This is a genomic window from Nocardia salmonicida NBRC 13393, assembly GCF_001613085.1.
Taxonomy (GTDB): Bacteria; Actinomycetota; Actinomycetes; order Mycobacteriales; family Mycobacteriaceae; genus Nocardia; species Nocardia salmonicida.
Genome location: NZ_BDBR01000023.1, coordinates 57,245 through 169,848, shown reverse-complemented (window position 1 = coordinate 169,848; position 112,604 = coordinate 57,245). Strand labels below are relative to the sequence as shown.

Annotated in this window: 83 protein-coding genes, 2 pseudogenes and 1 riboswitch; of the genes and pseudogenes, 49 read left to right on the top strand and 36 right to left on the bottom strand. The window is 67.5% G+C overall.

What is annotated here, in order from left to right:
- The coding region (locus NS1_RS22815) for a CoA transferase (RefSeq protein WP_062987570.1) at positions 1-1,302 on the top strand (1,302 nt) is incomplete at its 5' end.
- Between the two features lie 13 nt (positions 1,303-1,315).
- Here the strand turns inward: NS1_RS22815 and NS1_RS22810 are convergent.
- The gene (locus NS1_RS22810; protein WP_056817527.1) at positions 1,316-1,885 is read right to left on the bottom strand and encodes a TetR/AcrR family transcriptional regulator; all 570 of its coding nucleotides are present in this window, start codon (positions 1,883-1,885) and stop codon (positions 1,316-1,318) included.
- Positions 1,886-1,991: 106 nt separating this feature from the next.
- Here NS1_RS22810 and NS1_RS22805 point away from each other — a divergent pair, with 106 nt between their 5' ends.
- From NS1_RS22805 to NS1_RS22795, 3 genes are read left to right on the top strand one after another with little or no spacing between them, the layout of a single operon-like run.
- Positions 1,992-3,206 carry an FAD-dependent monooxygenase gene (locus NS1_RS22805; RefSeq protein ID WP_062987568.1) on the top strand — a complete coding sequence of 405 codons (1,215 nt, stop codon included), beginning with the start codon at positions 1,992-1,994 and terminating at the stop codon, positions 3,204-3,206.
- Between the two features lie 55 nt (positions 3,207-3,261).
- Complete coding sequence (locus NS1_RS22800; protein WP_062987566.1) at positions 3,262-4,302, top strand: nucleoside hydrolase; 1,041 nt, start codon at positions 3,262-3,264, stop codon at positions 4,300-4,302.
- Positions 4,299-5,180: an amidohydrolase family protein gene (locus NS1_RS22795; protein ID WP_062987564.1), complete on the top strand. Its 882-nt coding sequence runs from the start codon at positions 4,299-4,301 to the stop codon at positions 5,178-5,180. Before NS1_RS22800 ends, NS1_RS22795 begins: the two co-directional genes overlap by 4 nt.
- Here the strand turns inward: NS1_RS22795 and NS1_RS22790 are convergent, their stop codons facing one another.
- From NS1_RS22790 to NS1_RS22780, 3 genes are all read right to left on the bottom strand, one after another.
- Positions 5,181-6,218, bottom strand: coding sequence for an alpha/beta hydrolase (locus NS1_RS22790; protein ID WP_062987602.1), 1,038 nt, complete (start codon positions 6,216-6,218; stop codon positions 5,181-5,183). It lies immediately after the preceding gene.
- Positions 6,219-6,362: 144 nt separating this feature from the next.
- On the bottom strand, positions 6,363-7,001 hold the full coding sequence (locus NS1_RS22785; protein WP_062987562.1) for a response regulator: 639 nt from the start codon (positions 6,999-7,001) through the stop codon (positions 6,363-6,365).
- Positions 6,998-8,152, bottom strand: coding sequence for a sensor histidine kinase (locus NS1_RS22780; RefSeq protein WP_062987559.1), 1,155 nt, complete (start codon positions 8,150-8,152; stop codon positions 6,998-7,000). Before NS1_RS22780 ends, NS1_RS22785 begins: the two co-directional genes overlap by 4 nt.
- Before the next feature lie 259 nt (positions 8,153-8,411).
- Between NS1_RS22780 and NS1_RS22775 the strand changes: the two genes are divergently transcribed.
- The gene (locus NS1_RS22775; RefSeq protein WP_062987599.1) at positions 8,412-9,857 is read left to right on the top strand and encodes a multicopper oxidase family protein; all 1,446 of its coding nucleotides are present in this window, start codon (positions 8,412-8,414) and stop codon (positions 9,855-9,857) included.
- A gap of 58 nt (positions 9,858-9,915) precedes the next feature.
- Positions 9,916-11,268: a TIGR01777 family oxidoreductase gene (locus NS1_RS22770; RefSeq protein WP_062987558.1), complete on the top strand. Its 1,353-nt coding sequence runs from the start codon at positions 9,916-9,918 to the stop codon at positions 11,266-11,268.
- Between the two features lie 136 nt (positions 11,269-11,404).
- Here NS1_RS22770 and NS1_RS22765 read toward each other — a convergent pair whose 3' ends face one another.
- Positions 11,405-12,241: a MerR family transcriptional regulator gene (locus NS1_RS22765; protein ID WP_062987555.1), complete on the bottom strand. Its 837-nt coding sequence runs from the start codon at positions 12,239-12,241 to the stop codon at positions 11,405-11,407.
- A gap of 174 nt (positions 12,242-12,415) precedes the next feature.
- On the opposite strand from NS1_RS22765, the gene NS1_RS22760 reads away from it, so the two are divergent.
- The 6 genes from NS1_RS22760 to NS1_RS22735 all read left to right on the top strand — a co-directional run bounded on the left by NS1_RS22760 (position 12,416) and on the right by NS1_RS22735 (position 18,187).
- Positions 12,416-13,009, top strand: coding sequence for a lipocalin family protein (locus tag NS1_RS22760; RefSeq protein ID WP_062987553.1), 594 nt, complete (start codon positions 12,416-12,418; stop codon positions 13,007-13,009).
- Positions 13,006-14,316: a cryptochrome/photolyase family protein gene (locus tag NS1_RS22755; protein WP_062987551.1), complete on the top strand. Its 1,311-nt coding sequence runs from the start codon at positions 13,006-13,008 to the stop codon at positions 14,314-14,316. Before NS1_RS22760 ends, NS1_RS22755 begins: the two co-directional genes overlap by 4 nt.
- Before the next feature lie 120 nt (positions 14,317-14,436).
- A complete protein-coding gene (locus NS1_RS22750) occupies positions 14,437-15,093 on the top strand; it encodes a fasciclin domain-containing protein (RefSeq protein WP_062987549.1) in 657 nt (218 codons plus the stop codon).
- 122 nt (positions 15,094-15,215) lie between these two features.
- The gene (sigK, locus tag NS1_RS22745; protein WP_062987597.1) at positions 15,216-15,863 is read left to right on the top strand and encodes an ECF RNA polymerase sigma factor SigK; all 648 of its coding nucleotides are present in this window, start codon (positions 15,216-15,218) and stop codon (positions 15,861-15,863) included.
- Entirely contained in the window at positions 15,860-16,597 is a 738-nt protein-coding gene (locus NS1_RS22740; RefSeq protein ID WP_062987547.1) for an anti-sigma factor, read from the top strand. Before sigK ends, NS1_RS22740 begins: the two co-directional genes overlap by 4 nt.
- 48 nt (positions 16,598-16,645) lie before the next feature.
- Positions 16,646-18,187 (top strand): molybdopterin-dependent oxidoreductase, encoded by a 1,542-nt coding sequence (locus NS1_RS22735; protein ID WP_062987543.1) that lies wholly within the window; start codon positions 16,646-16,648, stop codon positions 18,185-18,187.
- Here the strand turns inward: NS1_RS22735 and NS1_RS22730 are convergent.
- The gene (locus tag NS1_RS22730) at positions 18,174-18,641 is read right to left on the bottom strand and encodes an SRPBCC domain-containing protein (protein WP_062987541.1); all 468 of its coding nucleotides are present in this window, start codon (positions 18,639-18,641) and stop codon (positions 18,174-18,176) included. The genes NS1_RS22735 and NS1_RS22730 overlap by 14 nt on opposite strands.
- Complete coding sequence (locus NS1_RS22725) at positions 18,638-19,003, bottom strand: ArsR/SmtB family transcription factor (protein ID WP_062987539.1); 366 nt, start codon at positions 19,001-19,003, stop codon at positions 18,638-18,640. The genes NS1_RS22730 and NS1_RS22725 overlap by 4 nt, the downstream gene beginning before the upstream one ends.
- A 110-nt stretch (positions 19,004-19,113) precedes the next feature.
- On the opposite strand from NS1_RS22725, the gene NS1_RS22720 reads away from it, so the two are divergent.
- Positions 19,114-20,241, top strand: a complete 1,128-nt coding sequence (locus NS1_RS22720; RefSeq protein WP_084503921.1) for a magnesium and cobalt transport protein CorA — start codon at positions 19,114-19,116, stop codon at positions 20,239-20,241.
- 13 nt (positions 20,242-20,254) lie between these two features.
- Here NS1_RS22720 and NS1_RS22715 read toward each other — a convergent pair whose 3' ends face one another.
- The 4 genes from NS1_RS22715 to NS1_RS22700 form a co-directional block, all read right to left on the bottom strand.
- On the bottom strand, positions 20,255-20,578 hold the full coding sequence (locus NS1_RS22715) for a hypothetical protein (protein WP_062987537.1): 324 nt from the start codon (positions 20,576-20,578) through the stop codon (positions 20,255-20,257).
- 199 nt (positions 20,579-20,777) lie between these two features.
- Complete coding sequence (gene meaB, locus NS1_RS22710; RefSeq protein WP_062987593.1) at positions 20,778-21,761, bottom strand: methylmalonyl Co-A mutase-associated GTPase MeaB; 984 nt, start codon at positions 21,759-21,761, stop codon at positions 20,778-20,780.
- 110 nt (positions 21,762-21,871) lie between these two features.
- Positions 21,872-24,136, bottom strand: a complete 2,265-nt coding sequence (gene scpA, locus NS1_RS22705) for a methylmalonyl-CoA mutase (RefSeq protein WP_062987535.1) — start codon at positions 24,134-24,136, stop codon at positions 21,872-21,874.
- Positions 24,136-26,007, bottom strand: coding sequence for a methylmalonyl-CoA mutase family protein (locus NS1_RS22700; RefSeq protein ID WP_062987533.1), 1,872 nt, complete (start codon positions 26,005-26,007; stop codon positions 24,136-24,138). The genes scpA and NS1_RS22700 overlap by 1 nt, the downstream gene beginning before the upstream one ends.
- 173 nt (positions 26,008-26,180) lie before the next feature.
- Between NS1_RS22700 and NS1_RS22695 the strand changes: the two genes are divergently transcribed.
- The 7 genes from NS1_RS22695 to NS1_RS22665 all read left to right on the top strand — a co-directional run bounded on the left by NS1_RS22695 (position 26,181) and on the right by NS1_RS22665 (position 34,050).
- Positions 26,181-26,867 (top strand): TVP38/TMEM64 family protein, encoded by a 687-nt coding sequence (locus tag NS1_RS22695; RefSeq protein WP_084503920.1) that lies wholly within the window; start codon positions 26,181-26,183, stop codon positions 26,865-26,867.
- Positions 26,868-26,917: 50 nt separating this feature from the next.
- A complete protein-coding gene (locus tag NS1_RS22690; protein ID WP_062987531.1) occupies positions 26,918-27,859 on the top strand; it encodes a glycoside hydrolase family protein in 942 nt (313 codons plus the stop codon).
- A 280-nt stretch (positions 27,860-28,139) separates the two neighbouring features.
- On the top strand, positions 28,140-29,570 hold the full coding sequence (locus NS1_RS22685; protein ID WP_062987528.1) for a condensation domain-containing protein: 1,431 nt from the start codon (positions 28,140-28,142) through the stop codon (positions 29,568-29,570).
- A gap of 2 nt (positions 29,571-29,572) precedes the next feature.
- Positions 29,573-30,829: a glycosyltransferase gene (locus tag NS1_RS22680; protein ID WP_062987527.1), complete on the top strand. Its 1,257-nt coding sequence runs from the start codon at positions 29,573-29,575 to the stop codon at positions 30,827-30,829.
- Positions 30,826-31,788, top strand: coding sequence for an ATP-binding cassette domain-containing protein (locus NS1_RS22675; RefSeq protein WP_062987525.1), 963 nt, complete (start codon positions 30,826-30,828; stop codon positions 31,786-31,788). The genes NS1_RS22680 and NS1_RS22675 overlap by 4 nt, the downstream gene beginning before the upstream one ends.
- Before the next feature lie 29 nt (positions 31,789-31,817).
- Positions 31,818-32,642, top strand: coding sequence for an ABC transporter permease (locus tag NS1_RS22670; protein ID WP_056817562.1), 825 nt, complete (start codon positions 31,818-31,820; stop codon positions 32,640-32,642).
- Positions 32,643-32,652: 10 nt separating this feature from the next.
- On the top strand, positions 32,653-34,050 hold the full coding sequence (locus tag NS1_RS22665; RefSeq protein WP_062987522.1) for a hypothetical protein: 1,398 nt from the start codon (positions 32,653-32,655) through the stop codon (positions 34,048-34,050).
- A gap of 4 nt (positions 34,051-34,054) precedes the next feature.
- On the opposite strand, the gene NS1_RS22660 is transcribed toward NS1_RS22665, so the two are convergent.
- A complete protein-coding gene (locus tag NS1_RS22660) occupies positions 34,055-34,453 on the bottom strand; it encodes a DUF779 domain-containing protein (protein ID WP_062987521.1) in 399 nt (132 codons plus the stop codon).
- A gap of 158 nt (positions 34,454-34,611) precedes the next feature.
- On the opposite strand from NS1_RS22660, the gene NS1_RS22655 reads away from it, so the two are divergent.
- From NS1_RS22655 to NS1_RS22620, 9 genes are all read left to right on the top strand, one after another.
- Positions 34,612-35,607 carry an MsnO8 family LLM class oxidoreductase gene (locus NS1_RS22655; protein ID WP_062987519.1) on the top strand — a complete coding sequence of 332 codons (996 nt, stop codon included), beginning with the start codon at positions 34,612-34,614 and terminating at the stop codon, positions 35,605-35,607.
- Between the two features lie 382 nt (positions 35,608-35,989).
- Positions 35,990-37,039 (top strand): 3-oxoacyl-ACP synthase III family protein, encoded by a 1,050-nt coding sequence (locus tag NS1_RS22650; protein ID WP_056817570.1) that lies wholly within the window; start codon positions 35,990-35,992, stop codon positions 37,037-37,039.
- A gap of 10 nt (positions 37,040-37,049) precedes the next feature.
- The gene (locus tag NS1_RS22645; protein ID WP_062987517.1) at positions 37,050-37,949 is read left to right on the top strand and encodes a beta-ketoacyl-[acyl-carrier-protein] synthase family protein; all 900 of its coding nucleotides are present in this window, start codon (positions 37,050-37,052) and stop codon (positions 37,947-37,949) included.
- The gene (locus NS1_RS22640; RefSeq protein ID WP_062987515.1) at positions 37,946-39,604 is read left to right on the top strand and encodes a fatty acid CoA ligase family protein; all 1,659 of its coding nucleotides are present in this window, start codon (positions 37,946-37,948) and stop codon (positions 39,602-39,604) included. Before NS1_RS22645 ends, NS1_RS22640 begins: the two co-directional genes overlap by 4 nt.
- The gene (locus NS1_RS22635; RefSeq protein ID WP_062987513.1) at positions 39,601-40,644 is read left to right on the top strand and encodes an NAD-dependent epimerase/dehydratase family protein; all 1,044 of its coding nucleotides are present in this window, start codon (positions 39,601-39,603) and stop codon (positions 40,642-40,644) included. The genes NS1_RS22640 and NS1_RS22635 overlap by 4 nt, the downstream gene beginning before the upstream one ends.
- A 34-nt stretch (positions 40,645-40,678) precedes the next feature.
- Positions 40,679-41,884, top strand: coding sequence for a hypothetical protein (locus NS1_RS22630; protein ID WP_062987511.1), 1,206 nt, complete (start codon positions 40,679-40,681; stop codon positions 41,882-41,884).
- Between the two features lie 52 nt (positions 41,885-41,936).
- Positions 41,937-42,098: a hypothetical protein gene (locus NS1_RS40890; protein ID WP_165610172.1), complete on the top strand. Its 162-nt coding sequence runs from the start codon at positions 41,937-41,939 to the stop codon at positions 42,096-42,098.
- A gap of 138 nt (positions 42,099-42,236) precedes the next feature.
- Positions 42,237-42,365, top strand: a complete 129-nt coding sequence (locus tag NS1_RS41805) for a hypothetical protein (protein ID WP_255284647.1) — start codon at positions 42,237-42,239, stop codon at positions 42,363-42,365.
- Positions 42,362-42,700, top strand: a complete 339-nt coding sequence (locus tag NS1_RS22620; RefSeq protein ID WP_062987507.1) for a 4Fe-4S dicluster domain-containing protein — start codon at positions 42,362-42,364, stop codon at positions 42,698-42,700. Before NS1_RS41805 ends, NS1_RS22620 begins: the two co-directional genes overlap by 4 nt.
- Here the strand turns inward: NS1_RS22620 and NS1_RS22615 are convergent.
- Positions 42,690-43,448 (bottom strand): 2'-5' RNA ligase family protein, encoded by a 759-nt coding sequence (locus NS1_RS22615; RefSeq protein WP_062987504.1) that lies wholly within the window; start codon positions 43,446-43,448, stop codon positions 42,690-42,692. The genes NS1_RS22620 and NS1_RS22615 overlap by 11 nt on opposite strands.
- 104 nt (positions 43,449-43,552) lie before the next feature.
- Between NS1_RS22615 and NS1_RS22610 the strand changes: the two genes are divergently transcribed.
- Complete coding sequence (locus NS1_RS22610; protein WP_062987502.1) at positions 43,553-43,894, top strand: LSm family protein; 342 nt, start codon at positions 43,553-43,555, stop codon at positions 43,892-43,894.
- On the opposite strand, the gene NS1_RS22605 is transcribed toward NS1_RS22610, so the two are convergent.
- On the bottom strand, positions 43,895-44,296 hold the full coding sequence (locus NS1_RS22605) for a YybH family protein (RefSeq protein WP_062987500.1): 402 nt from the start codon (positions 44,294-44,296) through the stop codon (positions 43,895-43,897). It lies immediately after the preceding gene.
- A 78-nt stretch (positions 44,297-44,374) separates the two neighbouring features.
- Entirely contained in the window at positions 44,375-44,950 is a 576-nt protein-coding gene (locus NS1_RS22600; RefSeq protein WP_156677488.1) for a hypothetical protein, read from the bottom strand.
- Positions 44,951-45,747: 797 nt separating this feature from the next.
- On the opposite strand from NS1_RS22600, the gene NS1_RS22595 reads away from it, so the two are divergent.
- The 5 genes from NS1_RS22595 to NS1_RS22575 are packed head-to-tail and all read left to right on the top strand — an operon-like array spanning position 45,748 to position 51,608.
- Positions 45,748-47,160, top strand: a complete 1,413-nt coding sequence (locus tag NS1_RS22595) for a condensation domain-containing protein (RefSeq protein ID WP_084503925.1) — start codon at positions 45,748-45,750, stop codon at positions 47,158-47,160.
- 4 nt (positions 47,161-47,164) lie between these two features.
- Positions 47,165-48,427, top strand: a complete 1,263-nt coding sequence (locus tag NS1_RS22590) for a glycosyltransferase (protein ID WP_084503924.1) — start codon at positions 47,165-47,167, stop codon at positions 48,425-48,427.
- Positions 48,424-49,371 carry an ATP-binding cassette domain-containing protein gene (locus NS1_RS22585; RefSeq protein ID WP_062987494.1) on the top strand — a complete coding sequence of 316 codons (948 nt, stop codon included), beginning with the start codon at positions 48,424-48,426 and terminating at the stop codon, positions 49,369-49,371. The genes NS1_RS22590 and NS1_RS22585 overlap by 4 nt, the downstream gene beginning before the upstream one ends.
- A 20-nt stretch (positions 49,372-49,391) precedes the next feature.
- Complete coding sequence (locus NS1_RS22580; RefSeq protein ID WP_062987492.1) at positions 49,392-50,228, top strand: ABC transporter permease; 837 nt, start codon at positions 49,392-49,394, stop codon at positions 50,226-50,228.
- 9 nt (positions 50,229-50,237) lie between these two features.
- Positions 50,238-51,608 carry a hypothetical protein gene (locus NS1_RS22575; RefSeq protein WP_062987490.1) on the top strand — a complete coding sequence of 457 codons (1,371 nt, stop codon included), beginning with the start codon at positions 50,238-50,240 and terminating at the stop codon, positions 51,606-51,608.
- A gap of 12 nt (positions 51,609-51,620) precedes the next feature.
- Here NS1_RS22575 and NS1_RS22570 read toward each other — a convergent pair whose 3' ends face one another.
- The 6 genes from NS1_RS22570 to NS1_RS22545 form a co-directional block, all read right to left on the bottom strand.
- Positions 51,621-52,994, bottom strand: coding sequence for an FAD-dependent oxidoreductase (locus NS1_RS22570; RefSeq protein ID WP_062987489.1), 1,374 nt, complete (start codon positions 52,992-52,994; stop codon positions 51,621-51,623).
- Between the two features lie 106 nt (positions 52,995-53,100).
- Positions 53,101-53,487 carry a hypothetical protein gene (locus tag NS1_RS22565; protein ID WP_062987486.1) on the bottom strand — a complete coding sequence of 129 codons (387 nt, stop codon included), beginning with the start codon at positions 53,485-53,487 and terminating at the stop codon, positions 53,101-53,103.
- On the bottom strand, positions 53,477-53,779 hold the full coding sequence (locus NS1_RS22560) for a hypothetical protein (RefSeq protein ID WP_131817049.1): 303 nt from the start codon (positions 53,777-53,779) through the stop codon (positions 53,477-53,479). The genes NS1_RS22565 and NS1_RS22560 overlap by 11 nt, the downstream gene beginning before the upstream one ends.
- A gap of 47 nt (positions 53,780-53,826) precedes the next feature.
- Positions 53,827-54,630, bottom strand: a complete 804-nt coding sequence (locus NS1_RS22555) for a HEAT repeat domain-containing protein (RefSeq protein ID WP_169812815.1) — start codon at positions 54,628-54,630, stop codon at positions 53,827-53,829.
- A gap of 161 nt (positions 54,631-54,791) precedes the next feature.
- Positions 54,792-55,046, bottom strand: coding sequence for a hypothetical protein (locus tag NS1_RS22550; protein ID WP_157125346.1), 255 nt, complete (start codon positions 55,044-55,046; stop codon positions 54,792-54,794).
- Positions 55,047-55,646: 600 nt separating this feature from the next.
- Positions 55,647-56,375 (bottom strand): winged helix-turn-helix transcriptional regulator, encoded by a 729-nt coding sequence (locus NS1_RS22545; RefSeq protein WP_084503919.1) that lies wholly within the window; start codon positions 56,373-56,375, stop codon positions 55,647-55,649.
- On the opposite strand from NS1_RS22545, the gene NS1_RS22540 reads away from it, so the two are divergent.
- Positions 56,303-56,788, top strand: a complete 486-nt coding sequence (locus NS1_RS22540) for a hypothetical protein (RefSeq protein WP_062987478.1) — start codon at positions 56,303-56,305, stop codon at positions 56,786-56,788. The genes NS1_RS22545 and NS1_RS22540 overlap by 73 nt on opposite strands.
- Before the next feature lie 339 nt (positions 56,789-57,127).
- Here NS1_RS22540 and NS1_RS22535 read toward each other — a convergent pair whose 3' ends face one another.
- The 3 genes from NS1_RS22535 to NS1_RS22525 form a co-directional block, all read right to left on the bottom strand.
- The gene (locus tag NS1_RS22535) at positions 57,128-57,580 is read right to left on the bottom strand and encodes a MarR family winged helix-turn-helix transcriptional regulator (protein WP_062987475.1); all 453 of its coding nucleotides are present in this window, start codon (positions 57,578-57,580) and stop codon (positions 57,128-57,130) included.
- Positions 57,581-57,776: 196 nt separating this feature from the next.
- Positions 57,777-58,259, bottom strand: coding sequence for a hypothetical protein (locus NS1_RS22530; RefSeq protein WP_062987473.1), 483 nt, complete (start codon positions 58,257-58,259; stop codon positions 57,777-57,779).
- A complete protein-coding gene (locus NS1_RS22525) occupies positions 58,259-60,010 on the bottom strand; it encodes a GMC oxidoreductase (RefSeq protein ID WP_062987471.1) in 1,752 nt (583 codons plus the stop codon). Before NS1_RS22525 ends, NS1_RS22530 begins: the two co-directional genes overlap by 1 nt.
- Before the next feature lie 124 nt (positions 60,011-60,134).
- Here NS1_RS22525 and NS1_RS22520 point away from each other — a divergent pair, with 124 nt between their 5' ends.
- The 3 genes from NS1_RS22520 to NS1_RS22510 all read left to right on the top strand — a co-directional run bounded on the left by NS1_RS22520 (position 60,135) and on the right by NS1_RS22510 (position 63,257).
- Positions 60,135-61,175, top strand: coding sequence for an AraC family transcriptional regulator (locus NS1_RS22520; protein ID WP_062987469.1), 1,041 nt, complete (start codon positions 60,135-60,137; stop codon positions 61,173-61,175).
- A 104-nt stretch (positions 61,176-61,279) separates the two neighbouring features.
- Positions 61,280-62,539, top strand: coding sequence for an APC family permease (locus NS1_RS22515; protein WP_084503918.1), 1,260 nt, complete (start codon positions 61,280-61,282; stop codon positions 62,537-62,539).
- Between the two features lie 517 nt (positions 62,540-63,056).
- A complete protein-coding gene (locus NS1_RS22510; RefSeq protein ID WP_062987589.1) occupies positions 63,057-63,257 on the top strand; it encodes a hypothetical protein in 201 nt (66 codons plus the stop codon).
- Positions 63,258-63,622: 365 nt separating this feature from the next.
- On the opposite strand, the pseudogene NS1_RS22505 reads toward NS1_RS22510, so the two are convergent.
- The 5 genes and pseudogenes from NS1_RS22505 to NS1_RS22490 all read right to left on the bottom strand — a co-directional run.
- Positions 63,623-63,899 (bottom strand): annotated as a pseudogene (locus NS1_RS22505) (hypothetical protein); the annotation flags it as partial.
- Between the two features lie 457 nt (positions 63,900-64,356).
- Positions 64,357-64,494: pseudogene (locus NS1_RS40885) on the bottom strand (hypothetical protein); the annotation flags it as partial.
- 159 nt (positions 64,495-64,653) lie between these two features.
- On the bottom strand, positions 64,654-66,072 hold the full coding sequence (locus NS1_RS22500; protein ID WP_062987467.1) for a wax ester/triacylglycerol synthase domain-containing protein: 1,419 nt from the start codon (positions 66,070-66,072) through the stop codon (positions 64,654-64,656).
- A 214-nt stretch (positions 66,073-66,286) separates the two neighbouring features.
- Complete coding sequence (locus NS1_RS22495; protein WP_062987465.1) at positions 66,287-66,772, bottom strand: DUF2231 domain-containing protein; 486 nt, start codon at positions 66,770-66,772, stop codon at positions 66,287-66,289.
- A gap of 212 nt (positions 66,773-66,984) precedes the next feature.
- The gene (locus NS1_RS22490) at positions 66,985-69,162 is read right to left on the bottom strand and encodes a malate synthase G (protein WP_062987463.1); all 2,178 of its coding nucleotides are present in this window, start codon (positions 69,160-69,162) and stop codon (positions 66,985-66,987) included.
- Positions 69,163-69,420: 258 nt separating this feature from the next.
- Here NS1_RS22490 and NS1_RS22485 point away from each other — a divergent pair, with 258 nt between their 5' ends.
- Both NS1_RS22485 and NS1_RS22480 read left to right on the top strand, forming a co-directional pair.
- The gene (locus NS1_RS22485) at positions 69,421-70,038 is read left to right on the top strand and encodes a TetR/AcrR family transcriptional regulator (RefSeq protein ID WP_062987461.1); all 618 of its coding nucleotides are present in this window, start codon (positions 69,421-69,423) and stop codon (positions 70,036-70,038) included.
- Positions 70,039-70,040: 2 nt separating this feature from the next.
- Positions 70,041-71,330 (top strand): acyl-CoA dehydrogenase family protein, encoded by a 1,290-nt coding sequence (locus NS1_RS22480; RefSeq protein ID WP_062987459.1) that lies wholly within the window; start codon positions 70,041-70,043, stop codon positions 71,328-71,330.
- 53 nt (positions 71,331-71,383) lie between these two features.
- On the opposite strand, the gene NS1_RS22475 is transcribed toward NS1_RS22480, so the two are convergent.
- Positions 71,384-71,836 (bottom strand): winged helix-turn-helix transcriptional regulator, encoded by a 453-nt coding sequence (locus NS1_RS22475; protein WP_062987457.1) that lies wholly within the window; start codon positions 71,834-71,836, stop codon positions 71,384-71,386.
- 82 nt (positions 71,837-71,918) lie between these two features.
- On the opposite strand from NS1_RS22475, the gene NS1_RS22470 reads away from it, so the two are divergent.
- From NS1_RS22470 to NS1_RS22455, 4 genes are read left to right on the top strand one after another with little or no spacing between them, the layout of a single operon-like run.
- Positions 71,919-73,130 (top strand): MFS transporter, encoded by a 1,212-nt coding sequence (locus tag NS1_RS22470; RefSeq protein WP_062987454.1) that lies wholly within the window; start codon positions 71,919-71,921, stop codon positions 73,128-73,130.
- A 10-nt stretch (positions 73,131-73,140) separates the two neighbouring features.
- Positions 73,141-75,288 carry a choline BCCT transporter BetT gene (betT, locus tag NS1_RS22465; protein ID WP_084503917.1) on the top strand — a complete coding sequence of 716 codons (2,148 nt, stop codon included), beginning with the start codon at positions 73,141-73,143 and terminating at the stop codon, positions 75,286-75,288.
- An 11-nt stretch (positions 75,289-75,299) separates the two neighbouring features.
- Positions 75,300-76,814 carry an aldehyde dehydrogenase family protein gene (locus tag NS1_RS22460; protein WP_062987453.1) on the top strand — a complete coding sequence of 505 codons (1,515 nt, stop codon included), beginning with the start codon at positions 75,300-75,302 and terminating at the stop codon, positions 76,812-76,814.
- On the top strand, positions 76,811-78,364 hold the full coding sequence (locus tag NS1_RS22455) for a GMC family oxidoreductase (RefSeq protein ID WP_062987451.1): 1,554 nt from the start codon (positions 76,811-76,813) through the stop codon (positions 78,362-78,364). The genes NS1_RS22460 and NS1_RS22455 overlap by 4 nt, the downstream gene beginning before the upstream one ends.
- Position 78,365: 1 nt before the next feature.
- Here the strand turns inward: NS1_RS22455 and NS1_RS40190 are convergent, their stop codons facing one another.
- Positions 78,366-78,641 carry a hypothetical protein gene (locus NS1_RS40190; protein ID WP_157125345.1) on the bottom strand — a complete coding sequence of 92 codons (276 nt, stop codon included), beginning with the start codon at positions 78,639-78,641 and terminating at the stop codon, positions 78,366-78,368.
- Between NS1_RS40190 and NS1_RS22450 the strand changes: the two genes are divergently transcribed.
- The 3 genes from NS1_RS22450 (at position 78,640) to NS1_RS22440 (ending at position 81,241) form a co-directional block, all read left to right on the top strand.
- On the top strand, positions 78,640-79,182 hold the full coding sequence (locus NS1_RS22450; RefSeq protein WP_157125344.1) for an HNH endonuclease: 543 nt from the start codon (positions 78,640-78,642) through the stop codon (positions 79,180-79,182). The two genes, NS1_RS40190 and NS1_RS22450, sit on opposite strands and share 2 nt — an antisense overlap.
- Positions 79,179-79,433 (top strand): WhiB family transcriptional regulator, encoded by a 255-nt coding sequence (locus NS1_RS22445; protein ID WP_056817644.1) that lies wholly within the window; start codon positions 79,179-79,181, stop codon positions 79,431-79,433. The genes NS1_RS22450 and NS1_RS22445 overlap by 4 nt, the downstream gene beginning before the upstream one ends.
- 140 nt (positions 79,434-79,573) lie before the next feature.
- Positions 79,574-81,241: a vWA domain-containing protein gene (locus tag NS1_RS22440; RefSeq protein ID WP_063816235.1), complete on the top strand. Its 1,668-nt coding sequence runs from the start codon at positions 79,574-79,576 to the stop codon at positions 81,239-81,241.
- A gap of 15 nt (positions 81,242-81,256) precedes the next feature.
- On the opposite strand, the gene NS1_RS22435 is transcribed toward NS1_RS22440, so the two are convergent.
- Positions 81,257-82,111 carry a Vgb family protein gene (locus NS1_RS22435; RefSeq protein ID WP_063816234.1) on the bottom strand — a complete coding sequence of 285 codons (855 nt, stop codon included), beginning with the start codon at positions 82,109-82,111 and terminating at the stop codon, positions 81,257-81,259.
- Between the two features lie 161 nt (positions 82,112-82,272).
- On the opposite strand from NS1_RS22435, the gene NS1_RS22430 reads away from it, so the two are divergent.
- A complete protein-coding gene (locus NS1_RS22430; RefSeq protein ID WP_062987450.1) occupies positions 82,273-82,857 on the top strand; it encodes a TetR/AcrR family transcriptional regulator in 585 nt (194 codons plus the stop codon).
- Positions 82,858-82,869: 12 nt separating this feature from the next.
- Here NS1_RS22430 and NS1_RS22425 read toward each other — a convergent pair whose 3' ends face one another.
- From NS1_RS22425 to NS1_RS22410, 4 genes are all read right to left on the bottom strand, one after another.
- Positions 82,870-83,646 (bottom strand): FkbM family methyltransferase, encoded by a 777-nt coding sequence (locus NS1_RS22425; RefSeq protein WP_062987447.1) that lies wholly within the window; start codon positions 83,644-83,646, stop codon positions 82,870-82,872.
- Entirely contained in the window at positions 83,646-107,978 is a 24,333-nt protein-coding gene (locus NS1_RS22420; protein WP_084503916.1) for a non-ribosomal peptide synthetase, read from the bottom strand. Before NS1_RS22420 ends, NS1_RS22425 begins: the two co-directional genes overlap by 1 nt.
- Before the next feature lie 877 nt (positions 107,979-108,855).
- Positions 108,856-111,666 (bottom strand): aminomethyl-transferring glycine dehydrogenase, encoded by a 2,811-nt coding sequence (gene gcvP, locus NS1_RS22415; RefSeq protein WP_062987443.1) that lies wholly within the window; start codon positions 111,664-111,666, stop codon positions 108,856-108,858.
- Positions 111,667-111,830: 164 nt separating this feature from the next.
- Positions 111,831-111,930, bottom strand: a riboswitch (glycine riboswitch).
- Between the two features lie 75 nt (positions 111,931-112,005).
- On the bottom strand, positions 112,006-112,563 hold the full coding sequence (locus tag NS1_RS22410) for a MerR family transcriptional regulator (RefSeq protein WP_131816826.1): 558 nt from the start codon (positions 112,561-112,563) through the stop codon (positions 112,006-112,008).
- Positions 112,564-112,604 lie beyond the last annotated feature (41 nt).

Genomic DNA, 112,604 nt, shown 5'->3' with positions numbered 1-112,604 from the left:
GCGGGTTCGGTCGCGGCGGCGAGCGCGGCCGCCAACCGTGTGCGGGCGGCGCACAGTCTGCCCGTCGGTCCGGTTCGCCTCGACGCCGACCGAGTGACCGGGGCGTTCAGCAGCGAACGACTGTTCCGTCGCGGGGGCAGCGCACCCGAGTTCTTCGCGGAGCTGTCGGGCTTCTTCCGCACCGCCGACGGCTGGGTCCGCACCCACGCGAACTATCCACATCACCGTGAACGACTGCTGCGAGCGCTCGAACTCGCGGCAGACGGTGACGCCGCCCAGCTCACCGCCAGGGTGGGCGCGATGAAAGGCGCCGAGGTCGAAGACGCCGCCGCGGCCGCCGGTGCCATCGCCGCGCGAGTCCTCACCGAGAGCGAATGGGCGGACAGTCCGATGGGCCGCGCCGCTGCGACAGGTCCCTTGGTCGCCGTGGAGACACGTGACGCTCTCACGTCCACCGCACCGTGGCCGAGAGCCGCAGCTACCCCGGCCCCACTCGATCGACACGCGGTCGCTCGACTCGGCACCGCCTCCGCTTCGCCGACCGTCGAACGACCACTGACCGGCGTTCGCGTATTGGACCTCACCCGTGTCCTCGCAGGCCCGGTCGCCACCCGAACGCTGGCCCTGCTCGGCGCCGACGTGCTCCGCATCGACCCACCGCAGCTGCCCGAGATCGATTGGCAGTTCTCCGATACCGGCCAGGGCAAACGCTCCACGCTGCTCGACCTGGGCACCGACCTCGCGACCTTCGACGATCTCCTCGCCGCGGCGGACGTGCTGGTCACCGGTTACCGCCCGGGCGCGCTCGCCGCGGCCGGGGTCAGCGCGGCCCGACATCCAGGCTTGATCGAAGCATCCGTGTGCGCCTGGGGTACGAACGGACCGTGGGGTGCGCGCCGGGGGTTCGACAGCATCGTTCAAGCGGCATCGGGCATCTCGCTTCTGGAGGGCACACCGGGTCGTCCCGGCGCGCTACCCGCCCAGGCGCTCGACCATGGTTCGGGCTATCTGCTGGCCGCCGGTGTCATGGACGCCCTGCTGGCTCGCGCCGACGACGGGCTCGCCCGGACCGTTCGGGTTTCCTTGGCCCGCACCGCGTCCTGGCTCCTGGGCGCTGACGACCGCTCCCCCGACCACGCCGTCGCCACACCGCCCGAGGAGGCAGCGACCGTCACCCATGGCGAACTGGTCACGGCCGCACCGGTTTTCGCCGAGTACGACGACTTCCGCTGGCCCGCACCACCGTACGGTTCGGCGCAGCCGTTCTGGGTCGAAGCGACCGACCACTACCACCCCGCGTGACGGCTCGCCCCGGTCATTTTCCGGCCAGCGCCGAGACCGCGGCCGTCAGCTGATCACCGTTGGCGACCACTTCGCCCGGATTCAGCAACCACAGCACTCCGAGTCCCTGGACGAGCGCGAAGTACATCCGCCCGATGGCCGCGGCCTGGGCGGCGTCGAGTTCGGGGTGTGCCGCCTGGACGTTCGCGGCGAGGTCGTCGAACGCGCCGGATAGCTGGTCGCCGAGTTGGCCCCGCGCATCATCGGAGCGCACGATCCGCACGATGTTCTCCAGACTGGCCAGCATCGCCTCGTGGTTGTCGGCGAAGACCGCGGGCATTCCGTTCCAGAGCTGCGCGAGCCCTTCCAGTGGCGTTTTCCCCGCGCCGGCGGCGATCAGCCCTTCCATCGCGTCACCGATGGAGTTGCCGAGCGCCTCGCTCAACGCCTCGGTGACCAGGCGGTCCTTCGACCCGAAGTGGTAGCCGATCGCGGCCAGGCTCACCCCCGCCGCGGCGGCGATATCGCGCGCGGTCGCTTTCGCGACGCCGCGCTCCAGAATCACTTTGCGCGCCCCAGCCAGTAGGTCTTCCCTGTTGCCCATGCTCAGCAGCCTACTCGATCGTCTTAGACGTTTGTTCTAGACAGGCGTGCAAATCTCTGTTAGACATATGTCTAAGACATTCGTACATCAGACGGGAATCATCATCATGAGCATCACCAGCCCCCTGCACGTTCTCGTCTCCGGCGGCGGTATCGCGGGCAACGCGGTCGCACTCCAGTTGCTGCGCAACGGCATTCGCGCCACCGTCGTCGAGCGCGCCGCGGCCCCCCGTCCCGGCGGCCAAGCCGTCGATCTGCGTGGCCCGAGCAAGGAGGCCGCACAGCGGATGGGCCTGATGGCGGGCATCGCCGAGTACCAGCTCGACGAGCGCGGGATGTCCTACATCGACGGCGACGGCAAGATCTACGCCCGGATGGCGATGGAGGACTTCGACGGCCAGGGCGCTGTGGCCGAAATCGAGATCACCCGTGGCGATCTCAATCAGGTACTCCTCGACGCGCTGGCCACCGCCGACAACGGCCGGCTCGACTACCGCTACGGCGAATGGATCGACAAGATCGTCCAGGACGACGCCGGCGTGGACGTCACCTTCGCGTCCGGGGCCACCGAGCGATTCGACCTGGTCATCGGCGCCGACGGTATCCACTCGGCGACCCGCCGACTCGTCTTCGGACCCGAGGAGAAGTTCAGCACCAACCTCGGCGGGTACGGGGCCTTCTTCACCATGCCGAAGCCGGCCGATGTGGAGCCCGGTTGGTTCAGCATGCGCCTGGTGCCCGGCGCCATGCTCGGCATCCGCCCCGACGGCGACCCGGCCACCGCCAAGGCGATCATCACCATGCGCACCGAGGTGGACCCGGCGCTGCGCCGTGATATCAACGCCCAGCGCGCGCTCATCGCCGAGACGATCGGCGACGCGGGCTGGCACGCCCCGGCGGTCCTCGCCGCGATGGAATCCACGCCCGACTTCTACTTCGACGAGATCGCCCGCGTCGACGTGCCCGAGCTGTCCATCGGCCGGGTGACGCTGATCGGCGACGCGGGCTACTGCGGCTCCCCGCTGAGCGGCATGGGCACCGCGATGGCCATCGTCGGCGCGTATGTGCTGGCCGCCGAAATCGCCGCCACGCCAGATGATCTGGCAGGCGCGCAGCAGCGCTACCAGGACAAGATCACGCCGTTCCTGGACAAGGCCAAGGAGATCCCCGGCGGCGGTATGGCGATGATGATCCCCAAGTCCCCGTTGTTGACCCGGCTCGCCAAGGCGAACGTGCGACTCATGATGTCTCGCCCGATGCGTCCGCTGACCAAGAAGATCTTCTTCGGCCACACCGAAGAATTCGCCCTGCCGACCTACTGAGCCCACCCACAGACTGGCCGCGGACCCGGTGAGGTCCGCGGCTACTCTCGATGACGTGCCGCAGAAGATCATCCTCGACGTCGATACCGGGATCGACGACTCCCTCGCCATTCTCTACCTGCTGGCCTGCGACGACGCCGAGATCATCGGCATCGCCGCCACCGCGGGCAACGTGGACGGGGCACAGGTCGCGGCGAACACCCTGGCGATGCTCGACCTGGGCCGGGCACCCGAGATCGAGGTGGCGCTCGGCGCGGCCGAACCGCTGGCCATCCCCTTGCGCACCACCGAGGACACCCACGGTCCGCAGGGCCTCGGGTACGCCGAACTGCCCGTCTCGTCGCGCTCGCTGTCGTCGCGGTCGGCGGCCCAACTCTGGGTCGACCTGGTTCGGGCCGATCCCGGCGAGGTGACCGGCCTGTGCACCGGGCCGTTGACCAATCTGGCACTGGCCCTGCGCATCGAACCCGAACTGCCGCGCCTGCTGCGCCGTCTGGTCATCATGGGCGGCGCGTTCAACCATCCGGGCAATACGACCCCGACCAACGAGTGGAACATCCACGTCGACCCCGAAGCGGCCAAAGAGGTGTTCGACGCCTTCTCGGCGGCACCGCCGGACCGTAGACCGCTGGTCTGCGCACTCGACATCACCGAGTCCATCGAGATGGTCCCCGAACACCTCGAACTGCTGGCGCGGGCCGCGCACAGCGCACCGATCGAGCACGTCGGCGCGGGCGATCCCCCCGAATTCCGTTCGGCGGCGAGCAATCCGATCATCCGCTATCTCACCGACGCGGTGCGGTTCTATTTCGACTTCCACCACCAGTACGACCTGGGCTACCTGGCGCACATGCACGACCCGTTCGCCGCCGCGGTGGCCCTCGACCCGACCCTGGCGACCACTCGCCCGGCCACCGTCGACGTGGAACTGGCGGGCACCATCACCCGCGCCACCACCGTCGCCGACTGGGCGGGCATGTGGGGCCGAGAACCCAACGCCGACATCGTGATCCGCACCGACCCCGACGTCTTCTTCGAACGCCTCGTCACTTGCGTCGGCGCCCTTGCCCGCCGCCTCTACCCGGAGCAGTCATGACCGTAGACACTGTTGCCTATCTCGCCGACTTCCGCGCTCGCTACCACCTGCCCGCGATCGTCGATGTCCACACCCACTTCATGCCCGATCAGGTGATGCGTAAGGTCTGGGCCTATTTCGACGCCGCCGGGCCGCTGACCGGTCGACCGTGGCCGATCACCTATCGCGACGACGAACAGGTGCGCCTGAAAACCTTGCGCGACTTCGGCGTCCGCGCGTTCACCTCACTGGTGTACCCGCACAAGCCGGAGATGGGCGCCTGGCTCAACGACTGGACCGCAGAGTTCGCCGCCCGCACCCCCGAGTGCCTGCACACGGCCACCTTCTACCCCGAGCCGGACGCGCCACGCTATGTCCGCGAGGCGATCGACAACGGCGCGCGAGTGTTCAAGGTGCACATCCAGGTCGGCGCGTTCTCGCCCTTGGACCCCCTGCTCGACCCGGTGTGGGCGATCCTCGCCGAATCCGGCACGCCCGTTCTCATCCACTGCGGATCCGGTCCCGCCCCCGGCGAATTCACCGGACCCGCCCCCATCGCCGAACTCCTGCGGCGCTTCCCGACCCTGCGCTTGATCATCGCGCACATGGGAACCCCCGAATACAGCGAGTTCCTCGATCTGGCCGAGCAGTACCCGCTGCTCCATCTCGACACCACCATGGTGTGGACCGACTTCAGCGAAGGCGGTGCGCCCTTCCCGCCCGCCGAACGAGAACGCCTGCGCCGCTTCGCCGATCGCATCCTGTTCGGCAGCGACTTCCCCAACATCCCGTATCCCTACGCCGAGGCCGTGGCCGCGCTGGAGCGCCTCGACCTCGGTCCGGACTGGCTGCGCAAGGTCTGCCACGACAACGCCGTGCGGTTGTTCGAACTCGACTGATCAGGCGGGGATACCCATCCCGTCGGCCAGCAGCGGCCACGAGTTCTTGAAGGCCTTCTGCCAGTAGCCCCAGGAGTGGGTGCCCTGGGTCGACACGTCGAAGGTCGCGGGGATGTCGAGTTCGTCCAGCCGCCGCTGCAGGTTCTTGGTGCACCACTGGGTGGTGGCCTCGATGACGCCGCCGATGACGATCTGGTTGGCCAATCCGACCGGCCCCCAGGTGACCAGGTGCGAGTCGCCGGGCTTGTCGAATTCGCCGGGCAGGCCGTTGCCGTTGGACACGTAGAGCTTCGTCCCGCGCAAACCTTCGGCGTTCACGACGGGATCGTTGGCGGCCCAGGCCGGATCGCCGGGAGGTCCGTACATGTTCGACGCGTCACCGCCGCCGGTCCCGACGACGACATTGACGAACTGCCTGCCCACCGGGTCACTGATCTGGGCGCAGCCGCTGTAGGCGGCGACCGAGCGGAACAGTCCCGGCTTGGCGATCGCGAGTTGCAGGACGGAGGTGGCCGTCATCGAGTTCGCCGCGATCGCGTTCTTGCCGGTCGTCGCGAACATCGTGTCGACGATGGTGGGCAGTTCGTCGAGGAAGAAGGTGCGCCACTTGTTCACGCCCAGCATGGGATCGGGCTCGCGCCAATCGGTGTAGTAGCTCCACGCACCGCCTACGGGCATCACCACGTTGACGTCCTTGCCTGCCAGGAAGTCCACCACGTCGGTGTTCTGCTCCCAGGTGGCGGTGTCCTCACCGCCGCCCGCGCCGTTCACCAGATACAGCGACGGCCGCGGCACCGACGTGTCGGCGGGCCGTTGCACCTTGACGGAGACTTCGCGACCCATGGCCGCGGAGTGGATCCGCACCGTCACCTGCCGACCGTCGACAGCGGTGACCTCGGCCCGCGACCCTTCGCTCGTCACGACCGGATTCACCACCGCCACAGCGGCTTCCGGACCCTGTGCGTGCACCTCGCCCGCGCTCATCATCGTCGAGCACACCGCGACGAGCACCGCCGAGACCGCACTGCGGCACTTCATCGATCCAACCTCCACACCGAAACAGACCGCTCAGTGCGGTCGATCACTGTATCGGGCCAGATCACATCGCTGTTACCGTCCTCATACCATTTCGTCACCAACAACCCGCTGTGATTGGTCACCGTCACAATGCGGCCCGGGCGATCAGCCGGTGATCTTGGACGCGTAGACAGCGAGCCGAATGCGGTTGTCGGTGCCCGTTTTGTCGAGCAGGTTGGCGACGTGGCTCTTCACGGTGCTCACGCCGAGATGGAGCTGGTCGGCGATCGCCTGATTGCCGTGCCCGGCGCCGACCAGGCGCAGAACATCGAGTTCACGAGGCGTCAGATCGGCAGGCGGGGATGGTGTTTCAGGGGCCGGTCGCGCTGCGAGAGCCCGTCCGACCAGCCGACGCAGCAGCGCCGGCGAGAACAGCAGATCACCGTCGACCGTGCGCCGGATCGCGTCGAGCAGCACAGCGGGCTCGGTGTCTTTGACGAAATAGCCCGCGGCCCCGGCCGATAGCGCGGGGAACAGGTGTTCGTCGTCGTCGAAGGTGGTGAGCACGAGCACTTTCGCACGCGGTGACGAGGCGAGGATCTGCCGGGTCGCCGCGACACCGTCCTGTCCGGGCATGCGCAGATCCATGACGACCAGGTCGGGGGTCAGCTCGGCGTACAGTCGCACCGCTTCGACGCCGTCGGCCGCCTCCCCGACGACGACGAGATCGGTGGTGTCCTCGATGAGCATCCGCAGGCCCGCGCGGACGAGACGCTGATCGTCCACCAGCAAGACCGTGATCACGACGCCTCCACTCCCCTTGTACTGTCCGGCAGCCAGGCGCGCACTGTCCAACTCTCGTCGTCGGCGCCCGTGCCGACCGTGAGGGTGCCACCCGCGAGTTCGGCGCGCTCGTGCATCCCGACGATGCCGTGTCCCGCGACGGCAGTCGCTTCGCGAGCGCCGCTGACGACCTCGATGGCGATCCCGTCGTCGTGTCTGCCGATCCGGAATCGCACCGGCACACCGTGATCGGCGTGCTTCATCACGTTGGTCAGTGATTCCTGTACCAGCCGCAGCAGGGTGAGCCTGCTGATCGCGTCGAGCCCGCCGAGGTCGGCATCGACTTCGGCCTCCACGGCGAATCCGGCGGCACGAGCCCGGGTGAGCGCGGCGTCGATTTCGGTCGCCACCGCCTCGGTATCGACCAGGGCGACGGTGCCCAGGGCCGGATCACGCAGGGCGGCGAGCAGCCTGCGGATGTCGGCGAGCGCGTCGGCCGCGGTGCCACGGACGTCGTCGAGGACGGCGACGATGCGCGGATCGGCTTCTCGCGCAACATGTCCGGCTACCGAGATCCGCAGGATGATCGAGGCCATGTGGTGGGCGACCACGTCGTGGAGTTCTCTGGCCAGTGCGGCGCGCTCGTCGAGACGGGTGCGCGCTTGCGCCTCGACAGCGCGCAGTCGCAGATTCCGCGCGAGGTCACGCTGTCCGCGCAGGTACAGCCCGAGCAGCAACGGCAGTCCCACATACGCCGCGGCCTCGACGAGGGTGGACGCCCGCCCGATCGAGGTGTCGTGCAGACCGACCCGCCCGAGCGTCACGGCGGCTGCCCATCCCGCGGTCGCCACCGCCACGATCGACCACCGGTGCGTGCGCGCCACCACATCGACCAGGGCCACGCCGCCGAGGTAGGGCACCAGGCCGGATACGCCCCAGGCCTCCGTGCGCAGCATCGGTACGGCCAGCGCCGACAGCACCAGCGAGACTGCGAGCGGCCATCGCGATCCGGCCGCGAACACCACGGCCGCCGTCATCGCCAGCAGCCAGTAGTGCGCGGGCACGCGGTACTGGTCCGGGTAGGTGCTGGCCAGCAGCAGCACCGGGATCAGCGCCAGCGGCAGCCACCGCAGCAGCCCGCGCAGGTCGCGGCGGGCACGGATGTCGATCACGCCCCCACGGTAGGCGACCGAGCGGTTCGGACCGCACCGGCAGGCGGTCGGCGCGTCCGCGCGGGAGAGGACCGACCTGCTCGGGCTACCACGCGACCGGCATGTCCGCAAGGGCCGTGCGGGCGGAATTCGGCGGGCCCAATCCGGCTGTTCGGCGGAGTCGCTGCCGCCGTCATCGCACCAAGCTGGAGGTTCCCGCACAGAAGGAGTACATGTGGTCTCGCGACGAGGATTTCTCACCGGGCTGGCCCTCACACCGATGGTGTTCGCGGCCGGGTGTTCGATTCGCCCGTCGATACCTGGTCCGGGCGCTGGCTCGACCCGCCCGCTGCCCATCCCGCCGCTGGCCGCCGCTGCCGTCGGAGCGGACGGTGTCCGCCGGTTCACGCTGCGGGCGCAGGCGGGCACCACCGAGATGATCCAGGGCAAGCAGACCCCCACGTGGGGCTACAGCGGGTCGGTTCTCGGGCCGACGGTGCGCGCTCGACGCGGCGAGAAGGTCGCCTTCACCATCACCAATGATCTACCCGAGCCCACCTCGGTGCACTGGCACGGCATGCACCTGCCCGCGAAGTTCGACGGTGGCCCGCACCAGATGATCGGGCCGGGCGCGGTGTGGGCGCCGACGTGGACGGTGCAGCAGCAGGCCGCGACGCTCTGGTACCACCCACATCCACACGGCGCGACCGAAAAGCATGTCCACCGTGGGCTTTCCGGCTTCTTCCTGATCGACGACGACGCGGCGGACGGGCTGGAACTGCCGAAAGACTATGGCGTCGACGACATTCCGTTGGTGATCCAGGATCGCCGGTTCACCGCCGACGGTGCGCTCGACGAATCCGACGCCACCGATGTCGGCCTGCTCGGCGACACGATCGTCACCAACGGCATCGCCGACGCCCACCTGTCGGTCACCACCGACAGGGTCCGGTTGCGCATCCTCAACGGCTCGTCGGGCCGCCTCTACAACCTCGCCTTCGGCGACGGCAGAGCATTCCAGCTCATCGCCACCGACGGCGGCCTGCTCCCGAAACCAGTTTCCGCGAACCGGATTCAGCTGAGTCCCGGTGAACGTGTCGAAATGGTGGTCACCGTTGGTGCGGGCGAGAACGTCACGTTACGGTCCCTGCCGATCAGCGAGCGCGCGGGCATCGACCGCGCCACCGAGTTCGGCTTCGACGACACCTTCGACATCCTGACACTGCGTGCCGCCGAATCCCTGCGACCTTCCGCCGCGCTGCCCACGACGCTGATCCCGATGCGTGCCCTCGCCGCCGCGACCACCGCACCGACCCGCTCGTTCGACCTGCAATGGTTCATGATCAACAACCGCCGCATGGACATGAACCACATCGACATGAGCATTCCCGTCGACACCACCGAAGTCTGGACGGTCCGCAACAAGGACAACTGGCCGCACAACTTCCACGTCCACGACGTCCAATTCCAAATCCTCGCCGTCGACGGAACACCGCCTCCCCCAGCCCTTTCCGGCTGGAAGGACACCGTCTACACCGCCCCCGACACCACCTACACCCTCGCCATGCACTTCGCCGACCACACCGATCCCACCTATCCGTACATGTACCACTGCCACCTCCTCCACCACGAAGACCAGGGCATGATGGGCCAGTTCCTGGTCCTCGCCCCTGGTCAGCAAGCCGCTCCCATGCAGATGGACATGGGCGCGATGGGCCACGGCTGAGGCCGCGTTTCGATGCGTCATCGCTTCACCGATCGCTGATCGTGGCTACAGTCGAGTCATGGGCATCGAGTGTTCTGGCATCGTCGCAACACCCCGGGCCGACGTCTTCGCCTGGTTCGCTCGTCGCGGTGCGTTCGCGCGATTGGCTCCGCCGTGGCAACCGGTCACCCTGCTCGACGAGGCCGATTCGCTGGCCACCGGGCGTGCGGTGCTCGGTCTTCCCGGCGGACTGCGCTGGGTCGCCGCGCACGACCCCGAGCAGTATCGGCCGCCGGAGCGGTTCGCCGATGCCGTCGCGGCGGACGGGCCTGCCTCGTTGCCGGTCTCGCGCCTGCTGCCGTGGCGGCACGTCCACGAGTTCGCCGAGATCGACGACGCGCACACCCGGGTCATCGATCGGGTGCAGACCCCGATTCCGGAGTCGCTCTTGCGGCCGATGTTCGACTACCGCTACCGCCAGCTGACCAACGATCTGGCCGCCCACCTACGCGCGAGCCAGTCCGGCTGGCAACCGTCGACGATCGCGATCACCGGCGCGTCGGGGCTCGTCGGCTCCGCGTTGAGCGCCTTCCTCAGCACCGGCGGGCATCGCGTGGTGCGGTTGGTCCGCCATGACGCGCGTCATCCCGACGAACGACAGTGGGACCCCGCCGCGCCCGCCGCCGACCTGCTCGCCGACGTCGACGCCGTGGTTCACCTGGCCGGGGCATCCATCGCGGGACGGTTCACCGCCGCGCACCGGCGCGCGGTGGCCGACAGCCGCATCGAGCCGACCCGGCGGCTCGCCGAACTCGCCGCCGCCTCGGGGGTCGACACCTTCGTCAGCGCTTCGGCCATCGGCTACTACGGATACGACCGCGGCGAGCAGACGCTGACCGAGCAGTCCGAGCGCGGTGACGGCTTTCTGGCCGATGTGGTCGAACAGTGGGAGGACGCCTGTGAGCCCGCCGCGGTGGGCGGAGTCCGCGTCGTGCGGGTGCGCACCGGCATCGTGCAGTCTCCGCGCGGCGGCACCCTGCGGTTGCTGCGACCGTTGTTCAGCGCCGGGCTCGGTGGGCGAATCGGGGACGGCCGACAGTGGTTGTCGTGGATCGGTATCGACGATCTCGTCGACGTCTACCATCGCGCGCTGTGGGACGACACCCTGCGCGGACCGGTCAATGCTGTTGCGCCGCAGGCAGTTCGCAACAGCGACTACACCCGCGTGTTGGCGCGAGTGCTCCATCGCCCCGCGCTGCTGCCGGTGCCGAGTTTCGGTCCGGCCATCCTTCTCGGCAGACAGGGATCTCGGGAACTCGCCGAGGCCGATCAGAGGGTGACGCCGACCCGGCTGACGGAGGCCGGGCACACCTTCCGTACCGAAGGCTTGGAGGAGACGCTGCGGCATCTACTCGGGCGAACCGCGAGCTGACAGAGCCCGGCGCCAGTCGTCAGCATCGAGCGACAGCGGTCGGAGGGGTCCGACGACCACCGGCCAGCCGTGCCGCCTCGACCGTGCATCGTTAGCCCGTCGGCACCGGGCCGGAACGTGGCAGATCCGGGAAAATTCAGTGCAGGGCATCGACCGCGAGTGCGAGTCCGCCGATCCGCTCGACCGTCTCGGGCAGCATCACGACCTCCCACCCCGGCCCACCGACGAGCACCCGCGCGCCTGCCCCCGCACACGCCAGCACCGCCGAGGTCAACGCGGTCGACTCCCGTTGCGACCACAGCAGCACCGAGGCCCCGCTCGGATGCCTGGCGAGCGCGTCGGACAGCGCGACCGTCGGCACGTCGGCACCCAGCATGCGCGCACCGACACCGGCCTGAGCCAGGGCGGCACGCAACACATCGAGCGGGAGCGAATGCGTTTCACCGCTGGTGCACGCGAGCAGCACGGGCGCACTGCTCTGCGCGGGTTTCACCTGCTGCATGACTGCCGCGATCGACCACGACAGTAGGTGCTCGACGTCGATGCAGCCCTCGCCGCCGCCCTGCCGCGCGACGATATCGGCGAAGGCGGGGCGGCACAGGGTCTCCCAGGTCTGGACAACGCCGTGCGCCCGCACGTGCGCGTCCAGATGCGCGCACACGGTGGTGGTATCCAGTGCGAACGCCGCGTCGAGCAGGCCGGCGCGGTCACCGAGCACCGGCGCGGGCCCGCGAGCCGCCGCCGCGGCCCCGGCCGGACTCGCGCCGCCGCCGATGAGCTCGAGCATGTGCTCGAGCACGGCGATATCGGTGTCGGAGTAGAGGCGATGGCGGCCGGGCCGATCCTGGGCGGGACCGATGCCATAGCGGCGGTTCCAGCTCCGCAGGGTCGCGGTCGGGATGCCGAGACGATCGGCCACCGCGCGCACCGTGAATCCGGCCGCGGCGGATTCGGGAGCAAAACCGGCGGACATCGTTTCATTCTGCCCGCAATGGCATGACCGGCGCGTCACGACCCGTCCTCCGCGCGTCGGCGGCGTACGCTGCCCGCCGAATCGACCTCCCACCGAATCGATCATTTCATGCATCATTAGTGCATCGTTTGCTGCTAGCATGGTGAGAACACCACCTACCCACGAGGAGTTACTGTGCGCACCCGTCTCGGCCCGTGGACCACCACCCTGCTGATCGCCGTCGGCCTCTCCGTCACGGGCGCCGCCACCGCGGCCGCTGAACCGCCCGCCCCCGTACCTCGTCTCGAGCTCGACCGCTATCTCGGCGAATGGCATCAGCTCGCGGCGGTGCCGCAGCCGTTCAACCTCAATTGCGCGCGGGATACCACCGCGACCTACACCCTCGACCCGGCCGGCGACGTCGGAGTCTTCAACCGTTGCCACACCTGGACCGGCGGCGTCGACGAGATCCGTGGCACCGCGACGGTGAACGACCCGGTCACCAACGCGCAACTGCACGTGAGCTTTCCGGGTGTTCCCGGCCAGGACGGGCGCCAGGGAGACACCAACTACATCGTGACCGCACTCGGCCCGGACTATTCGTGGGCGCTGGTCACCTCGCCGAGCAGGCTGTCCGGTTTCGTCCTCTCCCGCACTCCGGCACTCGACGATGCCACCTGGCAGCAGATCGACGAGGCGATCAGGATCGCCGGTCAGGACCCGTGCATCTATCTCACCTCACCCACGACCGGTGGACGTGAGGGCGTGGCGCCCCTCTGCGCACGATGAGCGTCGCCATCGCCCTGTTCACTCGCGACCTGCGCGTGCACGACAACCCGGTGCTCACCGCGGCCGCGCGCGCTGCCGACCAGGTGGTGCCGCTGTTCGTCGTCGACGAGGCGCTGGTGCCCGATCGCTGCCCGCCCAATCGCGCGCACTTCCTCGCCGCCGCACTGGCCGAACTCGACAAGGAACTGCGCGCACTCGGCGGCACACTCGTCGTGCGCCGCGGCGCGGTGATCGACGAAGTCGAGCGAGTGGTGAAGGAGACCGGCGCCGCGAGTGTGCACCTGGCCGAGGATGTCAGCCGCTACAGCAGCACGCGCGAGAAGGCGTTGCGCCAGATCCCCGACATCACCGTGGTGTGCCATTCCGGTTCCGTCACAGCCACTTCCGCCGAGTTGGTCCCGTCGACGGGACGCGATCATTTCGCGGTTTTCACCCCGTACTTCCGGCGCTGGAGCGCGGCACATCACCGGACCCCACTGGCGGCGCCGCGATCACTGGCGGTGCCGACGATCCGGAGTGAGGCGCTGCCAGAAGCGCAGAATCTGAGCTCTGGAGAGCCGTCACCCCGGTTGCAGGTCGGTGGGGAGTCCACCGGGCGTGCCCTGCTGCAGGACTGGCTCGACGGCCCGATCGTCGACTATGCCCGCGACAACGACTTTCTCGCCGCCGATGCCACCTCCCGGTTGTCGCCGTATATCCACTTCGGATGCGTCTCGCCCACCGAGGTGGTGAGCCGGGTCGATACGTCGACCGAAGGCGGACTCGCCTTCGCCCGACAGCTGGCCTGGCGCGACTTCCACCACCAGGTGCTCGCCGCCCGCCCCGATGCCGCCTGGTCGGACTACCGCACACGCGTGAACGCAGGCCCCGACGACGAAAAGGCCGTCACCGCTTGGCGAGACGGGCGCACCGGCTACCCGATCGTCGACGCGGGCATGCGGCAACTGCGCGCCGAGGGCTGGATGCCGGGGCGAGCGCGCTTGATCGCGGCCAGCTTCCTCGCCAAGTCGCTCCACCAGGACTGGCGGGTCGGCGCGGCACATTTCCTGCGCTGGCTCGTCGACGCCGACCTCGCGAACAACCAGCTCAACTGGCAGTGGGTCGCGGGCACCGGCACCGACACCCGGCCCAACCGCGTACTCAACCCCCTGCGCCAGGCCGACCGCTACGACCCAGACGGCGTCTACGTGCGGCGCTGGCTGCCCGAGTTGGCGCATCTGCCCGGCGCGAGCATTCACCGTCCGTGGCGCGAGAACGTCGATGCGGCAGACTATCCCGCGCCGATCATCGACTGTGTCGGCAGCTAGCGCGATGTCGAGGAAATCGCTTCTGCTCGCGACCAGTCCGAGCCACCGAGCCTGCCGAACTCCGTTGCGTCCAGAACCTGTGCGGCACTTCGCCGCCTCGACGGAAGTGACGGAAACACCATGCGATCTCTGCCAAGAACTCTCGTTGCGGCGATGCTCCTCGGCTCGGCGCTCGGCCTCGCTGCCTGTTCCGACGACAACTCGACCACCACCGCCGCCTCGTCCTCCGCCGCGCCGATGACGTCGGCACCGGCCGCGACCACCGGCGCGTCCGCAGCCGCCGCGGACCTGGTCGGGCCCGGGTGCGCGGCATACGCCGCCCAGGTTCCCAGTGGACCCGGCTCGGTCAGCGGGATGGCCCAGGAACCGGTCGCCGTCGCCGCGTCCAACAACCCGATGCTCACCACCCTGGTTTCAGCGGTCTCGGGCAAGCTCAATCCCGAGGTCAACCTGGTGGATACGCTCAACGGCGGTCAGTTCACCGTTTTCGCGCCCGTCGACTCGGCGTTCGCGAAGATCGATCCGGCCACGATCGAGTCGTTGAAGACCGATTCGGCCACGCTCACCTCGATCCTCACCTATCACGTGGTGCCGGGCCAGATCGCGCCGCAGAACATTGCGGGCACACACAAGACGGTCCAGGGCGCCGACGTCACGGTCAGCGGCTCGGGTAACACGATCAAAGTCGCCGACGCGAACGTCATCTGCGGTGGCGTCCGCACCGCCAACGCCACCGTGTACATGATCGACAGCGTGCTCATGCCGCCAGCGGCATGATGTCGACGATGGTCGCGCCGGCGCTCAGTCCAGCGTCACTGCAGAAATATCTCGGCGACGCCCATCCGAACCCGAAGGCAGGCCGAAATCCCTCTCATGCTGATTCAAGCAGGGACCACACGATGAAGGCCCGGCCCGGCTCCTCACCGATCCGCCTGCGATCGGTGACCGAGCCGGCTCCGGCCTGCCCGGCGGGCGCCCAGCGCGACTATGCCGTGCAAGCGCGGCTGGTCACCTTGCTCGACGATGTCGCGGCAGGTGACCGGTCGGCCTTCGCCGAGTTCTACCGGGCCACCAGCCCGCGGGTGTTCGGGCTCGCGCTCCGCGTGGTGCGCAACCACGGCGCCGCCGAGGACATCGCCCAGGAGGTGTTCCTCCAGGTCTGGTCGCTGGCCGGGCAGTACGACGCGGCCAAGGCCAGCCCGATCGGCTGGCTGATGATGCTGACCCACCGGCGCGCGGTCGACCGGGTGCGGGCCGAGCAGTCGGCCACCCGTCGCGACATCGTGTTCGGTCACGCTCACCTCGGCTGCGACCACGACATCGTGGCCGAGGAGGTCACCCAGCGACTCGACGAGCAGTCGGTGCTGGACTGTCTCGAGACCATGACCGCGCTCCAACGCGAAGCTGTGGCGCTGGCGTACTACGGCGGCCGCACCTACGTCGAGGTCTCCGAGACCCTGGCGGTGCCGTTGCCGACAGTGAAGAGCCGGATCAAAGACGGCTTGAAGAGGCTCGAGAATTGTTTGACCGGAGGTGGTTCCCGATGAGCGAGACCGATCGGCGAACGCCCTGGTCGTGGATCGACGAGGCCTACCCGTATGCCATCGATGCACTCGATCCCGCGCAACGACAGGCGCTCGACGAGTGGCTGGAGGCCGCCGGACCCGACCGGGCGGCCGAATTCCACACCCTCGTGCGGCGCATCCAGGAGACCATGGCGGAGCTGACCGTGTTCGACTCGGTCCCGCCACCGGCGCGACTCGAATCCGCGCTGATGCGGGCACTGGACCGCCACGACCCCCAGATACATCCGCTCGCGCGGCATCGCGCGCTCGGCAAGCGGTGGCAGCTGCGATGGTTGACCGTCGCCGCCGCGGCGATCGTGGCGGTCGGCGCCGGCGTCGGCATCGCGGTGGTGATGGAGCGCGCGAACGACAGCACGGGAGCTGTCACTGCACAGCAGGTGCTCGACCAGCCCGACAGCTTGGAGTCGTCGGTCGCCGTCACCGGCGGCGGCGCGATGACGGTGTACCAGTCGAAGTCCCTCGGCGCCGCCGCGGTGTCGTTCGACGATATGCCCGCGCTGCCCGCCGATCGCAGCTACCAGCTGTGGTTGCTGACACCCGAGGGCGACCCGCCGAAATCGGTGGCAGTGATGGACGGTCCGACCTCGGTCGTCACCGCTGTCGACCTCGCCGACACCCTCGCGGTCACCGTCGAGCCCGCCGGTGGTTCGCCCGGGCCGACCACCTCCCCGATCGTCAGCATGATCGTCGGCTGACCCGCTTCGGCGGGCCGTGCCGACACTCGAAACACCAGGAGTGACAGCATGGTTCGCCGACTAGGTTTCACCCATCGTCATCCGGGCCGTCTCGCTGCCGCGGCCGCCGCGGCGGCCGCGGCGGCACTCGTCCTCGGGGTCGGACACCTCGTCGCCGTGTTCGTCGATCCGGCCTCTTCCCCCTTCTTCGTCCTCGGTGCCACCGTGGTCGATCACACACCGAAGTGGTTGAAAGACAACGCCATCCGCTGGTTCGGGGCCAACGACAAGTTGGCGCTGGCCGTCACGATGGGCCTGGTGATGGCGGTGGCTGCCGCGATGATCGGTCTGGTGGCCCGCCGCAGCCTGGCCTCGGCGGCGGGACTGCTGGGCGCGCTCGGTGTGGTTGTAGCTGGCCTGGCCCTGCTCCGCCCTACTGGCACACCGCTTTTCGTTGTCCCGTCGATAGTCGGGGCGCTGGCCGGGATCGCGGCGCTGTGCGCGCTGTTCCTCGTTCCGTCGGAGGGCGCCCAGCAGGCGGGGCCGACGCGGCGCGGCTTCCTGCTCGCGCTGACGGCGGTGGCCGCAGGAGCCGCGGCGGCGGGTGCGGCGGGGCGGGTCATCGGTACCCGACTGCGCGACATCACTGCCGACCGGGCGGCTTTCGTCCTGCCGCGGGTCGCGGATCCGGCCCCGCCGGTCACCGCCGAGATGGACCGAGCGATTCCCGGACTCACCCGATTCATCACCCCCGCAACGAATTTCTACCGGGTCGACACCGCGCTCCAGCTCCCGTCGTTGACCCGCGCGCAATGGCGGCTACGCATCCACGGGATGGTGGACCGCGAAATACGTTTCGACTTCGACGAATTGAGCGCCAGGCGCGCCGTCGAGTCGCTCATCACGCTCACCTGCGTCTCCAACGAGGTCGGTGGTGATCTCGCAGGCACCGCGCTGTGGACCGGATATCGCCTGTCCGATCTGCTGGCTGAGGCGGGCCCTTCCGCCGACGCCGACATGATCCTGTCGCGCAGTATCGACGGATTCACCGCGGGAACACCACTGGCCGCCGTGCGCGGCAACCCCGACGCCCTGCTCGCCGTCGCGATGAACGGCGAACCGCTGCCCGTCGCCCATGGCTACCCGGCCCGCATGATCGTGCCCGGCCTCTACGGCTACGTCTCGGCCACCAAATGGGTTGTCGACCTGGAACTCACCCGATTCGACCGCGCCGAGGCGTACTGGACCCAACGCGACTGGGCGCCGCGGGCACCGGTCAAGACCGCGTCCCGGATCGATGTCCCGGCGGCCTTCGCCCACCTCGACGCCGGAGCCGTGACCGTCGCGGGCGTCGCCTGGGCCCAGGGCCGCGGGATCAGCGCCGTGGAGATCCAGGTCGACGACGGCCCGTGGCAGCCCACCACACTCGCCACGGCCTACTCCCTCGATACCTGGCGCCAATGGAGCTGGACCTGGGATGCCTCGCCGGGCACCCACTCTCTTCGCGTACGCGCGGTCGATGCCACCGGCGAGGTCCAGACCGACGCCAGAGCCACCCCGTTCCCCGACGGCGCGACCGGCAGGCATTCGCGCGTTGTCATGGTGCGGTGAGGTAGTTCACCAGAGCGTCGACGAGACCGAGGGTGCCTTCCTCACGCTGGGCACCGGTGTCGAATCCATCCAGGTGGGCGCCGAATTCGACGAGAGTGAGCTTGGTGCCGGTGGTGGTGGGTTCGAATTCCCAGGTGGCCACCGAGGTGGAGATATGGGAACCGTTCAGCCACATGTCGTAGGTGTAGACGAGGCGTTCGTTGTCGACGATGTCGGTGTAGGTAGCGACGAAGCGGGAGGTCACCTCGTGGAAGGTGCCTTCGTTGATCTCGCGGCCGCCTACCGCGAAGTCGACGGAGACCTCGCCCTGCTCCCAGCCTTCCTCGCCGCCGAACCACGTCGCCTTGACGGCGGGGTCGGCGAAGGCCTGGAAGACGACGGCGGGCGCGACGGGCACCTCACGTTCGATGGTGAACTGGGCGTGGTTGATGGAGCGGGTCACCGTGTCGGTCATTGTTCTTCTCCTTCTGAGGTTGTGGTCGATTCCATGAGCAGTGCCGTGAGCCGGTCCACCTGACGCTGCGCCGGTGGGCGTTGGCGGTGCAGCCAGTCCATCGCGGTCCCGAACGCGTCCGGCACCAGTTGGTAGGTGCGCACGCGCCCGATCTTCGCCGAACTGACGAGCCGACCCGCTTCCAGCGCTTTCAGGTGTTGCACGATCGTCGGGAGCGCGACGTCGAACGGTGTGGCGAGATCCGACACCGATGCGGGCCCACGCGCCAACCGTTCGACGATCGCGCGGCGAGTCGGATCGGCCAGGGCCCGAAAGACACTGTCGAGCCCTCCGTCCGGTTCGTCGCTCGAATACTTAGGCATATACCTAAGTATTCACAGGTGTGGCGGTCCGCGCAACCCTTTGGTTCGGTTGCGTCCGCATCGGCCACCGTGGGATGCTGCGCAGCGATCGAAGAGAGCGAGGTGAAACGATGGTCGACGACACTCACATCTCATCGGCTCGCCTCGCGCCCCGGCGCAGTATCGGGGCCGTGGTATCAGGTTCTCCGCTGCTGTCGCGCGGTAGACGCCGGGTGCCAGCCGTCTCCAAACCCTCGGTCCCGACCGCGCGCGCCATCATCGACTGCGCCGCCTACGTCGACGGCAACCGTCTGCCCGGCCGATTCACCCCCGAGACCGCCCTGGCCGAAATCCGTGCGCGCGGTACGGGTTTCGTGTGGATCGGCCTGTTCGAGCCGGACCTGCGGCAGATGGGCGAGGTCGCCGAGACATTCGGCCTGCACGAACTCGCCGTCGAGGACGCCGTCACCGGCAGGCAGCGCCCGAAGTTCGAACGCTACGACGACACCATGGTCACCGTGATGCGCACCGTCGCCTATGTCGAGCACGATATGCACATCGTCAGCGAGATCGTGCAGACCGGCGAGATCATGGTCTTCCTCGGCGCCGATTTCGTCGTCGCGGTCCGCCACGGCGAACACAACGAACTCACCTCGGTCCGGCACCGGCTCGAGACCGAACCCGATCGCCTCGCACTCGGCCCCGGCCTGGTGCTGCACGCGATCGCCGACCACGTCGTCGACACCTACATCGATGTCACCCAGGCGGTCGAGTTCGATGTCGAGTCCATGGAAGAGGAGCTGTTCAGCCCGCGCAGCAAACTCCCCATCGAGGCGATCTACCAGCTCAAACGGGAAATCGTCGAGCTGCGTCGCGCCGTGCGCCCCCTCGCGGCCCCGCTGCAAACCCTCACCTCGCCGCGCACGCCCCTGCCCAAGGAAGTGCGGCGCTACCTGCGCGATGTCGCCGACCACCACAGCGGTGTCGCCGAACGCATCAACGACCTCGACGAAACCCTCACGACCCTCGTCGGCGCCGCCGTGGCCAAGATCGCGGTCCAGCAGAACACCGATATGCGCAAGATCTCGGCCTACATCGCCATCCTGGCCGTCCCCACCATGATCGCCGGCATCTACGGCATGAACTTCGATCACATGCCCGAGCTCAGACAGACCTGGGGCTACCCCGCCACGGTGATCGTCATGCTCGCCATCTGCACCGCCCTGATCGTCGTCTTCCGACGTATCCGCTGGTTGTGAGAGTCCGACCCGGTCATGCGAGTCGACCCCATCGGGTCGCCACGAACCCGCAGAACGCGATGGTGGTGATCATCCGCTTCCAGAGTCGCACCATCGCGAGCTCGAGGATGATGCCGATGCGGTCGGCGCAGGTGGTGGCCTCCGCCAGTGCCATCCGGTCATAGACCAGGGCTGGGTCACTGAGGATCTCGTCCAGCCTCAGTCCTGATATCGCCTGATCGCATGTCAGGCCGAGTTCCGGCAGCCAGGTGAGCCGCCAGCGACCGTCACCCCCGAGAATCGCCCGCTCGGGCGTCCTGTCGCTGCTCATCATCCGATTCGTACGGAAGATCGTCATCACTGCCTCCTCGGCCGTCAGCTCTCGACGTCCACTTCCGAGGATCCTTGAAAATCGGCTCAGACAACAGCTAGCAAAGCATTCGGAATCAGACTATGATCCACAAAATCCCACGTGAAAGCCAAAATTCCGGGCGATCACCCTAGGGGCGACTCGATGATTCCTCCAACAGCTACCGGTGGGCACCGTTGCAGGTGCCTCAACTCCGGTCGAAGGCCGTGAGGATCTGTTCGGCGGCGAGGGCGGGGGTGAGCGTTCCAGCGCGGACAGCCGATTCCACCTGCGCACGAACCTCTTTCACGTTCGGATTGTCGGCCAGGCGGCGCAGGATCTGATCGTGGACCATGGTCCAGGTCCAGTCGACCTGCTGGCGGCGGCGCTTCTCCGCGAATTCGCCCGCGTCGGTGAGCACCCGCCGGTGATCGAGGACCGTGCCCCAGAACTTGTCCAGGCCAATGCCTTCCAGGCCGCTCATGGTGAGCACCGGCGGCTTCCACAGGGCGTCGTGCGGATGGATCAGGCGCAGCGCCCCTGCCAGTTCGCGGGCCGCGCCTTTGGCCTCGATCTCGTGTTTGCCGTCGGCCTTGTTGACCGCGACGAGTTCGGCCAGTTCCAGCACGCCCTTCTTGATGCCCTGCAACTGATCTCCGGTGCGAGCCAGGGTGAGGAAGCAGAACACGTCGACCATATTGGCGACGGTCACCTCGGACTGGCCGACGCCGACGGTCTCCACGAGGATCACGTCGTATCCGGCGGCCTCGAGCAGCACGATCGTTTCGCGGGTCGCCTTGGCTACACCGCCGAGGGTGCCCGCCGTCGGAGACGGCCGGATGAACGCGTCGGCTTCCAGCGACAGCCGGGCCATGCGGGTCTTGTCACCGAGGATCGACCCGCCGGTGCGGGTCGAGGACGGGTCGACCGCGAGGACCGCGACTCGATGCCCCTTGGCCAGCAAGTACATACCGAGCGCGTCGATGAACGTGGACTTGCCGACGCCGGGAACACCGGTGATGCCGACCCGGTTCGAGACGACGCTCCCCGGTTCTGCCGCCACCCGCAGCAGCAGCTGCTGCGCGAGTTCCCGATGATCGGAGCGGGTGGATTCGACCAGTGTGATCGCGCGGGCCAGCGCCGAGCGCTGCCCCGCCTTGACCTCCTCGGCGAGCGCGTCCACATCGATCATCCGGCGAACGCCCACGGCGGTGCGCCCCTCGTTCCGTGGCGAGCCGACGCCCGCAGTGGTCCCGAGCCGAGGGTGCGCGTCGGCACCCCCGGCTACCTGTGCGGCGTCGCTCATTCGGCTGTGCCGCCACCGATCTCGTGCCCGAGTGCCGCGCCCAGCTTCTTCAGCAGGTCGATGGCCGCGTCGGCGATGACGGTGCCGGGCGGGAAGATCGCCGCAGCACCGGCCTCGTAGAGCTCGTCGAAGTCACCGGGCGGAATCACGCCGCCGACGATGACCATGATGTCGGGACGACCGACATCGGCCAGTGCCTGCCGCAGGGCGGGCACCAGCGTGAGGTGACCAGCGGCCAGCGAGGACACACCGACGATGTGCACGTCGTTGTCGGCCGCTTGGCGCGCCACCTCTTCGGGCGTCTGGAACAGCGGGCCCACGTCGACGTCCATGCCGAGGTCGGCGAACGCCGTCGCGATCACCTTCTGGCCGCGGTCGTGGCCGTCCTGGCCCATCTTGGCGACCAGGATACGGGGACGACGCCCCTCGGCCTCGCCGAATTCCTCGACCAGCGCGATGGCGGCGCCGATGTTGGTGGCCTTGCCTGCTTCGTCACGGTACACACCGGACAGGGTACGGATTTCGGCCTGATGGCGGCCGTAGACCTTCTCCAGCGCGTCGGAGATCTCACCGACGGTGGCCTTGGCGCGCGCCGCGTCGATGGCGAGCGCGAGCAGGTTGTTCTCCATGCCGCCTTCGGTCGCCGAAGCCGCACGGGTCAATTCGGCCAGTGCCCGCTCCACAGCAACCGAATCACGTTCGGCGCGAAGCCGTTCCAGCTTCTCGATCTGCTCGGCACGCACCCGCGAGTTCTCGACCTTGAGGACCTCGACCGCGTGGTCCTCTTCGACCTGGTACTTGTTCACGCCGATCACCGGCTGCTGGCCGGTGTCGATGCGCGCCTGGGTCCGCGCGGCGGCCTCTTCGATGCGCAGCTTCGGAATACCTTCCGAAATCGCCTGCGCCATACCGCCGTGCGCCTCGACCTCGGCGATGTGGGCGCGAGCCCGCTCGGCGAGCTGGTGGGTGAGCCACTCGACGTAGTACGAGCCGCCCCACGGGTCGATCGGGCGGGTGGTGTTGGATTCCTGCTGGATGAGCAGCTGGGTGTTGCGGGCGATGCGGGCGGAGAAGTCCGTCGGCAGGGCCAGTGCCTCGTCGAGCGCGTTGGTGTGCAGCGACTGGGTGTGCCCCTGCGTCGCGGCCATCGCCTCGATGCAGGTGCGCGCCACGTTGTTGTAGGCGTCCTGCGCGGTCAGCGACCAGCCCGAGGTCTGCGAATGTGTCCGCAGCGACAGCGATTTCGCGCTCTTGGGTTCGAACTTCGACACCAGCTCGCTCCACAGCAGACGCCCCGCGCGCAGCTTGGCGACCTCCATGAAGAAGTTCATGCCGATGGCCCAGAAGAACGACAGGCGCGGTGCGAACTTGTCGACATCCATGCCCGCGGCGATGCCGGCGCGGATGTACTCCACACCGTCGGCGAGGGTGTAGGCCAGCTCCAGATCGGCGGTCGCACCGGCCTCTTGGATGTGGTAACCCGAGATGGAGATGGAGTTGAACTTCGGCATTTTCGCGCTGGTGAAGGCGAAGATGTCGGAGATGATCCGCATCGAGGGCTTGGGCGGATAGATGTAGGTGTTGCGGACCATGAACTCTTTCAGAATGTCGTTCTGAATGGTTCCGGCCAGCTGCTCGGGCGTCACGCCCTGCTCTTCGGCGGCGACGACGTAGAGCGCCAGGATCGGCAGCACCGCGCCGTTCATGGTCATCGACACCGACACCTGATCCAGGGGGATCTGGTCGAAGAGCTGACGCATGTCCAGGATCGAGTCGATCGCAACACCGGCCATACCGACGTCGCCTTGGACGCGGGGGTGGTCGGAGTCGTAGCCACGGTGGGTGGCGAGGTCGAAGGCGACCGAGAGCCCCTTCTGGCCCGCCTGCAAGTTGCGGCGGTAGAAGGCGTTGGAGTCCGCGGCGGTGGAGAAGCCGGCGTACTGGCGGATCGTCCACGGCTGGTTCACGTACATGGTCGGGTACGGGCCGCGAAGGAACGGCGCGACGCCGGGCACGGTGTCGAGGGGATAGCCCTGTGCGACAACGGCATCCCGGTCGGCCTTGGTGAACACCGGCGGAACGTCGATGCCCTCGGGGGTCGACCAGACCAACTGCTCGGCAGTGGTGTGGTTGGCCGTCGCGGCATCGGCCACGAAGGTGCGCACCTGCTCGGCGTCGACATCGGCGGGCGCGGGCGCGTGGTCGGTCAGCGGCACCTCGGCGAAGCTGCCGATGACGTGCTCGATATCGGATGTGGTCATCAGGCTCCCACCTTCTCCAGCAGCTGCGACAGGACCGCGACCGCGTCGATACGCAGGGCCAGGTATCCGTCGGGACGCTGCGTCCCGCTGAATTGCTCGACCGCCTTCTCGGGTCCGGCCAGCAGCACGGTCTCGATTCCGGCGGCACGCAGGGCGCCGGTGGCGGCTCCCGCCTGCTCGCCGTAGCGCTTGTCCGCACCACACAGCACCGCGATGCGCGCACCGGATTCGGTGGCGGCGGCGGCGATCGCGTCGACCGTGAGCGGACCGGGGTTCACCGACTCGATGCCGCCCGAGGCGAGCACGTTCGCGGTGAAGATGGTGCGCGCGTTGTGTTCGGCGACCAAGCCGAGCGGCACGATCAGCGCCTTCGGACGAGCGCCGTTGGCAGCCAGGTAGGCATCGGAGCGGTTGCGCAGCGCTTCGAAGGCAGCGCCGTAGCGCGCATTCGGGCCCGGCTCGCGGGCCTGCTCCGACAGCGGGGTCTCGGCGAGGTTGGGGAACTCGTTGACCCCGGTGACCGCGGTCCGGCGATGGGCCACGTCGGCGGCGCGCGTGGCGGCGGTCTCGGCGATCCGGGCCGCGAGCACGCCGGCGTCCAGCGCGGCGAGGTAGCCGCCGGCGGATTCGAGCTCCTGCATGAATTCCCAGGCCTTGGCGGCGAGTTCGTCGGTCAACTTGTCGACATACCAGGAACCGGCGGCCGGGTCCTGCACGTGCCCGAGACGGGATTCCTCGAGCAGCAGCAGCTGGGTGTTGCGAGCCAGGCGCTGGGAGAACGTCGTCGATACGCCGAGTTCGCCCGCGGGCAGCGCCGCGTCGAAGGGCAGCACGGTCACCGAGTCCGCGCCACCGACACCGGCGCCGAACGCGGCGAGCGTGGTGCGCAACAGGTTCACCCAGGGGTCGCGCTGGGTCATCATGGCGGCCGAGGTGATCGCGTGCTGCGGTGCGGCGCCGAAGGCGGGAGCACCGGAGACCTGGGCGACTCGGGCCCAGAGCCGTCGTGCCGCCCGGAACTTCACGATGGTGGCGAATTGATCGTCGGTGGCCGCGAAGCGGAACTCGAGCTGACCGAACGCGTCGGCGATGTCCACCCCGGCGGCGGTCAGCAGACGCAGGTAGGCCAGACCGGCCGCGACGGCGGCGCCCACTTCCTGTGCGTCGGCGGCACCGGCGTTGTGGAAGGCGATGCCGTCCACCGTGATCGCGCGGACCGTCTCTGGCCGGGCGATCGCCTGCACGGCGAGTGCGACAGTCCCTGTTTGATCGAGGTCTTCGGCACCGGTGAAGACACTCGTCAGCGGGGCCGCGCCGAGGCCGACGCGGATCTGCGCGCGATCGGCGATCGAGTACCCGTCGAGCAGTTCGTACACCTGCTCGGCGGCGGCGCCGACAGCCGCACCGGCCACCAGCGTCAGCGGAGCCAACTCGAACAGCACGCCACGCAGTGCGACCGGGATGTCGTCGACAGGGACACCGTAGGTGCCCGCTCCGAGCGCGATCGCGCTCACGCCGTTCTCCAGACCGGTCAGGATCGCCCGGTTGGTGGCCTCGGCGTCGTCCGCACCGGCGAACGCGCCGACGAACCAGCCGCGCTGCGGATCACGCGTGGCGTCGCCACCGCGCACATACGGGAAGGCGCCGGGCAGCGGCTGCTCGGGCAGCTCGTCGCGGCGGGTGTAGAGCGGGGCGATCGTCAGCCCGTCATAGGTGGTCTCATCGAGCAGATGTTCCGGTTCGGCGGGGAGCTCGGAAGCCTCGACCCGTCGCGTTTTCGCCAGCACACCCGCCACACCCTTGCGCCATGCGGCGTACTCGGGCACCGGATCCGGTGCGAGCCCCGCCCCGGACTCTGAACCAATCGGCATAGCTGCTGTTCTCTCTTCCATTCGACGACCGCACCCCGGTGTGCTGCCGGTCCGTGAAATCCCACAAACGGGCCCACAGCGAACCAGGATGTATCCGGTTCCCCGATGATGCTATCTGTGACAGCGTGTCCACCCACTCGGGCCATCCCCTACCGGCCGGTACGCTTACCCGGGTGTCTCGACTCATCCGCTCCCCGCGCCTGCTCATCGCCATGGCCGGGCTCGCCGCGCTGTTCGTGGTGGCGATGCTGGTTCCGTTGCCGGGCCCGCAGCAGATCCGAGACTGGGCCGGCGGCGCCGGGCCGCTGTTGCCGTTGCTGTTCTTCCTCTTCTACGCGGCGGTCGCCGTAGCCCCCGTTCCGCGCACCGTGCTCACCGTGACCAGTGGCGTGTTGTTCGGTCCGATCCTCGGTTCGGTGATCGCTCTCGGCGCGACGGCGGTGAGCGCGACCTCGGCTCTGCTCGGCGTCCGCGCGGTGGGCCGCGACCGGGTCGCCCGACACCTGACGCATCCGGCGGTGCGCACGATCGACGAGCGGCTGGCTCGGCGCGGCTGGCTCGCGGTGGCCGCGCTGCGGATGATCCCGATGGCGCCGTTCTCGATCGTCAACTACTGCTGCGGCCTGTCCTCGGTGCGGGTCCGGCCCTATCTCGTTGCGACACTGGTCGGTTCGGCGCCGGGCACGATCGCGACGGTGGTGCTCGCCGGTTCGCTGGTCGGCGGCACCCACCCGATCGCGATCACCGTCTCGGCGATCTGCCTGTCGCTCGGCCTGATCGGGCTGATCGTCGACGCCCGGTTGCCGGTACACCCCTCCCCGATCGACACGGACGCCGAACCGGTCGCTGTTACCCGTTGACCGGCGCGCCTCCCGGGCCGTGTAGCGATTCGACCGGATAATCGCTGGTCATGGCGATGACAGTGGGCCGACGATCTGCACTCGCGCTGCTCGCCGGGCTGCCACTGCTCGCCGCGGGAACGGCCAGGGCACAATCCTCGCTCGGCCCCGGCGTCGGCATCGACCCGCCACGCACCCCGATCCGCTACACGATGACGGCTTTTCGCGCCGACAGCGACACCACGCTCGCGGTGTACGAATCGAGCGACGGTACCGATTTCTCTCCGGTCAGCGAGCACGCGTTCACCCCACCCACCGGCCTGGTCCGCGATCCCAGCGTGCTGTTGCACACCGACGGCGCCTATTACCTCACCTATACGATCGCCGGTGACGCGACCGCGATCGGCCTGGCACGCAGTCGAGACCGGATCACATGGACGTTCCTCGCCAACGTCCCGATGCTCGTGCCGGGACGGCTCGAGGGTGCGTGGGCGCCGGAGTGGTATGCCGACGCCGCAGGCCGAGTCGGCATCATCGTCTCGCTCACCTGGGGTCGCGGTTTCACTCCGCATCTGCTCATCCCCCTCGATGCCGGACTCACGACATGGGCGCCGCCGTTGCCCCTGTTGGGCCTCGGTCCGAGCGGGCCCGGCTCGCTGGGATACATCGACACCACACTGCAACGACTGGACGGGCGACTTTTCGCGTTCGTGAAGAACGAGGACTCCAAGCTGATCGAATTGGCCGTCGCCGATCGCCCGCTCGGCCCCTTCACTTTCATGGCCACGGGCGACTGGGCGGGCTGGGGCGGTCCACGCGAAGGACAGTCGGTGGTCCCCCTCCCCGACGGCGGCTATCGCATCTACCTCGACGCCTACACCGACGGTCGGTACTACTTCAGCGACAGCTACGACGGGTTCCGCACCTGGTCGACGCCGACCGAGCTGCCCGGCCTGTCCGGGGTCGTGCGGCACGGCACGGTGCTCCCCGAATTCGGGCCGCCCACCGACTGATTGGGACAGTGTCGACCAAACGTCCATTACCTGAAGGAACCTGGTCCATGTCGGAAAATCGACACGAAATGAAAGTGATATTGTTCACATCACCTATTAGTGACTAAGTAATATTTCACAAATCCATACAGTTATAAGCTGTAGACTCGGGATAACCCAGGGTTCGCCGGAAGCATCCGGTGCGGTATCCAGAGCAACATCGGTGACGCTGCTGCGGTCACCCGTTCCCCGTTCGTTCGTGCCGTTCTCGGCCTGCTTTCCCCCCTTGAGGTGACCCGGTATGGAATACACACATCTGTCCGAATTCCGGATTCGCTCCGGCGATCTGTCGATCTGGACTCCCGCCACCATCACTGCCGATACCTGGACCGACGACCAGCGTCCGCTGGCCAGCGTGCACGAGCAGTATCTCGGCTTCATCGACCCCGAAGACCCCCGTCCCGGCCGCGGTCGCTGGATCGGCACCATCTTCGAAATGGATGCCCCACTCGACGAGCAGGCGTGGGCGACCACATTGCGACTGTGGCACGATCGCCACGAGGGCTTCCGGACCACTGTCGCCCCCACCGGCGACGGCGGCTACCACCGGGTGACCACCGCCCCGGGCACCGTCCGAGTCACCGGCGTTCCGGTCGCCGATCCGACCGACGGTGACGAGATCAACGAATACCTTTGCGAGCTACTGGAACTGCGCCTATCGCCGCTGGTCTGGCCGCATCTGCTGGTCGCCACCGTCGCCCACGAGACCGACGACTTCACCGTGTTGGTCGGCGCCGATCACTCGGTCCTCGACGCCTACTCCCAGGCGGTGCTCATCCTCGAGCTGCGCACCATCTACGCCGCGGTCACCACCGGCGGTGAGATCCGCGACTCGGCCACCTTCGGCAGTCCCGCCGACTATGCCGTGATCGAGCGCGCCGCCGCCGAGGAACTGACCCCCGACTCGCCCGCGGTCGCACTGTGGCGCGAATTCCTGGGCACCCCAGGCTCTCCCATGCCCCGCTTCGCCGCCGACCGGGTCGCCGTGTTGGACGGTGAACACGCCCAGCCCAGTGTGTCGCGCACGCTCCTTACCCTCGCGCAGCTCGAAGAGGTCGAGGAAGCGTTGGAACGAGTCAAACACCGGCTCTCGGTGACCGTGTTCGCCGCACTGGCCATCGCCACTCGTGAGACCTTCGGCGAGAACCGATTCCGCACCGTGATGCCGATCGTGACCCGACCCGACCTGACCTGGCTCGAGTCGATGGGCTGGTTCGTCAACGTCGTGCCGGTCGATGTCACCCTGCCCGCCGGTGCCGACATGGCCGTGGCACTGGACGAGACCCGCACCGCGCTCAAGCGCTCCCGCCACTGCAACGACGCCTCCTGGGGACGCTCGCTGGCGATGGTCGGCGCGACGGAAGGCCCGACCTACGGTGCCTCGTTCCTCGACATCCGCATCCTGCCGGACTACGAACTGGTCGCTGACCTGCGCGGACGCACGCTGCGCGCGGTGTCGTACTCCACCGACGAGGTGTACTTCTGGATCGTGCGCGGTCCCGATGGCCTCTATGTCTCCACCCGCTACCCCGCGGGCCTGCCCGCCGAGGTGATGGACACCTTTCTCGCCGAGTTCGCCAGGGCCATCTACGCGGTGACCACGATCGCGGCGCCGGTCGCGGCCGCGGCTGCCATCGATACCGCGGCAGCGGCGGCGCTGAGCGCGGGCTGACAATGCGCGCACTGCTGGCCTTCACCGGAAGCCGCGGCGATGCTCAACCCGGCATCCTGCTGGCCCGCGAGCTGCTGGCTCGCGGGCACTCGGTGACACTCGCGCTCTCGCCCAATCTCGTCGAATTCGCGACCACCCACGGCATTCCCGCGGTCGGTTTCGGCCGCGACAGTGCCGAATTGCTGTACACCCAGCACAGTGATCAGCGGTTCCGCAGTTCGGACCCGCGCCAACGAGTGCGCGCGGTGCTGGCCCTGCAGCGGCGCGGGGTGGCCCGCGCGCTGCGGGAACTCCACGTCCTCGCGCCCGGTCACGATGTGCTGGTCACCGGGATGGCGGGCGAGGAGACGGCGGAGAAGGTTGCGCGAAGAGTCGGCTTGCCGTTGGCCGCGGTGCACTTCTTCCCGATCCACCCCAATCGCTCGGTCCCGGTGATACCCACCGCGTGGGGGGCCAGGATTCCCGGTGCGCTCAACCGTCGCATCTGGTCGACGCTGAGGTGGGCGCGTGACACCGCGCTCGCCTTGCCGTTCGCCGAGTTCGGGGTCGTGGAACATCCACTGCCGGAACGGGTCTCGATCCAGGCCTACGACGTCGACCTGTTTCCCGGGTTGGCGGCCGAACTGCCGGATCGGCACCCGATCGTCGGGTTCGCCGTCGACGTCGACGGATACCTCGGCGGTCCGGTCGACGCCGAGCTCGACGCGTGGCTCGACGCCGGGCCCGCACCGGTGTATGTCGGCTTCGGCTCGATGGCGGTCGGCGATCCGGCGGCGCTGATGGCCGTGCTGCGCGCGGTGTGCGCGCGGCGTGGGCAGCGTCTGCTGCTCGCCGCCGGGTGGGCCGGCATCGAACCCATCCTGACACCTGAGGTGGCGATCGTCGAACAGCTCGACCATGCCACGGTGTTCCCACGTTGCGTCGCCGCGGTCCATCACGGCGGCGCCGGAACGACAGCCGCCGCGCTGCGAGCCGGTGTGCCGCAAGTGATCTGCGCGATCCAGGCCGATCAGCCGTACTGGGGTCGTGCGCTGGCTCGGCTCGGCCTGGCGGGCACCATGCGCGCCGCCGAGCTCAGCGAGCGGCGGCTCACCGCGCTGCTGGACCTGGTGGCCGCACCGCATGTGGCGTCACGGGTGGCCGACTACGCGAGCCGGTTCTCCGGCGACGGCGTGTCCAGGGCTGCCGATGAGGTGGAATCCCTTGTCCGCCAACCATTTCCGATAGCCACCCTCGACCACGCCGGGAGGCTCGGATGAGCACCGAAATCGCCGTCCGCACCAGCGGACTCGGCAAGTCCTACGGTGACTTCACCGCGGTCGGCAGCGTCGATCTCGAGATCGCGGCCGGCTCGGTGTTCGCGATGCTCGGCCCCAACGGGGCGGGCAAGACCACCACGGTGCGAATGTTGGCCACACTGCTGCGACCGGATCGTGGCACCGCCGAGGTGTTCGGCTACGACGTCGTCTCCGAGGCCACGGCCGTGCGGTCGATGATCGGGCTCACCGGTCAATACGCCTCGGTCGACGAAACCCTCACCGCCGGTGAGAATCTACGCCTGTTCGGTCGCCTGCTCGGGCTGTCACGCAAGGACGCTGCCGGGCGCTGCGACGAACTGCTCGAGCAGTTCGAGCTCTCGTCGGTGACACGCCGTAGTGTCAGCGCCTTCTCCGGCGGCATGCGGCGACGACTCGACCTGGCGGCGACCCTGATCACCGTGCCACCGCTGATCTTCCTCGACGAGCCGACCACGGGCCTGGACCCGCACACCCGAGAACGCATGTGGGGCATCGTGCGTGGCCTGGTCGAGCGGGGGGCCACGGTACTGCTGACCACTCAGTACCTCGACGAGGCCGACGCCCTCGCCGACCGGATCGCGGTCATCGACCGGGGCAACCTCGTCGCCGAGGGCACGCCGTCCGAGCTGAAATCCTCGATCGGTGACCAGGTTCTGCGCCTGGACATCCCCGACACCGCGGACCTGCGACGCGCCGAGTCGCTGATCCAGGACATCACCGGTGAGGTCCCCGACGGGTCGTCGACCGGCACCTTGACCGTCGCCCTGTCCGAGGTCGCTCTCGCCGCCGACATCGTCGCGGCCTGCCGCGACGTGGGCATCGGCCTGCGCGGCTTCGCAGTGGACCGACCCGATCTCAACGAGGTGTTCCTGGCGCTGACCGGACACACCCACACCGCCGACCGAGCCGACGTGGCGTGAGCGCCCTACGCGAGAAATCGAGGCCCGCAATGACTCTCGCCGTCGAGACCGCCCCGACCCCCACTCAGGTCGTGCGCGCGCCGCGCGTGACCCGCGTCAGCCCCTTTGCCGCGCTCCAGCATTCGCTGATGATGGCGTGGCGCGGACTGCTGACGTTCCGGCACAGCCCACAGCTGCTCTACGACGCCATCTTGCTGCCGATCGTCGGGCCGGTGCTCTTCGGCAGCATCTTCGGCACCGCCATCGCGGGCAGCACGGCGGCCTATCTGCCGATCATGATTCCGGGCGTGCTGGTCCAGATCGTGCTCACCTCCTCGGTCGCGACCGGCGTGCAACTCTCCGAGGACATCCACTCGGGTGTTTTCGATCGCTTCGTCGCCATGCCGATCGCCCGCTCAGCACCGGTAGCTGGAACATTGCTGGCGGGCGCGGTGCGTTATCTCATCGCCGCCACCACAGTCGTGATCGTCGGATTCTGTATGGGCTATCGACCCGAGCACACCGCCGGATTTCTGGCCGGTGCCGTTTTGGTCGTAGTCGCCACAACCGCTATCAGTTGGTTGTTCGCCTTCATCGGCGCCACGATCGCCCGCCCGGCCGCCGTGCAGGGCATGTCGATGCTGGTGCTGACCTTCCTCGGCTTCGCCTCCAACGCGCTGGTGCCCGAGGAAGCCATGCCGACCTGGATGCGCCACGTGTCCGACCTGAATCCGGTGTCCTACTTGGTCTCCGCGGTGCGCACGCTGGCTGCCGAGGGCACCGTCGGCGCCGACGCCCTGTGGTCACTGGTCGCCTCGGTAGTAGTGGTCGCCGTTTTCGCGCCGTTGACCGTGCGCACCCTCCGTTCCCGATGAGGAGTACCCGATGACCGTCACTTCCCCTTCCGTCACTTCCGCCGCAGCGGTAGCCGCGGGTCCCACCGGCCTCAACCGGATCACCGCCGACGACGACCTGTTCTTCAAACTGCACAGCCTCTACCCCAACGCCCTGGTCAATCAGCTGGCCTACCGTTTCGACGCCCCGCTGGGGCGCGACCTGCTCGAACGGTGGCACGCACACCTGGCGACCGGTTTCATCGCCCGCCGGGTCCGCACCACCCGGTTCCCGATCGCCCGCGCGCACTGGGAGCCCGCCACCGAATCCCTGCCGCTGCGCTGGTCGGACACGCCGATTTCCGACGACGGGGTACTCGACTGGTTCCTGGAGCAGGCCGCCGTCGAATTCGACCCGGAACGCGGACTGGTGTGGCAGCTGGCCGGCGCGCCGACCGAATCCGGTGGCACCGTGGTCACCCTGGTCGCCTCCCATGTCGCGTGTGACGGCGGCGGCATGATGCACGCGATCGTCGACTCGTTGGACCGGCTCAACCGTGGCGAGTCACCCGACCGCGCGGCCAGTGCGGGCAGACTCGTCGGCCCGGTCGCGAGCAGGGGCCGTTTCGCCGCCGACCTCACCGATGCCCGCGGTCAGTTGCGTGCCGTGGCTCGCGGAGTGCGCGCGGCTCGCCGGTCCCGTGGCGTCAGCGAACCGGCCCGCAATCCCCGGCCGACCGCCCCGCGTCTACCGCATGCCGACACCTGGCAGGCCGCCGAGTCGATCGTCCAGCTCGATCTCGCCGAATGGGACGCCGTCGCCGCCGCACACGGCGGCACCACCAACGGTCTGCTGATCGGCGTCGCAGTCGGCCTGCTCGGCCGCAGTGGCCGGATCGCCGACGGCGCCGAGGTCCGCGTCGACATTCCGCATTCGATGCGCGAGGCCGACGACCGCCGGGCCAACGCCACCACCGGACTACCGATCAGCGTCGGCTACCGCGTCGGCGAACGCGCCGATCTACCCGCTGTCCGCGCCGCGCTCAAGGCGGCGGGCCGCGCCTACCGCGATCCCGCGACCATCCCCCCGATCCAGCACCTGCAACCGGTGCAGATGATGCTGCCGAAGGTGGTGCTGCACAAGTTCGCCCGCACCGCCAAGGCCCCGGAGTGCCTGTGCACCAACATGGGTCGCACAGCCCAGAACATCGCGGTCCTGGGCTCGCACCGTGCGCGCGACGTCATCATGCGTCCGGTGGTCAATCCCGGCCCGGTCGAGTTGTTCCGTCAGGTAGAGGTCGGCGTCAATCTCGCCTTCTCCTGCGATGACGACACCGTGACGCTCGTGGTCACCGGCGGCGACCCCGACCGTTTCCCGACCCGTGCGGCGCTGCGCGAGCTGCTGGCCGCGGAGTTCGCCGACTGGGGGCTGACTCCGCGCTTCTGGTGAGCGACTAGGAGGCCTCCTCGGCGAATTCGGCAGCGGCATCGATGTTGTCGACGCGCAGGGCGAACCGGAACCCGCACGTCGCCTCCAGGGAAGCAGAACCTCGCTGCGGACGGTTGCGCACCTCGATCCGCACATCGATGTCGTCGAAGCCGACATGGAATCGCTCCGCCATCCACAACTGCGTGTGCCAAGCCGTCTGGCCGGCCAGGACGTCACCCGCGCCGGGACGGAACTCGCTGCGCCGCACACAGATCGGCGTGTACCCATCGGTATCGGGCGCGAGGTACAGCACCACCGGGCCGTGCATCTCGAGCAGCAGCCGCAGCACGCGCAGCGCGTCCTCGCTGGCCTCGACCGCGCGGTGGCGATGATCTACCTTGCGGCCGTTGGGATGTCGAACCATGGTGCACTCCTCGCAGTTTTCTCGCCGGTGATCGCGCTCGGGGCACACTATGGTTGCGAAAGGTTGGTCCAGGGTTGGTACCGATCTAAACCTGCGAAGATCACCCGCGCGTGTCACCGCCACGGAATCGCCGCGCGTCGTCGACGTTGACTACTGATATGGCACTCGAATCGGTTCGCTTCTCTATCCTGGACCGCTCGCGCGTGCGGCGCGGGCAGGACCACGCCGGCGCACTGCGCGAGACAGTCGCCTTCGCGGCGCTGGCCGAGCAGTGGGGCTATCACCGGTTCTGGGTCGCCGAGCATCACAGCGTTCCCGGCGTCGCCGGAACCGCACCGACCGTGCTCGCCGCCGCGGTCGCGGCGGCCACCTCACGAATCCGCGTCGGCACCGGCGGGGTGATGCTGCCCAATCATCAACCACTCGTCGTCGCCGAGCAGTTCGGCGTGCTCGCATCACTGTTTCCCGGACGTATCGACATGGGCCTGGGTCGTTCGGTCGGATTCACCGACGGTGTACGCCGCGCGCTCGGCCACGATCTCGACGATGCCGACGATTTCGACGCTCGCCTGATCGAGGTCCTCGACTACTTCGAGGCGGGCAGGCAGGGCGTGCACGCCGTCTCCGCGGAAGGCGCCGACGTGCCGACGTTCCTCCTCGCCACCGGTGCCGGGGCCGAGCGCGCCGCGCGGTTCGGACTGCCGCTGGTGATCGCCCCGATCGCGGGCACGCGGTCCATGGTGGAGGCGATCGCGCGGTACCGCACTCTGTTCCAGCCCACCGCCCGGGTGCCACGACCGTATGTCGTCGTCTCCGCGGCGGTGGTGATCGCCGACTCGACCGAACAGGCACACCGACTCCTGCTCCCCGAGGCGTGGTCGAGTGCCTACTCGCGCACGCACGGCGAGTTCCCGGCGCTGATCCCACCCGAGGAGATCGACCCGGCGACGATGACCGACCGGCAGCGCCATCACTTCGAGCAGGCGCTCGGCAATCAGATCCACGGCACCGAGGATGACGTGGCAGAAGCGTTGGAGAACCTGGTTGGCCGCACCGACGCCGACGAAATCCTCGTCCACACCAGCACTTTCGATCGTGCGGCGCGGCTGGATTCGCACCGTCGGCTGGCTCGCGTCGTCGGCTCGGGAGGTTAGTCCGGCAGACAAACTTCGCGCGGACACTTGTGCTCCGAAGACAAGACCGCTCCGCGCGCAATTTATTCGACGGTGTAAACAATCGTGAGGTCACTCACTGCGCGAGCACCGTTCTGCAGCACAGCACGGCCGCGTCGACGACCCGCGTGATCGATAGCCCAGCCATTGCCGATACGCGCACGAAGGTCGCCTGTCCTGGCAGTATGCACACAATTCCTGGATTGCCGCGGTTCCCGTAACATGTTGTCGCACACAATCAATCGTGCCGTGCAGTGTGGTGGATCACTGCTCGCCGCGCGTGTTCGAGACCGGTAGGGTTCGATTTCACCGGCGATCGAAAATCGTCCGGGACACCATTCTTCGACCGCATCCGGGAGCTCACGTGTCGCATTCGCGTTTCGAATCCATCGGGGCATATCTTCCGTCGAACATATTGTCCACCACCGAATTGATCTCCCGACTGAAAACGCCACCGGCATTCGATCTGGAGCGCATCACCGGCGTGAAAGAACGCCGCGTGCGCGACACCCGACCGGAATCGGTCGAGGATTCGTTCACCCTCGCCGTCAACGCCGCGCAGGACTGCCTGGCCCGCTCGCGCTACGCCCCGGGCGAGCTGGAGGTGATCATCTCCTGTTCGATCACCCGCAGCAACGACGGCACCCGCATGTACATGGAGCCCTCGTTCGCCTCGACGATCGCCAAGTCCCTCGGCGCCGAGCGGGCCATCACCTTCGACGTCTCCAACGCCTGCGCCGGAATGCTCACCGGCACCTACATTCTCGATCGGATGATCCGCTCGGGCGTGGTGCGCAACGGCATGGTGGTCAGCGGCGAGGCGATCACCCCCATCGCCGAGACCGCGGTGAACGAGATCTCGGAGAAGTACGACCTGCAGTTCGCCTCGCTGTCGGTGGGCGATTCCGGGTGCGCGGTCGTGCTCGACCGGGCGGTCGACGACGCCGACAAGATCCACTACGTCGAATTGTTCACCGCCGCGGAGCATTCGCACCTGTGCCTCGGCATGCCGAGCGACAAGTCCTCGGGCGTCGCGCTCTACACCGACAACCGCAAGATGCACAACGAAGCACGGTTTCTGCTCTGGCCCGACGCCCAGGGCACTTTCCTCGAGCAGCAGGGCCGCGACTTCGCCGGTGAGCAGTTCGACTACATCATCCATCACCAATTCGGCGCTTCCGCCGTGCCGTACATCAACGCGGTGGCCGCCCGCGAGTTCGGCGCCGAGATGCCGCCGGATCTGAATGTGATCGAGAAGTACGGAAATACCTCGACCACCTCGCATTTCATCGTTCTGCACGATCAGCTGGCCGACGAGAACATCGCGGCGGGGTCGAAACTGCTCATGGTTCCGGCCGCGTCCGGCGTAGTAGCGGGGTTCCTGTCCACCACCATCTCCTCCCTGAAGGTCTGAGGTTTTCGCCATGGGCATCCGTATCCGTTCCACCGGAACCAGCAGATCCACCGACACCCACAGCGTCGTCGAACACAGCGGCCGCGCCGCCCGGCAGTGCCTCGAACAGGCCGGTGTCCGCCCCGACCAGGTCGGCGTGCTGATCAATACCGGCATCTTCCGCGACTCGAACACCGTCGAACCGGCGGTGGCCGCGCTGATCCAGAAGGCAGCGGGCGTCGGGCTCGACTACACCAGGTCCGATCCGCGGACATTCTCCTTCGACCTGATGAACGGCGCGGTCGGCGTCGTCAATGCCGTGCAGGTGGCGGGCTCGGTGCTGGCGACCGGCAGTACCGAGCACGTCCTGATCGTCGCGGGCGACACCCATCCCTCGATGACGAGGTCGAGCGCCGACGCCGAATTCCCCTACGCCACCGCGGGTGCCGCGCTGCTGCTCGAGCAGGTGGACGGCCCCGAGGGCTTCGGTCCGGTCCACACCGCCACCGCGCCCGGCACTCCAGCGGGACAGGCCTATGTCGACACCACCGCCATGGGCACCGTCGGCCGCGCACTGATGACCGTCGAACGCGAACCCGACTACGAGGACCGAATCCTCACGGTCGCCACCGACGTCGCGCGGTCCGCGCTCGCCGACTTCGAGGGCGCCTTCGTCGCGTTGATCGCATCCACCCCGAGCCCGCATTTCCCCAAGCGGCTCGCCGACGCGCTCGGCATCGACCAGGACGCGGTGCGGGTGCCCGACCTGTCCGACGGCGACCCGCACACCGCCGCGCTACCGCTGGCCTATGCGCGCGCGAGCGCCGAGGGCACGCTCGTCGGCTACACCCATGTGCTGTTCGTCGCGGCGGGCGCGGGCCCGTCCGCGGCCGCGACGCTGTACCGCCTTCCCGCGGACACCACCGCGTGAGGACGGCCACCTACTGGCAGACCATCGACCGATTCCGGGAACTCGCCCGCGAGGAGCCCGACCGCGAGGCGGTCATCCATCCCGACGGTTCGACCGCCGACGGGCTACCCGAGTACCGCAGCATCACTTATCGCGAGCTCGATCGCTGGTCAGACGCCATCGCCGAACATCTCACCGACTCCGGGGTCGGCAGCGGCACCCGCACGATCGTGCTCGTGCTGCCGAGCCCGGAGCTGTACGCGATCCTGTTCGCGCTGTTGAAGATCGGCGCCGTACCGGTGGTGATCGATCCGGGCATGGGCGTGCGTCGCATGGTGCACTGCCTGCGTGCGGTCGAAGCGGAGGCGTTCATCGGCATCCCGCAGGCGCACGCTCTGCGGGTGCTGTTTCCGCGCAGCTTCCGGCGGGTGCGCACCACCCTCACCGTGGGGCGCCGCTGGTTCTGGGGTGGACCCACGCTGGCCTCGTACCGCCGCACCCCGACCGGCGCTCTGCCCGAACGTGTGGCCGCCGATCCGGACGAGTTGCTGATCATCGGCTTCACCACGGGCAGTACCGGTCCTGCCAAAGCCGTCGAGCTGACCCACGGCAATCTCGCCGCCATGGTGGAACAGGTGCACGCCGCCCGCGGGCGCACGCCACCGGACACCTCCCTGGTGACACTGCCGCTGGTCGGCGTCCTCGACCTGCTCCTCGGGTCACGATGCGTGTTGCCACCGCTGATTCCGAGCAAGGTCGGCTCGACCGATCCAGCGCACGTGGTCGATGCGATCCAGCGCTTCGGCGTGCGCACCATGTTCGCCTCGCCCGCGGTGCTCATTCCCTTGCTGGAACGGTTACGCGCACATCCGGTCGACGTGCAGTCGCTGGCCAGCGTCTTCTCCGGTGGTGCTCCCGTTCCGCACTGGTGTGTCGCGGGCTTGCGGGAAGTCTTGCGTCCCGATGTCGAGATCTACGCCGGATACGGCTCGACCGAGGCCTTGCCCATGTCGACCATCGAATCGCGGGAGTTGCTCGCCGGTCTGGTCGAGCGAGCCAAGAGCGGCGAGGGCACCTGCATCGGTCGACCCACCGATCGAGTACGGGTCCGGCTGCTCGCCATCACCGACGATCCGGTCGCGACCTGGGACGACACCGAACAACTCGGCCCGCGGGAGGTCGGCGAGATCGTGGTCGCCGGCCCGAATGTGAGCACGCGCTACTACTGGCCCGCGCATGCCAACACCGCGGGCAAGATCACCGACGGCGAGCAGATCTGGCATCGCACCGGCGATCTGGGATGGCTCGACGAGCAAGGGCGAATCTGGTTCTGCGGACGCAAGAGCCAGCGGATCAGCACCGCGCGCGGCCCGATGTTCACCGTGCAGGTCGAACAGGTCTTCAACGCGGTGACGGGAGTCGCGCGCACGGCACTGGTCGGCGTCGGCGCCCCCGGCACCCAGCGACCGGTGCTGTGTGTCGAGCTCGAACCCGGCGCCGACGCGGCGGCCGCACTCACCCGATTGCGCACCCGCGCCGCCGAATTCGACACGCTCGTCCCGATCGTCGAATTCCTCGTGCACCCGCGCTTCCCGGTCGATATCCGGCACAACGCCAAGATCGGCCGCGAACAACTCGCCCGCTGGGCCACGAAGAAACTGGATTCGCGACGATGAAGATCCTGGTCACCGGCGCGTCCGGATTCCTCGGCGGCGCCATCGTGCGCGCGCTGATCGCCGAGGGCACCCACGATGTCTCGATCCTGGTCCGGCGCACCAGCATTCTCGACGATCTCGGCCCCGCCGCGGCGCGCGTCACGGTCGTCTACGGCGATCTCGCCGACGCGGCCTCGCTGAGCAGAGCCACCAGCGGGATGGACGTGGTGATCCACAGCGCCGCGCGGGTCGACGAACGCGGCACCAGAGACCGCTTCTGGACCGAGAACGTCCGTGCCACCGAACTGCTGCTCGACGCGGCACGACGTGGTGGCGCCGGCCGGTTCGTCTTCATGTCGAGTCCGAGTGCCCTGATGGAGCGAGACGGCGGCGATCAGGTCGACGTCGACGAATCGCTGCCGTATCCGAGCCGCTACCTCAACCACTACTCCGAAACCAAGGCCGTGGCCGAGCGTGCCGTACTTGCCGCTGACACACCGGAATTCACGACGGTGGCGCTACGCCCGAGAGCGATCTGGGGCGCCGGGGACCGATCGGGACCGATCGTTCGGCTGCTCGACCGGACGGCCGCGGGCTCCCTGCCCGACCTGTCCTACGGTCGCACCATCGAGGCCTCGCTGTGCCACGTGGACAATATCGTGCACGCCTGCCTACTGGCGCTGACCTCGGACGCGGTGGGCGGCAAGGCCTACTTCGTCGCCGATGCCGAGAAGACCGACGTCTGGGGATTCCTCGGCGAAGTCGCTACCCGGCTGGGGTATCAGCCGCCTTCCCGCCGACCGAACCCTCGCGTACTGGCGGCCGTGGTCGCGGCCATCGAAACCGTCTGGCGCATACCAGCGGTCGCGAATCGCTGGTCGCCTCCCCTGTCGCGCTATGCGGTCGCCTTGATGACACGCACCGCCACCTACGACACCGGGGCGGCTCGCCGCGATCTCGGCTACACGCCCGTCGTGGATCGCGACACCGGTCTCACCGATTTCCTCACGTGGCTCGACCAGCAAGGCGGCATCGAAGCGCTCGCCGAAGATCTGCAGTAACGCACCCGCAACGACCGACTCGCAGAAGGTAATCATGAACGGCAGCAACGTTTTTCGTCGCCCGGTATCGACTACCGAGCGCATGTATTTCCCGATGCGCGAGCTGGCGCCGCCCTTCCTCATGCAGCTGGTCGTTCCCGGTGAGGGCAACATAGAACCGGAGTCATTGCGCACAGCGGTATCGGCGGCCGCATCGGTCACTCCCGGCGCGCGACTGCGGCGCCGCGGCGCCGAGTGGATCGACAGCGAGATCGCCCCGGCGGTGCGGGTGATATCCGACCACCGGCTGAGCTACCCCGAGCTCGAGACCGACCCGGTCCTCACCGGTGAGATCGGGCCGACCCCCGACACCACCGTCGAGGTCCTGTTGCTCACCGGCGCCTCGACGACGCTGATCTTCCGGGTCTTCCACGGCGTGATGGACGGCGTCGGCATGGTCGCGTGGGCGACCAATGTGCTGCGCGCACTGCGCGGCGAGGACCTCGTTCCCCACCTAGACCCGGTCGCCGACCAGGAACTCGTGGCGCGGGTCGGCGCACCGGGCAGGCCGACGCCGATGGTCCCGCGCTACCGCGCGGCCGTCGGGCGAGGCAGGCAGCATCGCGATCTCGCACCCCATCTGCTGCGTCATCGGCGCATCGATGCCGCCGGGCCCGGCGCGCTCGCCCGCGTCTGCGCCCTGCTGGCCGCCGAGACCCCGGGCATCTCGCGCATCATGATGCCCGTCGACCTCCGTCGCCACGACCCCGCGCTACGTTCCACCGCCAACCTCGCGCTCCCGCTGTTCCTCGATATCGAACCCGGCCGCGACTGGACCGCGATCAAGGACCAGATCAAGACAGGACTCCGCGAACGGCGTGAGCTGAATCAACTCGCCAACACCCGCATCACGCTCGTACCCGACCCGATCAACCGCGCCGTGCTGCGCACCACGAACTGGCTCGGTGCCCGCCTCGGCCGAAACCTGGCCTCGGCCACCGTGTCCCACATGGGTCGCTTCACCGCGGCGGAACTCGCCGTGCCCGGCTTCCGCCCGACCGGACTGTTCGTCCTGCCTCAGCACAGCATCGCCATGCCCCTGCTGTTCGGGCTGACCGAATTCGACGGCCACACCCACCTGACCGTGTCAGCACGCAACGGCGCGGGCATCGAGTCCCGCCTCGAAGCCCTACTCGACCGCATCGTCGCCATGCTCGAAGCCGAACTTCGCGCACCGAGCCCGGCAGACCAGCGGCCGTGACCCAGCCGCACGGCCGAGCGGCCAGGTCGCTACCGCGACTATCCTGAACCTCGTGGGCATCATCGGCGAACTCTTCCCAGGTAAGAAGCTGCAGAACGAAGGCAGCGGCGACTCCAACGGCCAACCCCACCTCGACTTGGACCTCGAGGCGGGCGTCATCCGCCTGTCCGGCACTACCACCCCGCACCCGACCGACGACGAATCCGACGCCTGACCTGCGAACTCCCGTTGTCGGGTCCGCGCGCCCGGCTGGGCAGTGCACCACCGATCGCATCGCTGCAATTCGATCGACGCGCCCGCCGTCGGCGGACAGAATCACTTAGCTGAGCGGGCGCGCACCGAGACTCGTGGGATGAGCAAACGCGCCGATCATCCCGACCTCGATCCGGCCCAGCATCACCACCTGCATTCGGGTGGGCTCGACGAGCCGTGGGTCGGTTCGGCGAGCACCCGCAACTCGGGTCTGGCGGTGGCGTCGTGATCGAACTGCTGCGTGCGCAGGACTGCATCGGCTGCGACAAATGCGTGACGGCCTGCCCCACCAATGTCTTCGATCGCGTCGACGGCGGGATCCCGGTTATCGCACGGCAATCGGACTGCCAGACCTGCTTCATGTGCGAGGCGTACTGCCCGACCGATGCCCTCTACGTCGCGCCCGAGGTCACGCCGCTGCCGCCGGACGCGGCGGTTCCCACCGAGCACATCGGCCGATATCGCGAGAAGCTCGGTTGGGGGCACGGGCGCACCGCGGGCGCCCAGGTCGCGGTGGGGCCGCGACTCCCGCACGGGGCGCCGCCGCCGCGGCTCAATCCCTGAGCGTAGGCGGCATCGGGTGTCGCAGCGGGCCGAACAGCGGGTCGTCGAACACGCTCTGTTCGACGACCGGGTCCGGTTCACGCAGTAGGCCGGCGGTGCTGACATCGGACCAGTCGTATCGTCCGTCCTCGCACTGCAATTCGACCATCGAGACCGCGGAGACCGTGTCGTCGAGGGCGAAGTCGTCCAACCCGTCCTCGGCGAGCGCGGTGCGGATCTCGCGCATCGGTGTCGGGTGGGTCGCGTGGGCCAGCGCCAGGTAGGGGCGCAGCGGCTCACCGTAGTCGGGGATCCGTTCCCGGATCCACACCTCGGTCAGCGCGTCGGTCAGGTCCGCCCGCACCCGGAGCAGGTCGTCCGAGACGGTGATGGGCAATCGGATCGATTCGGCGGTGACCTCCGGCGGTCCGAACGCGAGTTGGAACGGCGCGAGCTGGGCGAGGAGATCGCGTGCGCCTGCCACCAGGGCCGCCAGGTGCACCCCTTTGACCCCGTCGGCGAACCCGATGCCCTGCACACCGATCCGCAGCCGCGCGGCGTCGACCTGTTCGAGGCCGGGCAAGCGCGAGAGAGTGGGCGCGAAGATCTCGAGCAGTTTGTCGGCGACCGGCTGGCTCGGCGTGATCTGCCAGTTGTAGAACGAACGACCCGGTGTCCACCCCGGACGCCACCACCAGCGGCTGGCAACGGTCATCTCGCTCGCGATCATGGTGCGCAACCTCCCGATCTCGCCCGGCACGATCGGCATCGATGCGATGCCGGCTACCTCACAGCGACGGTATTCCCGGTGTGATCGGCGAGCAACCTGGCGAGACCGTTCCGTTGCGCCTTCGACGCACTACACTGACTGCCATGCCCGTTCGTCGGCTGATCACGCTTTCCGCGTTCGCCCTCCTGCTTCCTCTCGCCGTTTCCGCGTGCACCATGACCGGACCCGGCACCACCTCCGAATGCACCGTGAGCGGCTGCACCGTCACCTTCGACCGGGGCGTGAGCGCCAAGGCCTCGATCCTCGGTATCGACGCCGAACTCGTCGCCGTGAACGGTGACATGGTCACCCTGAGCGTCGGCGGCCAGCAGATCACGGTTCCGGTCGGCCAGTCCCAGGCCAGCAACGGCACCGATGTTCGCGTCAGCGAGGTGACCGACGACAAGGTCGTCGTCGTCTTCGCCACCGGCCTGAACCCGAACTGATCAGCCGGGCACGTTCGACCGAACTGCCGGTGCACTGACCACCCAGGGCGCGTTCGGTTGATCGAGGATCCAGCGCCAGCTGCCGTCGGGCTGCCTGCGTGCCACCTCCACGGTCGCGCCGGGGCCACCGGGCAGACGCGACGATGTCAGCGCCAGATCACCCGCGAGTAAGGCGGGCGCCTGGTGACCGGGTTGGAACACGGGTCGATCGGCGACCAGTCGCGTATAGGCTGCCCTGATCTCGTCCACCCCGGTCGCGACGACCCCATCCGGCAGTGCGAGCACCGCGTCGGACTCGTACAGCTCGACGAGTCCGTCCACATCACCGGCGTTCAATCGCTCGACCACCAGCCGGCTCAGATCTTCCGGGCGCTGCGCACGTTCTCGCACATTCTCGGCCATCGCCACCCTCCCTCGACTCGGGTTGTGCGACAACGGTAACGCCGGGGTACGACACGAATCGGGCACGCGGCACGGCGGTCAGGGGTGCTCGTGCAGCGTCACCGCGAATCGGTACCAATTTCCGTCATAGGGCGTATAGACGGGCTGATATCCCGCACCGCCGTGATCCGGCGGCGGAGTTCCCGGCGGAAAGTAGGCCAAACCGCCGACAATCGCCATGTCATCGATAGTGAACTGGCATCCCCCGTCGTCGGGCCTGACGCCAGTGGCCCGAATGACACCGAACCACTGACCCTCCGATTCCCGGCAATTCCGCGCGGCATCGGTCATCGCCGCCGATGACAGCCACCATCCCACTTTGTCCGGTACCCCGAACCACACCAGGCCCAGCCCGACGATCACCACCACCGGGGCGACGACGACGGCCCGATACTCCCGATACCGAGCACACCCGATCGGCGCCAGGATCATCCAGGACACCCCGCAGGCCAGCAGCATCACTACCGCGACAACCCAGCCGAGAAGGTCGATGTGGGTGGCATCGACCACGAGCGTCACCGCGATCGCCACCGTCGCGAACCCGGTGGTGACCCACATTGCCACCGACCATCGCCGTGGCGCCTGATCTGTCGTGCGCGTCCCCACCGTCGTCATCAGCCCACTCTACGATCGGCTCGCCCGCCGAGGAACGGCGAAACCCCCGAAAGCCAACGGCCTCCAGGGGTTTCACAGAAACAGCGTGATCTCAGCCGATCACAGTGGCGGGAATCCCGACGATCCGGTCGCCATCCAGTTCCAGAACTCGGTGACGCGGTTGAGGACCAACGCCATGATGTCGAGGACAGTGCTTCCCATTGTCTTCCTTCACATTCGGACGAACACTTCGCGCCTTCACCATAGCAACCGGCCTCGAGTGAGCAACGTTGTGATAACAGACAGATGACGACGCCCGCACTGGTTTCCGACAACGACCCCATACCGGTCACCGACCTCCGCGCCACGGATATATCCGGCCGACAATCCGCGGGTGCACCGATCGTCATATAACGAACGACATATATGAATCGCGGCAGGTGAACGCAAGGGAAACAAACTCGGACGACCGCCCCCGCGAGTGTGATCGTGCATACAAGGATCATCTCATCCGGAATGAACAAAATATCTGGAGACAATCACGTACCCGAATGCGCCTACTTCCAACACTGAAGCACGACAAGAGAACCCGTCACGCGATGACATAAAACAGCAGGCGACAGACTTTTGTTCAGTGAAACCGTGGTGCCCGTCACCGTCTTCCTCTCAGCAGAATCACATATACGATCACTCACGCCGAGGCTTCACGGAAATGTATTACCGCCGAAGTTCGACGCATCAGGTGACACAGTGCGGTGTTCTCCCGAATCCCACCCTTCCGCCGCTTCGGCATGCATTCGTCACGAGGTGAACCGGTCATGGAATACACCCACCTGTCCGAATTCGAAATCCGTTCAGGCGTTTTGTCGATGTGGACGCCCGAACTCGCCGCCGACGCATGGCGGCTCGACGATCGTCCGCTGACCAGCGTGCACGCCGATTACTGCGCGAGCGTCGATCCCGCCGATCCACTGCCCGGGCGCGGCCGCTGGATCGGCACCGTCTTCGAGATGGACGCCCCGCTCGACGCCCCCACCTGGCGCGAGACGCTGCGGCGCTGGCACGCCAGGCACGAGGGCCTGCGCACCACAGTGAGCACCGCGGCCTCGGGCGAACCGCGCAGACTCGTCGCCGCACCCGCCACCGTCGGCATCGCCGAGCAGCCGGTAGCCGAACTCACCGACGGCACCCGGATCAACGAATTCCTTCGTGGCACGCTCGAAGAGCGTCTGTCGCCACTGGTGTGGCCACACTGCCTCGCGGCCACGATCGAGCACACCGACACCGGAGATTTCACGGTGCTCGTCGCCGCCGATCACTCCGTGATGGACGCCTATTCCCAAGCCATTCTGATCCTCGAGCTACGCACGCTCTACCGCGAGGTCGCGGTGGGCGACCAGGCGCGCGAGTCCGTCACTTTCGGCAGCGCGGCCGACTTCGCCGTCCTGGAACGGGCGAGCGCGGCCGAACTGGATCCGGCCTGCCCCGCGGTCGCCACCTGGCGCGAGTTCCTCGCCGACGGTGCGATGCCGCGCTTCGCCCCGCATGCCCAGCGGCCCGCTCCCGCGGATCTACCCCAGCCCAGCGTGTCGCGACGGCTGCTCGATCTCGGCGAACTCGAGCAGATCGAAGCGATCCTCGACCAGGTGCGACACCGGATGTCGGTAGCGGTGTTCGCCGCGTTGGCCGTGGCCAACCAGCAGCGATTCGGCGCGAACCGGATGCGCACCGTGATGCCGATCGCGACCCGCCCCGACCTGCGCTGGGTGGAATCGATGGGCTGGTTCGTCAATGTGGTGCCGGTCGATATCGCCCTGCCCACCGGTTCGGGCATCGCCGAGGCCATGGACCTCGCACGTGCCGCGTTACGTCGTTCGCGCACCGCCAACGACGCCTCCTGGTCGCGAGTGCTCGGCCTACTCGATGTCACCGAGACACCGCGGTTCGGCATCTCGTTCCTCGACATCCGGGTCCTGCCGGGCTACGAGTTGGTCGCCGACCTGCGTGGGCGGACCTTGCGCGCGGAGTCGTACTCACCCGACGAGGTGTTCCTGTGGGTGGTGCGCGCGGCCGACGGGCTGTACGTGTCGACCCGGTACCCGGCGGGGTTCCCCGCCGAGGTGATGGACGAATTCCTGACCGCGTTCGGGCAGGCATTGTCATCGATCACCGCCGCGGTGCATGCGGGTCCCGCTGCCGACGCGCTCCGTGTCGCCGTGCAGGCGGGATGAGCGGATGCGGTCACTGTTGGCTTTCACCGGCAGCCGCGGAGACGCCCAGCCCGGCATCCTGCTGGCCCGTGCGCTGCGCGAGCGCGGTCACGACGTGACGTTGGCGCTCGCGCCGAACCTCGTCACCTTCGCCCATGACCACGGCGTTCCCGCGGTTCCGTTCGGCCGCGATACCGCCGATCTCCTGCACGCGCAGCGCACCGACCGACGCTTCACCAGCCGCGATCCACGCGCCCGGCTGCGGGCACTGTTCGACCTGCAGCGACGTGGAGTGCCCGAACAGATCGAGGACCTGCGCGCGCTGGCACCCGGACACGATGTGGTGGTCGCGGGAATGGCGGGTGAGGAAGCCGCCGAGTCGGTGGCGCGGGCGGTCGGACTGCCGTTCGCGGCCGTGCACTTCTTCCCGATCCAGCCCAACAGCGCGGTCCCTGTCGCGCCGGTGCGCTGGGCTGCCCACCTCCCCGGGTTCGCGCACCGATGGGGTTGGTCGGTGTTGGCCCGCGCACGAGCCGCAGCCCTCGCCCCGGTCCTGCCGGTCACTGCCGCGCCGACTGTAGCGAGCGTGCGAATTCAGGCCTATGACCCGCGGTTGTTCCCTGGTGTAGACGAACAGTTGCCAGGGCCGTTCGTCGGGTTTCCGGTCGATTCGAACGGATTCCTCAGCAGTGCAGAGGTTTCCGAGCCCCCGATGTCGTCACCGAGTCTGGATTCGTGGCTGGATGAAGGATCCGCGCCGATCTACGTCGGATTCGGCTCCATGGATGTCGGCGATCCGGCCGCGTTCGTCGCGACCCTGCGCGAGGTGTGTGCCCGGCGAGGTCGTCGGCTGCTGCTCGCGTCGGGCTGGGCGACGATCGGTCCGGGGTTCGAAGACGCCGTCGCGATCGTCGGTCAGGTCGATCACGCCCGGGTGCTGCCTCGTTGTGTCGCGGCCGTGCACCACGGCGGCGCCGGGACGACCGCGGCCGCGCTGAGAGCGGGTGTGCCGCAAGTGATCTGCTCGGTCCAGGCAGACCAGCCCTACTGGGGCCAGGCGTTGCGGCGACTCGGCCTCGCGGCCACGATTCCCGCGAAGAAGCTCACCGGCGAACGCCTCGACGCACTACTCGATCTGGTCTCGCGTCCCGACGTGGTCCTACGCGCGGCATCCTATTCCGCCGATTTCGCCACCGACGGTGTCGAGCGAGGCGCCGATGTCGTCGAGGCGCTGGTGGGTTCGCCGGTCCCCGCTGACCTGCTCCACTCCGCCGGGAGGCAACTGTGAATACCGATATCGCCATCCGCACCACCGGTCTCGGCAAGTCCTACGGTGATTTCACCGCCGTCGGCAGCGTCGATCTCGCCATCGCGGCGGGCACCGTCTTCGCCCTGCTCGGCCCCAACGGCGCGGGCAAGACCACCACCGTCCGCATGCTCGCGACCCTGGTCCGTCCCGATCGCGGCACCGCCGAGATCTTCGGCTACGACATCGCGCGCGACGCCACCGCCGTGCGATCGATGATCGGGCTCACCGGCCAGTACGCATCGGTCGACGAAACTCTCACCGCCGGTGAGAATTTGCGACTGTTCGGCCGTCTGCTCGGGCTCTCCCGCCGTGATGCCGCGCGCCGCAGTGTCGAACTTCTGGAGGAGTTCGAACTGTCGAAGGTCACCGACCGGCCGGTGAATCAGTTCTCCGGCGGCATGCGGCGGCGGCTCGATCTGGCGGCCACCCTGATCACCGACCCGCCGCTGATCTTCCTCGACGAGCCGACCACCGGCCTCGACCCGCATACCCGCGAGAAGATGTGGGGCGTGATCCGCCGGCTCGTCGCCCGTGGCGCGACCGTCCTGCTCAACACGCAATACCTCGAAGAAGCCGACGCATTGGCCGACCGGATCGCCGTCATCGATCGCGGGACGATCGTCGCCGAGGGCACGGCGGCGCAGCTGAAGTCCTCGATCGGCGACCAGGTGCTGCGCCTGGAACTCGCCGATGCCGCCCAGTCCGCCCATGCGGAGGCCATCGTCGTCGAGCTCACCGGTGAGGTACCCGAAGGGTCTTCGGCGGGCATGCTCACCGTCGCGCTCACCGATGCCGGCACCGCCGCCGATATCGTCGCCGCCTGCCGCGCCGCGGGCATCGCGCTGCGCGGTTTCGCTGTCGACCGTCCCGATCTCAACGAAGTATTCCTCGCTCTGACCGGCACCGACCGCGTCGCCGCCTGATCCGAAAGACCGAGGCCACCATGACTGCCACCATCACCGAGATCGCCGTGGAACACACCGCGCCTCCGATGATCGACCGCCGTCCCCGCATCACCCATGTCAGCATGCGCGCCTCGCTGTTCCAGTCGCTGATGATGGCGTGGCGAGGTCTGCTCACCTTCCGGCACAGCCCGCAGTTGCTCTACGACGCGCTGCTGCTGCCGATCGTGGGGCCGCTGCTGTTCGGCAGCATTTTCGGCACGGCCATCGCGGGTAGTACGCAGGCGTACCTGCCGATTCTGATTCCCGGCGTGCTGGTGCAGATCGTGCTCACCTCGTCGGTCGCCACCGGAGTGCAACTGTCCGAAGACATTCGGTGCGGGGTCTTCGATCGGTTCGTCGCCATGCCGATCGCCCGGTCGGCGCCGGTCGCCGGGGCGCTGCTGGCCGGGGCCACCCGGTATGTCATCGCCGCGACCACGGTGGTGATCGTCGGGTTCGCGATGGGTTATCGCCCGGATCATCCGGTCGGATTCGTCGCCGGTGCGGTGCTCGTGGTCCTCGCCACCATCGCGATCAGCTGGTTGTTCGCGTTCATCGGAGTCATCGTGTCGAGACCCGCCGCGGTGCAGGGCATGTCGATGCTGGTGCTCACCTTCTTGAGTTTCGCTTCCAACGCGCTGGTGCCCGAGTCGGCGATGCCGACCTGGCTTGGCTACGTCTCCGACTACAACCCGGTGTCCTACCTCGTGTCCGCGGTGCGCGGGCTCGCCGAGGACGGTGTCGTCGGCACCGACGCGCTCTGGTCGGTGGTGGCCTCGCTCGTGATCGCCGCCGTCTTCGCGCCACTGACCGTCCGCACCCTGCGTGCTCGCTGAGGAGTTCTGATGACGCTCACCGCCCCGGCCATCGTCACCGCGCCCGTCGCGGTCAACCGGCTCACCGCCGACGACGACCTGTTCCTCAAGCTGCACAGCCTCTACGGCAACGCACTGGTCAATCAGCTCGCCTGGCGGTTCGACGAGCCACTGGCCCCCGAGCTGCTCGCCCGCTTCCACGCCCACTTGGCCCGGGGTTTCCTGGCCCGCCGTGTGCAACCGACCCGGGTTCCGTTCGCCCGTCCCTACTGGCTCCCAGCGACGGAATCGCTGCCGCTGGGCTGGGATCCGGTGCCCGTCGCCGACGAGGAGATCCTCGACTGGTATTTCGCGCAGAGCCGAGTCGACTTCGATCCCGAGACAGGACAGGTGTGGCGGCTGTCCGCGGCGCCGACCACGGCGGGTGGGACGCTGGTGTCGCTGGTGACCTCGCATGTGGCATCCGACGGCGGCGCGGTGCTGTTCGCCGTGGGCGACGCCCTGGCCCGACTCGATGAGAGCCCTGACTTCACAACCGGTTCGGGCCAGCTGGTGGGCAAACCACCGCAGAACTCGTTGAGCGCGAACGTGATCGATGCCGGCAAACAGCTGCGTGCGGTCGCGAAGGGAATTCGCGCGGCGATCGCCACCCGTGGCGTCACCGAGCCGGACCGCACCGTCCGTCCCGCACTCCCAGCGCTCCCCCTTCCGACCCACTGGTCACCGGCCGACCTGGTGGTTCAGCTCGACCTCGCCGAGTGGAACGCCACCGCCACACGGCATTCCGGCACCACGAACGGGCTCCTGATCGCGCTGGGCGCCGGCATTCTCGGTCGCAGCGGGCGCGTCGGCGACACCGCCGACATCCGCGTGGACATCCCCCATTCGATGCGCACGCCCGACGACCCCCGCGCCAACGCCACCACCGGTCTGCCGATCTCGGTCACCTACCGCACCGGCGAACGCATCGACCTCGCCGCTGTCCGCTCCGCCGTGAAGCGCGCCGCCACCGCCTACCGAGACCCTGCCACCACACCCGCCCCGCAACACCTACAACCGTTGCAGATGATCCTCCCCCGCTTCGTCCTGCGCCATTTCGCCCGCACCGCCAAAGCCCCGGAATGCCTGTGCACCAACCTCGGTGAAACTGCCAGCGGCGTAGCGGATTTCGCGGGCCAGCACGCCTCCGCCGTACTCATGCGCCCGGTCGTCTGCACCAACGACACCACCATGTTCCGCCGAGTCGAGGTAGGCGTGAACCTGTCCTTCTCCACCGACGGCCACATGGTCACCTTGGCGGTCACCGGCGCTGACCCCGACCGCTTCCCCACCCGGGCTGCCCTGCGCGAGCTGTTGTCGGCAGAGTTCGAGTCGTGGAGCCTCACACCCAGCTTCTGGTGACTTTCGAGGTGGTCATCGCCCCTCTGCCACCGCACGGACCGCTGCTCTGGCGGCGACGAGGACGGGGTCCCACACCGGGGAAAACGGTGGTGCGTAGCCGAGATCGAGGGCGGTGACCTGTTCCACCGTCATTCTCGCGGTGAGTGCCACCGCCGCGATGTCGATGCGCTTGGCGGCGCCATCGCGACCGACGATCTGCACACCGAGCAGGCGACCGGTGCGACGTTCGGCGAGCATCTTCACCGTCATGGGCTCCGCGCCGGGGAAATACCCCGCGCGGCCGGTGGATTCGATGGTGACGCAGTGGAACTGCAACCCGGCACGCCGAGCGTCCTTCTCCCCCAAACCGGTTCGAGCCACCTCCAGGTCACACACTTTGCTCACCGCCGTGCCGACCACACCTGGGAAGGTGGCATAACCGCCACCGACGCCCGATCCGATCACCTGCCCGTGCTTGTTGGCGTGGGTCCCGAGCGGGATGTGACGGAGCGTGCCCGACACCAGGTCCAGTACCTCCACACAATCACCACCGGCCCAGATGTCGTCGTACCCACGCACGCGCTGGGCGAGATCGGTGAGCAGACCATCGCTCTCGCCCAGCGGAAGCCCTGCCTGACGGGCGAGATCAGTCGCCGGACGTACGCCGATCCCCAGCACGACCACAGCGGCCGGGTACTCGGTATCGGCGGTGGTGACCGCACAGACCTTGCCATCCGCGGCCGTCCGCATGCCGGTCACCTCGACGTCACGGATGATCCGTATTCCCATCCCCTCCATGGCTTTTCGCACGAGCGCGCCCATGTCCGAGTCCAGCGTGGACATGGGTTCAGCGGCTCGGGTGATCATGGTGACCTCGAATCCCCGACGCACCAACGCCTCAGCCATCTCGACACCGATATACCCCGCACCCACCACGACGGCTTCCCGTCCGGTCGCCGACTCCAGCCCGTCGATGAGCGCCTGCCCGTCATCGAGGGTCTGCACGCCGTACACGCCCTCGGCGTCGATACCGGGTAGTGGCGGGCGAACCGGCGTCGCACCGGTGGCCAGCACGAGCTGGTCGTAACCCGTCCACCCCTGCGCACCGGTGTCGAGATCGCGAGAAAGCACCCGTCGCCCCACCGGGTCGATCTCGGTCACCTCGGTCCGCATCCGCAGATCGATATCACGAGCGCGGTGTTCGGCCACCGACCGCGCGATCAGATCATCGGCACCGGGAACATCCCCGGCCACCCAGTACGGAATCCCGCACGCCGAGTACGAGGAGTGGTTGCCCTTCTCGAACACCACGATCTCGAGCTCACCGACATCGCGCAACCTCCGCGCCTGCGACGCCGCCGCCATCCCTGTCGCATCCGCACCGACAACCACCATCCGTCCGCCCATGCCACCACCGTACGAGAGCACGTCGCGGTTTCGGCCACCAGCACCGCGAGTCACCTGTTCAGGACGGACGCCGAGTGCCGTTCTCGCGGACATACCGCGCGATTTCCTAGATCGTGCGCCGCTCCCATTGCAGCGCGTCCAGGCGATTTCCCTTGCGCTCCAACCACTCCCAGATGAAGTCAGCGACCGTTTCACCGTCTCGCACGGTCGTTGATGCCAACTCGTCGAGGGAATCGGGTGAGCGGATCTCGAGGTAGTAGTCGGTGTCGCTGTGACGGTAGGTCTGGATGAATTCGGGGTGGTCGGGACGGGATACCGTCATGAACGAGCCGCCGCGACTGTATTTCAGTTTGCTGATCCAATAGCCGAGTTGGGTGCGGGTGAGTGTGGTCAGGGTGCGCTCACCGACCGTCACGTCCAGGTTTCGGTGGATCGTCGGCGCTGTGTCCGGTAGTACGTCGGTCCACTCGCGGCCGGTTTCGTCACTCTTCATCCGGATACCCCCAGTCGAAAGCCACGCGGGCCTGCGGGACGAGTGCTGCCACCCGGCGGGTGAGGCGATCTTCGAAAGCCCCACTCCAGCGGAAGAATCCGCTGAAGATCACCGGGTAGTCCGATTTCGCGCGGACGAACAGACCGTCCGCGGTCTCCTCCATCCAGACGAAGACCTCGTCCTCGAGTCGCTCGTCCTTGAAGACCTCGACGAGCAAGTCGGTCATCCCCACCCACTCGCGTTCGTTCGCGAGCCCCCGAACAGTCAGGGCGACATCGATATTCACTGACACCGGACGAGACTATCGTCAGGCACCGACAACTCTCCCGGGCTGCGCGCTCAGGATTCGCGGGCCGCGATCGCGGCTTGGATGCGGCGTAGCGTGCGCAGGCCCTTCTTCGCGGCGACGCTGACCATGCCGTCGAAGACGGTGGAGCCACGATCGTTGGCCATCAGTCGTTCCAGTGTCGGCACGGCGCGATCGTCGCCGGTCGAACCGAGGGCGACGGCCGCCCAGTAGCGCTTGTCGGGATCGTCGCCCGCGGCCGCCTCGATCAGCCTCGGGATGATGTCCGGGGCGAATTCCGACAACGCGCTGGCGATGTAGCCGATGCGGTAGTAGCGGCGATTCTCGAATTCGTCCCAGAGTGCGGCCAGCGCCGCGTCGCCGCCGATCATGCCGAGCGCTTCGGCGGCGCGCTCGCGCATTCCGCTGATCGAGTCCTGCAGCAGGGGCGCGAGCACCGGGACCACCGATTCGTCGCCGAGTACGCCGAGGGCGATCACCGCCTGGTCTCGGGCAATGTCCTGTGGGTGATCCAGCATCGCGACCAAGCCGGGAACCGCCTCCTGGATGCCGAGGGCCGCGCAGCCCATCGCGGCCCACGCCTGGCAGTTGTAGCGGGTGTCGGCGAGGGACGCGAGCAGAGGCTCGCGCAGGGTGTCGTCACCGAAGACCTCCGCCCGGTTCAATGCCCTGCTGTAGAGCGACCGGTGGTAATCGGGATAGTCACGCACGAGCGCGCGCAATGTCTCCTTGGCGGATGTGTCGCCGTCCTCAGCCCGCACGAGCAGGAGCCGCAGATTGTCCTCGCGGGTCTCGAGATCGCCGTCTTTCAGGAGTCGCACATCAGCTGGGTTCACCGCCCAACGGTACCTGGCGATCAGCCGGATACTCGACACGCCGCAGGTCACAGCGCCGCGCCCTTGGTACACCATTGATCAGCGCCCAGACCACGCGAACGCTGGACCGACAAACCCCGCGTTTGTCGAATGTGCCCTCTTGGCGCCGCCACTTCAGGAGGTCAGTGAGTGAAGTAGATCAGCGCCACCGTGGACACAACCAGAAACAAGACGGCCCAAGCGGCTTGCGACAGCACCGCGATCATCCATCCCACAGCGCTACGCCCCGGCTTCCAGCCCAACTCTGCCAATTCAGCCGCGATGAGGTCCCGCACCGGCTGTTCTCGATCCTGATCGCGTCGAAACGGCGTACCACCTTCGGTTGGCCACCAGTGTTCGAAGGTTCGGGCGAAGCGGCGCTTCTCCTCGAGGATCACGGTGAAGGAATAGGGAGTTCGTTCCTGGTGTACGGCCGGGCGATACAAAGTTCACGCTGCCCGACCGACCGGACCTCGAAGGTCGGGTGACTGGTCAGCGCGAGCCGCAATCGATGCTCCAACTCGGTTCTCGGGGAGTCGGTTTCGTCGAGCATGCACGGAGCCTACTGCGCCGATCAACCAAACCCACCGACAACGAAATCTCCCGGGAACCCGAAGGCTCCCAGGAGCTTTCGTTCGAATCGTCGTGCGATCAGCCGTTGTTGCATCCTGTGGCTGAACCGGGGGCATGGTGCGGACGTGGTGGGGTGCGGCGTGCTCGGCAAGGAAGAGGAAGGAGTACCCCGGACCCGACGCGGCCGGAGTAGGGTCCGGCGATCATTGCCACCCGCCTACGCGGAGTACGCCGCTGCGGGAACCCAGGGTCAAGCCCTGGGTTTTCGGGGTACCGGCCCCGCGGAAACTGTGGAACGCTACCGCTTCACGCGGTTCCCGGTCGAGTGCCGGGACTGACCACACCGATGCAAGGACCACCGGACCATGCGAATCGCAGGACTGACCGCTCTCGCGCAGCTATCGTCGGACTGTCCTGCCAGCTTCCTACGCATCGGATATCGTTGTGCGCCAATCGAACCAGCTGGAGAATCCGGCAACGAGACCGGGCTCGCCGTGTATGCGGAAACGGCCCGTGCGGAAAGCGTCATCGAGGCTGGAGGTCCCGGCCACCAAGCGGTGCAACTCACCGAGTTCGGTGGTAACCCACAGATCGGTGTCGTACCCGGGGTGGCGCAAGCAGGCGCTGACATCATGCCGAGCGAGTACCAGCCAGCCGTGTTCCTCGGCCCCGCTGGGATCGTCGAGGATGAACTCGATCGAAACACGCTGGGCGGGAAGGTATTCGGTGCGAACGAACTGCCGCAGTCGCCACAGTACCCAGCCGGTGTCGAGTTGCTCGGGCCGAGGGTCCCCGAAATGCCATCGTCGCGCCCAATCACCGAGCTGCCATATCAAGGGTTCGAGCGCGGCTCCGGCCTGAGTGAGCCGATACTCGGGTCGCCCGTCGGCGTCGGCCATCCGGGTTACCAGCCCGATGCCCTGCAACCGACGCAGCCGGGCAGACAGCAGGGTGCGGCTGATGCCGGGCAGCCCGCGATGAATGTCGTTGAACCGATGCGACCCGAGCAACAGCTCGCGCACCAGCGGCAGGGTCCATCGATCTCCTGAACGAGCTGCGAGACCACGCCGGCCGCCATGGCGTGGGCCACTCCATCCGCACCGTCCATGCCGATCTCCGCGATGCCCTGCCCCGCCTCGTCGATCCCGGCACAGTCACCGCCGTGGTCTGTATGGGTGACACCCTGCCTCACCTGCCGAACCGGGCCGACGTGCGGCAGCTGATCACCGACGTCGCTGGGGCCCTGCACCCGGGCGGGAGTTTCGTGGTCACCTACCGCGACCTGAGCGGGGAACGGCGCGGCCTGGACCGCTTCGTTCCGGTCCGCGAGACCGACGACCGGATACTCACTTGTTTTCTCGACTACATCGATGAGAGCACGGTGATGGTTCACGACCTCCTACATACCCGCCGTGCGGGCGCCTGGCAGCTGACCACCGGGTGCTACCCAAAACTTCGCCTGCCGCAGCAGTGGCTGATCGACCAGTGCCACAGGGCGGGCCTCGCCGTGCGCCATTGCGACACAACACCTTCCGGCCTGCACATCCTCCACGCTGTGCGCGACTGACGATCTCGGTCCGCGGTAGACGCCCGGCGACCGTCGATGAGTTCGGTCGTCGCCAGCAGTTACTCCAAACGCCGGCCCAGCCAGCTGGGAGACCACATCGAACTGATGGTGCGGGCGAGCCACCACAAGACATCGTGACCGCAGCCGTGGTACCGGCCGAAGATAGTCGCAAGACATGTAGGACGACTCGCTTCATGGATATCCAGGTCTGACCAGGTGGCCGGTCTCAGTCAGTGGCAGGACTTCGATGCCGTCAACTCGACGTCACGGCTTGGACATCACTGGAATTCGGAGCCCTCGGAGCACGAAAGGTGTCCGATGCGCGCCCGCTCGGTGTTCTCAACTCGGGTTGCGTGATTTGAGGTGGCGTGCGAGGTCAGCCGTCATGGCCGCGAACTGGCGCGTGAGTTCAGGTGTTGACCAGGCGTCGAGCAGCAGTTGACGCACAGCGATGATGTAATGCGGTACCGCGTCGGTAAATGCGTCGAGACCGGCGTCGGTAAGCCCGACGTACCTGCCGGTATCGTTGCCGCGGGTCAGCAGTCCAGCCCGTTCGAGTTTGGCGACGACGTGCGACATTCGCGAGATCGACGCATCGGTTGCTTCTGCTAACAGGATCATGCGCTGGCGTCGTCCAGGTTGGGCGTACAGCAGTTCCAGAACACGGTATTGGATGTGGTTGAGCCCGCACTTTCGTCGCAGCCGTGTTTCGAGCTCAGGTGCCATCAATGCCACTACGCTGGCCAAGGAATTCCAGGCGTCGACTTCGTCGTCTGTCAGGGGTCGGCTCATCGCGGCGCGGTCTCGAAGTGAACGGTAACCCTGTCCAACATGTCTTTCGCTCCAGTCGAACCGCGAGGCTTCCGGGATCCGCGATACCCATCGAGGTGACGCCGGGCATGCCGAGTGGATGCTCGACGCCGATTCCCTGCAGGTTCGACGAGCATCACGAGAACACCTGGCACCACTGCACGGAAACTGTCATGAATCAGCGGATCCGTCGGTGGAGGACGAACGGCGCGCCGGTGGACGGGCCTCCCGGAATGCCGAATGTCAGCCCCAGTAGCCCTCGGGAGCCGAAAGGACGGAGTTCGTCGGTGACGCGGTTCCAGGGAAACCGTGCGGTCGCGGGGTAGCTGACGATCAACGCCGGCTCGCCGTCGACGCGTGAGGAGCCGATCTGCGCGGTGATCGGGATAGATGGCTCGACAGTGCCGCGACGGCGTACCAGGTTCACGCCGCGCAGATAGGCGTCGGAATCATCCGGTTCGGTGAAGGACTTACCGCACCACCCTCGCATTCCTGTCACCGCTACGGTCAACGGTCCGCAACCGCGCAACCAGAGGGGTCCGGCGAATTGTCCTTTGTGATCGCCGACAAGGTCGGACAGCCTTGGTTCGGGGGCGGCGCGGAACGCGGCATACACAGTGTGCAGTTTGCCGCGGGCGTTCACATCGGGGGACGTGGACATCAGTTCTGCTCCTGGTGACAAGGGGATTCGACGCCGACCGCGGTGATGGGTAGTCGCAGCGCGGCGGGCGAACGGGTCGGCACGGTCGCGGCGGTGGGGGTCACCGCGACGAGCCGCTGGTAGGGCGAGCCGAGGCGCGGGCGGCTGTCGGTCTCGCCTTTGTTGGGCCACAACGACATTGCGCGTTCGGCCTGTGCGGTGATGGTCAACGACGGATTGACGCCGATGTTCGCCGATACCGCCGCACCGTCCACCACATGCAGACCGGGATGGCCGTAGACGCGGTGGTAGGGGTCGATAACGCCGTCTTCGGGAGACTCGCCGATGATGCAACCGCCGAGAAAATGGGCCGTGACTGGAATGTCGAAGATCTCGCCGACCGTGCCCATCGGAAACCCGTCGATCTTTTCGGCCGCGCGTCGCATCACATCGTTGGCGACCGGAATCCAAGTCGGGTTCGGTTCGCCGTGGCCCTGTCGCGACGTGACCCGGGTCCGGCCGAAACGCTTCTTGGTGTAGAGCGTCAGAGAGTTGTCGTGGGTCTGCATGACCAGCGCGATGATCGAGCGTTCCGACATGTGGCGGATCCCGAGATAGAGCGAGGCGAGGTGGCCGGGGTGACGCAGTACCTGTCCGACCCAGGTCACCCAGCGGGGGAATCGGCCCCCTCCGTCGGTCATCACTGTCGCCATCAATGCCACGGCGTTGGAGCCTTTGGCGTAGCGATTGGGTTCGATGTGGGTGTGCTCGTCCGGGTGGATGGACGAGGTGATCGTGACGCCTCGGGTGAAGTCGTATTTCTTGCGGTTACGCATTTTGGTCGTCACACCGACGAGCGCTTCGGAATTGGTACGGGTCAGCGTCCCCAGCCGATCCGAGATGCCCGGCAGCGTTCCATCGTTCTTGAGACGGTGCAGCAATTGTTGTGTGCCCCAGGTGCCCGCGGCGAAGATCACCTGATCCGCGGTGAACGTGATGGCAGTGCGCTCGGACAACCACGCACCGGTTTCCACGGCGGTCACTTCATAGCCGCCCTGGGGCAAGGGCTTCACACGGGTCACGGTCCGTTCCGGATACACCGCGGTCCCAGCTTGTTCGGCGAGGTAGAGATAATTCTTGACGAGGGTGTTCTTGGCGCCGTAGCGGCACCCGGTGAGGCAGCCTCCGCATTCGATACAGCCGGTTCGAGCGGGTCCGGCGCCGCCGAAATACGGATCCGCGACCGTCACCGATGGTTCTTTCGCGTCACCGCGACCGAAGAACACGCCGAGCGGTGCCATGGAAAAGGTATCGCCGACCCCCATGTCGTCGGCGACCTCTCGCATCAGCTCGTCGGCGGGTGTGAGCGTGGGATTCGGCCGGACGCCCAGCATGCGCTTGGCCTGGTCGTAATAGGGGGCGAGCTCCGCGCGCCAGTCGGTGATGTGCGCCCACTGGCGGTCATCGTAGAAGTTGCTCGACTTGGGCTCGTAGAGGGTGTTCGCGTAGACGAGCGAACCACCGCCGACACCGGACCCCGCCAATACTACGACATCGGGCAGCACATGGACACGTTGGATCCCTTTACACCCGAGCTTGGGCGCCCACAGAAATTTGCGAATATCCCACGATGTCCGAGGGAAATCCTCGTCGGCGAATCGGCGACCTGCCTCGAGTACCGCGACCCGGTATCCCTTCTCGGTCAACCTCAGCGCCGAGACACTGCCACCGAAACCACTGCCGATGACAACGACGTCGTAGTCGGAACTCATGTGCTGGAAGGCTCCTGCCGTGATATGCGCGAGCTCACCACGTTACGAAGGCGGTGTCGCCGACCATAGGGCTATCGGCGCCACATGACTGTCATTTTCTGCCATCCGTGGGTAGGTTCGTCGCGTGGCGCGTTTCGAGTTCGATCAGCACCTGCCGATCAGTGCGGCCAGTGTCCAGCTCATGGTCCAACTCGCCGCGCGTCGTGGATGGTCCGCGGACGAGTGCCTCGCCGGTTCGGGCATCGACCCTGGTGCGCTCGATGATCCGTTCGCTGAGATCACCGCCCGTCAAGAATTCGACGTGATGCGCAATCTCGACGAGTTGCGGTGCGGCGAGCCCGGATTCTGGGTCGAGGTGGGGACGAACTATCACGCGGGGATGCACGGCTCGTGGGGAATGGCACTGCTCACCAGCCGGTCGCTGCGAGATGCCATCGAGTTGACCACGGAGTTCGTCGAACTCGCCTGGGTGTTCACCACGATCACAGTCACCGAATATGTGGACACCGACGAGGTCGGTATCACCATCGACAGCAGCGATCTACCACCGGATGTGGCTTCGATTCTGGTGGAACGGATTTCGGCGGCGATCACTTCGATCCTGCGCGACCTGACCAATACCGGCGTGCCGGCATCCTCGGTGCGCTTCCGGCACTCCGCGCCATCGAACACCAGCCGCTACGTCGACGCGTTCGGAACAGAACCGTCTTTCGATGCCGATCGCAACGAGATGGTCGGCGACTCGTCCTGGCTCGACACTCCCCTTCCGCAGGCCAATGAACTGGTCCGGCGTGGCTACGAAGCCGCGTGTCGCGACCTGCTCGGCAAGCGCCGTGCCCGAACCGGTTTCGCCGGTGCGGTGCGCGATGTCCTCACGCGCGAACCCGGCCGGATCCCACCACTCGCCGAGGTGGCCGATGTACTGAACGTGAGTCCACGCACGCTGGCGCGGCGTCTCACCGACGAAGGTGCGTCGTTTCGCACACTGGTCGATGAGCTGCGCCAGGCGTTGGCCGAGGAATTGCTGCGGAACTCACCGCTGACTACAGCCCAGATAGCGAATCGTCTCGGGTACACGGATTCGGCGAACTTTATTCGGGCGTTCAAGCGATGGCGAGATATGACACCGCGATCGTTTCGGTCGACGTCCGCTACGCGATGCTGAAAACCAAGCGGCCCTACCGAATCCCTGAACCGGTTGCTGCTCGAGGATCGGCGCGCACGACGTCATAACGATCACGATCCACCGCTACCAACACCTGTGGGCCGATCGACGACTGGTCGACATGGGCCGCGAGGTATTCCAGGGCGACCCGGGCGCGTGACATCTGCTGGTCCAAGGCGCTGGCCACCAAGTACCCGCGAGCAGGCGGATCGGCCCACTACGTCACCACCGCGTTCGGTCCCGCAGCTGGTTCGTTCGTCGGTTTCTGCATGCTCGCTGCGGGCATCGTCTCGGTGGGCGCGCTGGCCAGGGCGTTCGCCGGAGACTACTTGCAATCGTTGATCGCGTTACCGACTCTTATGGTCGTCGTCGTCTTCCTGGCACTGCTCGCCGCACTCAATATCCGCGGGATCAAGCAGTCCCTCGGTGCGAATGCGGTGGCCACGCTGGTGGAAGTCGGCGGTCTGCTGCTGATCATCGCCTTGGGCGTCTGGCTGATACTGCGCGGTGACGCGGATCTGGGCCGGCTCACCCAGGTGGGCACCGCCGATCACGGCGCCATCGGCGCGGTGCTGGTGGGCTCGGTGCTGGCGTTCTACTCGTTCGTCGGGTTCGAGACCTCCGTGAATCTGGCTGAGGAGGTCAAGGATCCGCGGCGGTCCTATCCCACAGCGCTTTTCGGGGCATTACTTACCGCGGGAGTGGTGTACGTGCTGGTCGGTGTGGTCGCCAGCGCTTGCGTACCCACCGGTCAACTGGCGCAGTCCAGCGGGCCGCTGCTCGAGGTCGTTCGCGCCGCCGGTGGCGTCCCCGACTGGCTCTTCAGCGTGATCGCACTGGTCGCCGTCGCCAACGGCGCGCTGCTCACCGGCATCATGTCGTTACGGTTGGCCTACGGGATGGCCAACGACGGGCTGCTACCGCCGGTTCTGGGCCGGATCCTGGCGAGTTGGCGCACACCATGGGTGGCGATTCTCGCGACGTCGACCGTGTCGCTGATCCTGGCGTTGACCGGCGAAGTCGACTCGTTGGCCGCCACATTGGTGCTGTTGCTGCTGTTCGTCTTCACAAGTGTCAACGCGGCAGTGCTGGTCTTGCGCCGAGACAACGGCGAACCCGACCACTTCCGAATTCCGACCATCTTTCCGTGGCTGGGCTTGGCTTCTTGCCTATTCTTGTTCACCCGGATCGACGGTGAGGTGTGGATGCGCGGACTCGTGCTCGTCGCCTTCGGCGTCGTGCTAGCCCTCGTCAACGGGATCCGGGCCCGCCGAAACGGCGTGATCGAGGCAGACCGAACGAACGGGTATGGCGAAACGACGACGAAAGAGGATTCTCATGCCGAGAACCAGCGACACCGATGACGAAGCCGACGAGCCGAAAGGCCGAAGGCCCGGATCTACCGATCAGGGTCGCCAGGGAGGGATGGCAACACGGGAAGTAGCCCCAGAGTTGAGCGAGCCAGAAGACCCACAAGCACCACCCGACTGACCTGTCTGTCGTTCGTCTGATTCGTCGAAGCCCGTCTAGCCGACGCGATCAGGGGCCTACCAGCTCATACGCACAGCATCGGGGCATGATGACGGTAGCGGCATCCATGCCATATCGATCGCCCCCCTCGCACACAGGTGGGAGCCTTCCGGCGGAATGAACAACCTCGACCAGATCCTCTGGGCCATCGGGATCGTGGTCCTCATCATTGGTCTGGTGCTAGTAGCATTGGGGGCGACGGGCCGCGCCGTCGGTGGGTTGACCGCCGGTCCGGATCTACGATCAGATCGGCAACGGATCGAAGCACACTCGAGCGATCAGAACGAACGTGAGGAAACCCGCGAGGGGCTCGGTCTCCGGTCCGTCCCTCGAATACGGAGGAGGTGTGTGATGCGTTTGATCACCTTGCTCGTGCTCGTCTGGCTGATCATCGGCGCGATCGCGGCCGGGCAACGCGGATATTTCACCGACGCAGAACAGAACTGCGCCAGTGTCGGGACGATTGCGGTGACCGTGATCGCGGGACCACTGAACTATGTCGGGGTCAATCCCAAGGTGACCGACTGCCATGTGCCACAACCCAGCCCCTGACCGGCATCAACGAGAGCACCGAGATTGCAGTTCAGCGCGGACCCAGCCGGAACGAGCTCATTTCTGGGTGGTACTGCGGGTATGTCCGGTGTGCCATGCGGGTTGCGCACAGCACATCGACGTGCGGGATCTAGGGTTTGAAAGCGTCCTTGGCCTTGGCGCCGGACTGCTCGAGGTTGCCCTTGGCTTGACCGACTCGGCCTTTGGCCTCGAGGCTGCGGTTACCCAGACTCATGACGGGGCTTCTTCCTCTGGTGTTTTCGCCGACGCGGACGCGCCGGGCGTGCGGACAATTCAGCGCCGGGACGCCGGTCAGGCAATCACCCTGGCGGGCCCGCGCGGCCAGTGGCCGAACGGGTGCCGCCAGTTTCTCGACGGGATTCTTTCAGGTCGCGGCGGGCGCGGCGGCCGTGCCGGGCGGTACGCCGGGCGCCAGCCAGCAGCAGGATGAGCCCGACGATGCCGACCGCGCCGACGACGATGCCGTAGAGAAACAGCGTTCCGGTGGAACCGGTGACGTGATATTCGAACACCGCAAAACCACTTGTCAGTTCGTGCGTGTCCCCGCTGTTGCTCAGCACGCCAGCAAGTCCGACGATCACGGCGGCGAGCAGGACGATCACGTCCCAAGATGATGATCATGACGGCCTCCAAGGGCCACGTTGACGCATCCAGTCAACGCCGCATCCCCCCAGGTGTCAAAGGTGTATACATATACGCTTTGGCCCCACAGTCAAGAGGGAGCACCCGACGCTGACCACCAGTAGGACGTACTTATGGACGTCAGGCCACCGACTGGCGCCCCTCCGTGAACATTCGATCCTCTGCGATCCGGCCTCACCAACAGCCACCACCGAACGTCTCGCGCTCGCCAGAGGCGAGTTCGGGGCGTTCGCGATTGGGTAATCGGCCGCGCACAGGCTTGATGCAAGCTAATGTGCGCCCGCAAGACGACTCCCAATGACTCCTGTTTGCCGATGAAGATACTGCTCGTCCGAGGATGTCCTATCTGATTGGCAGCCGGTATCCAAGGTGATCTCGGGTGACGGCAAAGGCCCCGCCTCGGATGTCTCCGACGCGGGGCCTCAACTCGACATCACTACTTCTGCGCGGCCTTGAACTCACGACGACGCCGGTGCAGGATCGGCTCGGTGTAGCCGTTGGGCTGCGTGGTGCCTTCCAGGACCAGTTCCTTGGCGGCCTGGAACGCGATGTTGTCATCGAAGTTCGGGGCCATCCGCTCGAGTCCGAATTCGACGGATCGGAATGCGTTGTGTCATAAAGTAATTCGCGCTCGCTCATGCTGCCACTCCGGCCCATGCCGCTCGGCTGGGCAGCCGTCGAAGGGACGTCTCTGCGAGACAGCGTTGCGGCGAAAGCGTGAAGCTGGGGGCGATCACAGAGTCACAACCACATTCGTATCGGTTACATTCGGGCACAGGCCGAGGATTGCGCGAAATCCTTCCGCTATCGAGCCGGTCATGGCAGCAAGATCCGGGACCGCTTCGACATCGGCATTGATCCCGACGCAGCATCGCGTTGCGTAGGACAGCAGGGTGATGTTGAATGCCGACCCGAGTGTCGGACTGAAGGCGTAGTAACGCAGAATCTCCGCCCCTGCGACGAACAGTGGCACTGGGGATCCGATGACGTTCGAGCCGACGAAGTCGACGTGTTTGAGCATGCTCCCGAGTATCGAAGCCGGAAGAAGATTCAATGCACCGGCGATTATCGGTGAAAACGCGATCGCAGGCTCGTTGCGCCACGTCTCGGTGGTGGAATGCACTCTGCGTACCAGCTCACCGGGGTCAGCGATGTCGGCAGGGAGCGCAAATCGTGCCAAGCTGATGCGGTTGCCACCCAGCGGGTCCGTCTCGGCACGTAGGCTGATCGGCAGCGTCACCCGCAGTTCGCTGATCTCGGTGCTGTGATGTCGGTGATACTTCGCCATTCCCAGCAGGACGGCAGCCAGAAACGCGTCGTTGATCGAGCCGGCGGCGGCTGCGGCCGCCTGAGCCACCGCCCCCACCGGCACGTCGAGTACCGCGCAATGGCGCCGCGTGCTGCGTTCTGTCATCACAGGCGACAGCGTCGAGACGACAGGACGCGCAAGGCGCACCGTTGAGCCGGCAACCGCCGAGGCCGCACGACACGCGGAACCCGGCTCGCGTATCACCCGAACACTGTTGCGGCCCAATGCGTTCGCCGCCCTCCGGGTCACATCTTCCACTGTCGACCGATACCAGGAGAGGCGAGGCGGCGAAGGCAACGAATCACGGTGTGCCAGCGGCGACTCAGGGAACCCATCGCCCGCGCTCCGGACCCCCTCCCGGGTCAGATCCACGATCTCCCGGGCAATCTGCATACCCCCGACACCGTCGGTGAGCGAGTGATGCACTTTCATCACCAGGGCGGACCTCCCTTCGTGCAGTCCATCGAGAATCGTGAACTCCCAGAGCGGGCGATCCTTGTCGAACGCGGCCATCTCGGCTGTACGGACGAAGTCGAGAACCATATCCCACGTACCGGGTTCGGTCAGGGTGTAGCGGCGAAGGTGCCAACTGAGATCGAAATCCTGATCGTCCACCCACCTCGGCGGGGCAAGGCCTTTCGAGTCCTCCACCTTTCGCCTGAAGAGAGGAACCAGGTCGACCGCCCGGTGCATCATGTCGACGAATCGGGCCTGATCGGGACTGCGGTCGAGCAACGCGACCGCGACGATGGTCGAGCGGAGAATCGGATCTTCCTCCATCCGCCACGACATGAAATCGGTCTGGCTCATATATCTCTGATTCGTGTTGCTCACATCGGTCAACTCGTTCCTCGATGGGCCTGCTGTCGGATTATCGTCGCGCTGCCCCAGTCCACCTCACGAGGTTGTCCGGGATTATGCCCACGATCAGCAGTCTCCAGAACGCGACGGCCTCCTCATTCCTGGTCAGCGGCATCATCGAGGTGATCCGCTGTACTACATCCAGTATCTGCCTCCGCGACGGATTTTTCACAGTGTCTTTCGACCATTTCGGACCTCAAAACACTGACTGCGACGCAAAGGCTGCCGACACGGAGTCGCCCCACACAGCCCGCGAACCCGATTCGCCGATGCGGTAGACCTGCACGCTCGTTGCTACGGCTACGACGATTACCAGGCCGGCCACGATAAACGTGAGCACACGAGACGACGGTCTCGTCCGTTCCCTCAGATGCAATATCGTCACGCCCACTGCCGCCAAGAGAAGGGCGGCGGAAAAGTAGATCATCGTGTCGCCGAGTTCAGTATGGGTGTGCACCGCAGCCGAGCGATCCACGTGGTCTTCGAGCCATTCTCCAGCTTCGGTGGTCACCGGAGTCAGTACCGCGATCGCACTGGCGAGGACGAGTACAGGCCACACGAGACGACGCCGGGCCGCGGGCCACACGCTGCATACGGCGAGCAGGCCAGCGGTCAACGGAGCCAAGACCACGATGAAATGGACGAACAGGACGTGCGCGGGCAACCCGCCGACCGTAGACATACCTCAGTATCCTGCAGAGTCCCGCGAAAAGCACTCTGAGCAAGGCGCCGAGATCCAACGGTCTGTGACCGTCTTTGTGACCGTTTTGAGCGTGACGAGCCGGTAGCTGAGGTGATCTCCGGTGACGGCAGAGGCCCCGCCTCGGATGTCTCCGACGCGGGGCCTCAAACGAAAAGAGCTGCTACGAGCTACTTTTCAAGGACTCGACACCACTACTTCTGCGCGGCCTTGAACTCACGACGACGCCGGTGCAGGATCGGCTCGGTGTAGCCGTTGGGCTGCGTGGTGCCTTCCAGGACCAGTTCCTTGGCGGCCTGGAACGCGATGTTGTCATCGAAGTTCGGGGCCAGCGGGCGGTAGGTCTTGTCGTTCGCGTTCTGGCGGTCGACGACCGGGGCCATCCGCTCGAGGCTGGCGATCACGTCGGCCTCGGTGACGATGCCGTGGCGCAGCCAGTTGGCGACCAGCTGGCTCGAGATGCGCAGGGTGGCACGGTCTTCCATCAGGCCGATGTCGTTGATGTCGGGCACCTTGGAGCAGCCGACACCGTGATCGATCCAGCGGACCACGTAGCCCAGGATGCCCTGGGAGTTGTTGTCCAGTTCCTGACGCTTCTCCTCGTCGGTCCAGTCGGTGGACTGGGCGAGGGGGATCTCGAGGATCTGGTCGACGGTGGCGCGGGGGCCACCCTTGGCGATCTGCGACTGCTGCTTGAACACGTCCACCAGGTGGTAGTGGGTGGCGTGCAGGGTGGCGGCGGTCGGCGAGGGCACCCACGCGGTGTTGGCGCCGGCCTTGGGGTGGCCGATCTTCTGCTCGAGCATGCCTGCCATCAGGTCGGGCATGGCCCACATGCCCTTGCCGATCTGCGCCTTGCCGGGCAGCCCCTTGGCCAGGCCGGTGTCGACGTTCCAGTCCTCGTAGGAGGTGATCCAGGTCTGTGCCTTCATCTCGGCCTTGCGGACCATCGGCCCGGCCTCCATGGAGGTGTGGATCTCGTCGCCGGTGCGGTCGAGGAAGCCTGTGTTGATGAACACCACGCGGTCCTTGGCGGCCTCGATGGAGCCGGCGAGGTTGACCGTGGTGCGGCGCTCCTCGTCCATGATGCCGACCTTGAGGGTGTTGCGGGTCAGGCCGAGGACGTCCTCGATCCGGCCGAACAGCTCGTTGGTGAACGCGGCCTCGTCGGGGCCGTGCATCTTCGGCTTCACGACGTAAACCGAGCCGGTGCGCGAGTTGAGGCGAGTGTTGTCACCGTTGAGCGAGTGCACGGCGATCAGCGAGGTGATCAGGCCGTCCAGGATGCCCTCGGGGACCTCGTTGCCCTCGGCGTCGATGATCGCGTCGGAGGTCATCAGGTGGCCCACGTTGCGCACGAACAGCAGCGAACGACCGTGCAGGACCAGCTCGGAGCCGTCGAGCGCGGTGAACACGCGGTCGGGGTTCATGGTGCGGGTGAAGGTCTTGCCGCCCTTGGAGACTTCCTCGGCCAGGTCGCCCTTCATCAGGCCGAGCCAGTTGCGGTAACAGACGACCTTGTCGTCGGCGTCGACCGCGGCGACCGAGTCCTCGAAGTCCATGATCGTGGTGAGCGCGGACTCCAGGACGATGTCCTTGACACCGGCGGTGTCGGTGGAGCCGATCGGCGAGTCGGCGTCGACCTGGATCTCGATGTGCAGCCCGTTGTGCTTGAGCAGGATCGAGGTCGGGGCCTCAGGATCGCCCAGGTAGCCGACGAGCTGCGACGGGTCGGCCAGGCCGATGTCGGTGCCGTCTTCCAGGCCGATCTCGAGCTCGCCGTCGACGATCTTGTAGTACGACGAACCGATGTGCGAACCGGTGATCAGGGTGACGGCGTCGTCGAGGAAGTTACGGCCCCACTCGATCACCTTGTCGCCGCGCACGCGGTTGTAGCCGCTGCCCTTCTCCGCGCCGTTGGCCTCGGGGATGGCGTCGGTGCCGTAGAGCGCGTCGTAGAGCGAGCCCCAGCGCGCGTTGGCGGCGTTGATCGCGAAGCGCGCGTTCATCACCGGCACCACGAGCTGCGGGCCCGCGGTGGTGGCGATCTCGGTGTCGACGTTGCTGGTGCCGATCTGGAACGGCGCGGGCTCGGGCCGCAGGTAACCGATCTCGGTCAGGAACTGCTTGTAGGCGGCCTTGTCGTAGCCGGTGCCCGGGTTCTCGCCGTGCCAAGCATCGAGCTTGCCCTGGAACTCGTCGCGCTCAGCGAGCAGAGCGCGGTTACGCGGGGCGAGGTCGTTGATGATCTGCTCGGCACCGGCCCAGAACGCGGCGGAATCTACGCCGGTACCGGGGAGCGCCTCGTTCTCGATGAAATCGTGAAGAACGCTCGCCACCTGGAGCCCGCCGACCTGAATCCGCTCTGTCATCTACTGCCTCACTTTGGTGAAAACCGGGTGGGATAAGTCGATGTCATGTTACCCGTGGGTAGAGGTGACACCTCGTGTGGGTTCGAACGCCCTGCGGGCTTCGTCCATTCCGCCACGCCGAGCCGCCGAGGTCGGGGGCATGGGCGCGGCGGATCACCCCTTGATTGTAGGTGCGGGGACAATTAATGTACTGATCGGAACATTAAGTCGGGAGCCGGACCGAACGGAGGCGCCGTGACAACCGAACCGGTATCCCCCATGCGTCGTCGCGGACGTCCCCGGGCCACCGAGCGCGCGGACACCCGGGAGCGGATCCACGACGCGGCACTCGAGCTGTTCGCCGAACGCGGTTTCCATGCCACCGGGGTCGCCGAGATCGGTGCGAAAGCCGACGTCCAGCGGGGTGCGCTGTACTACCACATCGGCTCGAAGGAAGACCTGCTGTGGGCGATCCTGCGCGACTACACCCGGCTGCTGCTCGCCGACGCCGAACGCATCGTCGAAGTCGGGGCCGACCCTGTCGAAACCCTGCGCCGGCTGATTCGCAGTCACGTCGAGCTGATCGTCACCCATCGGCGCGCGGTGGCCGTGCACCTGCGCGACGCCGACGCGCTGACCCACGAACACGCGGTCGTTCTCCAGCAACTGCGCGACCGATTACAACGCCATTGGCAAGACGTCATCGACGCGGGCCACACGGCCGGGCAACTGCGCACCGCCGACCACATCGTCACCAACGGCATGCTCGGCATGCTCAATTCCCTCGGCTACTGGTACCGCGAGCGCGGCACCCACTCCCCTGCCGAGATCGCCGACATCCTCACCGACACCGTCCTGTCCGGGCTACATGCCACAGGCGACAACACGAAAGGCTGACCATGGCTTGGGATTTCGAGACCGATCCGGAGTACCAGCGCAAGCTCGACTGGGTGGCGGAGTTCGTCCGCACCGAGGTCGAGCCCCTGGATCTGCTCTACCCCAACCCCTACGACCGGAACGACCCCGAGATCCGGGCGCTGATGCGGCCACTGCAACAGCAGGTCAAGGACGCTGGCCTGTGGGCCTGCCATCTCGGTCCCGAGCTCGGCGGGCCCGGATTCGGTCAGCTCAAGCTGGCGCTGCTCAACGAAGTACTCGGCACCTCGATGTGGGCACCACTCGTCTTCGGTTGTCAGGCACCGGATTCCGGTAACGCCGAGATCCTGGCCCATTTCGGCACCGAGGAGCAGAAGGCGAAATATCTGCAGCCCTTGCTCGACGGCGAGATCGGCTCCTGCTACGCGATGACCGAGCCCACCGGCGGCTCGGACCCGACCGCGTTCCGGACCACCGCGGTGCGTGACGGTGACGAGTGGGTGATCAACGGCGAGAAGTGGTTCAACTCCGCCGCCGAGTTCGCCACCTTCCACATCGTGATGGTGGTGACCGATCCCGAGGCCGAACCGCACCAGCGGTTGTCGATGTTCATCGTCCCCGCCGACGCACCCGGCCTGGAACTGGTGCGCAACTTCACCGTGCCCGGGTTCAGCGAACACGAAGCACACCTGCGATTCACCGATGTCCGGGTGCCCGCCGATCATCTGCTCGGCGCCGAAGGCGCGGGGTTCGTCGTCGCGCAGACCCGCCTGGGCGGCGGCCGGGTGCACCACGCGATGCGCACGGTCGCGTTGGTACGCAAGGCCTTCGACATGATGTGCGAGCGCGCGGTCTCACGCCCGGCCCGCAAGGGCGTGCTCGGTGGCTTCCAGATGACCCAGGAGCGCATCGCCGACAGCTGGATCCAGATGGAGCAGTTCCGGCTGCTGGTCCTGCGCACCGCCTGGCGCATCGACCAGGCCCAGGACTACCGCGCCGTTCGCAAGGACATCGCCGCCATCAAAATCGCCATGCCGACCGTCATGAACGACATCGCCCGCCGCGCACTGCATCTGCACGGCGCGATGGGCGTGAGCACCGACCTGCCCTTCCTCGACATGACCACCTACGCCGAGGTCATGGCCATCGCCGACGGCCCGACCGAGGTCCACAAGATCACCCTCGCCAAGGAAGTGCTCAAGAATTACACACCGGCGGATCCGGTGTACCCCAGCGGCTTCCGACCCAAGCTCATCGAAGAAGCTCGCGACCTCGTCGCCCGCCGCCTCGAACGTGAGGTCGGCAACCTCTGATCGTGGGCCACTGAGAAGTTCGGACGGTCACCGGCGAGGGTCGAGGCGTGGACTCAGTCCACTCGGCGCACACCGGTGGTGTCGGCGGTGACCACCGCACCGGACCGATCGCGGGGAGACAGCTCGGCGAGCTGTCTCCCGTCACGGTCCACCAGCGTCGAGCGGGGTTCGTCCTCGGCGAAGGCATGGCGTTCGCCCCACTGCCGTAGCGCGACGATGGTGGTGAACAGGTCCTGCCCGGCGCGAGTCAGCTCGTAGACGTGACGCTTGCCGCTCGGGGTGGCGCTGGTGCGGAGGATGTCGTCCTCGACGAGTCGGCGGAGTCGGTCGGCGAGGATGTTGCGCGCGATGCCGAGCCGCTGCCGGAACTCGGTGAACGAAGCCGGTCCGTTCATGGCGTCACGCACGATGAGCAGGCTCCACCGGTCGCCCACCAGGTCGACGGTTCTGGCGACCGGGCAGGTGGGGTCGGTCCATTCACGTTCGGCGCCCGATGCCGGTGCCATGGCCACCTCCTTGTGGGTTGCAATTCGAAACCATTCTGCCTTACCGTGAATTGGTTTCATATTGCTACCAAGCGGAGGACGGATGGCATCGGGAGTCACGCGAACACAGCGGTTGGTGCTGGCGTCGGTCTGCGCCGTGGCGGTGTCGACGATCTACGCGATCCAGCCGGTCCTCGAGCCGGCGGGCGCCGAACTCGGGCTGTCACCGGGGTCATCGGGGCTGTTGGTCGCCGCTGGGCAGATCGGGTACTTCGCGGGGCTGATTCTGCTGGTACCGCTGGGCGATGTGGTGAATCGGCGTCGGCTCATCGGCGGAATGCTGGCGCTCACTGCGGTAGGGGCCACGATCACCGCAGCCGCGCCGAACGGCATTTGCGCGGTGGCAGGGCTCGCCATCGCCGGATTCTTCGCGGTTGTCGTGCAGGTGACGGTGGCCTATGTCGCCGCCGCGTCGGCGCCGGGTGAACGCGGCCGCAATATCGGCGCCGTCACATCAGGTGTGGTGATCGGCATCCTCGGCGCCCGGGTCGTCGCGGGAGTTTTGGGTGACACGCTCGGCTGGCGATCCGTCTATGTGCTGCTCGCCGTGCTCTGCGCGACGCTCGCACTCGCCACCCGAGGTGGCCTGGACCCCGACGTCAGAACATCCGGCCAGCGATACACCCAGATTCTGCGGTCGATGGGACACCTCGTGGCGACGGATCGACTGTTCCTGAGCCGGGGCCTGATCACCTTTTTCCTGTTCGCTTCCTTCGGCACCCTCTGGAGTGGCCTGGCGCTCCCGCTCGGCGCCGAACCCTGGACTTTCGGCACCACCGAGATCGGGTTGTTCGGAGTGGTGGGACTCGCGGGAGCTCTCGGCGCGGGACGAGCCGGTAGATGGGCAGATGCCGGTCGCGCCCCGTCGGTTACCGGGTGGTCGCTGCTCTCGCTCGCCGTATCCTGGCTGCTGATCGCTCGGACCGGTCCGAGCCTGGCATCGCTGGTCATCGGCATCATCGTGCTCGACTTCGCCGTCCAAGCGGTGCACGTGAGCAGCCAGCATCTGCTGACCACCGCGCACCCCGACCGCGCGGGCAGCGTCATCGGCGCCTACATGGCCTGCTACTCCCTCGGTTCGGCCCTCGGCGCGATCACGACCGCGTGGTCGTACACCTCGTGGGGGTGGTGGGCCTCCTGCGTGACCGGCGCGGTCTACGCCGTGGCCGGTCTCGTCGTGTGGGCTTTCGCGAGGGCTGGAACACGAGGTCGGCAACCGGTGAAGGTCCCCGATCTACGGGCGAGAACGAACTAGCCTGCCTCGCATGGGCGGTGTCAGCAAACCCGGAGGCAACGGCACTGAACTTCCACCTACCGGGACCGCGCAGGACGTGGTCCCGGTACATCCCGTAGCCGGGCAGCGCTCGGTCAACAAACCGGTCTTCGGGCTCGCGGCCGGCACCGTGCTCGCCTTCGGGATCTGGGCGTTGGCCGCACCGGAGAGCGCCGAGACTGTTGTCGGCACGGTCAAGACCTTCATCTCCACCTGGTTCGGCTGGTGGTACTTCGTGCTCGCCACGGCCATCCTCGGCCTCGTCGTTTTCCTCGGCGCCAGCCGGTACGGCCGGTATCGGCTGGGGCCGGAGGAATCGCGGCCGGAGTACAGCCTGTTCTCCTGGACGTCGATGCTGTTCGCGGCCGGTATCGGCATCGACCTGATGTTCTTCTCGGTCGCCGAGCCGGTCTACAACTACCTGCATCCCCCGCTCGGCGAGCCCGCCACCAACGCGACCGCCCGCAACGCGGTGGCCTGGACGATCTTCCACTACGGCATCACCGGCTGGGCGATGTACGCGCTGATGGGCGGCGCGCTCGCCTACTTCGCGTTTCGGCACAACCTGCCGTTGACGATCCGTGCCGCGCTCTATCCGATCTTCGGCAAGCGGGTACACGGCCGGTGGGGCGACGCGATCGACGTGGCCGCGGTGCTCGGTACCATCTTCGGCATCGCCACCTCGCTCGGTATCGGCATCGTGCAGCTCAACTACGGCCTGAACCAGCTGTTCGGGATTTCCCAGGGCAAGGCCGCCCAGATCGGGCTCATCGCGCTGTCGGTCGCCATCACCACGATCTCGGCTACCACCGGAGTCGACAAGGGCATCCGGCGATTGTCGGAGCTCAATGTCATCATGGCGATCGCGCTGCTGATCTATATCCTGGTGGCGGGCAATACCTCTTTCCTGCTCAACGGCTTGGCCCAGAACGCGGGCGACTACCTGTCGACCTTCCCCGACCGCACCCTCGACACCTTCGCCTGGGAACGCAATCCGGAGACGGCGAACACGCCGACGACCTGGCTGGACAGCTGGACGTTGTTCTTCTGGGCTTGGTGGGTGGCCTGGGCCCCGTTCGTCGGCCTGTTCCTGGCGCGCATCTCGCGCGGGCGCACGCTGCGCCAGTTCATCTTCGGGGTGCTCGTGGTGCCGTTCAGCTTCACCCTGATGTGGATCTCGATCTTCGGCAACAGCGCACTCGAGGCCGCCAGGGACGACACCGCCTTCGCCGAGAAGACCGCGGCCCAAGCCGAGCTCGGCTTCTACTCCCTGCTCGAGAAATATCCCGGCGCGACGCTGTTGTTCGGCATCGCGACCATCACCGGGCTGCTCTTCTATGTGACAACTGCCGATTCGGGGTCACTGGTCATGGGCAATTTCACCTCGAAACTGCCCGATCCGATGGCCGACTGCGCCACCGGCACCCGGATCTTCTGGTCGGCCGCGATCGGTGTGCTCACCTTGTCGATGCTGTTCGCCGGTGCGGGCGGGTCCATCACGACCCTGCAGAACGCCACCATCATCATGGGGTTGCCGTTCTCGTTCGTCTTGGCGCTGATCGGCATCGCGTTGTTGCGCGCTGTCCACAACGAGTCCTTCAAGCTCGACAGCTACCGCACCTCGCTGCCCAAGGCATTCGCCGCGGGCCGTGGCCCGGCCGAACTCAGCAGTTGGCGTCGCCGGTTGCTCTCGACCATCAACTACCCGGGAGCCGCCGCGACGCGCAAATTCATCACCGGCACCGTCGATCCGGCGATGCACGATGTCGCAGCGGAATTCGAGCACATGGGCATGACGGCGACCATCGACGATTCCCAATCGAATGAGGGTCTGCCGTCGCCGCGTCTGCTGGTCGATCAGGCCAGTGAGCCCCGCTTCGAGTACGGCATCTGGCCGGTTTCGGCACCGGCCCCGACCTACGCCGTGCTCGCCCAGCGGTCCGACGATCGCTACTTCCGCTGTGAGGTCTACCTCGCCGAGGGATCGCAGGGCTACTCCCTCAACGGCTACAGCCGCGAGCAGATCATCGGCGACATTCTCGACCAATACGAGCGCCACCTGGGTTACCTGCACCTGCGCCGCTCGGCGACAGATCACCACGAGCCCGAAGCCGGCGACAGCACCGACAGCGATCTGTGAAGGGATCCATCATGAGCGAAACCCTCTATATCGACGGCTCCTGGCGACCGTCGGCGTCCGGGCAGACACGCGAGATCCGTTGTCCAGCAGACGATTCCCTCGTCGGCATCGTCGCAGAGGCAGACCGAGGCGACACCGTCGCCGCGATCGCCGCGGCCCGCCGGGCCTTCGACGACGGGCCGTGGCGCAAGACCACCGCCGCCGAACGAGGCGACCTACTGCTGCGCGTCGCCGACGCCATCGACGACAGGCGGGCCGAGTTCGCGCGCGCCGAAACCCTCGACACCGGCAAGCGACCCTACGAGTCCGATATCGACATGTCCGATATCGCCAACTGCTTCCGGTATTTCGGCAAGCTCGCCGCCGACGACGCGGGCCGCGTCGTCGACGCGGGCACGCCCGACATCGACTCCCGCGTGGTCTACGAGCCGGTCGGTGTCTGCGGATTGATCACACCCTGGAACTACCCCCTGTTGCAGGCGGCCTGGAAGGTCGCCCCGGCATTGGCGGCCGGCAATACGTTCGTACTCAAACCAGCCGAGCTGACTCCCCACACCGCGATTCTGTTGATGCAGGTGCTCGACGATCTCGACGTGCCCGCCGGGGTAGCGAATCTGGTGCTCGGTGCGGGCGCCGGCGCGGGTGCGCCGCTGTCGGAGCATCCCGATGTCGACCTGGTCTCGTTCACCGGCGGGCTGGCCACCGGCAAGATCATCGCGCGCGAGGCGGCCGCCACGGTCAAAAAAGTAGCGCTCGAGCTGGGCGGCAAGAATCCGAATGTCGTCTTCGCCGACGCCTGCGACACCGATGAGCGGCTCGCCGCTAGCGTCGACAATGCACTCAACGCCGCGTTCCTGCACTCCGGCCAAGTGTGTTCGGCGGGCGCTCGCCTGGTGATCGAGGAATCGGCGCACGACCGCTTCGTCGACGAGTTGGTGCGCCGCGCCGAGCAGATCCGGCTCGGGTTGCCGTTCGCCGAGGGCACCGAGACCGGGCCGCTGATCTCGGCGGCCCACCGCGACAAGGTGAACGCCTATGTAGACCAGGCCCGCGCCGAGGGTGCCGTCATCCGCACCGGTGGCGCCTTCGCCACCGGCGACGCGGGCTCCGGCAACCTCGACAACGGGTATTTCTACCTGCCGACCGTCATCGACGGCGCCACCCGCGCGATGGCGTGTGTGCACGACGAGGCGTTCGGGCCCACCGTGACCGTGGAAACCTTCACCACCGAGGACGAGGCCGTCACCATCGCCAACGACACCGAGTACGGTCTCGCGGGCGCGGTGTGGTCCGGTGACGCCGCACGCGCACGTCGCGTCGCGGCCCGGTTGCGGCACGGCACCGTGTGGGTCAACGACTTCGGGCCGTATCTGCCGCAGGCCGAGTGGGGTGGTTTCGGCCGCTCGGGGGTCGGCCGCGAGCTCGGTCCTTCCGGGCTGCACGAGTATCGCGAGGCCAAGCACGTCTACGAGAATCTCCGGCCGGGCGTCACCGGCTGGTTCGCCGATCGGGAGGAACAGCGGTGACCACATACGATTACGTGATTGTCGGCGGCGGTTCCGCGGGGGCGGCCGTCGCGTCGCGGCTGTCGGAAGACCCGTCGGTGACCGTCTGTCTGCTCGAGGCGGGACCCTCCGATGTCGACGACCCGGCCATCCTGCGACTCGATCGCTGGATGGAACTGCTGGAATCGGGCTACGACTGGGACTACCCGATCGAGCCACAGGAGAACGGCAATTCGTTCATGCGCCATGCCCGCGCCAAGGTGCTCGGCGGCTGCTCCTCGCACAACAGCTGCATCGCGTTCTGGGCTCCGCGCGAGGATCTCGACTCCTGGGAACGCGAGCACGGCGCCACCGGCTGGGGCGCCGATTCGGTGTACCGGCTGTATCCGCGGATCGAGACCAACGACGCTCCCGGCGAGCACCACGGCCGCGGCGGCCCGGTGAACATCATGACGGTGCCGCCCAACGATCCGTGCGGTGTGGCCTTGCTCGACGCGTGCGAGGCGGCCGGTATCCCGCGCGCCGAGTTCAACTCCGGGCACACAGTTGTCAACGGCGCCAACTTCTTTCAGATCAACCGCCGTTCCGATGGCACGCGATCGTCGTCGTCGGTCAGCTACCTGCACCCGAATCTGGACCGGCCGAACCTCACCGTCCGGACCGGCGCCTGGGCCAAGAAGATCGTGATCGAGAACGGGCGGGCCGTCGGGGTCGACATCACCGACAACGCGTTCGGCCGCACCACCCGGATCACCGCCAACCATGAGGTGATCGTCTCCGCCGGCGCCATCGACTCACCGAAGCTGCTGATGCTCTCGGGCATCGGACCCACGGTTCACCTGCGCGAGAACGGCATCGAGGTGATCGTCGACTCTCCCGGTGTCGGCGCGAACCTGCAGGACCACCCGGAGGGCGTGATCGGTTTCGAGACGACGCGACCGATGGTGGACAGCTCCACCCAATGGTGGGAGGCGGGCATCTTCACCACGACCGAAGACGGCCTCGACCGGCCCGACCTGATGATGCACTACGGCAGCGTCCCCTTCGACATGCACACGCTGCGACAGGGCTACCCGACCGCCGAGAACACCTTCTGCCTGACCCCGAACGTCACCCATGCCCGCTCACGCGGCACCGTGCGGTTGCGCTCGCGCGACTTCCGGGACAAGCCGAAGGTGGACCCGCGCTACTTCACCGATCCCGACGGCCACGACATGCGGGTGATGATCGCCGGTCTGCGCAAGGCGCGCGAGATCGCCGCGACAGCGCCACTGTCGGACTGGGTGCGGCGTGAGCTGTATCCGGGGCCGGACGTGCGGACCGATGCCGAACTGGCCGACTACGTCCGCCTGACCCACAACACCGTCTATCACCCGGTGGGCACGGTCCGCATGGGTCCGGTCGACGACCCGATGAGTCCCCTCGACCCCGAGCTGCGGGTCAAGGGCGTCGACGGTCTGCGCGTAGCCGACGCCTCGGTGTTCCCCGCGCACACCACGGTCAACCCCAACATCACCGTGATGCTCGTCGGCGAGCGCTGCGCCGAACTCGTCGCCGCCGACCAAAAATAAATCAGCCGACATTTCGGACGCGGTATGCCACCATGATTTCACGCAGGTGATTCGCATCGGGCGAGGAACCGACGAGCAGCATCGAGAGGAGGAGACGGCCGTGAAACAGCAAGCGCCACAGCAAGATTCGGAACATACCTATCGCCGCGCGAATTCGGCCCACAGCGCCATGCGCCTGGGTATCGATGGCTCCGGCCGTCTCCTGTTCGCGGCCTGACCGGCCCGTTCCTCTTTCTGCTCCTGACGTTCGTTCTCCTCGAAACATGGTGATTCCCATGATGATTCGTCATGCCGTCGACCCGACGGCCCCCGCTTCCGACACCTGGATACACACGAGGGTGCTCGTGCTGAACGCCAGCTACGAGGCCCTCGACGAAATCACCGCCGACCGCGCCGTGACATTGCTGATCAGCGGCGCCGCCGAGACCGTGATCGAGCGGGCGCCGCGGTTTCCGATCCGGTCGCAGCATCTGGTCATCGCGTTGCCGGAGACGATCCGGTTGGTGCGCTACGTCTACCTGGCGCACGTGGCGCCGATCGGTGACGACAGCCGCGCCACGCTGGCCGGGGTGCTGCGTCGCGACAAGCACCGGTGCGGTTACTGCGCCGACTGGGCCCACACCGTCGACCACATCCGCCCACGCAGCCGGGGCGGACCGAATACCTGGAGCAATCTCGTCGCCTGCTGCGCACGGTGCAATGCGGGCAAGGCCGACCGCACCCCGGAAGAGGCGGGAATGCGGCTGCTGTGGGAGCCCAAGGCTCCCGACCCGCTCGCCCGCAAGCAGCGCCGGATCTGGAAGGAGTACGCGCCGTGACCACCACCGACCTCGCACTGACCGAACTGCTGACCCTGTCCGATTCGGGGCAGTGGCACCGCGCTGCCTGCCGCGGCGACCCCAACCATGAGGCGTGGTTTCCGTACCCGTCGCAGGACTTCGACTACGCCCGCCGGATCTGCGCCGGTTGCCCGTTGCTCGCGGGGTGCGCCGAGTACGCGGCCCAGACCGGCCAGTCGGGGGTGTGGGGCGGTCGTGAATACGACCGTGGTCGCGTGATTCGTCCATGACCGGCCGGGGCCGGGTGTCGCCTGACACCCGGCCCCGTGTCCGTTCGGCATGTCGGGCTCTTACCGAGGCCGTGACCTGGGGTGATGCAGACGGGTATGCGCTGTGCCGTGTTGTCGCGTGGTGTCCTTAAACTTGCCGCGTGGGTACGCATCGCAACGGGACCAGTTCTCGAAGTATCAGCAAGGGTCCGGTTATCGCGGCATCGGCTCTCGTCCTGGTGATCGTGGCCGTGTTCGCCTGGTTCCAACTCAGCGATCGCGCCGATTCGACAGACGTCGCCGCCGCTGCCGAGTGCGTCGAAGGGGCCGCGTCGCTCGACGTCACGGTCGATCCGGCCATCGCAGGTCCGGTTCGCGCCGCGGCCGAACGGTACAACGCGAGCAAGCCGCGGGTGCGTGACCACTGCGCGCGGGTGGAAGTGTCGGCGCGCCCATCGACCGCCGTAGGCGCCGGTCTGGCCGATGTCGCGGCGTGGGATCCGGCGCTCGGGCCGAAGCCGGGGCTGTGGATCGCCGACTCGAGCCGGTCGGTCGAACTCGTCCGGGTGCCCGGTCTCATCGAGGGCACGCCCGCCTCCATCGCTACCAGCCCGATTGTCCTCGCCGTGCCCGATGCCCTGCGCCAGGCGCTCGAACAGCACCAGATCGCCTGGGCCGACCTGCCGCGATTGCAGCAGGGCTCGCTCGACGAAGTCGGTTTGACCGGGTGGGGCGGGCTGCGGATGGCGCTGCCCGCCGGTGACGCGACGACCGCCGCCGCGGCGGCGATCGGTTCCTCGGTCTCGGGGACCGAGCCGTTGACCGAGCAGGCCGCCGGGTCCGGTCAGGTCGTTGCCGCGATCTCCGGGCTCGCCGCCGACGCGCAGGCACCGGCCGATCTGACGACCGCCATGTCGGCGATCAGCGCGAATCCCACCGACGACGAGGTGCACGCGGTCGCCGCGACCCAGCAGCAGCTCGGCACCGGCGGGCTCACCGCGTTCCGGCCGATCGGCATCGCGCCGCTGGCCGACTACCCCGCGGCGCTGGTGTCGGGTCCGTGGGTCGACAAGACCCAGAATCTGATCGCGTCGCGGTTCATCGACTTCCTGCGCGCACCGGAGCAGGCGGGCGCGCTTGCCACCGAGGGCTTCGGGCCCGCCATCGGCTCGGCACCGGCGAATCCGGCGCGCGCGGCGTTGGCGAAGGTGCAGTCGACGCTGACGAATCCGGTCCTCGGCGTGAACGCCACGGTCCTGCTCGATGTGTCGTCGTCGATGGGCACCGCGGAGGGGTCGACCACCCGCCTGTCGAACGCGATAGCCGCCGTCGCCTCGACACTGCAGGTGATGCCGCCCGACTTCGGGCTCGGCCTGTGGACGTTCGGCAAGAACATCGACGGCACCACCCCGTACAAGGCGCAGGTGGCCACCGATCTGCTCACCGACGCCCAACGCAACGCGGTCGGCTCGGCGGTCACCGCGGTGAAACCGAGCCAGCTCACCGCCGATCAGGCCTATCCGAGCCTGCTCGCCGCCTACCGCGCCGCGGTGGCCGGTTACTCCCCCGGTCGCACGAACTCGATCCTGCTGATCACCGACGGCCCCGACGACGACTCGACGCTGACCGGCACCGCGCTGGTCGAGCAGATCACTGCGGCGACCACCTCGAGCAAACCCATCCGCATCGACGTCGTGGTGATCGGCGGCCAGGGCACCCAGACCCTGCAGACCCTCGCCGATCAGACGGGCGGCACCTACACCCGCATGCCGACGAGCAACGACCTCGGCTTCGGCACCGCGGTGGTCAAGGCGCTCACCACGCCCTAGGTTTCGACGCCGCCGTCACGGCGAAACCTGCACCAGCGCACCGGATTCCATCGCTACCCAGAGGTCTCCGGCCGCGTCGACCGTGAGTCCGTGCGGTTCGGCGCCGGGTAGGTCGAGGTGGGTGATCTCGCCGTCGGTGGTGATCCGGCCGAGACGGCAGCTCGCCCACTCGGTGAACCACAGGGCACCGTCGCGGCCTGCCACGATCGCGTGCGGGCGAGCCTCGGTGTCCGGGAGGGTGAACTCGCTGACGGTGCCGTCGAGGTCGATCCGGCCGATGGCACCTGCGCCGATCTCGGTGAACCACAGTGCCTTGTCGGGACCTGCGGTGATGCCGACCGGTGCGGCCGCGGGCGTGGGCAGCGGGTGGACCCGGAGCGCGAGGTCGTTGTCGATCCGGGCGATGGCGTTGCCCTGGTTCACCGTGAGCCACACGGCCCCATCGGGCCCCGGTGTGATCATCGAGGGCATGCCGTCGACCTCGACCCGGGTGATGGCGCCGTCCGCGCCGAGTCGCCCGACCCGACCCGCCTGCAACTCGGTGAACCACAGTGCCCCGTCCGACCCGACGCACGCACCGTAGGGGCCTTCCATGGACTGGCTCGTCACCGCACCGTCGACGGTGATGCGGCCGAGTCGACCACCGTGGAACTCGGTGAACCACAAGGTATTACCGGCCCCGGCCACGATCACCGTGGGTTGTCCGTCGGACTGCTCGAGCGGATAGGTCCGAACGAGCCCGTCGGCGAATCGTCCGATCACGCCCTGCGCGACCAGCGTGAACCACAGCGCCCCATCGGGCCCGACTGTGATTCCGTAAGGCGCGCCGGGCACCGCGATCACTTGCACGATCTCAGCCAAGATCCTCAATTCCCTTCTGTATTCCCCGGAAACGACGGCGCAACGCCCGATCGTGCGACACCACGAACACCGCACTGCGGTAGTCGTCGAGTGGTCGAACAATGCTCCAATCGCAACTCATGTAGCTTTAACCTACAAAACCGAGCCGACTAACGCAACGGGAGTAGTTTTTGGAACCGCAACGACGCCCCGGCGGACGGAGTGCCCGGGTCAGGGAGGCTGTTCTCGACGCGACGACGGCCGAACTCGCCGAGCAGGGCTATCAGGGCCTCACCGTGGACGCGGTCGCTCAGCGAGCGGGGGTCCACAAGACCACCGTCTACCGGCGCTGGCGCGGCCCGGAGGGCTTGGTCGCCGACGCGCTGGAACGCGCCGCGGAACAGTCGTTGCCGATCCCGGACACCGGCTCCCTCGTCGGTGATCTGCGCGCACTCACCGAACTGGTGCGCGCGAGCTTCGCCGATCCCGAATCCGGCACGGTGGCAGCAGCTTTCGTCGCGGCGGGCATGCAGCACCCCGATGCCGCCGCCGCGCTGCGCGGCTTCTATGCCGCGCGTCACGACGAGGCGGCGCAGATCGTGCGGCGGGCGATCGTCCGTGGCGAGGTCGCGCCCGACATCGACGCGACCGAGATCATCCGGCTGGCCATCGCACCGCTGTTCCACCGGCTGTTCATCACCCACGAACCGGTCACTGTCGAGCAGGCACGCCGAGCCGCGGATATCGCGGCCACTGTCGCGAGAACAGACGCTTGAATCAGCCTGTGGTCATACCCGAACGGCGTACACCTCGTGTAGTTCGGTGCCTGCCAACGACGAATCCTGGCGACTTCGTGGGGTGAGGCCGTGGAGTTCGAGGACCTCGCAGAATTCGGCGAGGCGGCCCTCGTGGTCGTGTACCTCGGCGACGACGGAGCGGATCCGGGACCAGTCGGATTCGGTGATGCCGAGCAGGACATCGAATTCGGCTCGTTCGACGTCGATCTTGAGTACACCGATCTCGGCGGCGGGGTCCTCCTGCGCCAGGATCGCCGACACCGTGGTGACCTCGACATCGATCTGCTCGCCGTCGTGCAGGCCGCGGGTGATGAGGGTGATCGCGTCGTCGGGCAGACCGCTGTTGCGCAGGAAGGTTTTCGTCGCGTCGTCGTCGGCCTCCCGATCGGCGTACAGGCTCGAGTTCGCGGTGGCTCGGGGGTACCAGGTGAACGGCAGCACACCGGGTGCGGCACCCACCGCGACCTCGAGGGCGACACCGTCGGGCACGTGCGCCGACATATTCCGGTGCAGACACTCGTACGTGGCGGGGGCGGGTTCGGCCGCGATCACCCGCACGCCGGGGTGCGTTTCGGCGAACACCATCGCGCTGAGTCCGATATTGGCGCCGACGTCGACGACGAGGTCACCGGGTCGCAGGGTGGCGGCGGCTCGGCGGTAGTACCCATCGGCGATCATCTCGTTCCAGAGCATGCGTGCTTCGGCGGGGCTGGTGCAGGTGACGGTGCGGCCGTCGTCGAGGCGCAATTGCTGCGGTGTGGTCGTCATCAGTGCATGAATCCTTCGAGGATCGGGCCGATCACGGCCAGCGCGGAGGGGTGGGTCAGCTCGAGATGGCGTGCGTCGAGAACGGTGTTGTGAATGCGGCCCGTGACATGGGGTCGCCACGTCTGGGCGACGGCTTCGGTGTCGTCACGATCCTTGCCCGCGGTGAAGAAGATCAGGTCACCGTCGAAGGTCCGGGGCCGGTAGGCGTCGGCGAGTTCGCCTGCGGTGGAGAAGCTTTCCATCACCCGGTCGATCTGGTCGGCGGTGAACAAACCGGTGCCGGTGATCTGATCGCGGACCACCTGCCAGGCCTGCTCGGTGGTGCTCGCGGTGACGGTGTCGCCGAGGTCGAACAGTTCCCGCCAGCCACCCAGCAGATCAGCCATCAACTCGCCCGGTGCGGAACCGGTGTCGGGCGTGATCGGCGGGGCGCCGACCGCGCTGTCCATCATCGCCAACAGCGCGACCTGTTCGCCCTGCTCCTGTAGTCGAGTCGCCACCGCATGGGCGATCTCGCCGCCCAGCGACCAGCCGAGCAGGTGGTAGGGCCCGCTGGACTGGGTTCGGCGGATCTCGTCGACGTAGCGGTGTGCGAGCTCATCGATCGAGGTGGCGCCGGGTTCGTCGGTGACGACGTGCGGGTCCTGCAAGCCGAATACCGGCCGGTCGCCGCGCAGATGCCCCACGAGTCCGCCGTAGAACCAGGCGAGCCCGCCCGCCGGGTGGATCGCGAACAGTGGTGCGGCATCACCCGCGGGCCGCAGCGGCAGCAGCACCTGCATGCCCGATCCGCCCTCGGCTTCGTCGACTCTGCGGGCCAGTGCCCGCGGTGTCGCGTCGTCGAACATCCACGGCAGCTCGATCCGGACTCCACGGCCGTGGAGTTCTGCCACGGCCATGGTCGCCAGCAGCGAGTTGCCGCCGAGGTCGAAGAATCCGTCCGCGGCCCCGACCCTGGCCACGTTCAGGGTGTGCGCGAACACCTCGGCGATCGCGATCTCGGACTGTGTTCGCGGCTCGTCGTATTCGCGTTCGGACGGTTCGAAGTCGGGCGCGGGCAGGGCGTTTCGGTCGAGCTTGCCGTTGACCGTCACCGGCAGCGCCGGCAGCACCACGATGGCCGAGGGCACCATGTAACCGGTGAGCAGCCTCGCGGCGGTGTCACGAACCTGCGCCGGGTCCAGTTCCTGCCCGTCGACGGGCACGACATACCCGATCAGCTGGTCGACGTCCTTGGCGTGTCGGTGCACCGCGGCAGCCGCCTGGGCAACGCCGGGATGGCCGAGCAGCGCCGATTCCACCTCACCCAATTCGATGCGGAAACCGCGCAATTGGATCTGCGCGTCGGCGCGTCCGAGGTAGTCCAGTTCCAGTCGGTGTTCGCCGCGACGCCACCGGCCGACGTCACCGGTCCGGTACAGGCGGCTACCCGGCGTGCCGAACGGATCGGCGACGAATCGGCCCGCGGTGAGCGCGCCCTGGCCGTGGTAGCCGCGCGAGAGCTGTCCGCCGCCGACATAGAGGTCACCGGCGACACCGGCAGGCACCGGCCGCAACCGCTCGTCGAGCACGTACACCGCCATACCGGGCAAAGCACGGCCGATCCCGCTGGTACCGGCCTGATCGACTTCGGCATAGCTGACGTGGACCGTCGTCTCGGTGATGCCGTACATGTTCACCAGTCGCGGCGAGCCCGCCGGGTGGGCGAGCAACCAGCCGGTCAGCCGGGCCTGGTCGAGCGCTTCGCCGCCGAACACGATGTAGCGCAACGCCAGCTCGTCGCCGTCCGCGCCACGGTAGCGGCGCTCCGCGTCGACGAATCCGTAGAACGCCGACGGCGTCTGGCTCAGCACGGTGACCTGTTCGCGCGCCACGAGCTCGACGAAGGCGTCGGGTGTGCGGGTGGTGTCGTAATCGACGACCACCAGACGCCCACCTGAGAGCAGTGCGCCCCACATCTCCCAGACTGCGAAATCGAAAGCGTAGGAATGGAACAGCGTCCACACATCGTCGGCCCCGACGTCGAAATTCTCCGCGGCGTTCGTGAGCAGGGTGACCACGTCGCGGTGGGTGACCGCGACACCCTTCGGCCGACCGGTGGAGCCGGAGGTATAGATCATGTAGGCGACATTGTCCGGGCGCGCGGCACCGTCGTGCCCGCTCTCGGCGACCGCGTCGTCGTCCAGAAGCAGTATCGGCCCGCTGAATTCGGGCACCTGCGAAGACATCGTCGCGGTGGTCAGCATCGCCACCGGTCGCGCGTCGTCGAGCACGAAGCGCAGCCGCTCGGCCGGATACGCCACATCCAGGGGCAGATAGCCCGCACCCGACATGACCACGGCCAACAGTCCGACCGCCAGATCAGCGGTGCGCGGCAACGCCACGGCCACCAGCGTTTCGGGACCGGCGCCCGCCGCGATCAGCCGGGCGGCGACGGCCTCGGCGCGCCGATTCAGTTCCGCGTAGGTCAGAACAGTCGTCCCATCGGTCACCGCGACCGAATCCGGGGCGACAGCCACCCGTCGTGCGAACAGACCACCGATCGTTTCCTCAGGAACCTGCGCGCCCGCCACACCTGCCGCATCGAGAACCTCGTGGCGCTGCGCCGGTTCCATGAACTCGATGTCGCCGATCACGGCCTGCGGGTCCGCGGTCACCGCCTCCAGGATCCGCACATACCACTGCGCGAACCGCTCCATCGATTCTTCGACGAAAAGGTCGGTGGCGTAGGTCAATCGGCCGAGTGTGCCCAGCGGGTTGCCGTCGGCGTCGAAGCGTTCGACCAGCTTCACGTTGAGATCGGACTGTGCTTGTTCGATGTAGTCCTCGACCGGTTCCACCGTGATCCCCGGCAGTTCGAGGACCACCTGATCGAGGTTCTGGTAATCGATCGTCACCTGATAGAGCGGCAGGTGCGCGGTCGAACGCGTCGGGTTCAGCGCCTCCACGACCTGTTCGAAGGAGACCTCCGCGTGCGCGAGCGCTGCCAGGTCGGCGGCCATGACGTCGGCCAGGAGCGCGTCGAAGGGCTGATCGGCCGACACCGCTGTACGCAGGACGACAGTGTTGACGAACATGCCGATCAGATCGTCGAGTTCGCGTTCCCCGCGCCCGGACACCGGTGTGCCGACCGCGATATCGCCGGTGCCCGCCAGCCGCGCGAGCAGCACGGTCAACGCGGCGTGCGCCACCATGAACGGCGTCGCGCCGGCCGCCCGCGCGACCGCGCCGATGCGCTCCTGCAGCCGTGCCTCGATGGCGAAGTCGACGATCCGGCCCCGCATGGACGCGACCGACGGGCGGGGCATATCGGTGGGCAGCTCGAGCAGTTCCGGCAGCCCTGCGAGCGTGTCTCGCCAGAAGTCCAGCTGCCGCGACAGCAGCGACTCCGGATCGTGCTCGTCGCCGAGCAGAGCATGCTGCCACAGTGCGTAATCGGGGTACTGCACGGTGAGCGGTGGCCATGCGGGCGAGCTCGCGGTGGTCACGGCGTGATAAGCGGCCGCGACGTCGCGAGCCAGGGGAATCATCGAAAGGCCGTCCGCGCAGATGTGGTGTATGGCGATCACCAGCACGTACTCGTCTGACCCGAGGTCGAACAGTTCGGCCCGCACCGGCGGAGCCGCGGTGACCTGGAAGCTGGCCGACAGCACTGCCGTGGCGGCCTTCGGCAGCACCGATTCCTCGATGGCGACCGGGATCAGGTCGGGCACGACCTCGTCAGCGTCGACGATCACCTGTTGCGGAATACCTTCTACCACAGGGAATTTCGTGCGCAAAGATTCGTGTCGCCCGATCACCATCGCGCAGGCAGTGCGCAGCGCCGAGATGTCGAGCCCTCCGCTCAGCCGAATCACCAAGGGCACGTTGTAGGCACCCACGGAGGCGTCGAGCTGGTTGAGGAACCACATCCGCTGCTGGGCGGGTGAGAGCGGCACCGGGCCGCTGTCGGGCCGCCGGGTCAGTGCGGGACGTTCGACGTGGTCGTGGCCGGTGAGCCGGGCGGCGAGGTCGACCATTCTCGGGTACTCGAACAGGTCGCGCACCGACACCCGGATGCCCAGTGCCGAGCTCAGTCGCGCGGTCAGCCTCGTCGCGGTCAGCGAGTTGCCGCCGAGGTCGAAGAAGTTGTCCCGCATGCCGACTCGGGGTAGGTCGAGCACTTCGGCGCAGACCTCGGCGACGAGGCGCTCGGTCGGATCGCTCGGCGCCAGGTAGCCGACGGCGGCGAAGGCCGGCATCGGTAGAGCGCCACGGTCGAGCTTTCCGGTGGTGGTCAGTGGCAGCTGCCCCAGCACCACGCAGATGTCGGGAACCATGTGGGCGGGCAGTCGGCGGCGGGCCGAGGCGCGCACCTGCTCGGGGTCGACGGCGTCACCGATGAGGTAGCCCACGAGCCGGTCCGTGCCGTGGTCGTCGGTACGCAGCAGCACTACCGCGTGGGCGACGGCGGGATGTTCGGCGAGGACGGCCTCGATCTCGCCGAGTTCGATCCGCTGGCCACGGATCTTGACCTGATGGTCGACACGGCCGACGTAGTCGAGCGTGTGGTCGGCCGTCCAGCGAACGCGGTCGCCCGTCCGGTACATCCGGGTGCCCGGGGCGTAGGGGTTGGCGAGAAATGTCGTGGCGGTGGCGGCCGGCCGGCCGAGGTATCCGCGCGCCAGCTGGATACCGCTGACGTAGAGCTCGCCGGTCACCCCGATCGGCACGGGCCGCAGGTGCGAATCCAGCACCACGGTGGAGGTCCCGCGAATCGGGCCGCCCAGGGTGATGGGCGCGGGAGGCGAAAGGGGCTCGCTGATCGCGACCATGATGGTGGTCTCGGTGGGTCCGTAGCCGTTGAACAGTCGGCGTCCCGGCGCCCAGAGGGCGGCGAGTTCGGCCGGTACCGCCTCACCACCGGCGACCAGTACCGCGAGGCTGTCGAGCCCGTTCGGTGACATGGTCGCGAGCACGGTCGGTGTGAGGAAGGCGTGGGTGACCGCGTTGTCCCGGATGATGCCGGCCAACTCGGTGCCCGCGTAGGTGTCGGGCGGTGAGATGACCAGCGTAGCGCCGTGTGGGTGGGCCATCAGGACTTCGAGCATGACCGCGTCGAATCCTGGTGCGGCACACTGCAGCACCCGCGATTCCGGGGTCACCTGGTACCGATCCCGCTGCTCGGTGGCGAAATTCGCCATGCCAGCCTGGGTGACCGCTACCCCCTTGGGCCTGCCGGTGGTTCCGGAGGTGTAGATGACATAGGCCAAGTCGGTGTCGCGGACCGTGCGCGCGACAGCGCGCGCCGGTTGGTCCGCGATCTGGCGCAACGCGGCCGGATCGTCGACGACCAACCGTGCCCACTCCCCTTCCGGCACTCCGTCGCTCACCTCGTCGACGGTCAACACGACGCGGGCGCCGCAGTCGGACAGCATGACCGCGAGCCGCTCATCCGGGTTGCGCGGATCGAGCAGCGCACTCGCGGCCCCGACCTCGGCCAGCGCCCAGATCGTCGTGATCAACGAGGTCGAACGCGGCATGACCACGCCGACGGTGTCGCCCGTGTCGACGCCGCGCTGAATCAGCCAGTGCGCCAACCGATGCGCGCGAATATCCAGCTCGGCGAAGCTCACCGTCTCGAACCCGCTCATCACCGCCACACCGTCCGGGTGCCGGGTCGCGCCGTGCCGCAAGAGCTCCGTCAACGCCTCGGGCGCCACCCCCTCCGAGCCTCTGGCCGGAACCAGCGCCGCGCGCTCGGCCGCCGACAGCAGGTCGATGTCGCCGACGCGCCCGCTCGGGTCGGCGGCGACGGCGCGCAGCACGCGCTCGATACGGTCGGCCAGCCCGGCCGCGGTCGCGCCGTCGACCCGAGCCGCCTGGTACCGCACCCGGATGTGCAAGGTGTCGGTGTGGTGGGCCTGCACGGTGATCGGGTAGTGCGCGGCATCGGTGCCGACCACGTCGGTGACCCGGACCCCGTCGATGTCGGCGTCGCCGAGTCCGCTGCTGTCGACCGGGTAGGACTCAAACGCCACCAGGGTGTCGAACAGTTGTCCGCCGCCGACCGCGGCCATGATGCCGGACAGTTCGATGTGATGGTGATCGAGCAGCCGGGTCTTGTTCGCCTGCAACTGTTCCAGCGCGGCCGTGATGGTCCGGTCACCCTGTACATGGACCGGGACCGGGAGCGTGTTGATGAACAGCCCGATCATCGACTCGATGCCCGGCACCTCGGCCGGCCTGCCGGAGACCGTCTCGCCGAACACGATCCGCTCGCGACCGAGTTGGTTGGCCAGCACCGTCGCCCAGGCGAACTGCACGATCGTCGACATCGTGGCGCCGCATGCGCGAGCGAGTTCGGTCAGGGCGGTGGTGATGTCGTCGTCGAGATCGATGGTCAGGTCGGTCGGTACCTCGACGGTGGCCTCGCCGACCGTTTCGGCGATCAGGCTGGGTTCGGTGAAGCCCGCCATCGTCTCGCGCCAGATCTCGAACCCGGCGGTGGTGTCGCGCCGGTCCAGCCAGCCCAGGTAGTCGCCGTAGGACGGCGCCGGAGGCAGCAGGCTCGCGTCGGCACCGGCCGCGTAGAGCCCGACCAGATCGCGCAGCAGCAACGGCAGTGACCAACCGTCGAGCAGCAGGTGATGCGCGGTCAGAATCAGCCGGAACTCGGCGGGCGCGACCCGGACGAGCACGAATCGCACCAGTGGCGGATCGGCGGGGTCGAAAGTCCGCTCGCGTTCGGACGCGAGGATCTCCGGCAGCGTCGCCTCAGCAGCCGCGACGGTGCGCCAGTGCACGGTGGCATCCACCGGAACAACTTGCGCGACAGCACCATCGATCGTTCGGGTGAACGCGGCTCGCAGGTTCGGATGCCGCCGCAGCAGGTCCGTCGCGGCCTGCCGAAGCCGGGCCTCGTCGACCGGCCCGGTGAGGGTCATCTCCGACTGCGCCGTGTACACATCGAGTTCGCCCACGGCCAGCTCGGCATGGAACAGCAGTCCCGCCTGCAAGGGCGCCAACGACCAGACTGCCTCGATCGGCCCGTAGCGTTCGGTGAAGATGTCCAGGTCCTGTTGGGTCAGCGCGACCAACGGTGTATCGGACGGGGACAGACCCCAATCATGTTCTCGTGCCGATATTTCCGCGATCTCACGCAGTGCGGCGGCCCACTCGTCGAGCAGTTCGCGGACCTCGCTGTCATCGAGAAGCCTTGTGGCGTAACCGATCTGCGCGGACAGAACCGGACCGTCGGGGGTGTCGACGATGCTGGTATCGATGGACAGTGTCGCCGCGGCGGGCATGTCGGGGTCGAAGGCCGCCTGGTGGTCGAAGTCCTCCCCGGCGGGAATCCACGCGACACCGGACAGCGCCGCGAGATCGACGCCCGCACGGCCCAGGTTGTTGAAACTGATCTGCGGTTCGGCCGACGCCGCCAGTTGCGGGGCCGTCGCCGCGTGGAGGTACCGCAGCATGCCGTAGCCGATGCCCTTGTCGGGCACGGCCCGCAACTGTTCCTTGACCGCCTTCACGGCGGCGCGCGGATCGGTGCCGTCGATGTCGAGGTCCACCGGGTAGGCGCTGGTGAACCAGCCGACGGTGCGCGAGAGGTCGGCGCCAGGGGCGAGCTGTTCCGCGCGCCCGTGGCTTTCGAGCAGGATCCGCGCACCACGGTGCTCGACGCCGCGTTCGGCGCGCCAACGACCCAGTGCCAGCAGGAGACCCGCCAGCAGGGCGTCGTCGGTGGTGGCATGCGCGGCACGTGGCACCGCACCCATCAGGGCGGTAGTCAGGGCGACAGGAAGGATCAGCGTCATCCGCTCGACCGTGGCGTGCACGTCGACAGTCGGGTCGAGTGCGGCCCGCCCGAGCAGCGGTTCGGGACGGGACCCCATTCGCTGCCATAGTGCGAGCTCGTCGACACGGCTGTCGGCTGCCGACGTCACGGCCTGCGCCCAGCGGCGCATCGATGTGCCGACTTCGGGCAGCTCGACCGCTCGGCCCTCGCCGAGCTGCTGCCACGCGGAGACGAAGTCGGGGATCAGGATGCGCCAGGACACACCGTCGACCACCAGGTGGTGGATCACGATCAGCGCGCGCCCCGGCGACGCCACGCCGGGGTCCGGCACCAGACAGACGACCTGCATCATCGCTGCATCGACGGGACTCAGTCGGGCCGACGCTTCCTCGAGCGCGTCCTCGACGAGCGCCGTGAACCCCATGCTGCCAGGCATGTTCTCGGTCCCGAAGGTACGCACCGACACCACCCGCTGGGCATCGATCGCGCCGCGCGGCAAGACCTCGAGGTGCGCGTCGACCTCCGTGCCACTCAGTCGTGCGCGCAGCATGTCGTGTCGGTCGAGCACGGCGCCGACCGTGGCGACCACGTCGGTCTCCCGTGCGTCGCCGGGCAACTCGACCAGCAACGATTGCGCGAACCGGTCACCGGCCGGACGATCCAGATACCAGGAAACGATCGGGGTCCGCGCTACCTCCCCGATGCCACCACCGGGCAGTTCTTCCAGGGTCACCCGTCCCGCGTCCTCGGCCACGACGGCCAGTCCGCGAACAGTCCGGTGCTCGAAGATGTCTCGTGCCGTCACGACCACGCCGGCCGTCTTCAATCGCGATGCCAGCTGGATCGACATGATCGAGTCACCGCCGCGTGCGAAGAACGACTCGTCGGCCCCCACCGAGGCCACACCGAGCACCTCGGCGAAGATCCCCGCGATGGTCGCTTCCAGTTCGGTCGCCGCGGCCGTGACCACCGAATCCGGCACCTCGACATCGGGTTCGGGCAGTGCGCGCCGGTTCACCTTGCCTGTCGACGACACCGGCATCTCATCGAGAACCGTGAACACGGCGGGCACCATGTGTTCGGGCAGCGCGCCCGAGATCTGCTCGCGGATCGCGGCCGTATCGATCGTTCGACCCTCGTCAGCCACCAGATAGGCGGCCAACAGCGGTTGTCCCGCGTTGCCGCGCCTGCTCACGGTGACCGCGGTGGCGACGTTCGGGCAGGCCACCAGCGCCGCGTCGATCTCACCGAGTTCCACGCGCTGACCGCGGATCTTGACCTGGAAGTCGGCGCGACCCACGTATTCGATGGTGTGCTCAGCGCTCCAGCGCACCAGGTCACCGGTGCGATACATCCGGGTGCCCTGCGCACCGTACGGGTCGGCCACGAACGCGGCAGCGCTCGCCCCCGGCCGATTCAGGTATCCACGCGCCAGCGCCTTACCCGACAGATACAACTCACCGACCACGCCCACCGGTACCGGTCGCAACCGAGCGTCGAGCACGACGGCGCGCACCCCGGGGATCGGGGTGCCGATGGTGATCGGATCACCCGGTGCCAACTCGGAGCTGACACAGACCGCGATCGTGGTCTCGGTCGGTCCGTACACATTGTGGAAGCGACGGCCCGGCGCCCACGCGGCGACGAGTTCGGCGGAGAGCGCTTCGCCGCCGATCGTCAGCATCTCCAGCGCGTCGAGGCCCTCGGGCCGCAAGGTCGCCAGCACGCTGGGTGTCATGAACGTGTGCGAAACCCGGTGCGTACGAATCAGTTCGGTCAGTTCCGCACCGGCGAACACCTCGGCGGGCGAGATGACCAGGGCGGCACCCGCGTCATAGGCCATCAGCGTTTCCATCATCACCGCGTCGAACGCGGGCGCGGAGACCTGCAGGACCCTCGACGCTCTATCCACCTGATAGTGCTGGTGCTTCGCCGCCGCGAAGGCCGACAGACCCCCGTGCGTGACGACCACACCCTTCGGCTTGCCCGTCGAGCCGGAGGTGTACACCAGGTAGGCGGCATCATCCAGGCGCGCCGCCGCGAAGTGGTGATCCGGTGACGCGGTGGACAGTTCGGAGATCACCTGCTCGTCGTCGAGGCACACCCAGTCGACGGTGTCGGGCAGCGACGAACGCGCCGCGCTCAGTGTCACCCCGAGCGTGACCCCGGAGTCCTGGGCCATGTGCGCGAACCGATCCGCGGGATAACGCAGATCCATCGGCACGAACGCCGCACCGGTTTTCGCGATTGCCCACAGCACCACGTGGAAGGCCACCGACCGCGGGACAGCCAGGGCGACATAGGTTCCCGGCATCGCACCCGCCCGGGCGAGCAGCACGGCGAGCCGGTCGGATCGCAGGTCGAGTTCGCCGTAGGTCAGGGTTTCGTCGTCACCGATCAGCGCGGTCGCCATCGGGTCGGCGGCAGCGGCGGCGAGCAGCGCGGGCAGCGTCTTCGGCGCCACCGCTGTCTCGCGCCCGGCGGGCAGCAGCTGTGCGGTCTCCTCGGGGCTCAGCAGGTCGATGGCCTCGAGGGTCACGTCCGGCTCTGTGGTGATCGTGGCGAGAACGCGCAGGAGGCGCTCGGCGAATCGAGTCGCGGTGGCCTCGGTGAACAGGTCGGCGGCGTAGACGATCTCGCCGTCGATGCCCGCTCCGTCGGCGCGCTCGTTCAGCAACACCGTGAGGTCGGTTTTGGCCTGCGCCACATCGGGATCGAGCACCTCGACGTCGATATCGTCGAGTTCGAAACGCGTGGGATCGGCATTGCGGAAGCCGAGCATCACCTGAAACAGCGGTGAGTACGCGGTCGACCCGGCCCGGTCGAGCACCTCGACCAGACGCTCGAACGGCACGTCCGCGTGCGCGAGCCCCTCCAGATCCGTGCCGCGCACCTCCGTCAGGAATTCCCGGAACGACAGTCGCTCGGCGACGCGAGTGCGCAGGACCACCGTGTTGACGAACATCCCGACCAGATCGTCGAGTTCGGGGCGTCCGCGACCGCTCACCGGGGTGCCGATCGTGACGTCGTCGGTGTGGGCGGTGCGCGAGAGCAGGATCGCCAGCGCGGCGTGCAGAACCATGAACACCGTGGCGCCCTCACGGCGAGCGAGGTCGACGACAGCCTCGTGCAACGCCGGCTCGACGGTGAACCCGACACTGCCGCCGTCCATCGTCAGCACCGCGGGCCGTGGACGGTCGGTCGGCAGGGCGAGCAGTTCAGGGGCGTCGGCGAGAATTCGCTGCCAGTAGGTGATTTGGCGCCCCGCCAGGGATGTGGGGTCGTCCTCGGCACCGAGCAGCTCACGCTGCCAGACCGCGTAGTCGGCGTAGTCGACGGACAACGCCGGCCACAGCGGTGGCGTGTCGGTGCGACGAGACCGGTAGGCGGCGAACACATCTCGGGCCAGCGGCGCCATCGACGCACCATCTGCGGCGATGTGGTGCACCACCAGGATCAGGACGTGTTCATCGGCATCCGTGCGATAGAGCCGCACGCGGACCGGCGTGTCGGTGGCGATGTCGAAGCCCGACTGCACCGCATCGCGCAGGCGATCTGCCAGCAGCGCCGGATCGTCGAGGGAGGCGAGTTCGATATCCGTGGCGCCGACCGTGCCGTCCTGGACGAGCTGGTGCGGTTGCCCGCCCACCGCGGGATAGATCGTGCGCAGGGTCTCGTGGCGGGTGATCACATCCGTCATCGCCGCACGCAGCGCCACTACGTCGAGCGGTCCGGTCAGCCGGGCCGCGAATCCGATGTTGTACGCACCGGAGGCGGGGTCGAGCTGGTTGAGGATCCAGATGCGCCGCTGCGCCGCCGCCAACGGAATCTCGGCGAGCTCGTTGCGGTGCACCAGCGGCACGCCGGCGTAGCGGTCGCGCACCGCGATCCGTTCGGCCAGCGCCGCGATGGTGAGGGCCTCGAAGATGTCGCGAACACCGACCCGAACCCGCAGGGCGGCTTCGGCCCTGGCCGCGATCTGGGCCGCCGACAGCGAGTTCACGCCGATGTCGAACAGGTCGGCGCCGACGCTGACCCGGTCGGCGCCGACGATCTCGGCGACGATCTTGGCCAGCACGGCTTCCCGGTCGGTGCGCGGGGCGAGGAATTCGTCCGCGTCGTCGATGTCCGGATGGGGCAGCGCGGCGCGGTCCAGCTTGCCGTTCGCATTGAGCGGCAAGGTGTCGAGCACCAGCACCGCGCCAGGAACCAAGTAGGACGGCAGTAGCCGGGTGAGCGCACGGCGCACCTCCAGCCCGTCGAGTGCCGCACCCGGCATCGGCGTGACATAGGCGGTGATCCGGTCCTCGGTGACGATCGCGACCGCGCGGGCGACCGCATCGATCGAGTGCATGGCAGCTTCGATGTCGCCGGGCTCGACGCGCTGGCCGTGGTACTTCACCTGGAAGTCGCTACGGCCGAAGAACTCCAGGGCGCCGGTGGGCGTCCAGCGGACCAGGTCGCCGGTGCGGTAGAGGCGCTCCCCCGGCGCGCCGAACGGGTCGGCGAGGAATACCCCACAGGTGAGATCGGGGCGGTCCTGGTAGCCGCGGGCCAGCTGGGCGCCCGAGACGTACAGGTCGCCGACGACACCGGCGGGGACCGGCCGCAGTCGTGCGTTCAGGACATAGGCGGACATCCCCGTGACCGGATACCCGATCGGAACGCTCTGCGGCGCAGCGGGATCTGTCGTGCATCGGTAGGCCGTCACGACCTCGGCTTCTGCGGGTCCGTACCAGTTGACCACCTCGGCCCGATCGAAAACCTGCCCGGCGCGTTCAGCGGTGCGCTGGGCCAACGCCTCGCCCGCCGGGAAGAGGTAGCGAACCGAGGACAGCTGGGTCGTGCCCGGGTGCTCGAGCAGCACATCGAGCATCGACGGGACGAAGTGCACGGTGCTCACCCGCTCGTCCGCGATGACCTGGGCCAGGTAGCCGGGATCACGGTGGCCGCCGGGTTCGGCGACGACGATCTGCGCGCCGGTCTGCAACGGCCAGAACAACTCCCACACCGCGATGTCGAAGGTGATCGGGGTCTTGTGCAGCACCACATCCGAGGCGTCGTGCGGGAATTCGGCTTGGGCCCAAGCCAACTGGTGGGTGGTGGCGGCATGGGAGAGCGCCACGCCCTTCGGCGCACCGGTCGAGCCGGAGGTGAACAGCACATAGGCGGTGTTGTCTGCGCGCAGTGGTGCGCGGCGTTCGTCGTTGCCGACGGGTCCGGCGGGTTGTGTGCTCAGGTCGAGCTCGTCGAGCCGGACTCGAGACAGCTCGTCGGGAAGGGAGCTCTCGTCGCCGGTGACGGTGACGACCAGCAGCGGTTGGGCGACCGCCACGACGTGGGCCAGCCGTGCGGTCGGGTAGTCGGGATCGAGCGGAACGAAGGCGGCACCGGACTTCACAACGGCATAGACGGCGGTGACCATGTCGATCGAACGGTGAATCGCCACCGCCACGGTGGTTTCGGGGCCCGCGCCGAGATCGATGAGGTGACGAGCGAGACGGTTCACGTCCGCGTCGAACTCACGGTAGGTGAGGACGCGACCGCCGGGCACTCGGATGGCGGGGGCGTCCGGGGTGCGTGCTACCTGCTCGTCGAAGGCGTCGACGAGCGTGCGGTGCGGGCTCACCAGTGGTGCGTCGTGCGGGCGCAGCAGACGGGTGCGGGTCGTTTCGTCGGCGAGGTCGATCTCGCCGACGACGGTCTGGGCGTCGGCGGTGACAGCGTCCAGCACGCGGACGAGCTGTTCGGTGAACCGGCGTGCGGTGGTGTCGTCGAACAGATCGGTGGCGTAGGTCAGGCGCAGATTCATGCCCGTGATCTCGTTGTGCGGGCCTCGGTCCTCGGTGATCATCAGCAGCAGATCGCAGATCGCCGCGTCGGCGCCGACATCGATGCCCGCGATCTCGAGCCCCGGCACGTCGAGCTGGGCGGGCGCCATGTTCTGGTAGGCGAGCATCACCTGGAACAACGGTGAATGTGCGGTCGAGCGAGCCGGATTCAGCACTTCCACCAGCTGTTCGAACGGAACAGCGGCGTGATCGAAGGCCTCGATATCGGTGCGCCTGGTCAGTTCGATCAGGTCGGCGAACCGCTGCTCCGGGCGGACCCGGGTACGCAGGACGAGCGTGTTGACGAACATGCCGACGAGGTGGTCCAGCGAGCGGTCGCCGCGACCCGCGTACGGGATCCCGATGGCGATGTCGTCGCTACTCGACAACTGCGCCAGCAGGACGGCCAAGGCGGTGTGCGCCACCATGAACGGGGTCACCCCGTCGCGCCGCGCCGACGCCGCCACGGCTTCGGCGACGTGAGCGGGTACCTCTGCGTGGACCGTCGCCCCGCGATGGGACTGTTCGAGCGGGCGCGGGCGATCGGTGGGCAGCGCGAGCACATCCGGGAGCCCCGCGAGCTGGGTGCGCCAATACAGTAGGTCGCGGCCCGGCGCGGAGTCGGGTGTGGCGAGCAGTTCGCGCTGCCACAGGGCGTAATCAGCGAATTGCACTGGCAGCGGAGCCCATTCGGGTGCCGCGCCGACTCTGCGTGCGCGGTAGGCCTCGATGATATCGGCGGCCAGCGGCGCTACCGAATAGCCGTCGCAATTGATGTGGTGCACCGAGAGTGCCAGTGCGTGCGCGGTTTCGGTGATTCGGAACAGCGCCACCCGCAGCGGGGCGCCCACCGCGACATCGAATCCGACGCCGAAGAACCGCGTCAGCTCCTCGATCAGGACATCCGTCGACACCGGGCGCACGGCGAGATCGCAGGACGCGACGACTTCCTCGGCACTCAGCACGACCTGCGCGGGGGTGCCGTCGTGGGCCGGATAGGTGGTGCGCAGGATCTCGTGTCGTTCGATCACATCGTGCAGCGCGGCCCGCATGGCCTCGGTATCGAGGTCACCGTCGAGGCTGATCGACAGTGGCACCACGTAACTCGCGGACTCGGGGTCCAACTGGTTGAGCAGCCACATCCGGCTCTGCGCGGGCGAGAGCGGGATGCGCTCGGGCCGCACCGCCGCCACCGGGCCAGCGACATCACCGACCGCGCGCTGACGTTCGACCCACCGAGCCAGCTCGGCCACGGTCGGGGCTTCGAAGATGGCGCGCACGGGAATCGTCACGCCGAGGACTTCGCCGATGCGGCTGAGCACTCGGGTCGCCAACAGCGAATTGCCGCCGAGGGTGAAGAAATTCTCGTCGGCGCCGATCCACGGTGTCTGCACCAGTTCACCGATCACACCGGCGATCGTTTCCTCGACGATCCCGCTGGGAGCCCGGTACCGGGTCGAGCCGACGCGGGTGTCCGGAGCGGGGAGGGCGCGGTAGTCGATCTTGCCGTTGGGCGTGAGCGGCACCGCGTCGATCCGAATCATTTGGGCGGGCACCATATACGCGGGCAGGCGTCCCAGCAGATACGTCCGCAGCGAGTCGGGGGCGATCGCCTCGTCGCTCACCGTGTAGGCCACCAGCACCTGCCCGTCGGCGACCTGATGGACTCGAACGATCGCGGCGCCGATCTGGTCGTGTGCGCGGAACGCGGCTTCGATATCGCCGAGTTCGACGCGCAGGCCGCGGATCTTCACCTGGGAATCGCGGCGGCCGACGTAGCGCAGCCGGCCAGTCGTGTCCCAGCGGACCAGGTCGCCGGTGCGATAGAGGCGAGCGCCCGGCACCGAGCCGAACGGGTCGGCCACGAAGGCAGCGGCTGTGAGGTCCGCGCGGTCGTGGTAGCCGCGGGCGAGTTGGATGCCACCGAGATAGAGCTCACCGGTGACGCCGGAGGGCACGGGGCGCAGTCGGGCGTCGAGGACGTGCGCGACGACATTCGCTTCGGGCGTGCCGATCGCCACGACGGGTCCGTCGAGCTCGCCGATTTCATAGGCGGTGACGCTGACGGCCGCTTCCGTCGGGCCGTACAGGTTGTCGATGCGCGCCTGGCTGACCTCGCGGAACCGGGCAACGGTCTCGGAGTCCAAAGCCTCACCGATGCACAGCACTTGGCGGATCGTGGCGAGGTCGTCGGGGCTCGCGAGGTCGAGGAACGCCGACAGCAGCGAGGGCACGAAATCGACCACGGTCACGTCGTGACGGGCGATCAGTCCGGCTACGGCAGCGGGATCGATGTGATCCTCGCGCCCGGCGACGACCAACGCGGCCCCGGAGGTGGGGGCGGTGAACAACTCCCACACCGACAGGTCGAAAGTGGCGGGGGTGCGCAGGAGCAGCACGTCGCCGACGCCGATACGGTAATGCGCTGTGAGCCAACGGAGTTGGTTGACAACCGCCTCGTGGGTGAGCGCGACACCCTTCGGAACCCCGGTCGACCCGGAGGTGAAGATGACGTAGGCCAGATCGTTCGGGCGCAGTGGCCTGATCCGATCGGCATCGGTGACCGGCGAGGTATCGGTCGCGGCCGGGCTGAGGTCCGACAACCGCCAGACCGGCGCCCGCGTCGGCAGGTCGATGTCGTCACGGATCAGCACACCGTCAGGTCGTGCGGCGGTGAGCACGGTGCGCAGCCGGTCGACGGGGTGGTCCGGATCCAGCGGGAGGTAGGCGGCGCCGGTCGCGTGGATGGCGTAGAGCGCGGTGAGCAGATCGACCGAACGGCGCATTGCCACGGCCACCAGACTTCCCGGCCCGATACCGTGGCCGATCAGCACTCGCGCCAGCGCGTTCACCTCGGCGGCGAACGCCGCGTAGGTGAGCACGTCATCGCTGTCGCCGTCGATGACCGCCGTGCGTTCCGGTGTCGCCGTGACCTGCTTCGCGAACAGGTCCGCGATCGTCGAGCCGTCCGTGGGAGCGTCCGGACCGGATTCCCGCAGCGACAGTTCGTCGAGTTCACGCGGGCTGAGCAGCGGCAGGTCGCCCACGGGCAAGCCGGGATCGGCGACGACACCACGCAGGATCGCGAGGAACCGCTCGAAGATCGGCGCGATCGTGGATTCGTCGAAAAGATCGGTCGCATAACCGAATTCGACCTGCATGTCGCCGGGGGCGCCGTTCGAGTCCATCGTGTCGACCAGGGTCAGGTGCAGGTCGTACTTGGCGACACCCGGTTCGACGAGATCAGCGGCCACCGTGAGGCCGCCGAGTTGCAGCGTCGGGATGTCGATGTTCTGGAACGAGAAGCCGACCTGGGTCAACGGCTCGTGCGCGGTGCTTCGCGGTGGATTGAGGACCTCCACCAGTTGTTCGAACGGGATGCCCGCGTTGTCGAACGCGCCGAGATCGCATTCGCGGGCGCGGTCGAGCACCTGGGTGAACGGCGCCGCGGGATCTACCCGCACGCGCAACACCAGCGTGTTGACGAACATGCCGATCAGCGGGTCGAGGGCGGGTTCGCCGCGCCCGGCGACCGGGGTGCCGACCGCGATGTCCTCGGTACCAGACAGCCGTGCCAGCAGGACCGCGAACGCCGCATGGGTCACCATGAACAGCGTCGAGTCGTGGCGACGTGCGAGGGCGATGATGTCGCGATGCAGGTCGGCGGGAATCGTGGCCGACATGGTCGCGCCACGGTAGGACTGTCGCGCGGGTCGGGGGCGGTCGGTCGGCAGATCGAGCATCTGCGGCAGGTCGGCCAGCGCCGCGACCCAGTACCGGATCTGGTCGGCGGTCACGCTCGCCGGGTCGTCCTGAGTGCCGAGGTTTCGCCGTTGCCACAGCGTGTAATCGGCGTATTGGACCGGCAGCGGCGTCAAAGCCGGTGTCTCGCCTGCCATCCGGGCCCGGTAGGCCACGGCCAGGTCGGCGGCCAGCGGCGCGAGCGAGGATCCGTCGATGGCGATGTGGTGCACGGTGAGCACCACCGTCCACTCCTCGGCCGCGGTGCGCAGCAACGCGACCCGGAACGGCACCTCCGTGCTCACGTCGAATCCGAGGGCGGTCTCGTGCGCGATCCGGTCCGCGATCTCGGCCTCGGTGACCTCGGCGCACGTGAGCCGCGGTTCCGAGTGCGGTGCCAGGATTTCCTGCCACGGTCCGCTGTCGCTGTCGGGGTACCGGGTGCGCAGCGTCTCGTGCCTGTCGATCACATCGGCGAGCGCTGACCGCAGCGCGTCGACATCGAGTGGTCCGGAGATCCGCACGACAACCGGCACGTTGTAGACCGCCGCCGAGGTGTCGAACTGGTTGAGGAACCACATCCGGGCCTGCGCGGGCGAGAGCGGAATCCGATCCGGCCGCTGCTGGGGTACCAGACGGCGGTGGCCCGTACCCGGACCGGCCTGCGGGCCGATCGAAGCCAGCTCGCGGGCGAGCGCGTCGACGGTGGGCGTCTCGAACAGCGCTCGCACCGCGACGTCGGTGCCGAACGCGTCGGACAGGCGAGCCGCGACCTTGGTCGCGGTGAGCGAGTTTCCGCCCAGGTCGAAGAAGTTGTCGAGCGCGCTCACCCGCGTCGCGCCGAGCACCTCGCGGTAGACATCGGCGACGAGTTGTTCGGCGGGTGTGCGCGGCGCGATGTCGGCAGCCGTGTGCGGGAACACCGGCTCCGGCAGCATCACACGATCGAGCTTGCCGCTGGCGGTCAGCGGGAACCGGTCGAGCACCATGCACACATCGGGCACCATGTGCGCGGGAAGCCGGTCGCGCGCGGTCGCGCGTACCCGCTCCGCGTCGATGCCCGCGCCGACCAGATAGCCGACGAGGCGGTCGGCGCCTGTGCTGTCGTGGATCACCACGACGGCGTGGGTCACCGAGGGGTCCTGTGCGAGTACCGCTTCGATCTCCCCCAGTTCGGTGCGCTGCCCGCGGATCTTCACCTGATGGTCGGCGCGGCCCAGGTATTGCAGGGTCTGCTCCGAGGTCCACCGGACCAGATCGCCTGTGCGATACATCCGGGTGCCCGCACCGCGGGGGTCGGCGACGAAACTGGCCGCTGTCACCGTGGGCCGACCGAGGTAGCCGCGCGCCAATTGCACGCCACCGACGTAGAGTTCGCCCGCCGTACCGACCGGCACCGGCTGCATCCGGGCGTCGAGGACCTGCGCGGAGATGCCGCGAATAGGTCCGCCGATGGTGATCGGACCCTGCGGGGAGATCGGGTCGCTGATCGCGACCATGATCGTCGTTTCGGTGGGGCCGTAGCCGTTGAACAGCCGACGCCCCGGCGCCCAGGTCGCGCCGAGGTCGGCCGTCAAGGCTTCGCCACCGGAGACCAGCACCCGCAGGCACTCCAGGTTCTCCGGTGACATCGAGCCGAGGACGGTCGGCGTCAGGAAGGCATGGGTAACCCCTTGTGCACGAATGAGTTCCGCCAGTTCCGCGCCCGCGTAGATCTCGGGCGGGGACACGATCAGTGCGGCGCCACCGGGGTGGGCGAGCAGAATCTCCAGCATCACCGCGTCGAACCCCGGACCCGCGGCCTGCAGGACCCGCACGGTGGGCTCGACGTCATAGCGGTCCTGCTGTTCGGCGGCGAAGTTCGCCAGCCCCTGGTTGGTGACCTCGACGCCCTTCGGAACACCGGTCGTGCCGGAGGTGTAGATCACGTACGCCACGTCGCCGGGGTGCACCGGCCTGCCTCGATCGATATCGGTTACCGGCGCCGAGGAGTACCCGGCGGTGACGGCGCGCGAGACGGGATCAACTACCACCAGCAACGCCCACGGCCCCTCGGGCGCAGCGCCCTCGACCTCGGCGCTGGTCAAGACCACCCTGGGTGCGCTGTCGGCGAGCATCGAGCGGATCCGGTCCTGCGGATTGCGCGGGTCGATCAGCACCAGGGCCGCGCCCGTTTTGGCGACGGACCACACCGCCACCACGAAATCGAGCGAGCGCGGCAGGACCATCGCCACCACCTCGCCGGGTCTGGCGCCTTCGTCGAGCAGCCGGCGGGCGAACCGGTTCGACAGCGCGTCCAGCTCCGTGAAGTCCAGCTGTTCGGTGCCGGAGACGACCGCCGGACCGTCCGGCGAGATCGCGGCGCCACGAGCCAGCAGATCCGCCAGCGGTACGCCGGGTACCGCGTCCGCACCCTGAACAGGTTGCAGCGCGCCACGTTCGGCGGTGGACAGCAACTCCACATCGCCGACCGGCACGGAGGGGTTCGCGACCACCGCGTCGAGGATGCGGCGCAGCCGTGCGGCCATCTGCTCGACGGTGGCGGGGTCGAACAGGTCGGTCGCGTAGTTGATGCGCAGCGCGACGTCGCCGGTGTGCGCGGCGTTCGCGTCGATGGTGACGACGAGGTCGACCTTCGCGGGTTCGGCGCCCGGATCGAGGACGTCCACCGTGAGGCCGGGCAGGGTCAGGCGGGGCAGTTCGGTGTTGTCGAAGGACAGATACACCTGACACACGGGCGCATAGGCCCCCGAGCGGCGCGGATCGAGCTCTTCCACGACCCGGTCGTACGGCAGGTCGCCGTGCGCGAAAGCGTCGATGTCGATGTCCTTGACGCGTTCGAGGAAGCCGGCGAACGATTCGTCGCCGCGAACCGGCGTGCGCAGCGCCACGGTGTTGACGAACATTCCCACCAGCGGCGCGAGGTCCGGCTCGCCGCGACCGGCCAGCGGGGCGCCGATGACGATGTCGCCGGTGCCCGACAGCCGAGCCAGCAGGACGGCGAGTGCGGCGTGGACGACCATGAACGGGGTGAGGTCCGCGGCGCGGGCGAGTCGCTCGATGTCGGCATAGGTCCGTGCGGGAAGCGTGGTGGCGACGACCCCGCCGCGCATCGAACGGCGATCAGGCCGCGGCCGGTCCGACGGCAGCTCGAGCACTGCGGGCGCATCTGCCAATTGAGTTGTCCAGTACTGCAATTGGTCCGCGGCGAGCGAGTCCGGATCGGTTTCGTCGCCGAGCAGGCGACGGTGCCAGTCCGCGTAGTCGGCGTACTGCACCCTCGGAGGCAGCTGGTCCGGAGCGATCTGTTGCGACCGCGCAGCGTAGGCGGTGGCGAAGTCGACGGCCAGCGGTGCCAGCGACGCACCGTCACAGCAGATGTGATGCAGGACCAGGACCAGCACGTGACTGTCGTGGCCGGTCGTGAGCAGGACCGCGCGCAGCGGTGGTCGGGCGCAGACGTCGAAGCCGTCGGCGGTCAGCTCGCGAAGCCGGTCGGCGAGCCGCTGTTCCTCGACGTGTTCCGGGACGCAGGAAAATTCGGTCAGGGTCGCCTCGGTCGACAGGATCTCCTGTGTGCCGTGGCCGTCGTGGGCGGGGTAGCGGGTCCGCAGCGACTCGTGGCGATCGAGAACGTCGCCCAGCGCCGCGCGCAAGGCAGCGGAGTCGAGCCGGCCGGACAGCCGCAGGACCAGGGGAATGTTGTAGGCGGCAGACTCCGGGTCGACGCGGTTGATCAACCACATCCGGTGCTGTGCGGGAGCCAACGGCAGCAGTCCGTCCCGCGCGATCGGTGCCAGGGCGGGCCGCACCCGGCGCCGCGCCCGGCCGACGTACTCGGCGAATCCGGCCACGGTCGGGTTGGCGAACAGATCACGCACCGACAGTTCGCATTCGGTGGCATCGGCGACCCGCACGACGGCGCCCGCCGCGGTGAGCGAGTTGCCGCCCACCTCGAAGAAGCTGTCGAACGCGCCGATCCGTTCCACACCGAGCACCTCGGCGAAGACCTGCGCGACAGTCTCTTCGGCCTCGGTCCGCGGCGCGACATAGCTCGCTGTGGCCGCCGCTGCCGGTTCGGGCAGGGCGCGCAGGTCGAGCTTGCCGTTGACCGTCAACGGCAGTTCGTCCACGACCATGACGACATTCGGGATCATGTAGTCCGGCAGCAACGAACCCGCCTGGGCGACAACGGCATCGACATCACAGTCGGTACCGGTCACCACGACGTAGCCCACCAGACGTGCCGCGTCGGTATCGGCGCGATGCACCACCACTGCGGCCGAAGCCACCGCCGGATGGGCCAGCAGCGCGGCACGGACCTCGTCGAGTTCGATGCGGAACCCGCGCAGCTGCACCTGCTGATCCGCGCGGCCACGGTATTCGAGCTCGCCGTCGTGATTGCGGCGGGCCACATCTCCGCTTCGGTACATCCGCTCCCCCGGCGCACCCCACGGGTCGGCGACGAACCGGCCCGCGCTCAGTGCGGGCTGACCGAGGTAGCCGCGGGCCAATTGCGTTCCCGCTACGTAGATCTCACCCCATGCGCCCACCGGCGTCGGCCGCAGGCGCCGATCGAGCACGTAGGTGCGCAGGCCGGGCAGGGCCGTGCCGATCACACTGGGTGCGCCGGGTACGGCCAGGTCGGCACTCATCTCGGTGCGGGTGACGAACACGGTGGTCTCGGTGATGCCGTAGCTGTTGACCAGGACCGGTCCGGCCGGGTTGTCCTGGTACCAGGGCGCCAACGCCGCCGGGTCCAGACCCTCACCGGACAGCACGACCACCCGCAGTGCCAGCTCCCCATCGGGGGTCTCGGCCGCGAGGTGCCGTCGGCGAGCCGCGGCGAATTGATAGAACGCCGAGGGAGTTTGGCTGAACACGGTAACGCCTTCACGGGCGGTCAGCCGCACCAGTTCATCAGGAGCGCGCGCTGTCAGCGTATCGACGACCACCACGCGACCGCCGGTGACCAGCGGTCCGAAGACCTCCCAGATCGAGTAGTCGAAGGCCACCGAATGCAGCCAAGTCCACACGTCGTCGGCCCGAATATCCAGAGCGGCACACGCATTCGCCAGGTAGGTGACAGCCGAACGGTGGCTGATCACCACGCCCTTGGGCCGACCCGTAGACCCGGAGGTGAAGATGACGTACGCGGCATCGTCGGGTCGCAGTGGCGCGGTGCGGTCCTCATCGGTGATCGGGTCAGCGGCACCGTCGAGGTCGTCGCCGGGCTCGAGAACCAGCCGATCGCCGCCCACAGCCAGCGCGGAGTCCTCGACGATGACAACCGTCGGATCCGCCTGACCGACAATGTATTCCAGTCGTTCGGATGGATGACCGAGGTCCAAGGGCAGATACGCGGCACCGGATTTCAGGACCGCGAGCATCGCGACGATCAGCCGGGTACCGCGCGGCAGGGCGAGGGCGACCAGCGCACCCGGACCGGCGCCGCGGGCGATCAAACGCCGGGCGAGCCGAGTGGAACGCTCATCGAGGTCGCGATAGGTGATCGTCTCGCCGTCGGCGGTGACCGCCTCCGCGAGCGGGGTCGAATCAGCCTGTCGCGCCAGCGAATCCACCAAGGTCTCAGCAGGGGCGATGCCCTCGACACCGGCCGACTCGTCGACGATCGCGTCCTCCTGCGCGGACGACACCAACGGTAGTTCCACCACACGCTCGTCGGAGTCGGCCCCGATGAAGCGGCGCAGGAATTCGATGAAGCGATCGGCGTGGGCGTCGATATCGCGCTTGCTGTAGAGATTGCCGTTGCCGTGCAGCTCGATGAGCAGCGGTGCGTTCGGCCCGGTCCGGTAGAGGTTGATCTGAAGGTCTTCGAGCGCGCCCGAAGTGAGCGCGTGGTAGCGACCGACGGCGTCGCCGAGGCGGATCTCGGAGTCGAAGAACAAGATGTTGAGGACGGGCCCGAAAGTGTTGGCGGAGTTGTCGATCGCGGGCGACTCGCGGCGCAGGTCCTCGAAGCGGTAACGCTGATGACGCAACGCGGAGATCAGCTCGGCGATCGAGGCCTTGACCAACTGCGCCACGGTGGTCGCGTCGTCGATCGCGAAGCGGATCGGCACCATATTGGCCAGCATCGCCGCGGCATTGCGCAGCTTCACGGTGACCCTGGCGCTCATCGGGACAGAGAGCACCACTTCGTCGGCACCGGTCATCCGCGTGAAGAAGGCCGCGAACGCCGCGACGACGACCTGTGCGGCCGACGCGTCGAGCTCGGCCGAGCGGCGATCGAGCAGCGTCCACAGCTCAGCCGGAAGTTCGCGTGCGGCAACCTCGTCCACGGTTCCCGCGCGCGCCGAACGACCGGACAACCCGGTCGGCGCGGGCAGATCGACGACCTTGTCCAGCCAGTACCGGCGATCGGCCTCGAACCGTGAACCCGCCCGATAGGCCTGCTCCTCCGCGGCGATGTCACGCAGGGGAACCGCCATCAGCCGCGCCGGCGGCCTGCCTTCCAACATCGCGTTGTAGTGCTCGGCGACCCTGCTCAACACGTTGAACGCGCCGTACCCGTCGATGACGAGATGGTGCGCACGCGCGTACCACAGGTGCAGGTCGTCACTGATTCTGATCAGTCGAGTGATCGCGAGTTGGTGCTGGGTGAGGTCGACCGGTCGCGTGTAATCGTTGCGCATCCATTCCAGCGCCGCTGACATCGGATCGCCGTGCGTGCCGAGATCGAGCACGAGTTCGTTGAACGTGATGCCGCGGTCGACGACCTGGTAGGGACGCCCTTCCACCTCGACCACCCGCACCATGAGCGACTCGGTCTCTTCGCACGCCTCGTGCACTGCCCTGTTGAACAGGGCCACTTCGAGGGGCCCCTCGATCTCCACGTACTGGGCGATATTGGTCGCCGGTCCACTATGCGCGCCGTCCGCGAACCACATGCCAGTTTGCGCGGAGGAAAGCGGAATCAGATCCCGATTACCGGCACAGCTTTCGACAGACTCCATAATTACCCGACCCCTCGCATGGCTATAGACCCAACACGAAACTCCAAGTACGGAAATCCGTGCGCTTTCCTACCCCGCATATTCACGTGTACCACAACCGCTGAATGCGGGTCCATTACTGCCGAGCAACCATCCGTTTTCCCTCGCCGTTCTCAGGACCGAGAGGGATCCCGATGGCCACCGATCCAACGTCCCGCGCGTGCGCTACCCAGACGATTCCGATCCGAAACCTGGTACCGACATTAGCCTGACAGCAAACATCTGGCATATGATTTTCAGGGAACACCCTAGTAACAATTCAATCCAGGCCGACAGTCGATCCGGACATTCCACACGAAACTAATCTTCCGACAACATCCCAGGTAGACATCTTATAGGGTGTCGCTCCAGCACGTACGGTAGCGAACTACCACAGTGGATGCTGATGGCATCCCTGTTCACCATGGTGCACTCTCCCAGCGTAATAGGCAATTTCCGCAAATATTTCGCTCGAACTGATCAACCGACCGGATATCTGCGATGGCTGCCGTACCGGCATTAGACACGTCATGCAATCCCCGGGAGCGCTCCAGCGGCCCGATTCGAAGGCGAATATACAGATGTCGCGCGTGCCGTGTGGAGATATATCGATTCAATTCCCACCATTATTCGAGGCTTGACTTATTGACGAGTCTATTTTGTGCCCCGAGACATACTGGACATTCCCGGAAGAGCCGGAAACAAGGCACCCAGTATGTAACACGCCGAGAGTTCGGCCGATGAGAATTCACTTTCGGCAACTCTGCCGCGACTGCAATCTCGCATGGCCCGCAAAGACCCACACCAACGACAACGGGCCCCGCCGACTTGATCGGCGGGGCCCGTTGTCAGGGACAGGTCAGTCTTCGTACGCGTCCAGCGGCGGGCACGAACACACCAGATTGCGGTCACCGAACGCACCGTCGATGCGCCGCACCGACGGCCACACCTTCGGGCGGGCATGGCCGATTCCACGCGGATACACCGCGGTCTCACGGCTGTAGGGATGGTCCCACTCGGCGACCAGGCTGGCGGCGGTGTGGGGCGCACCGCGCAGCGGGTTGTCGGTCACCGGCCACACGCCGGCGCCCACCTGGTCGATCTCGCCACGGATGGCGATCATGGCGGCGATGAACTCGTCGATCTCCTCGAGGTTCTCGCTCTCGGTGGGTTCCACCATCAAGGTGCCCGCGACCGGGAAACTCATCGTCGGCGCGTGGAAACCGTAGTCGGCGAGCCGCTTCGCCACGTCGTCGACGGTGACGCCGGTCTGCTTGGTGATCTCGCGCAGATCGAGGATGCACTCGTGAGCGACCATGCCGTTCTCGCCGGTGTAGAGCACCGGGAAGTAGGCGTCGAGTCGGCGGGCGATGTAGTTGGCCGACGCGATCGCGGTCAGGGTCGCCGCGCGCAGGCCCTCGGCGCCCATCATCCGGATGTAGGCCCAGGTGATCGGCAGGATCGAGGCGGAGCCGTAGTTCGCCGCCGACACCGCGTGCGAACCGGCTTCGAGCGGGTCACCGGGCAGGTACTGCGCCAGGTGCGCACCCACCGCGACCGGGCCGACGCCGGGACCGCCGCCGCCGTGCGGGATGCAGAAGGTCTTGTGCAGGTTCAGGTGGCTCACGTCGCCGCCGAACCGGCCCGGGCGGGCAAGGCCGACAAGGGCATTGAGGTTCGCGCCGTCGACGTACACCTGGCCGCCCGCGTCGTGCACGAGCGCGCACAGCTCGGCGACCTCGTGCTCGTAGACGCCGTGGGTGGACGGGTAGGTGATCATGATGCAGGCCAGCCGGTCGGCGTGGTCGGCGATCTTGGCGCGCAGATCGTCGAGGTCGACGTCACCGTTCGCGCGGCACTTCACCACCTCGACTCGCATGCCGACCATGGCCGCCGAGGCCGCGTTGGTGCCGTGCGCGCTCGACGGGATGAGGCAGGTGTCGCGGTGGTCGTCGCCGCGATCGAGGTGGTAGCGGCGAATCGCGAGCAGGCCCGCGTACTCGCCCTGGCTACCGGCGTTGGGCTGCAGGCTCACCGCGTCGTAGCCGGTGATCTCGGCCAGCCACTGCTCGAGGTCGGCGACCAGCTTGCGGATGCCCAGGGAATCCTCGAGCGGCGCGAACGGGTGCAGACGAGCGAAGCCGGGCCAGGTGATGGGCTCCATCTCCGCGGTCGCGTTGAGCTTCATGGTGCACGAACCGAGCGGAATCATGCTGCGGTCCAAGGCGATGTCCTTGTCCGAGAGCGCGCGCAGGTAGCGCAGCATGGCGGTCTCGGTGTGGTGGCGGGTGAACGCCGGGTGGGTCAGGTAGTCCGAGGTGCGCGTCTCGATCGCGGTGAGCTCGGTGCCGATGCCCGCGTCGGGAGTCAGTGCGGTGCCGAAGGATTCGACGACGGCGGCGACGTGCGCGTCGGTGGTGGCCTCGTCGCAGGCGATGGCGACATGGTCGGCATCGACCAGGCGCAGATTGATGCCCTTCGACTTCGCCTTGGCGACAACGGCTTCCGCACCGCCGGGCACCTGGGCGAGCACGGTATCGAAGAAGGCGCCGTGCACCAGCGCCCCACCGAGACCGGTCGCGACGGCGGCGGCGTGCTCGTGTACCCGGCGCGCGATGGCGCGCAGGCCGTTGGCACCGTGGTAGCTCGCGTACATCGCGGCGACGATGGCCAGCAGTACCTGGGCGGTACAGATGTTGGAGGTGGCCTTCTCCCGACGGATGTGCTGCTCACGGGTCTGCAGCGCCAGCCGGTAAGCGAGCGCGCCGTCGGCATCGACGGACACCCCGACCAGACGGCCGGGCAACTGACGGGCGAAAGCGGTGCGCACGGCCAGATAACCGGCGTGCGGGCCACCGAAGCCCATCGGCACACCGAAACGCTGGGTGGTGCCGAAGCAGACATCGGCGCCCTGTTCACCGGGCGGGGTGGTCAGCGTCATGGCGAGCAGATCGGCGCCCGCTGCCACCAGTGCGCCGCGCTCGTGGGCGGCGGCGAACAGCGAGCTCCAGTCGACGATGCGGCCCGACGCACCCGGCGTCTGCACGATCACGCCGAAGAACTCGCCCTCGGGCAGCTGCCCGGTCGACAGGTCGGCCTCGACGATCTCGATGCCGAGCGGCTCGGCCCTGGTACCGATGATGGTCTTGGTCTGCGGGAACAGGTCGGCGTCGACGAGCAGCCGGTTCGACTTCGACTTGCCCGCGCGGCGCAGCAGCGTCATCGCCTCGGCCGCGGCGGTGGCCTCGTCGAGCATGGAGGCGTTCGCGACGTCCATGCCGGTCAGATCCGACACCATGGTCTGGAAGTTGAGCAGCGCCTCGAGCCTGCCCTGGCTGATCTCGGGCTGGTACGGGGTGTAGGCGGTGTACCAGGCGGGGTTCTCGAGCAGATTGCGCACCAGCACCGGCGGGGTGAGGGTGTCGTAGTAGCCGAGACCGATCATCGAGGTGGCGACCGTGTTCGCCGCCGCCAGCGCGGCCAGTTCGTCGAGCACCTCGTGCTCGGAGGCGGGCGCGGGCAGCGCGCCGAGGCCGGATTCGTCGAGGATCGTGGCGGGCAGCGCCGTGGTCGCGAGTGCGTCGACGGACTCGACGCCGATGGTCGCGAGGATCCGGGCGAGTTCGTCGGAATCGGGTCCGATGTGGCGGTCGGCGAACGAACGGGTCACGGGCAGCTCCAGGTCGGGCGGGTCGACCTCGTGGTCGACGGGTACCAGCCCTCCCCCTCTGTCTGTGCGCCTGAGAGATTCGGTAACCCGGCCCCGAAGATCGGTGACCGTGCCCCTTTCCCCGTGGGCGGGCAGCCGGATGCCACCGCTTTCCAGAGGCGTCGAATCACCGTGCGGTCCCTGTTGCCTGAGAGATTGACGGGGAGGTGCTGCTCCTTCGGCGCCCCGATTCTCGCGAACCGAGGACTCTCCCGCACGGCGGCGACGCACCACTGATTCTAGATGCAGCAAACCCCCGGTCGCGCCACCAGGGGCACGCCGGGGGTGTAGTACTGGTCACTAACCTGTCTTGCGGTTCTCCCTCACCTTGCGTCGAAAAGACAGTTCGTCTTCGGGGCGGTCGGTGATGGCGGTGGCTCGTTCTGCCGGGAAGTCCGCGATCGCGCCGGTCAGCTCACGCATGGCGCCACCGACGGCGATACCGAAGACGCCCTGCCCGCCCTGCAGTAAATCGACTACCTCCTCGGGCGAGGTGCACTCGTACACCGAGGTTCCGTCGGAGAACAGGGTGATTCCGGCGAGATCGCCGACGCCGCGGCTACGCAGGTGATCGACGGCGATCCGGATGTTCTGTAAAGAGATGCCCGCGTCCAGCAGTCGCTTCACGATCTTGAGGACAAGGATGTCCTTGAACGAGTACAGCCGCTGGCTGCCCGAACCCGCCGCACCACGGATCGACGGCACGACCAACCCGGTGCGTGCCCAGTAGTCGAGCTGACGGTAGGTGATACCGGCGACCTGACAGGCGCTCGGCACCCGGTAGCCGACCAGATCATCCGGAACCGAGTCGTCCGGGAACAAGCCAGGCTGTACGACATCCTGCGTTTGTTCTTCCACTGATCGCTCCTTCTGCCGACGTTCTCGGGTCGGAGTCACGA

Coding starts and splice junctions, on each gene's coding strand:
- NS1_RS22810 (WP_056817527.1), bottom strand. CDS start 1,885: ATGGGCAACAGGGAAGACCTACTGGCTGGGGCGCGCAAAGTGATTCTG.
- NS1_RS22805 (WP_062987568.1), top strand. CDS start 1,992: ATGAGCATCACCAGCCCCCTGCACGTTCTCGTCTCCGGCGGCGGTATC.
- NS1_RS22795 (WP_062987564.1), top strand. CDS start 4,299: ATGACCGTAGACACTGTTGCCTATCTCGCCGACTTCCGCGCTCGCTAC.
- NS1_RS22790 (WP_062987602.1), bottom strand. CDS start 6,218: ATGAAGTGCCGCAGTGCGGTCTCGGCGGTGCTCGTCGCGGTGTGCTCG.
- NS1_RS22775 (WP_062987599.1), top strand. CDS start 8,412: ATGGTGTTCGCGGCCGGGTGTTCGATTCGCCCGTCGATACCTGGTCCG.
- NS1_RS22770 (WP_062987558.1), top strand. CDS start 9,916: ATGGGCATCGAGTGTTCTGGCATCGTCGCAACACCCCGGGCCGACGTC.
- NS1_RS22765 (WP_062987555.1), bottom strand. CDS start 12,241: ATGTCCGCCGGTTTTGCTCCCGAATCCGCCGCGGCCGGATTCACGGTG.
- NS1_RS22755 (WP_062987551.1), top strand. CDS start 13,006: ATGAGCGTCGCCATCGCCCTGTTCACTCGCGACCTGCGCGTGCACGAC.
- NS1_RS22750 (WP_062987549.1), top strand. CDS start 14,437: ATGCGATCTCTGCCAAGAACTCTCGTTGCGGCGATGCTCCTCGGCTCG.
- sigK (WP_062987597.1), top strand. CDS start 15,216: ATGAAGGCCCGGCCCGGCTCCTCACCGATCCGCCTGCGATCGGTGACC.
- NS1_RS22740 (WP_062987547.1), top strand. CDS start 15,860: ATGAGCGAGACCGATCGGCGAACGCCCTGGTCGTGGATCGACGAGGCC.
- NS1_RS22735 (WP_062987543.1), top strand. CDS start 16,646: ATGGTTCGCCGACTAGGTTTCACCCATCGTCATCCGGGCCGTCTCGCT.
- NS1_RS22730 (WP_062987541.1), bottom strand. CDS start 18,641: ATGACCGACACGGTGACCCGCTCCATCAACCACGCCCAGTTCACCATC.
- NS1_RS22725 (WP_062987539.1), bottom strand. CDS start 19,003: ATGCCTAAGTATTCGAGCGACGAACCGGACGGAGGGCTCGACAGTGTC.
- NS1_RS22720 (WP_084503921.1), top strand. CDS start 19,114: ATGGTCGACGACACTCACATCTCATCGGCTCGCCTCGCGCCCCGGCGC.
- NS1_RS22715 (WP_062987537.1), bottom strand. CDS start 20,578: ATGACGATCTTCCGTACGAATCGGATGATGAGCAGCGACAGGACGCCC.
- meaB (WP_062987593.1), bottom strand. CDS start 21,761: ATGATCGATGTGGACGCGCTCGCCGAGGAGGTCAAGGCGGGGCAGCGC.
- scpA (WP_062987535.1), bottom strand. CDS start 24,136: ATGACCACATCCGATATCGAGCACGTCATCGGCAGCTTCGCCGAGGTG.
- NS1_RS22700 (WP_062987533.1), bottom strand. CDS start 26,007: ATGCCGATTGGTTCAGAGTCCGGGGCGGGGCTCGCACCGGATCCGGTG.
- NS1_RS22690 (WP_062987531.1), top strand. CDS start 26,918: ATGGCGATGACAGTGGGCCGACGATCTGCACTCGCGCTGCTCGCCGGG.
- NS1_RS22685 (WP_062987528.1), top strand. CDS start 28,140: ATGGAATACACACATCTGTCCGAATTCCGGATTCGCTCCGGCGATCTG.
- NS1_RS22680 (WP_062987527.1), top strand. CDS start 29,573: ATGCGCGCACTGCTGGCCTTCACCGGAAGCCGCGGCGATGCTCAACCC.
- NS1_RS22675 (WP_062987525.1), top strand. CDS start 30,826: ATGAGCACCGAAATCGCCGTCCGCACCAGCGGACTCGGCAAGTCCTAC.
- NS1_RS22670 (WP_056817562.1), top strand. CDS start 31,818: ATGACTCTCGCCGTCGAGACCGCCCCGACCCCCACTCAGGTCGTGCGC.
- NS1_RS22665 (WP_062987522.1), top strand. CDS start 32,653: ATGACCGTCACTTCCCCTTCCGTCACTTCCGCCGCAGCGGTAGCCGCG.
- NS1_RS22660 (WP_062987521.1), bottom strand. CDS start 34,453: ATGGTTCGACATCCCAACGGCCGCAAGGTAGATCATCGCCACCGCGCG.
- NS1_RS22655 (WP_062987519.1), top strand. CDS start 34,612: ATGGCACTCGAATCGGTTCGCTTCTCTATCCTGGACCGCTCGCGCGTG.
- NS1_RS22645 (WP_062987517.1), top strand. CDS start 37,050: ATGGGCATCCGTATCCGTTCCACCGGAACCAGCAGATCCACCGACACC.
- NS1_RS22635 (WP_062987513.1), top strand. CDS start 39,601: ATGAAGATCCTGGTCACCGGCGCGTCCGGATTCCTCGGCGGCGCCATC.
- NS1_RS22630 (WP_062987511.1), top strand. CDS start 40,679: ATGAACGGCAGCAACGTTTTTCGTCGCCCGGTATCGACTACCGAGCGC.
- NS1_RS41805 (WP_255284647.1), top strand. CDS start 42,237: ATGAGCAAACGCGCCGATCATCCCGACCTCGATCCGGCCCAGCATCAC.
- NS1_RS22615 (WP_062987504.1), bottom strand. CDS start 43,448: ATGCCGATCGTGCCGGGCGAGATCGGGAGGTTGCGCACCATGATCGCG.
- NS1_RS22610 (WP_062987502.1), top strand. CDS start 43,553: ATGCCCGTTCGTCGGCTGATCACGCTTTCCGCGTTCGCCCTCCTGCTT.
- NS1_RS22605 (WP_062987500.1), bottom strand. CDS start 44,296: ATGGCCGAGAATGTGCGAGAACGTGCGCAGCGCCCGGAAGATCTGAGC.
- NS1_RS22600 (WP_156677488.1), bottom strand. CDS start 44,950: ATGACGACGGTGGGGACGCGCACGACAGATCAGGCGCCACGGCGATGG.
- NS1_RS22595 (WP_084503925.1), top strand. CDS start 45,748: ATGGAATACACCCACCTGTCCGAATTCGAAATCCGTTCAGGCGTTTTG.
- NS1_RS22590 (WP_084503924.1), top strand. CDS start 47,165: ATGCGGTCACTGTTGGCTTTCACCGGCAGCCGCGGAGACGCCCAGCCC.
- NS1_RS22580 (WP_062987492.1), top strand. CDS start 49,392: ATGACTGCCACCATCACCGAGATCGCCGTGGAACACACCGCGCCTCCG.
- NS1_RS22575 (WP_062987490.1), top strand. CDS start 50,238: ATGACGCTCACCGCCCCGGCCATCGTCACCGCGCCCGTCGCGGTCAAC.
- NS1_RS22570 (WP_062987489.1), bottom strand. CDS start 52,994: ATGGGCGGACGGATGGTGGTTGTCGGTGCGGATGCGACAGGGATGGCG.
- NS1_RS22565 (WP_062987486.1), bottom strand. CDS start 53,487: ATGAAGAGTGACGAAACCGGCCGCGAGTGGACCGACGTACTACCGGAC.
- NS1_RS22535 (WP_062987475.1), bottom strand. CDS start 57,580: ATGAGCCGACCCCTGACAGACGACGAAGTCGACGCCTGGAATTCCTTG.
- NS1_RS22530 (WP_062987473.1), bottom strand. CDS start 58,259: ATGTCCACGTCCCCCGATGTGAACGCCCGCGGCAAACTGCACACTGTG.
- NS1_RS22525 (WP_062987471.1), bottom strand. CDS start 60,010: ATGAGTTCCGACTACGACGTCGTTGTCATCGGCAGTGGTTTCGGTGGC.
- NS1_RS22510 (WP_062987589.1), top strand. CDS start 63,057: ATGCGTTTGATCACCTTGCTCGTGCTCGTCTGGCTGATCATCGGCGCG.
- NS1_RS22495 (WP_062987465.1), bottom strand. CDS start 66,772: ATGTCTACGGTCGGCGGGTTGCCCGCGCACGTCCTGTTCGTCCATTTC.
- NS1_RS22490 (WP_062987463.1), bottom strand. CDS start 69,162: ATGACAGAGCGGATTCAGGTCGGCGGGCTCCAGGTGGCGAGCGTTCTT.
- NS1_RS22485 (WP_062987461.1), top strand. CDS start 69,421: ATGCGTCGTCGCGGACGTCCCCGGGCCACCGAGCGCGCGGACACCCGG.
- NS1_RS22480 (WP_062987459.1), top strand. CDS start 70,041: ATGGCTTGGGATTTCGAGACCGATCCGGAGTACCAGCGCAAGCTCGAC.
- NS1_RS22475 (WP_062987457.1), bottom strand. CDS start 71,836: ATGGCACCGGCATCGGGCGCCGAACGTGAATGGACCGACCCCACCTGC.
- NS1_RS22470 (WP_062987454.1), top strand. CDS start 71,919: ATGGCATCGGGAGTCACGCGAACACAGCGGTTGGTGCTGGCGTCGGTC.
- betT (WP_084503917.1), top strand. CDS start 73,141: ATGGGCGGTGTCAGCAAACCCGGAGGCAACGGCACTGAACTTCCACCT.
- NS1_RS22460 (WP_062987453.1), top strand. CDS start 75,300: ATGAGCGAAACCCTCTATATCGACGGCTCCTGGCGACCGTCGGCGTCC.
- NS1_RS22450 (WP_157125344.1), top strand. CDS start 78,640: ATGATGATTCGTCATGCCGTCGACCCGACGGCCCCCGCTTCCGACACC.
- NS1_RS40190 (WP_157125345.1), bottom strand. CDS start 78,641: ATGGGAATCACCATGTTTCGAGGAGAACGAACGTCAGGAGCAGAAAGA.
- NS1_RS22425 (WP_062987447.1), bottom strand. CDS start 83,646: ATGACGACCACACCGCAGCAATTGCGCCTCGACGACGGCCGCACCGTC.
- NS1_RS22420 (WP_084503916.1), bottom strand. CDS start 107,978: ATGGAGTCTGTCGAAAGCTGTGCCGGTAATCGGGATCTGATTCCGCTT.